A 114,989-nucleotide genomic window follows, 5' to 3' on the forward strand; every position below is an offset into this window, starting at 1 on the left:
GTTATCAATGTGATTTGCCTTTTGTTGTAGTATGAGCATTGATCTATATGCGGCAGCACAGATTCAAGCCATCGTAATTTAGATGTAGAACTCTGCCACTGATAAGGCAGAGTTCGCTTTAATACAACAGGCTATATGGATACGACATTTTCCGCTTGAGGGCCTTTCTGGCCCGCGGTTTCGGTAAATTCAAACTTTTGACCGTCTGCCAGGTCGCGACGACCTTCACCAACGATTGAATGGAAAAGAACAAACAGGTCTTTTCCTGCTTCACGTTCGATAAAACATAACCTGTTGCACTGTCGAACCACTTGACGGTTCCGGTTTGCCTTTCAGGCATCTGTAAATACCTCAAACAAAATAAAATATATCCGCCTTTGAGAGCGGTCATTCAGCACAAATCTTGGAAAAACACTTTGAAGCTTGATTCGGGTGAAACTGTTGAGAAAACAGCGAATATAAGACGAAATAGGCAGGACTAGGATCTTAAAGGGTGTTCACCATTATACAGTTTAGTACTGAATTGCAAATCGGATATATTATACAACCACTGGATGATTATTTGAGCAATGCATGTATTAACAAGGAATGAGACTGGGGTCTGGCGGTTAATTTCCAGATAAGCCAAGGCGTATTTCCAGAGAAAATAAAAAGCTATTCGGCATGACTTCAACTATAATCGTTGTATTGCGATGTTTTATGGCAAATGATTAAGCCATATTTCACTGTAAAGACACACACAAATTCGGAATACAAAAGCTGAAAGTAAATATATTGCTTTATCCTATTGCAACCCGGTGCAACATTTTTTCTCATGGGTGCTTTAGCCGCAATTGGATGATGCGGTATCAGTAAACAGGCCTCGTCATGCAGTTTAACCGCAAAAAAATAACCATTACAGACGATACAGTAATTCATTTTCCAGGGTACGAGTCATGGAATAGCATGGCAGAAATGGCGACCGTTGCAGCGGATGTCAACAAAGAGCGTGTACTCTGTAGAGTATCGTTGAATATATTGGAAGATAAATTTGGTGTTATGGATGAAACACCGATCAGATGTGTCGCTCATCACCGCGCCGTTATACAAGAGGCGGCGAGAAGGTTGATTCAGAGCGAGTCTTTCGAGGATGATGGGTCAATACTGATTCGTTCAGGCGATCTATGACAGAAATATCCGGTACTCCTTAGTAGATCAATTTTCACTGCTTTGTGTTCCGACTACGTGACGCTCTTGATCATGTAGCCACCGGATTTTTCATCAGCTTCCAAGATCACTAAATTTCTTTCCTGTGCCTCTTCAAGCAGCGCATTGAAGGTGCTGAAGCCATGGTATCGCTCACTGAAACCGGGTTTACGACGCTTCAAGGTTTGCTTGACCATGGAGCCCCATACTTTCCCGCTTTCTCCGCGTTCCTGAATCAGATCTTCTACCGTGGCGGCAACCAGGTCCAGTGCTTCCTGCTTTCTTTGCTCCTCTTCACTAGGTTGCTTCTTTGAGATTTGCTTTTTAACGGTTTTTTTGCTGGTATTTTTACGCCGGCTTTGGCTGGGCTTCTTGCTATCTCTCACCAGATCGTCATAGAAGATAAACTCATCGCAGTTGGCAGTAAGTAGGTCTGAAGTGGAGTTCTTGACGCCGACACCAATTACAACCTTGTTGTTTTCGCGTAACTTACTGACGAGGGGGGAGAAGTCAGAGTCTCCACTGATAATGACGAAAGTGTCGAGATGAAGCTTGGTGTAGCATAGGTCCAGGGCGTCAACCACCATCCGGATGTCGGCCGAGTTCTTGCCTGACTGGCGCACGTGGGGAATCTCTATCAATTCGAATGCCGCTTCGTGCATGGTTGCTTTGAACTCTTTATAGCGATCCCAATCACAGTAGGCCTTTTTTACAACGATATTGCCTTTCAGCAATAAACGCTCAAGAACTTTCTGAATTTTAAAGGCTGCATAGTTGGCATCACGCACCCCCAATGCAACATTCTCAAAGTCACAGAAGATGGCCATATTTTGGGTTGGGTTCGATTCAGGCATTGGTCACTGTCCTGGTATAGGTCTTCCTACCTGTAGAATAGCCAACTTAACCGTTGTTTGTCGGTATCACAAGAAAAATAGTATCCTCATGTAACGGTTGATACTGTTGAATCGTTAACCTTGTGCATAGATCTGATTTTTTCACAGACGATTTTTTGAATTCAGTTTTGGCATCAAGGATCATGTGTGGGCGTTTGCTCAGGTCGCTAAGCAGAAATCGGTTCTTTCCGTTAGTAGTTTGCATTCGGGATGAGATGAAGTATATCAGAGCGACTTGTCCTGTCCGAGGTTAACCATATCTGGCGTAACTGTTTTTTACAGCCCTGAAATGAAGCACCGGATTACAGATGGTGTCTCTGTAACCCGGTGCTGAGTGCCAACCAATCGGTTGTTGGTGCAAATCCTTTTGCGTTGGTCTTTACTACATGGTGTCTTTCGCTACGACATTGGAGAGGTCACTTTCATTGCCAGCGAGGTCGTACGCTGTGATTGCGAAGTAGTAAGTACCGGTTTCCAGGTTTTCAATCAGATGGTTGCTGATCGTGCAGTCATCCACATCCACTACAGCTGAGAGGTTGTTGTTGCTGGTTCCCATGTAGAGTCTGTAGCCGGAGATTTCACTCATGTCCAGTGGGCTGCCGTCAGTTCTGGTGGCAGGTGCTACCCAGGTGAGTGAGATGCTACCAGTGGTAGGTGTGGTCTGGGAGGCTTCCACTACCAGGGTCAGTGGGCTCAGTGATGCCGTATCAGTTCCATCGGATACGCTGATCACGATATTGTTGTAGCTGCCTTCATCCGCTTCTGCCGGTACACCGCTCAGGGTGCCGTTGCTGCTGTTGAAGCTGGCCCAGCTTGGCATGTTGGTGATACTGAAGGTCAGTGTATCGTTGTCCGCATCGGAGGCTGTGGGTGCAAACACGTAGCCGTCGCCTACCAGGACACTCTGATCGGGATTGCCGGAGATGATCGGCGCTGTGTTGGCGGGTGCAACATCATGGATGGTGACGATGGTGCTGCTTGGTGAGCCCAAGGTGTAACCGTCGCTCGGTGCATCGAGGCTGACGCGGAAGGTTTCGTCGCCTTCATCAATTGAATCGCTCATGATTGCGATGCTGATGACCTTGCTTGATTCACCGTCGCTGAAGTCCAGCGGTGTCCACATGTAACCGTGGTAGTCCTCGGTATATCTTGCTTCGATTCCGCGGGTGCCGAAGTTGACGGTGGCTGCGCCAGTACTGTTGGTACGGGTCACGGTCAGGGTTACGTTGCTGCCTTCTTCCGCATCGTAGCCGCCGCTGACGAACTGGAAGGTGCCGCCCTCTTCAGCTACATCGGCAACTGTGATGGCGAAAGGCGCCAGGCTTGCCTGTTCATTGCCGTCAGAGACGGTGATAACGATGTTTGAGTAGCTGCCGGCTGAGTTGGAATCAGGTGTGCCGCTCAGTTGGCCTGTGCTTGAGCTGAAGCTGGCCCAGCTGGGCAGATTGCTGACGCTGAAACTCAGGGCGTCGCCATCGGGATCACTGGCTGTCGGGGTGAAGCTGTAGGCGCTGCCTTCATCCAGACTGGTGGCTGGTGTGCCACTGATGGTCGGTGCGCGATTGGTCTCGGAGACCGTGATGTCAAACGCGCTCAATGAAGCTGTGGCGGAGCCGTCAGAGACACTGATGCGAATGCTGCTGGTGGTGCCGGCATCATCCATGCCAGGTGTGCCACTCAGTACGCCGGTAGAGGTGTTGAAGCTGGCCCAGGATGGACGATTGGCGATGGAGAAGCTGAGGCTGTCGCCATCCGCATCGTTGGCGGAAGGTGCAAATCTGTAGCTGCTGCCTTCGGCAACGGAGGTGGCTGGCGAACCGCTGATGGTGGGTGCGCGGTTGGAATCTGTCACAGCAATGCTGAAAGCACTCAGAGAGGCGCTATCGGTACCGTCAGAGACACTGATGCGAACATTACTGGTAGTGCCGGCATCATCCATACCAGGTGTACCACTCAATACACCGGTAGAGGTGTTGAAGCTGGCCCAGGTTGGTCTATTGGCAATGGAAAAACTCAGGCTGTCACCATCGGCGTCATTCGCGCTTGGACGGAAGCTATAAGCCTGGCCTTCGGCTACCTGAGTGCCGGGGGAACCACTGATTACCGGTGGTGTGTTTTCCGGAGTTGGATCTGGATCGGGATCTTCACCGGCAACGAAGCAGTCGCTGGGCGCGCGGCGAATGACCGCATTGGCCGTATCCGCGCCGGATACCACATCAACTTTACAAGGTACGAACGGAGGAGCAATCTGCTTGATGCGCCAGATGCCTCTCTTGTTAACAGTAGCACTGCCAACAGGCAAGATTGAATTTGCTACAAACGCGTTGACTTTGGCTCCAGGCTCTCCCTGGCCTTTGATTACCAGTTTATCCTTCGCATTTCTCCATACTGCTTTGTAGACAGATAGGTCGGCGGCTTGGGCGAGGTTGATATCTGCAGAAAAAAGAGCCGGGAATATAATCAACGGAATGAGTTTGCGTGTTGCTTTCATGACCTTCGTGACCTCGAAAAAGATTATCCCTAAAAAGTTGTTGCTCACTATGGCGGTCAATTGGGCTTTTTATGCAGACACGGGGTCACAGTTTTAGTGGACGGGTTTCACACTACTTGCGCTTCCTCGCAGCAGTGTGAATTGGCTCGAAAATAGAGTAGAAGGAGTTCACAGTTTAACTCTCAAGTTGTTAAGGCTTGAGGGCCGGTATCTGGGTTCTGATCAACCAGGTTACTCATTGTTGACTGTTAAGCTATGTTTAAAAAAGGGCCTGAATTTCAATATTTTTTAAGCATTGTTAGTTTAATTCCTGTAATTGAAAAACCGGTGCCTTTGTTTTACATCCAGAAAAAAGAGAGATGAGTGAGGATGGTATGAAAAGAAATTTCAGCGTGTTTTTATCACTATTTCCCGTTCTGCTTTTTTATGCCCAGTCAGGGATCGCCTCGTCCTATGTTATCGATACAGATGGAGGGCATGCTTTCATCCAGTTCAGAATCAGCCATCTGGGTTACAGTGTGCTGGCCGGACGTTTCAATAAGTTCTCCGGGGAGTTTGTCTACGATACGAGCAATCCCTCGAAAGCGTCCGTGAGCGTGCTTGTGGAAACGGCGAGTATCGACTCGAATCATGCGGAGAGGGACAAACACCTGCGGGATGATGATTTTCTTGCGGTGAAGCAGTTTCCGGAGGCTCGGTTTGTCAGTAGTTCATACCTTGAGCGCCAGGACGGCACTGGGCTGTTGAAGGGGAACCTGACCCTCAGGGGGGTTACCCGGCCGATCGAGATCGAAGTGGAGCATGTGGGGGCCGGCAGCGATCCCTGGGGAGGCTATCGGCGTGGCTTCACCGGCAAGACCAGACTGGTGCTGGCGGATTTCGGAATTACCAAGTATCTCGGTGATACAGCCAAAGAGATGGAGCTGATCCTGGGAATCGAAGGGATTCGCAACAAGTCGCAACGCGGCTCGAGAAAGCCGCGGTAAACTCCCTGTCTTTCTGCATCAGTATGATTGGATTTGTGTCAACAGGCCCTAGGAGACCCACTCTGAAGTGCGCTCGCCAATCCAGATGACCTGAAAGCGGATCCTGCGCCAGGGGTTGTCATCATCCAGCAGGCGTATGATGGTGGCTTCCAGGCGCTCCCCCTGGTCGAGCAGGCGGGCCAGGGTGCGGTTTTCCCGCATCGGGATATAGCCAAGGTGCTCGTTTTTGAACCATACTGCGATGGCGAAACGGTCGTGGGGGTTGCTCGGTTCCCGCTTCAGATGGAGCGTCTCTCCCAACTGGAGAAACGGCCAGATGGCCGGTCCGCGATGGTATTGGAAGCCAGCCAGCGGGGACTCTTGCAGGACAACTTTTTTCCGGCTCGGGATGATTGTTGTTCTGTTGTGGATTTTTCTCGCCAGATGTCTGGCGGGAAAGCGGAATAGGGCAGCAAGCATTTGGCTCTGTTTCATCGTTTGTGCTCCAGGTCGTTGGAGTCAATGAGAATAACATTTGGAGAGGCTCATTCTGTGAGTCCACCAAAAATAATCTGTTGGAGAACGCATGCTGGAATATGTTTTTTTCGACAAACGTCCATGGCAGGACTTTGTTGATTATCTGAAACAACTGGGATTGGCGATTGAAACAGCCCAGGATGATGATGAGTGGCTGGTCTACGTTCCGGAGGAGCTGGACGATGAGACCGATGAGAAGATTGAAGCGCGTTACGAAACGCTGCTTGAGATGAATGAGCGCTTGATTGCCGACCAGCAGGGCGGCGCACATGTGGAGTTGGCCGGGATCAATGTGAGCCTGATGGATGGTCGGGTTGTCCAGGCGGCAGTGGATCCACAGCTGATCAATCGCCTGTTGCAGGTGATTTCGGTTGAGGAGCTGGGCGAGTTGGTCAGTGCCGTTGCTCAGGCGGTGGAGCAGGGGGATGAGCGGTCACTCTGTCAGCGTTGAGTTTTTTCCGTGGAGGCTTTCAGGGCATCGTCGGTTCTCTGTTTGCCGGCTTTGAGGGCCTTCTCAGTGGCAAGCCTTGCCGCTTTTTTCTGTTCAACCAGCTCGATGTACTCTTTGGGGGACTGATTGATGCTGGTCTGGGGTGGATTTTCGCTGCTCTGCATGACATAGATGATGCCAAGGACCAGGGCGATGAAGACCACGAAAAAAGCTGTCCTCGACATGATTCTCTTCTCCCGGCTGCTCGGGCCAATAGATTGGCCTTAGGGCCTGTTAACACGAATCCAATACGCCCTGCTGGGACTGTTTTTGTGCCCAGCAAGGCAGAATGAGCGTCGTGTCGTCATTCTACATGAGCGAATGATAACGCCGCTGGGCTCAAAAACAGGCCCAGCCCTTCGGGTTGCGCCTGAAAAAGCGCCACTCCACGTTGCTCGTCGCTTATTTGGAATAACCAAATTACACTCCTCGTGCCTTGATTGGCACTTTTCAGGCACAACAGGGCGTATTGGATTCGTGTTAACAGGCCCTAAGTGGATCCTGGGCGCTTGAGCGCGGCAGAAATAGTGCTCGAAATTGCAACCCTATACGGGGATTATAACAGGCCCGAGGCCGGGTTATCGGCTGTGCAGCTGAAGAATCGGCCAGTTACGTTTTTTTGCCACTTCCGCAAGGGTCTGGTCCGGATCAACCGCGACCGGATGCGCCACCTGCTCCAGCAGCGGCAGGTCATTGTGGGAGTCACTGTAGAACCAGCTGCCCTGCATGGTCTGGTCAAACTCATCCAGCCAGTCGTTCAGCCGGCTGACTTTGCCTTCGCGGAAGCTGGGGGTGCCGGCCACTTCGCCGGTGTAGTGGCCGTCGATCTGTTCCGGCTCCGTGGCGATCAGGTGGTCGATCCCGAAGCGCTGAGCAATGGGAGAGGTGACGAAGGCATTGGTGGCGGTGATGATCAGCAGCAGATCTCCGGCCTGACGGTGTTTCTCAACCAGTTGCTGGGCCTGTTCACTGATGATCGGGATAATCTTCTCTTCAATAAAGAGCGCCCGCCACTGATTGAGCTTCTGCGGCGGGTTTTTTCGCAGTGGCTTCAACGAGAAGCGCATGAATTCGTGGATGTCCAGTCTGCCGGCTTTGTAGTCCTCGTAGAAGCGTTCGTTTTCACGCTCATATTGCTCTCCATCAACAATGCCCTGTTCCACCAGGAAACGGCCCCAGAGGTAGTCGGAGTCACCGGCCAACAGGGTGTTGTCCAGGTCGAAGATTGCCAATGCCATGATTCTGTCCTGCTTGTTTACTCAATGAGTTATCTGTGGTCTGTCCGGCTATTTTACCTGGTTAAGCGGTAAATGTTGTTAACGGATTATTGCCCAGATTGCCGACGGCTTAATTAAACAATATCCAGATACTGTCAGGCTCATTCCGGGTTCATGGTATGGAGTGTTATTTGGCGAGAGCCGAAGAAAAATAAATGACTTCTGTACAATTTTTGGAATTTCCATGATTTGCAAAGGCTTAAGTTTGCTGCCTTGCTGCACTACATGGATTATGGAAGAATCATATTCTAAGAATGTGACAAATTTTGGCGGATAAATTGATTGACTCTGACGGCTTTAGACCGAATGTCGGCATCATCCTGTGTAATGACGATCGTCTCCTGTTTTGGGGTCGCCGCACCGGACAGGATGCCTGGCAGTTCCCCCAGGGCGGTATAAAGCGCGATGAAACCCCTGAAGAGGCGATGTACCGGGAGTTGAATGAGGAGGTGGGCCTGAATGCCGACCAGGTCTCGATCATCGGCTCCACGCGCAGCTGGCTGCGATACCGACTGCCGGAGCGCTATATCCGCCGTCACAGCGAGCCGCTCTGTATCGGTCAGAAGCAGATCTGGTTTCTGCTGAAGACGAACTGTGGCGAGGATGCCTTCTGCCTGGATCACACCGAAACCCCCGAGTTCGAGGAGTGGCGCTGGGTAAAATATTGGCACCCTGTGCGCGAAGTGATCTATTTCAAACGTAATGTGTATACCAAGGCTCTGGAAGAGCTGGCGCCACTGCTCTATCCCGAAGGGGTTCCCGGGCGCTCCCTGACAAGCTATCTGCGGCAGAATCGCCGTTGATCGTGAGCTATTTCCCCTCGGGGCTAATAGAAAAAACCGCAAATGGACGCCAATCACCGCTGATCGCCGCGAATACCTTTCATAGTGCGGCCTCACTTGTTGTGGATTCGCGTTCATTTGTGGCTAACCAAAGATAGGAATTTCCAGGCTTTGCCAAGGGGTTGTTACGAGAACCATGCTTGAGACGCTTCACCGCATCGTTAAAGAGGTTAATGCCGCTTCCGACCTGGAGCAGGCCCTGGCGATCATCGTTCAGGAGGTGAAGCAGGCGATACATGCGGATGTCTGTTCCGTCTATCTCACCGATTTCGAGCGGCGGGATCATGTGCTGAAGGCGACGGACGGGTTGTATCCGCAAGCCGTCGACAAGGTCAGATTACCCTACCACCGGGGGCTGATCGGGCTGGTCTGTGAAAGGGCGGAACCGGTCAATTTGGCGGATGCACCAAATCACAAGCGCTATCTGTTCACCCATGAGACCGGCGAGACCTCTTACAAGGGTTTTTTAGGTGTGCCGATCATTCAGAATCGCAAGGTTCTGGGTGTGCTGGTGGCGCGTCAGATCGATCAGCGCAGCTTCGAAGATAACGAGGTTACCTTTCTGTTCACCCTGGCGGCACAGCTTGCCGGTGCGATCACGCATGCCCAGGCCAGCGGCAATCTGGATACCCAGAGTGATCTGGCGCCACCAAAGCGGTTTCTTCAAGGGCAGCCAGGTTCTCCGGGTGTCTCCTTGGGTACTGCGGTTGTGGTCTATCCACCGGCCGACCTGGAAGCGGTGCCCGACCGGCCGGCGAAGGACCTTGATGATGAGGAGGATGCCTTCAGGACCGCAGTGGCGGCGGTGGTGCAGGATCTGATGGCGATCGAAGACCGCTTTGAAGAGAGCCTGCCTGCGGAGGACCGGGCGCTGTTCGATGCCTGGCTGATGATGCTTGGTAGTGATTCCCTGATCGGCAATACCGTGCGACGCATTCAGCAGGGCAACTGGGCGCCGGGCGCCTTGCGGGAGACTTTTCAGGAGCATGCGCGGATATTCGAGAACATGGAGGATATCTATCTGCGGGAGCGGGCATCTGATGTGCTCGATCTGGGGCGACGTATCCTGATGCATCTGCAGCAGAAGGTCTCCACCCCGAATGAGTATCCGGAGGACACCATTCTGGTCGGCGAGGAGGTCAGCGCCATGCAACTTGCCGAGGTGCCGAGAGAGCGCCTGGCTGGTGTGGTATCGGCCAGTGGCGCCAGCTTCTCCCATGTGGCGATACTGGCCAGAGCCTTGGAAGTACCGGCAGTAATGGGAATGAGTAATCTGCCGGTGAGCCGTATGGAGGGCCATTTTCTGATTCTCGAGGGCTATCTGGGACGGATCTACGTCTCGCCGGCGCCGTCGGTCATCGAAGAGTATCGACGGCTTGCCAGTGAGGACCAGGCACTCTATCAGGAGCTGCAGGCGGACAAGGACCTGCCTTGCGAAACCACCGATGGTGTCCGCATACCCCTCTACCTGAATACCGGCCTGCTCTCAGAGCTGAGCAATCAGGGTATGGCCGAATCGGAAGGTGTGGGTCTCTATCGCACCGAACTGCCGTTCATGGTGAGAGACAGCTTTCCAGGAGAGTCGGTACAGGTTGCCAACTATCGAAAGGTGCTGAAGATGTTTCATCCGCGCCCGGTGATCATCCGTACCCTGGATATCGGTGGAGACAAACCGCTACCCTATTTTCCCGTGGAGGAGTCGAATCCGTTTCTGGGTTGGCGGGGGATTCGAATCTCTCTCGACCATCCGGAGATCTTCATCACTCAGGTGCGCGCCATCCTGCGTGCCGCCATCGATCTGAACAACTTGCGTCTGCTGTTGCCGATGATCAGTCATGTGCAGGAGGTCGATGATGCCATGCTGCTGATCCAGCGGGCGCATGACGAGCTGCTGGAAGAGGGTTATCAGGTGAAGATGCCCAAGGTCGGTGTGATGATTGAGGTGCCGGCTGCGGTATACCAGGTCGAGGTCTTGGCCCAGCGAATCGATTTTCTCTCCGTGGGTACCAACGATCTGACCCAGTACCTGCTCGCTGTCGATCGAAACAATGCCCATGTGGCGGACATCTATAACGATCTGCATCCGGCCGTGTTGCGGGCCTTGATCCAGATCGTCAATGGTGCGGGTCAGTACGGTAAAGAGGTGAGTGTCTGTGGTGAGCTGGCGGGAAATCCGGCGGCGGCGGTCCTGCTGCTGGGTATGGGAGTCAACAGTCTGAGTATGAATGGTGGCAGTCTGTTGCGGGTAAAGTGGGTGCTGCGCTCATTTTCCCACAATCGTGCAAAACAGTTGCTGCAGACAGCGCTGCGTTGTGAACAGGCGGGTGAAGTTGTCAATCTGCTGTCGAATGCTCTGGAGGAGATGGGGCTGGGTGGACTGATGCGTGCCGGCCGATAGCATTTGTTAGGCCCTGGCAGGAAGCTTAATATAGAGAGAAACCGCATTGAGAGAGCCGTGGTCTTTAAAACACTGCAGCAGGATGAGGATGGCAGGCTGACTCACGACGGTTGAAAACAAACACTTTGCGCCAGGTTACTATGAAACCGCAATCCGCATTCTCCAGCATAGAGTGGTCGAAGCAGTTTTTATTCATTCTGATACCGTTTGCGGCGATCTTTGCGCTGGGCGCCTATGTTCATTACTACACCAATTCGGAAACCGATCGGGTCACGCTCAGAACCAATGAGCTATTGAATGTGGGATTGGCCCGAAGTGTTCTCAACCGCGACCTCTCCAATGTCATTTCAGATCTGATCTTTCTTGCCAGCTATATCGACAAGCAGAGCTTTGAAGCCTCCGGGCAGTTAAGGAAAAAACAGGTCGAAGAGTTGTTCTTCACCTTCATAAAAGAGAAACGACTCTACGACCAGGTGCGCTATATCGACCGTCAGGGTCTGGAGAAAATCCGCGTCAACTTTGGCAGTGGAAATCCAACACTTGTTCCCGATCGGGAGTTGCAGGACAAGTCCGCACGCTACTATTTTGTGGAGACTGCGGCAATGGCTCCCGGGGAGATCTATATCTCGCCCTTGGATCTGAATATCGAAGAGGGGGTTATCGAGCAACCGCTGAAGCCGGTGATGCGGTTTGCCGTGCCGATCTTTGCGCAGCGAGATCGGATCCAGGGTATTCTGGTACTCAACTATCTGGGTGAGCGCCTGTTGAGTGACTTCGCCAGGGCCGGTGCCAATATTGCCGATCATATCCATCTGTTGAACAAGGATGGCTACTGGTTGGACAGCCCCCAGAACAGTCATGAATGGGGCTTTATGTTGCCCCACAAACAACATATCACTGAACTCTATCCAGCCGCCTGGGAGCTGGTCAGGCAATCGGTTTCCGGTCAGCTGGAGACCAGTGATGGTCTGATTACCTATGAAACGGTTACCCCCAGAACCGTGGCCTCGCAAACCATCCGGGGATATGAACAACAGCAATTGACCATGTCCCCGTTGGATGAGTTGCGTTGGAAGGTGGTTTCCCGGGTCTCTCTGGATCGCTATGCGCCCGGCTTTTTAGGTTTTATTCGACAGCATACCCCACTCTATTTTGTGATCATGGTGGTTTTGCTGTTCGGCTCCTGGCTGTTGGCAACCGCCAATCTGCGCCATCGTAATGCACAGCGTCAGAGTGAATACGAGCGGCGTTTCCGGCGCACCCTGGAGGATATGCAGCTGGCTGCGATTACCCTTGATCGTGAATATCGTCTGGTGTTTTGCAATGACTACTTTTTAAAACTGACCGGCTGGACCCGTGAAGAGGTACTGCACGATGAGTGGATTGAACGCTTTGTCAGAGTCGAGCATAAAAAGCTGTTTCGCGATACTTTGGAAAAACTGCACAGCGAAGGTGTTGAATCACGGGATGTGGAAGTGGATGTAGTGATGCAGCTCGGCGGCTACCGACGGATCGCCTGGCACCATACGCCTTCAACCGATGCCCACGGTAAGGTTGTCCGGGTGACGGCGATTGGTGAGGATGTGACCGAGCGTCGTAAAGCGGAAGACAAGGTGCGCAAGTTGTCCCATGCGGTGGAACAGAGTCCCAGCATCGTACTGCTGACAGACCGGCATGGCCAGATCGAGTATGTGAATCCCAAGTTCACCCAGGTGACCGGTTACGATGCGGATGAGGTGATCGGTAAAAAGACCAATATCCTGAAATCGGGTGAAACCTCGGGAGATGACTATGAGCAGCTCTGGCAGACCGTGTTGAATGGTGAAGAGTGGCGGGGTGTCTTCCATAATCGCAGAAAGAACGGTGAGCTCTACTGGGAGTCCGCCTCCATCTCCGCGCTGAAGGATGAGGAGGGTGAAATCACCAACTTCGTTGCCGTTAAAGAGGATATCACTGAGCACAAGCGTCTTGAGCGGGAAGTTGAGATGCAGCAACAGGAGCTGGTCCGTACCCAGGCGCTTACCGTGATGGGGCAGATGGCCAGTATGATTGCCCACGATCTGAGAAATCCTCTTTCGTCGGTCAAAATGAGTATGCAGATTCTGGGCAAGCATGCGGCCAACGAAGAGAAGGAGCTGTCAGCGATCGGTCTGGATCAGATTCGATACATGGAGAACATCCTTACTGACATGCTGACCTATGCCCGACCTGAAGCCGTTCATGTCGATTGGGTGAATATCGAAAAGCTCATGGATGCAACCGTGTTGAGCCTGCACAAACGAATTGAAGAGGTGCAGTCGACGGTCGATGTGGAGTACCAGTCCGGATTGCCCGCGTTACCGGGAGATGCCAACAAGCTGCGGCAGCTGTTCTCGAATCTGATCGTCAATGCGCTGCAGGCCAGTGAGAAAAATGAACATGGCTCCAGTAAAATCAATATCAAAGTAATTCAGGTGATGGATCAGACGGGCAGTGCTGTCGAGGTATCGGTTTGCGACAACGGCATCGGCATTGAGAATGACGAGAATCAGAAACTGTTCGAACCATTCTATACAACCAGAACAAAAGGTACCGGCCTTGGCCTGGCGATTGTTAAACAGATTATCGATCAGCACCAGGGGCGGGTTGAATTGTTACCCCGCGAGGCTGGCGGCACCTGTGCCATTGTCACTCTGCCGACTGCCCCCAGGGAGGTGGAATCGGTGTCGTGAATATCGATCAACCGAGGCTGGCCAAAGCCTTCACAACCATCGGTTAGCGGAGAGTTCAACTTTTACAGTTAACCGTTTTTAGTGACAACCACTCAACAGACAATCGAGTAGGTCCGGGTTTATAACATGACTAGAATTCTTCTCGTTGATGACGATATAGCCAGTTGCCGCACCCTGCAACTGCATCTCTCCGGGCTCGGTCACGAGGTCAGCATGGCCCATAGTGTGGATGAGGGGTTGCAGTTGCTTGAAAGCTTCAAACCCGGCCTGGTGGTGCTCGATATTCGCATGCCGGGCAAATCGGGCCTGCAGGGATTGCCTGAATTCAAATCAGCACTGCCTGAGGTCCGCATCATCATGATCACCGCTTTTCACGATATGGAGAGCACCATCGAGGCGATGCAGAAGGGGGCGGATGACTATATCCACAAGCCGATCGACATCGATGAGTTTGATGATGCCGTTGAAAAACTCCTCAGCCATGGGGAAGGAGAGTTGGTCGAGACCGACAGTCAAAGTCTCTCCTCACTCACCATGGTCGGCAACTCCCGGGCGATGAAGGAGATCTTCAAAACCATCGGTCTGGTGGCAAAAAGCCCGGCCACGGTATTGATCACCGGGGAGTCGGGTACCGGTAAGGAGCTGGTGGCCAGGGCGATACATCGAAGCGGTGAAAATCCCGATGGACCTTTTGTGGTGGTGAACTGTGCGGCGATTGTCGAGACGCTACTCGAATCCGATATGTTCGGCCATGAGAAAGGCGCCTTTACCGGTGCTGTGGCAAAGCAGGCTGGTAAATTCAAGCTGGCTGAGAATGGCACCATATTTCTCGATGAGGTGGGCGAGCTCTCCCCGGTGATGCAGGCCAAGCTGCTGCGGGTGATTCAACATAAAGAGTTTACCCCGCTGGGCGCCAAGGAGAGCAAGATCACCAATGCACGAATCATTGCTGCGACCAATGTCAATCTGGCCCAACAGGTCTCTCACGGGGCATTTCGAGAGGATCTTTTCTATCGGTTGCAGGTGGTGAATATCCATCTTCCCCCGTTGCGGGAGCGCAAAGAGGATATCATGGGGCTGGTGCAGGCACTGCTCGCCCGGATCAATGGTGAGTTGAACCGTAAAGTGGTGCGTATCACATCCGATGCCTTGCGCTGTCTTCAGGATTACCATTGGCCGGGAAACGTCAGAGAGTTGGAAAATGCCCTGATGAAAGCGGTGGCGCTCTGTCCCACGGATACCCTCTCCTGCGACCTGTTACCGATGGAGATTACCGGTGTGAGTCTGGAGGAAGTGGAGAGCCAGCCGGTGGTCAGCAGACCGGTAAGCCTGCAGGCGATGGAGAAAGCCCATGTCAAACAGGTATTGGAGATGGTCGATTGGCATAAGGGGAGGGCCTGTGAAATCCTGGAGATTTCCAGACCAAGATTGCGGCGGATGATCCAGCAGTACGAGTTGCAGCCTCCACCCGGTTTTGTGGCGGATAAGGATAACGGCGACTGAAACAACCGTTACCGCCTCCGTTATCTTTCAAACAACCGGCATCAATCGCATGTAGGATGCCTTGAATGTTGATGATCAGATCACGGACGACAGCTGGTGCGGATCAGAGGGTGCCCCAGGAGTTGCGACGACGCTGAAATCTCAAGTGAGGCAGGATCAGTCCGATCAGGATGCCGGCAATGATCACCCCGGCACCGATCAGGAACCAGTCACGGGTCGCTTCATTGCTCAGATCCCGGTTGTCCTGTTTCAGCTCTTCCACTTCCCGGGTCAGTGCGGCAACCTGCTTGACCAGTTCATTGCGCTCATTGGAGATACGGATTGCATTCGAGGCGGTTCGCTGAATGCTCTGTAGCTCCTGTTCCTGTTTATCCTTTACCTTTTGCAAGCTTTTGTGGTTGCTCAGCAATTCACGGTGGTTTTTCTGCAGATCGATCAATTTACTGCGTAATTCACCTGGTGCGGCCTTCAGTTCGTCGATCTCTTTGCGCAGCGTGCCCAGTTGCGCTCGTGCACTGGGTTCATTCATCAACTGCCGGGTAAGCACAAATCCCTGACTGCCGCCGACCCGGACTTTGGTGTAACCCGATTCCGGATTGGTGGAGAGGACATCCAGCGCTGCGCCGCTGTTGAGCATGCGCATGATACGGTGTGAAGTACTCTCCCCGGTACGCATGGTGATCTGAAAGGTATCGGTCACATAGAGGGTTTTAGCCTGAACCAGTAGCGGGAAAAGGAGTAACAGGGCGAGCAGCAATAAGGATTTCTTCATGACTATATCTGGTATCTATCCGGAGCAATGGGGCCATTGTACAACTGAAATCTTCCATTGTTGCCAAGCAGGCCGCAGAATGTCGCATTTTTGTGGATCATGCACCCCTTGGAGGCATCTGTAAACCGCTTAATCCGGAGTGCATTGGATTCGTGTTAACAGGCCCAGGTGCCGGGTTGATCGCCATCAGCGGCCAAGCAGCAGAAACTCCATCAACGCTTTTTGCGAGTGCAGACGGTTTTCAGCCTCATCCCAGACCACACTGTCCGGGGTGTCGATCACCGAAGCGGTAACCTCTTCGCCCCGGTGGGCTGGCAGGCAGTGAAAGAACAGGGCATCTTTTTCAGCCTGGGCCATCAATTCGTCGTTTACCTGGTATTTGGAGAAGGCTTTCTCACGCAACGCCTGCTCCTCTTCCTGACCCATACTGGCCCAGACATCGGTAACCACAAGGTCTGCGCCACTGGCTGCTTCTAGGGGATCGCGAATGATCTTGGCCCGCTCGCCGGCCGCTTCGAGAATATCCGGTTCAGGGTCATAGCCTTCCGGGCAGGCGATGTTGAGGTGAAAATCGAACTGTCTGGCTGCGTTCAGATAGGAGTGGCACATATTGTTGCCGTCACCGACCCAGGTTACGGTCTTACCCTGGATGTTACCGCGATGTTCTGCGTAGGTCTGCATATCCGCCAGCAGCTGACAGGGATGGTATCTGTCGGTCAGGGCATTGATGACCGGCACCTGGGAGTGGGCGGCGAACAGCTCCAGTTTCTCCTGCTCGAAGGTGCGGATCATGATGATGTCGAGCATCCGCGAAAGCACTTTGGCACTGTCCTCAATCGGTTCACCCCGGCCGAGCTGTGTGTCCCGGGGGGAGAGAAAGAGCGCATGACCGCCCAATTGTGACATACCGACCTCGAAAGAGACCCGGGTGCGGGTGGAGGATTTTTCAAACACCATACCCAGATTCTTGCCTTTCAAAGGGGTATGTATTTCACCCCGGTGCTGCATCCGCTTCAATTCGGAAGCGCGGCGAATCAGTGATTGCAATTCATCATGGCTGAGATCGAGAAGGGAGAGGAAGTGCCTGGTCATAGTGTTACGCCTTTGCAATGGCTATCAAAGAAAGTCGGCAACCAGGGCGCTGACTTTGTCGATAATCAGTTTGCACTCATCATCGTTGAGGATCATCGGTGGCAGCAGACGAATCACATTGCCTGCAGTCACATTGATGAGTAGATTCTGTTCAAGTGCTTTGCCGACCAGTTCTGCGCATGGGCGTTCGAGTTCGATGCCGACCATCAATCCATGGCTGCGAATCGAAGCGACACCGGGCAGCTCGGCCAGTTTTGCTTCAAACTCAGACTGGAAACGTTGACCCAGCTTGGCGGCTCTGTCAGCCAGTTGTTGAGACTCCACCACATCCAGCACACTCATCGCCACCCGGCAGGCGAGTGGATTGCCGCCAAACGTGGAGCCGTGATTACCGGGAGCGAGAATATTTGCCGCTTCACCCCGTGCCAGGCAGGCACCGATCGGCATGCCATTGCCCAATCCTTTGGCCAGGGTCATCACGTCGGGCAGTATGCCATTATGCTGGTGGGCGAAAAGTTTGCCGGTACGACCTATGCCGGTCTGGATCTCATCCAGCATCATCAACCACTGGTTCTGGTCACAGATTTCACGGATCCGGTTGAGGTAATCCACTGACGGGATATTTACACCACCTTCACCCTGTACCGGCTCCACCAGTATGGCAACCACATTTTTCTGGTGCAGTGCAATCTCCTCGATCGCCCCGATGTCATCGTAGGGTACTCTGATGAAACCCTGTACCAGGGGCTCGAAACCGGCCTGAACCTTGCGATTGCCAGTGGCAGAAAGGGTAGCCAGCGTTCTGCCATGAAAACTCTGTTCCATGACGATAATGGCCGGATTCTTGATCTCGCGCTTGTTGCCGTAGAGCCGGGCTATTTTGATAGCCGCTTCGTTCGCTTCCGCACCGGAGTTGGCGAAAAACGCCTTCTCCATGGATGAGAGGGAGCAGAGTCTCTCACCCAGTGTCTCTTGCAGTGGTATGCGATAGAGATTCGAGGTATGCAGCAGACTGGAAGCTTGATCACACAACGCCTTGGCGATTTCCGGATGGGCATGGCCGAGTCCGCATACCGCAACACCGGTTACCGCATCGAGATAGCGGTTACCCTCGGTATCCCACAGCCAGGCACCTTCACCCCGCTCGAAAGCGACAGGCAGTCGTTGATAGGTTGTCATCAATGAGTCGGCCATTCTCAAGCCCCATAAAACAAAAAAGCATCCTAAAAAGGACGCCGGATTAATTAAGCCCCTATTATTATCGGCGAATGGGATCGATTGTTATCAACCCAATCGTCGGGGAATCGACTAGTCTACCATTCGATAAGAGTTTTTCAAATCGTCTTCTGCGATACCTGGGGTAGGGGGGGCGCTATGATCCACAATTGGCGCCATGATAGAGTCTCTCTGAGCATTCCTTCTCTGCGAGTCGCGCCTTGAGCGAGGGGATTCTTGAAGCCCCGTGCATTACCGATTAAGGTGCCGGGTTAAGAGCGGCAGAGAGATTCATTGATTGGGAGTTTGGTCTATGTCCATTGCCCTGACACTACATCTATTGGCCGTCATCGTCTGGGTTGGCGGTATGTTTTTCGCACATGTGATTCTGCGTCCGGTGTTGAATGAACAATTGGAGCCTCATCAGCGACTGCCTCTGCTGCTCAGGGTGTTCGATGGTTTCTTCCCCTGGGTTTGGGGTTCAGTGATCACAATATTGGCCAGTGGTTTCTGGATGCTGTTTACCCAATATGGGGGTGAGACCGGTTGGTGGCTCAGTTTCATGTCTGTGGTAGGCACCCTGATGGCAGCAATCTTCATCTTCATCTATGCCATTCCCTACCATCAACTTGGCACTGCCTTGAAAGGCGACGATATGCCCAGGGCGGTTGCCGCGATTACGTTGATTCGGCAACTGATCCTGGTGAATCTGATACTCGGCATGGTGGTATCGCTGCTGGCAACGATGGGGAAGTATGGTTTCTTCTGACATCGGAACGCTTATTACATAGGCAATCGGCCTGCTCGATTCGCCGGGCAGGCGGCGTCGAAGCCTGACTCATATGGCACTTTTGTGACCCTTGGCTCAGGCACTTCTTTATCATCATTGATGAGTGATAGTCTTAAGCATAGTCATGGCGGCTATCCACCACCTTCGTTTCGTCAAATTCATAAAAATTTAGGGTGACTGTTTGTTCGATTCAATGGTGATGTTGGCTTTTACCCTGGGGATCGTCAGTGCCTCATCGCTGCCCATGGGGGCGATTACAGCAAAATTCTGGCAACCCAGCGACCGTGCCACAGCAATACTCATGGCATTTGGCGGTGGCGCCCTGCTGGCGGCGCTGACCATCGATCTTGTGGCTTCCGCGGTCGAAGAGGGGCATTTTTATGCTCTGGCTGCCGGGGCCATGGTTGGCGGGCTGTTGTTCATCGGGCTCAATCAATTGGTCAACGACTATGGTGGATTTCTGCGTAAGGCCTCCACCACCATCTACCATTTTCGCCGTAAACAGCATCAGCAGATTAAACAGATCATCTCACGTATCCATCAGGTGAAGCTGTTTCATGACCTGCCAACCAATGATTTCAAGATTATTGCGCCTTCTGTCCGAGTGGTTACCTTTCACAAGGGAGAGACTATCTTCCGTAAAGGGGATCCGGCGGATACTTTCTATATCATCGATGAGGGTGGTGTCGATCTGTTCAGATCCGAAGCCGGTGAGCAGAATACGATTCAGTTGCAGGGTTACGATGTGTTTGGCTGGTATCCCTGTTTGACCTCGACACCGAATACGCTGAATGCGGTCGCCAGTCGCGAAACACGAGTCTGGCTGATACCCAAACATGCGATCGATACGCTACTGATCAATTCCCCTCACTTTCAACAGGAGGTCCATCTGCTGCTGCGCAGTGGTGAGCTACAGCACTACCTGGAACAGCAGCATCTGTTGACGACCGATGAAATAGAGCGCTGGACCGACCAGGCGGTCCGGCAACTGATTCGTCGTGGTGTGGTACCCCCGGCGGTTGAAGTCAACCGTAATAGCGCTGAGATATTGGAACGTTTCAATCAGATCAAGCGTCTGCCAATGCTCTCTGAATTGCCTGAAGAGGAGCAGATACTGATCGGACGAGCCTTGATTTACAAACGCTATCAGCGTGGCGATACCCTGTTTCTTCAACATACCCGTGCTGATCGTCTGTTCATACTCGATACCGGTGAAGTCAATCTGATCGATCCGGAAACTCCGTTGCAAAAGACGGTGGTGCTGCACGCCAATGACGCTTTCGGTACCTTCTCACTGCTCACCGGTGCCCGCCATTCTGTGACGGCCGTGGCGGCGGAGAATATTGGTCTGTGGGAGTTGCGTCGACGAGATTTTTACTCACTGCTGGGCAGTGCGCCGGTTTTGGCGGAACGCTATCGTGAGTTTATCCAGATGGGTGGTGCAAGGGACTATCTGCAGAGCAGGCACCTGAACAGTGAACAGTCCCAGCGCTGGACCAGACAAGCACTCAGGTGCATCGATACCGGTGAAGAGTTACCCTCTGCTGCGGATGTTGCCAGGGATCTGCATGCCAACAAAGCGGCGCCACTGGCGATCTGGCTGGGCCTTACCCTTGACGGTATACCTGAGTCACTTGTGATCGGCTCCAGTCTGATCAATGCGGGGGTCAGTATCTCACTGATTGCCGGTCTCTTTCTGGCCAACTTTCCGGAGGCACTCTCCAGTTCCTGCGGCATGAAAGAGCAGGGGTTCAAATTCAGAAGAATCTTCTTGATGTGGTTTTCACTGATGCTCCTGACCGGGGTGGGGGCGGCGATGGGTAACATCTTTTTTGTCAATGCCTCACCAGCCCTGTTCGCCTTTGTGGAAGGTGTGGCAGCGGGGGCGATGCTGACCATGATTGCCGAGACCATGTTGCCTGAGGCCTACTTCAAGGGAGGCTCGGTGGTGGGGATGTCGACCTTGTGCGGCTTTCTCACGGCGATCTTCTTCAAGACTCTGGAGGTTTGATCTGTTCTTCCTGGGCAATCAGGCCTTTCGTCTAGGTTGTATGAGCCTCATCACCGCTGTCCGGTAGATTATTGAACTACATGAAGTGGGGTACTAATCTTGATGGGAAAAGGCAAATAATCAACGCTTAATTAATTTGACATGATGTTGTAAAGATACGCCGCGAGTTTGAAACTGCTGCTGTTTGCAGGCTCGGCACTGTTTCTTGGTGTCCTCTACTATTGGCTTTTTCGTGCACCGGATGGCGTCTAATTTCTTGCTTACTTACCTGAGCGCACACCCATAACCGATGATTCCATGCTCCAATCGCTGATCGGCTGGTTGCCGACTTTTATTCATGTGTTTGCCTTTTCGATCGTCACAGCTCTGGTATTAGGTGTTCACTACGCCTGCTTTTCCTGCTGCTTATGGGGCAGTGTCAATGCCGTCTTTGAGGCAGGTCAGGCATTGCCAGATTCGATCCTTGACCATTTGCCTGAGTTATTGAATCTGCAGGATTACCTTAAAACTGGAACCTTCAGCTTAATGGATCTGGCTGCCTGTTTACTGGGCGCTGCTGGGGCATGGCTGTTACTGGGTTATTTCCACACAACTGAGCAACTATCAGAAGATAGCTCTGTCCACTGATTTTTTTTCCAAGAGCAGTTACTTATGCTTGATCAATATCACATTGCCATAAACAAGCCATCCACAGAAAAAGTCACGGGTCTCAGTTTGGTGTTGTTCACTGTGGTTTCTTGTATTGGCGTGTTGAGTATTCTCGGCTCCGGTGGTGGGAATGATCGTTCGGGTGATGAGGTCTATCCGGTGGGAGGTATTGAGGTCATTCTGACTGGCGATGGAAGGGTAACAACCACCCGTGGAATCGACTGCCCCGGCGACTGCAGTGAAAACTATACCTTTGAGTTGGGCAGTGAAAGTGATGAGATTACACAAGTTCTGGTTGCAAATCCCGATATCGATTACAAGCTCGATGCAGAAGCGTCATCGGAAGGGCTTGCCGATGAGCGGATTGTATTCGAGGTTAACTCAGGCGATGCCATCTCGGTGACGGTGGTGTTTGTACCGCTTGAGAATGAGGAGGGTATGCCATTGTCGTTGACAGTCTCAACGGGAGGAAAGATCGTCGCTGATCCGGGAGGTCGGGTTTGTGACGGTGAATTGGCATCCGCTTCCTGTGAGCATCGGGTTGCCGATGCGCTCTCTTCGGGTAATGGCACAGTTCAAAAACGACGCAGTGTGGATCTGCAGGCAGTACCCTATGTGGGTTATTCATTCGTAGGTTGGCAAGGCGACTGTAGCGGCAGTGATGTGCTGCAAGCATTTGACTTGGGTGGGTCCATCGATCCCATGGCATTAAGTTGCAGCGCCTTGTTTTAAGCGGTAACTGTGACCGATTATACCCTCACCGTGCCCGAGCCAGTCGAAGGTGGCAGCATCGCCAGCATCTCCGGTGCCATCAACTGCCCGGGTACGTGTTCCGCCACTATTACCGCGCAAACGCAGGTTGAGCTTTTCTATAACCTTGATGGAGGTTACCAGTTTGGCGGCTGGTCTGGCGATAATGAAAACTGCAGCGGTAACGGTGCATCGGTCACCCTTACCATCACCAGTGATACGACTTGTGGCGCCAGTTTTATAGCTGATAGCGAGACCCAATACACGGTCACTGTTAGTGCACCGGAAAACGGTACCGTGACCAGTGCCGGCAACGCGTTGAATTGTGGTGCTACCTGCAGTGCCGAATTTGCGCAAAGTGCCAGTCCGGTCACTCTTACCGCGACAGCGGACACGGGTTATGTGTTTTTGAGTTGGGGGGGAGACTGCGCTGCAGCAACCAGCAACGTGGCGGCGCTGGTATTGGATGGGAACAAGAGCTGTTCGGTAAGTTTTACCGAACTGGACAGCGATGCAGATGGCGTTGGTGACACTACTGACAACTGCCCGGTTGTGGCGAATGCCGATCAACTCGATACCGATGGGGATGGGGTGGGAGATCTCTGTGATCTGACTGGGGAGTGGGATTTCCGCACAGAGGTGACGGCGGCGACCGGTGACTGTCGAGGAGAGGTGGGCATCGCCGATAACTACACCATCGACATTGATCAGGAGGGGCAAAATGTCACCCTCAGAGGCTTTCTTGGTGTAGCGACGAATGTGCTTCAGGGTAGTGTGGAAGGCAACACGCTTCTCTATTCAGGGAGTTATCCTGAACATCTTGGTACCACAACCCAGGAGAGGACCGAACTCACCATCGATTGGAATCCCCCCATCTCGATGTCAGGTGTGGAGCAATGGAGTTGGACCGATGGGAGCTCGAATTGCCCTTCCGGCAATGAGTCTGCAATCACAGCGACGTTTCGCAATTGATCGGCTTGATCCCAGTGCTGGAATCCATCAGCGGGCAAAAGCCTGCAGAAGTTGCCCGGTCGACACAAGCTCTGAGGATCAGCCGCCCAAGGCTGACATGGGGCGAATGATGGCCGTTGGGGTTTCGTTGAAATGGTGCCGTTCCGGCTTACGGGCTATGGCGGCGCGGATCGCCTGTTGCAGAACCTCATCCGAGGCTCCCTGACGGAGTAGGGGGCGTAACGCCAGTTTGTCCTCCTGTCCGAGACAGAGATGCAGATCGCCGCTCACGGATACCCTGACCCGGTTGCAGGTTTCGCAGAAGTGTTGTGACTGGGGGGTGATGAAGCCGATCACCAGGCCCGTGTCGTCGACCTGGAAGTAGCGCGCCGGTCCGCTGCCTTGCATGGCCGCGGTTTGCAGTTTGTAGCGTCGGCGCAGGCGGGCTTCAATCTCAGTGAGGGGAATGTAACGCTCAGTTGCCGCCTGTCCGCCTTCTCCCACCGGCATGGTTTCGATAAAGCGCAGTGTCAGGTTGTGGGTAAGACAGTACTCAACCATCTTCTCGACTTCATCGTCGTTGAGTCCACGCATCACCACCATGTTGATTTTGATGGGTGAGAGGCCTGTGGCGCTGGCTGCGTCGATACCTGCCAAAACCGGTTGCAGACGACTGCCGGTGATCTGCTTGAACTTGCCCTCATCAAGGGAGTCGAGACTGATATTGAGTCGTGTCACCCCGGCCTGACTCAGGGGTTCGGCGTATTGATCCAGGCGTGATGCATTGGTGCTGAGGGAGAGCTCTTCTATGCCCGGTACATTGGCGATGCGCGAGGCGATCTCTGTCAGCTCCTTGCGTACCAGGGGTTCTCCACCAGTGAGCCTCACATGCCTGACACCCAACGCGGCGAATTGGGTGACCAGGCGTTCTGTCTCAGCAGGCGTCAGCCAGTCATCGGGCGTTTCGAAGCCACGATGACTCTTGGGCAGACAATAGAAGCAGCGGAAATCACAGCGATCCGTAACGGACAGGCGCAGATAATCGATCTTTCTGCCGAATGGGTCGTTTAGCATGCTTGCCTCATGGTTGGTCGATTTATAGTTACCTGCAAGTCATTCGCTTATCATTCAAAAACAGCCCTTGATTGTCAATAATCCATATTCGGGTCGTAACCCTGGGGCAATGAATGAGCTATGCCTTTGTGACAATCAATACAGGTCTGCTGGGGCTCGTTGCCGTCCACTGCATCCCAATAGTGTGGATCATGCTGTTCCGAGCTGCGAGGGGCCTGCTTATCCAGGTCCATGGAGATGAACTTGTGACAGTTGCGACACTCCCGTGAATCTGTCTTTTTCATCGAACGCCAGACATTCTGTGCCAACTCCAGGCGTTTGGCTTCATATTTCTCCGGCGTGTCGATGGTGCCCATCACTTTGTGATAGAGCTCATTGGTCGCCTGAATTTTGCGTACGAACTTATGTATCCACTCCTTGGGTACATGGCAGTCCGGACAGGTGGCGCGTACGCCGGTCCGGTTGGTGAAATGGATTGTCTCCTGAAGCTCCTGATAGACGGTGTTTTCCATCTCATGACAGGAGATACAGAACTCCTCTGTGTTGGTCATCTCCATAGCCGTGTTGAAGCCACCCCAGAGTAATATGCCGGCAATGATGCCAACACCCACCAGGAACAGTCCGCTACGCTTTTTACTCTCACTCATTATTACACCAGATTATTGATCAACTACTCGTTACACGGTTGGGTTTCCGCTCAAAGAGCGGTACCCAACCAACTTCTATTTGGCGCCTTGAAAGTTGTTTTGCACCAGTGGATCTGCACCCATTTGAGCGGCATGGCACTGGGTACAAAAGTAGCGCCGGCTGGAGAGGGTCTTCAGCACGTTGCCATCGCGGTCCAGATAGTGGCTGTCGCCAACTCTGGGTGCCTTTTCTTTTTCATAGGTTGTTTCGCTGTGGCACTTCATGCAACCGTTGTTTTTCAGATTGATCTCATACTTGTCTACTTCATGAGGCACCATCGGCGGTTGCAGTTTGAAGCTGCGCTCAATGCCACCCTTGACGTTGATAAGCTTCATGTTAGCGGGTTTTTTCGCCATGGTGTCCAGCTTGTCGCCCCGCAGGGATTGCACCTCGGCCAGAACAGCTGTGGACAGGAATATGGCTGCTAGTGCCGCAATGGTTTTTAATGCGATCTTTTTCATACCTTTCTCCATCATCACTCTAAATTCAGAAATTGTTTGGAATTGCCAGTCAGGCTTGAGCGCCCTGACTGATTTCACCTTCGCGTTTTAAGTCGTCATTTTTTTTGGCGTGACGACCGCCATAACTGAAAACGTCTTTGGCACAGATATCGATACAGCGCCCGCAATTGGTACAATCAGATGAGATGATCACCGGGGTCGCCCCCTGCTTCTCACCTTTCAGAGCCGGTTTGATAACCTGGGGTTCGGGACAGACCACATAACACTCCATGCAGTCATTGCAGGCCTGGCGTTCAAGCGCATTGACCCTGACCAGACTCTTGCTGCCCACCAGATTATAGAAAGCGCCGACTGGACAGATATGTCCGCACCAGCCATCTTTGGCAACGATCAGATCGAACAGAAAGATGCCCAGGACCATTACCCAGGCAGCCCCCATGCCGAAGACAATTCCCCGGAACATCATGGAGACCGGATTGACCAGCTCCCAGATGATGCCGCCGGTAACCAGCAACGGCAGAATCAAGGTCAGGGCTAACATCCAGTAGCGTGTGCTGCGGGAGAACTGGGAGTTGCTTCTGATCCCCAGTTTGCGGCGTAGCCAGGCGGCCAGATCGGTCACCAAGTTGACCGGGCAGACCCAGGAGCAGTAGACCCGGCCACCCACCAGTAGATAGAACGCCAGTACGATCACCACACCAATGATGGCAGCGGTCTCAGGCACCACGCCGGAGAGGCTCGCCTGCAATAACACATAGGGATCGGTAAGCGGCAGTATGTCCAGGGTCAGACTGGATGCCAGATTACCCTTGACGATCCATAGGCCGAACCAGGGGCCGGCGAGAAACAGGGCGAGAATGCCGAGCTGGCTGATTCGTCTCAGGATCAGGTACTTATGGGACTTCATCCAGCCTTTGGCCGCGATGGCGTCGTCACCCAATGTCGTCATATCCACCATGCTACTTGTCCATGAATCCGCTATTGAGTGTATCCAGAGGATTTGAGGAGAAAGGGGTCTCCTCAGCCTCTCCATCGATGATCAAACCCTCACCCTGCAGGTCATAACGCACCCCATCGGGCAGGTTATATTGATGCTTGGTATCGGGTGTGACCAGTGCCTCACCAGCCTTCTCTTTCTCCTGCCAGCCAAGTCGGTAGTGTTTACCCAGTTCACCTTTCGCCAGGTGCATGGGGAATACCTTGATGGCCGCTTCCTCCAGGATGCAGGCCCGTTCACAAAGTCCACAACCGGTACAGGCATCGGAGTGGACTACCGGGATGAACAGGGCGTGTTTGCCTGAGCGGGTGTTATGCTGCATATCCAGGGTGATAGCCCGGTTACGGATCGGACAGACGTTGAAGCAGACTTCACAGCGCAGTCCGTGAAAGGCAATGCAGTTTTCCTGGTCGATCAGGACCGCCAGCCCCATGCGGGACTCTTCGATATCCTTCAGGTCATGATCGAGGGCATTGGTGGGACAGGCAACGACACAGGGAATATCCACGCACATTTCACAAGGCCCGCTACGGGCGATGAAATAGGGGGTACCTGTGGCCACTTCATCTCCCACTTCACCCAGAAACAGAATATCGTAGGGACAGTCACGCACGCACAGGCCGCAGCGAATGCAGGCGCCGAGAAAATCCTCCTCCGGCAGAGCGCCGGGGGGGCGGATATAGTTGGCCGGCATGGTGGAGGCCCGCTTTGAATAGGCACCCAATCCCAGTCCGACCAATCCCACCCCACAGGCAGTCTTGAGCATGTTGCCCAGGAACTGTCTGCGGTTGAGCTCGTTTTTGTCCTTACTGTCTGACATCTCTAATAAAAAACGTTTTCAGTTGAGTTGCATTCTGCCGTGGTGGCACCACAACCCATCAGAGTCGTGGTGGGGGGTGCGGCAGTGCCGCACCCCTCTGCCGTTTCAGCCCATCAGGCTCGACTGATCTTGACACCACACTTCTTGTAATCCGTCTCTTTCGAGAGCGGATCAGTCTGGTCGAGGGTCAGCTTGTTGACCAGGCGTCCAGCATCGAACCAGGGAACGAAAACCAGCCCTTCCGGACACTTGTTGCGGCCCTTGGTGTCGACCTTGCAGACGATCTCACCACGACGGGAGGTGAGCTTGGCCAATGCACCGTTACGCAGACGCCGTTTCTTGGCATCTTTCGGATTCATGTAGACCACCGCGTCTGGGACGGCACGATAGAGCTCGGGTACGCGACGGGTCATGGAACCGGAGTGCCAGTGCTCCAATACCCGTCCGGTGCAGAGCCACAGATCGTACTCTTTGTCCGGCGGCTCAGCGGCGGGCTCATAGGGGGCGGTAATGATGTTGGCTCTGCCATCGGGCTTGCCATAGAATTTAACCCCTTCACCCTTGGCTACATGGGGATCGTAGCCCTCGCGGAAGCGCCACAGGGTCTCCTTGCCATCAATGACCGGCCAACGCAGGCCACGCACCTTGTGGTAGGCGTCGAAGTCGGCCATTTCGTGGCCTTTCTTCGGGATCCCCTCGGCAGAGTTGAACAGGCGATACTCTTCAAACAACCCTTTCTGTACATAGAAACCGAAGTCCTTGGACTCATCGTTTTCGTACTTGTTGCCACGGGTGTCGGTAACCTGCTCTACCGGGAACTTGTCGACCTGGCCGTTGGCATAGAGCACATCGAACAGGGTCTTGTCGGCATACTCAGGCATCTTGGCGATCAGATCTTCCGGCCAGACGTCTTTCACTTTGACATACTTGGCGAACTCCATGACCTGCCAGACGTCGGATTTTGCCTCACCGGGTGCAGCGACCTGCTGACGCCAGAACTGGGTACGCCGCTCGGCGTTACCATAGGCACCTTCCTTTTCGATCCACATCGCTGTAGGCAGAATCAGATCCGCAGCCTGGGCCGATACGGTCGGATAGGGATCAGACACGGTGATGAAATTGTCCGGATTACGCCAACCGGGATAACTCTCATCATTCATGTTGGCGGCGGCCTGCATGTTGTTGTTACACATGACCCAGAAGGTATTCATCTTGCCGTCATTCAGGGCGCGATGCATGGCTACGGCGTGGATCAGGGTCTTGCCCATGGGTTTGCCGCTGATGTCGGTCTGGTCGGCGCCGTCGGTTTTACCGTTGGCCCGGGGAATGGTCCCGGCAGGCAGCTTCCAGGTCTTCTCGGCGAACTTACAGTGGGCGTCCTTCTTGGTCACCAGGTCTGCGGGCAACCTGTGGGTAAAGGTACCAACCTCGCGGGCGGTGCCGCAGGCGGATGGCTGACCGGTGAGGGAGAAGGGGCTGTTGCCCGGCTCGGCGATCTTGCCCATCAGCAGATGGACGTTGTAGCAGAGGCCGTTGACCCAGACACCGCGGGTGTGCTGGTTAAAGCCCATGGTCCAGTAGGAGGAGACCTTCTTGTTCGGATCGGCATAGGCCTTGGCCAGTTTCAGCAGCTGATCCTTCGGAACCTTGGAGAGCTTTGAGGTGTACTCCAGGGTGTAGGGCTCAACCGATTTGGCATACTCTTCGAAACTGATCTTGGAGAGCTTGCCCTTGTTGCGATTTTTGGCCGCCTTTTCGCGTGGATCAGTGGCACGCAGACCATAACCGATATCGGTTGGTGTCTTGGTGAAATTGACGTGCTTGTCGATAAACTCCTTGTTGTAGGCCTTGTTCTGAATGATGTAGTTGGCAATGTAGTTGAGGATCGCCAGATCGGTCTGGGGCTCAAAGATCATGCCGTTGTCAGCCAGCTCGTAGCAGCGATGCTCGAAGGTTGAAAGTACATGGACTTCACAACCGGGCTTGGTCAGACGGGTATCGGTGAGGCGGGACCAGAGAATCGGATGCATCTCCGCCATGTTGGCGCCCCAGAGCACGAACACATCGGCGTGTTCCAGATCGTCATAACAGCCCATCGGCTCATCGATACCGAAAGCGCGCATGAAAGCGCCCACGGCAGAAGCCATACAGTGGCGTGCATTGGGTTCCAGGCTGTTGGAGCGGAAACCTGCCTTCAGCAGTTTCTGTGCGGCATAGCCTTCCCAAACAGTCCACTGACCTGAGCCGAACATGCCGACACCCTTGGGTCCTTTGGCCTTACGTGCGGCTACCCACTTATCAGCCATGGTCTGGAAAGCCTCTTCCCAGCTAACGGCCTCGAACTTGCCGTTCTTGTCATATTTGCCGTTGGTCTTTCTCAGCAAGGGTTTGGTCAGACGATCCTCTCCATAGAGGATCTTCGGTAGAAAGTACCCTTTGATACAGTTCAGGCCCTTGTTGACCGGTGCATCCGGATCGCCCTGACTGGCGACGACCTTACCGTCTTTGACACCCATCAAGACGCTACAACCAGTACCGCAGTAGCGGCAGGCCGCTTTGTCCCAACGGATGCCATCATCTGCATCGGCAGCAACAGCGCTGGACACAGGAAGGGTGACGCCGGCCACGGATGCAGCGGCTGCTACAGCATTGCTTTTTATAAAATCTCTTCTAGTTAATTTCACGGTTCATTTCCTCCATCGACTCTTCACCGCCATAGTGATAAATCAAAGTTGTGCTCACCACGCCATCCACATTGCGCAGTTCATTCATAGTGTCTGAAACCGGTGACATGGATTCACCCTCGTCTTCCACAGTAACAATCAGTTTGTCCTCTATCATTCCACCGTGGACTTCCACACCTTGGTATTGTGTTAGGCGCTTGGAGACTTGGGGGCCATGGTCGGGTTTCGTATAGACAATCAGGCTGCATATATTCATGTATGGCTTATTCCTCGCATTGGTCTGTCAGGCCGCTTGGGTCTGTGTGCCTGGCAAAATGGAAATGGAATGACTGGGGCAAACTGAAATACAGGCTCCACAGCTATTACACTTTTGCTGATCAACCTGTGGCAGGGAACGCCCCCTGGTAGCAAGCTTGAAGCAGATGGCAGCCTCTTCGCAGATATCGCCACAGCTTCTGCAGACCACGCCGTTTTGCGACAGGCAGCTCTTTTCGATACTCAGTTCGAGGTGCCAGGGTGCCATGTTCGGATCGCTGTCAAAGCCCAGAGCCTGGTGTTTGCAGGCCTTTACGCAATCGCCGCAAAATGTGCACTGGGCGACAGAGAAATCGATTTTTGGAAAACCGGCAGAACCCAGCGTAATGATCTTCTGGGGGCAGGCTTCAATGCAGTCGTTGCAGCGTTCGCAAAGTTCAGTAAAGCTGCTTTCAGATTGCGACCAGGGTGGTCGTATCTCGCTTTGTCGACCGCGCAAGTCACCACGTAAAAACTGTGATCTGTCGATGTGTCCTGACAACAGTCGCGACCTCGGTTGATAGAGTTCAGTCGAATTTGATTGGCCTTTATGAGGCGCAATGTTTTTGCTTCTGAAAGTGTTTCACCAGGCCCTTAATACTGCTTTGATTCGGATCAAGAAACAATACGAAATCTTAAGAAAAAAATAATAAAAAACAGTAACTTACCAATATATTGGTAGCGTTATATACCCCAATGTGAGTAGATGCTAATTCGTTTTGGGTAAAATCTGGCGGTAACGGCGGAATAGCGATTGCACTGATTGCAATCTGTCTGAACAGGCCCTGGAGAGAGGTTTAGCTGGAAGGTTTTTTCCCTGGTTGAGGGCCCAAACGGCAGCCTCGGTTCTGGAGTGGAGATTGAGCTTTTTCAGCAGATGTTTGACGTGCACTTTGACCGTGCCTTCTGAGATAGCAAGGTTGGTGGCGATCTGTTTATTGCTCAGTCCCTGGGCAATGTGCTGAAGAATCTCCTTTTCCCTTGAGGTGAGATCCGGCATGGTGGATTGAGTATCCAGTCTGTCGTCCTCGCGCAGCGCTTTTGCCAGCAGTTGAGTCAAATGATCGCTGATGACCACGGTGCCCTCTACCGCTTTGCGGATCGATTTGAGAATATCTTCCGGCTCCATATCCTTCAGCAAATAGCCGTCTGCACCATTTTTCAGTGCTGCGAGCACATCCTCTTCATTATCTGAGACGGTGAGCATCAGGACCCTTGAATCAAGCTCAAAACTCTTGATGGCTTTCAAGGTATCCAGGCCGTTGGTGCCCTTCATATTGATATCGAGCAGGATCAGATCCGGGTTGAACTCCCGTGCCAGCACCAGGCCATCCTCGCCATTGGCTGCTTCTCCGATCAGTTCAAGGCCTGGATCCATATCGATCAGATCGGAGACACCTTTTCTGAAAAGTGGGTGATCGTCTATCGCCAGCAGTGTGTAGTGTTGTTCAGGCATCTTTCAATTGCTCGGTAAAAAGACGTTGCGATTCCCGGCTCGAAATATCAGCAATCGTGAAGACCAGATTGATCTGGGTTCCGCCTATCGGTGACTCATTGATGTGTAGTTCGCCACCTAAATGTTCCGCCCGCTCTTTCATGATCGGCAGTCCATAGTGTTGCATCATATCACCTTCACCATCTATGCCAATGCCGTTGTCCTCGATGTTGACTGTCACCAGACCCTGATGGTCGCAATCCATACTCACTCTTGCTTCGGTGGCATTCGCATGGCGTATCACGTTGGAGAGCGCTTCCCGGATGATCTGAATGATATGTATCTCGGCATTCGGTGAAAATTGACAGTTGCCCAGGGTATTGATGAATTCAATCGGAATGCCTGAGCGATTGGTGAATTCTTCAACGGTCTGATTGATCAGTCTGCCGAGGTTGGCGTCGGTGACCCTGAGTCGGAAAGTGGTGAGCAGCTCTCTCAGCTGTCGATAGGCGCCATTCAGCGCCGACCTCAATACGGAACTGATCTGTAGTACATCCTCTTTCGGCAGGTCATCGTTCACGGCTTTTTCGAGGCGCGCCACCTGAATCTTCAGATAGGAGAGTGACTGGGCTATCGAATCATGCAGCTCTCTGGCGATGACACTGCGCTCTTCCATCAAAGACATTTTTCGGTTTTGAATATCCTGCTGGGTGACTGATATTGCCAATCCGATATGGCTGGCAACGGTTTCCAACAGGCGAGCCTGCCACTCCTCCAGCTCTTGTGAGGGCTGCAGTTCGACCATCAGGATGCCGTAGTACTTGGCCTTATCCCGGATCGGTGTTGAAAAGATATTGATCCGCTTGCCGCTGGCTGGATCGCAGGTCTGGAAACTGTGGGTTTCACCATCCCCAAGACACATAGCGCATTGGCCATCATTTTGGTCTTTGAGCAGAATATCCTTGCTTCGGGTCGAGGCGTACCGATAGGCCTGGTGGTCTCCGGGCTGACCCAGGCAGATCGTTCCATTGTTAACCCCGAGCAGGGCCTCGATATCGTGAATCACGGCAATCAGAACCTGCTCGTTGAGGGATGAGTCACTCAAGCGTTTGGTGGTGGAGTAGAGCAGTTCGAGGGTGCGATTACTCTGTTCCAGATCTTGGGTTTTCTCTTCCACGCGGTATTCCAGATCTGAATAGATGACTGACAGGTTGTCAGCCATCAGATTGAAAGCATGACCGAGCTGACCCAGTTCGTCTTCGCTTAAAAATCGACTTCTTACCGAAAAGTCACCATGACGAGCCGCTTTGGCGCAGGCAAGTAGATTGCGCAACGGGTTCAGAACGGAAATTTTTGTCAGGTAGAGGCTTATCAGGGCAACCAGAAAAGTGAAGCTGAGCAGAATGATCTGGATCAGACGGAGCTGCTGGTTTTTCTGTTCCGCTTCAAGCTCCAGGGCTTCCACGAAACTGTGTATGTCATCCACGAAACCATCCACCAGTGAAAGATAGGTCTGCCGGCTGACATCGATTTCGTCCAGCCCGTGAACAGCAGGATCGGAGGTTTCAGTCATCTTCAGGTAGTTCTTGAGGTTGGGCAGCATCAACTGCTGCCATTGGCGCTCAACCCTTTGGTAGGTGCTATTGACTTCATCCCCTGTGCCTTTGGCCAGTACATCATGAATCCGCGGGCTGTGAAGACGTTGATTGTACTCATCCACCAGCAGTCCGGATCTGTTGCCTGGATGATTGCTGTGCGGATTGCCATGCACCAGACTGCTGGCGATGCGGTATGACTGCATACGCAGGGTGCCCGCTTGATTGATTGCCGCTGCATAGCCTTCTGCGGTGTCTGCAATGATCACCGAACTGATCATCCCGGAGAGCGCCAGAATGAAGAGTATCGTAATGAACGTTCCGAAGCGGAGTAGCAGTGAGTGTTTCACTTCATGGTCTCCTGCGGGTTAGTGATCTCTATCGTTCGATAGGGTAATTCTAAACGCTGATTGAAAATGTGTTAACAGGCCCCCTAAAAGCAGGGTATCAGAGTTTGATCCTGTGCGAATTGATCTGGAATGGTTGGTGACTCTGAGGCGCTTGGAGCTACTGAATGGTCAGCTTCAAAGGCTGCATCTCTTTGTACATGATGATCAGGGGCTTTTGGGTTGAAAAGGTAAGGATACGGGTCTTGGACGGATAGATCAGATGATTGCTCAGGAACATATGCAACTCATCCCCGCCCAGCAGAAACTCTTTGAACCTCTGGACATTCTGCAGATCGATGTTGTCCTGCAGGGAGAAGTCGAAGCTATTGAAGGCAACGGATTGGTCGCTTAGCAAAAGCTCGGGAATCGACTGGTGACCAAGTAGTTCATGCTGCGCACGTTTGAGTAGATTGGTCGAGAGAATCAACCCCACACGCTGTTCACCGAACAGCCAGCTGATCTCCCGTGCATCATCGTAATCCGCTGTATGCTCACCAAACGCCAGGCACCAGCCTTTGTAGTAAGCGTTATAGCGTTTGATGACTCGAGTATCTGACATGTGCCGATGCGGTGCTCTGCAATAAAACAAAAACTCTCGCAATAGAGTCTACCATGACCGGCTGATTTCTATGCTGCGAGATTCTACGATACAGGAGATTATAAGATTCTTGTTAATTGTGGAACTGTGATACTACTTTAATTCTTATACGGCAACAAATCCGGCCTTGATTTGATTGTTGTTTAATTTTTCATCTGGTGAGCCGGGCCTGACTGTATGACATTTGGTGGCAACTTGCTGCAACCTTGTATTATCCAGGTTGTGGAACGTCCCTGCACAGGGAAAGTGTTTGCCAGCCCCAAACTTTGGATGATCTAAAGAGAGAACGCAGTGAGCCGTCCTGCAGCTTGTTTGGTAGCTTGCTGTAGGACGGCCGTTGTGCTGAATAAGATGCCGGTAGATGGAATCGCTGGTTTAGAAAACCAGGTTCATCACCAACATCATGACTGTCAGAAAGAGTACGGTCATGATGCCGCCGGCACGCATGAAATCCGCGACCCGATAACCCGCCGGTCCCATGATCAGGGCATTCACCTGATGGGTGGGAATGAGAAATGAGTTGGAGGTTGCTATTGCCACGGTAAGTGCAAAAACAGCCGGATTGGCGCCGGCGCCGATGGCGATGTTAACCGCCAGGGGAACCAGCAGTACGGTTGCGCCCACATTGGACATCACCAGGGTGAAGAAGGTAGCCAGGATGGCAACGGCCAGCTGTATCACCCAGATCGGCATATCCCCAACCACAAACAGCACCTGCTCAGCGATCCATTTTGCGGTTCCGGTGGTTTCCACCGCCAGACCCAAGGGTATCAACGATGCGAGCAGGAAAACGGTTTTCCAGCTGACTGCCTCGTAGGCCTCTTCGATATTCAGTACCCCGGAGAGCACCATGCCCATGGCGCCGGTCAGCAGCGCGACGGAGAGACGAATGTCGGTAAACAGTACCATCGACAGGGCAATACCGAAAAACAACATCGCCCATCCGATCTTGTGCGGGCGCAACTCTTCATGGGGATACTCTGTGGTTACCACGACAAAGTTCTTATCTTTTTCGATTCTTGGTAGTACATCCCAGGGGGTATGGACCACCAGGGTGTCGCCTGCCATGAAAGGCATGTTGCGGATATCCTCGCCTTCCCGCATGGTTTCGCCATTGCGGTGCAGGCCGATCATCGCCAGACCGTAGGTTTTACGCATCCAGACATCCCGGGCGCTTTTACCGATCAGCGAGGAGCTGGGGGGAATCACCACCTCGGCGATACCGGCCTTATTGGCAGAGAGATCGCCGGAGAAAGTACGCAGCGTGTCGCGCTTCTTCAAGTTGAAGGTAGTGACAAAGTTGTTCAACGATTCCGGGTCGGCAACCACACCCAGTACCATGCCCTCCTGGATCGCGACATCACGGGCCAGGGCGCCCGGGCCGATACGATTGGCTTCACCGGAGATCTTGGTGGCAATGATGCGGACCCGGTAGCGGGTCTCCACTTCATCGAGTTCCTTACCGATCAGACTGCTGTCATCGGTGACCACCATTTCGGAGAGATGGTAGGAGAGTCCATAGACGTCCTGAAAGTACTGCATTGGGTCAGTCCCGCTGGTACTGCTCTCACTCTTTGTTTTGGGTAGCACAAAACGACCGGCAATGACGAAATAGAGGATCCCGGTGAGGATCAGGGCAACGCCGATCGGGGTCACGGAGAAGAGTCCCCAGGTCTCCATCTGTTGAGATTCTGGCAGCGCCTTGTTGGAAGTCAGGATCAGATCGTTCAACAGAATCAGCGGGCTGGAGCCAACCATGGTCATGGTGCCGCCCAAAATGGCGGTGAACCCCATCGGCATCAGCAGGCGTGACATGGGCAGTCCCGAACGGGCGGAGATACGGGAGACTACCGGCAGAAACAGGGCGGCTGCACCAACGTTCTGCATGAATGAGGAGATGAATCCGACAGTAGCGGAGATGATCGGAATGATGCGGCTCTCGGTCGTGCCGCCGATCTTCAGGATGAAGGCGGCAACGCTGCCCATGATGCCGGTCTTGTCCAATCCGGCGCCAATGATCATCACCGCGATGATCGAGATCACCGCATTGGAGGAGAAACCGTCGAACAGGTGCTGATTGTTCACCAGTCCCTGCTCAAGCCCCATAAAGGGCGCCAGTAGACTGGTCAGACCGAGCACTACCATAATGCTGGCGGCCGCCACATCCACGGCGACAACTTCAAACGCAAACAGGTAGATGGTGAGCAGCAGAATCACACTGACCCAGGCGATCTCGATGGTCGGCACCAGGTTTGCCAGCACCAGGGCAACAGCCATGAAGATGCCTCCGGCAACCATCTGTTTGATCGATAGGCGATTCCTAGCCGGGCTCAGTTGCTGGGTAGTCGGCAACGCGTTCACTTGATATTACTCCATGAGATTGGTCGTTTGTCGGCCGGTTGAAATAGCAAAACAACAGACAACCTGTAGCTGTTCTGTTGGTTCGCTTCATTCCTGATTGGAAATGTTACTGCAAAGACAAAGAAGTCCTGGGGCAGGTCTATTCGCTATACCAGCCAGCGAAAGAGGGGGCTATAATGCCTTTTTTGGACTATCTATTCAAATAAATAAAAATGTTTTAATATTCCCATATGGAATATAGAAGCCTGCCTGATATGAACAGCCTGGCAACCCTTAAAGCGGTGGTTGAGCGGGGTGGTGTCTCACCGGCCGCTCAAGTTCTGCAAGTGGGGCAACCTGCGGTGACCAAGCGACTGCGCAGTTTGGACAGCTGTTATGGGGTAGCTCTGATGCATCGTGAAGGCAGACGCTTAGAGCTGACCCCGGCGGGTGAAAAAGTCTATGAGTATGCCTGTCTGGTACTCGATCACCAGCTCAGCCTGCTGGATGATCTCAACTCCCTCTCCAGCGGGCAGAACCGCTTGCGTCTTGAAGTGAACTTTGCCATCGGTGAGCATATGCTGCCCGATCTTTTGCTCAGGTTCGCCGAACTCTATCCCCAATACAACATCGAGAGTCGCATGGGCTATTCGCGACGGATTCAGCGACGCCTGGCAACCGGATTGTCCGATCTTGCGCTGTTGGAACAGGCCCCGGATCATCCCGATATCCTGGTACAGAAGTGGCTTGACGATGAGCTGGTACTGGTCTGCGGCCCTGACCACCCCCTCTGGGGTTGCGGATTGTTGCCGGTGACCGATCTGGAAAAACTTCACTATGTGCTCAGGGAAGCCCGTTCATCAATGCGTCTGACCCTGGATAAGGCGCTGAAGGATATTGGTGTCAGTAGTCTGCCGGTGACGATGGAGGTGGGTTCTACCGATACAATCGTGGAGATGCTGCAACACGGTCGGCATGTCAGTTTCCTGCCGAGATTCACCGTTGATGATGGGTTGCAAAACGGCTCGCTCTACCACATCAAAATCCAGGGTCTTAGGATCAAACGGACGCTGTGGATTGCCCGCACGAGATCCAATCTGAATAACGATGTGGCAGAAGTCTTCATCTCCCTGTTACGCGGAAGTTAAACCATCGTTCAAGGTGACAGAACTCTCAGTCACGAACTGCGCTGAAGTTGAAGTGCGGATTACAGCCTGTTATTCGCCAGGCTTCTCATTTGAGCCGGTAGACTGCGTCCACGGATTGGCTCGTTTGGCCGCTCCGATCCGTGTTCCCTATACGTGACATTTTGTCATTCCGCTATGCATTGTTGTCATTATTTGTCGTTATTTTCCCCGCCGTTTTTTGGATGCGATTCTCGCTCAGAAATTAGTTGTAGAAAAAATATTTCCCAACTACTCTAGAAAAAAACCAACGGTTAAATACACAGATACATAATATTTCAAAACTACTGTGTATGTACTTTTTTCATAGTCAATCCATATTCGGCTGCCGGCATATTTGTGCCCGGCCAGTCAGTATTATCATCGCGAAAACAATCGGTGATGCCGACTGTTTCATATCAATTTGAGACTCAACCTGAAGTGCTGTGCCTGTCGAATGCAGGTATGCCCATGAAGGAAGGAGAATAAAAGCATGCAGAGATCCCTGCTTATTGATGCGGATAAGTGCACAGGATGTGTTCAGTGTGAAATGGCCTGTTCCTATGAAAATGAGGGAATCTTTAATCCCTCGAAATCGAGGATACGGGTCTTTACCTTTCACCATGAAGGTCGTTTTGTGCCTTACACCTGTACACAGTGTGCCGAAGCCTGGTGTATGCAGGCCTGCCCGGTCGATGCTATTTCACTGGATGTGAACAGCGGCGCAAAAGTGGTCAGCGCCTCACTGTGCGTTGGCTGCAAGGTCTGCACCATTGCCTGTCCTTTCGGTACGGTCAACTACAACACCGGAACCGGCAAGGTAACCAAGTGCGACCTATGCGGCGGCGATCCGGCCTGTGCCAAGGCCTGCCCGACAGGGGCCATCACCTATGTGGATTCGGATCAGACCGGATTTGAAAAAATGCGCCAATGGGCAGGTAAAACTGACGCTGGCTCGACAGCTACAGCGTAATCGGAGGGTACTCAATATGTCTTGGTCTGGAAAATTACTTCGGGTAAACCTCACAAACGGCACTTGCGCTACGGAAGCATTGAATATGGCATGGGCGCAGGAGTATCTGGGGCAGCGCGGCCTGGCGAGCAAATATCTTGTTGAAGAGATCGATCCAAAGGTTGATCCACTCAGTCCTGAAAACAAGATGATCATGACCACCGGTCCGCTAACCGGCACCATGGCGGCTACTGGAGGAAGATATTCTGTGGTCACCAAAGGTCCGTTGACCAACTGCATCGCCTGTTCCAACTCCGGTGGGTTCATTGGTGCTGAGATGCATAACGCTGGCTGGGATATGATCATCTTTGAAGGCCGTTCAGCCAATCCTGTCTATCTCTATCTTGTCAACGACAAGGCAGAACTGCGTTCGGCCGATGAGATCTGGGGTAAAAGTGTCTGGGAGACAGACGAGTGGCTGCATGCAACACATCAGGATCCGATGCTGAGAATTGCTGCGGTAGGTCGTTCAGCTGAAGAGGGCTGCCTGTATGCGGCGATTGTGAATGATCTGCATCGTGCCGCCGGTCGATCCGGTGTGGGTACGGTTATGGCATCGAAAAACCTCAAAGCGGTTGCCATACGCGGCACCCTCGGGGTTGGCAATATCAAAGATCCGGCGAAGTTCATGCAGGCGGTCAATGCGGGCAAGCAGGTGCTTGCAGACAATGCGGTTACCGGGCAGGGTCTACCGACCTACGGTACCCAGGTATTGATGAATGTAATCAATGAGATTGGCGCCCTGCCTACCCGTAACATGAAAGAGGTACAGTTCGAAGGTGCGCAGAATGTTTCCGGTGAGGCGATGCATGAGAATCGACCCACCGACGGTAAACCCAATCTGACCACCAACGCAGGTTGCTTCGGCTGCACCATCGCCTGTGGGCGTATTTCAACCATCGACAAGGGGCACTTCTCGGTTGAGAGCAAACCCCAATATTGGGGCAATTCCGGTGGCCTTGAGTATGAAGCCGCCTGGGCGCTGGGCCCGGATACCGGTGTCGATGATCTGGATGCGCTGACCTATGTGAACTTCATCTGCAACGAAGACGGTTTCGATCCCATCTCGTTTGGTTCTACGGTCGCAGCGGCAATGGAGCTCTATAAAATCGGCGCCATCAGCACGGCGGAAACCGGCGGACATGAGCTGAAATTCGGTTCTGCTGAAAGTCTGGTCTGGGCCGTGGAAGCGCTGGTCAGTGGTGAAGGATTTGGCAAGGATCTCGGTCTGGGGTCGAAACGGCTTTGTGAAAAGTATGGCCATCCCGAGCTCTCCATGACCGTCAAAGGTCAGGAGTTCCCGGCTTACGATCCTCGGGGTATCCAGGGCATGGGATTGGCTTACGCCACCTCCAATCGCGGAGCCTGTCATCTGCGGGGTTACACCGTTGCCTCAGAGGTGCTGGGTATCCCTGAGAAGACCGATCCATTGGCAACCGAGGGTAAGGCTGGTCTGGTGAAGGCCTTTCAGGATGCCACGGCGGCCGTGGACTCCAGTGGCTTGTGTCTTTTTACCACCTTTGCCTGGTCCCTGGAGGATATCGCACCTCAGGTGGATGGCGCCTGTGAGGGTGAGTGGACTGCCGAGCGGATGGCGGAGCTGGGTGAGCGGGTCTGGAACATGGAGCGGGAGTTCAATCTGAAGGCGGGATTGACCGCTGCAGATGACACTCTGCCGAAACGCCTGCTCAAGGAAGCGGCGAATGTAGGACCTGCCCAGGGTCGGGTCAACGACCTGGATCAGATGCTGCCCGAGTACTATGAGCTACGCGGCTGGAGCACTGATGGGGTGCCGACAGACGAGACTCGAAAACGTCTCGGTCTGGGTTAATCAATCGCTGAAGATTGCTCATGGTCGTGCCCCCATTCTAAGGGGGCACGGTTTTAGGAGGTTAGTGAATGCATTATGTTGTCATCGGCGCGGGTCCGGCAGGCGTTACCGCCTGCGATACCCTGCGTGAAGAAGATCCCCAATGCCGTATTACGCTGATCAGTGGCGAACCGGAGCCACCCTATTCGCGGATGGCGATCCCCTATCTGATGGTTGAGAAGATCGAAGAGCATGGTACCTATCTGAGGCAGAACGACAGTCACTATGCGGAACGCCAGATCGAGTTGGTTGATGGACCGGTGAGTAGGGTTGATCCACAGAATAGACGGATTGTGCTGGAGAACGGCTCTGAGTTGGAATATGACCGTTTGCTGATTGCCACGGGAGCAACCCCATTGAAGCCACCGATACCGGGTATCGATCTGCCCGGGGTGCACAACTGCTGGACCATGGCGGATACCCGGGCAATCGTGGAACGGGCCCAACCTGGCAGCTCCGTGGTGCTGATAGGCGCCGGCTTCATCGGTTGCATCATCCTGGAAGCGCTGGTGATGCGGCAGGTTAATCTGACGGTGGTGGAGAAGGCGCCGCGTATGGTGGCCAGAATGATGGACCGAGTAGCCAGTGAGCTGCTGCAGGGCTGGTGTGAAAGCAAAGGAGTGGATGTGCACACCAATGCCGGGGTTACCAGCATCACTCAGCAGGGGGATGGGTTGCAGCTCGCTGTGGATAACGGTGAGAGCCTGACAGCCGATCTGGTGATCACCGCGATGGGGGTACGGGCCAATACCCAGTTTCTCGAAGGCTCTGGCATCGAGGTCAATGACGGTATCGTGGTCAACTCCCACTTTCAGAGCAACTTCCCGGATATCTATGCGGCCGGTGATGTGGCCCAGGGACTGGATTTTTCCACCGGCCTGAACCAGGTTCAGGCGATTCAACCCACTTCAGTTGAGCATGGCCGGATGGCGGCAATCAATATGGTCAGCGACTCTGCCGTTGAGCATCGTGGCAGTCTGAACATGAATGTGCTCGACACCCTGGGGCTGATCTCATCCTCCTTCGGACAGTGGATGGGGGTGGATAATGGGGAGCAGTCTGTGCTGCTTGATCGGGAGAACTACCGCTATCTCCGACTGGAGTTCGATGGGGACTACCTGGTCGGTGCAAGCAGTCTGGGGCACACCCAGCATATCGGTGTGCTACGTGGGCTGATCCGCAGTCGGGTTCCACTGGGGGAGTGGAAAGGGCGCTTGATGAAGGATCCAAGCCGACTCATGGAGGCCTATCTTGGGTGTGTGGTGTCACCATGATCCAGGTGGAGTTTAAGCTTTTTGCAAGCTTGATGAGCTATCTGCCCGCTGCTGCCAGTGAGCATGCCGTGATGGTGGAAATGCCTGAAGGATCGACGGTCTACGATTTGATGGACAAGTATCAGGTACCCAGGGAGCAGGCCCACCTGGTGGTATGCAACGGACTTTTCTTACCGCCTTCCCAAAGAGATATCCATAGCCTCAAGGATGGGGACAGCATTGCCCTCTGGCCTCCTGTCGCCGGGGGTTGAGCACGGCGGTGGATCATCAGGAAACCCGCTTGATGGCGATCAGCCATCGTGACTTTCTGCGCAGTCTTCAGCCCATGAAGCGCGATTATCCGATAAGGGTGGAAGATCAGGGAACGAGGTTTGTGATCACCAGGGACGGTTTGCACCTGGAGATTTCACTTGGCGAGGAGCAGGTTGTCAGAATGGGCTCTCTGACAATGCCCCGTACCCAGGTCGATTTTACCTTTCATACCGCTTCGCCACAGCAGGTCACAGATTTTTTCACCAGATTTGAGCTAAGCTTCAGACGCGGTGGCGGCTGAATCATCAACACCCAGGGAACATCAGCGGCTTGTTGCCATCAAACTCTCTTTAATAAAGCGAGAGCCGTGATGGCGGCTTGCCGTTGATCGGTAAACCCGGCTGCGTCATGGGGCACATTCAGCCACAGTGTGCCGGGTTGACAATAAAAGGGGAGTTCATATTAATGAGGCGGATTTCTGCAGTCTTACTGGTCAATCTGATTATCGGCTTAATGTTCGCCCCGGGGTTGGCGGCAGCCGCTAAACACTTCGAACGTCTGGTGGTGTTTGGTGACAGTCTCTCCGATCCGGGAAATGCTTTCTATCTGACCGGTAATGCGCTGAAACCTCCCTACAGCGCCCTCGATCAGTTTCTGGTACCGGATGCACCCTATGCCAGGGGTGGAAACCATTTCAGTAACGGAAAAACCTGGGTGGAGCGGTTTGCCGAAAAACTCGATCTGGAGGAGAGCGCAGGGCCAGCCTTCAAAGGGGAGAACAAGGATGAGCTGAAAATGACCAACTATGCGGTTGGTGGTGCCCGAGCCAGGGATTTCGGACAGTCTGTCAACCTGGTAAGTCAGCTGGGCATGTTCCAGGCGGATGCCCAGGGTCAGGTTGCCGATCGTGCACTCTATGTTTTAGCGCTTGGCGGCAATGATGTGCGGGATGCGGTGTCGGTCTTGGCGCAGGACAGTAGCGGACTGCTCAGTGCGGAGATTATCGCCAATGCATTGAGTGCAATCTCAGATGCGGTGATTGCCCTCTACAGTGGCGGGGCAACGACCTTGATGGTTGCCAACGTACCCGATATCTCAATAACGCCTGCGATAAGCAGATTGGACGCCATACTGCCCGGGGCAACAATGAGCGCTGCGATTCTCTCCGCCAAATTCAACAGTGAGTTGGCCGGCCTGCTCGATGTACTGGAACAGAGTTCTCCAGGCTTGAAAATCATTCGCATCGACTTTGCTGGCAGCACCCGACAGATCGCTGACGATCCCGAAGCGTTTAAAATATCCAATGTCGAAGATGCCTGTGTGATGCCGGATCAGCAGCCCTCGAGCTGTAAAAAACCGAATCGGTATCTGTTTTGGGATGGTATACATCCAACCGCAAAGGCGCATCGGATCATTGGTAAAATGGTGTTTAAAAACTATCAGTCATTCATGCGGGCCTCGGAGGTATATTGTCATCCAGGCCGAAAGAACAGGAAAGCGGCCTGCCGTTCCGTGCTTTGGTTATAGTTTGACATTTTGATGGATGTGGAACACTCTGGCGACAGGCAGGGCGGTATCATGTTGTCGCGTGTTTCATCAAAGGCTTCCTTAAGAGGAGCCGTCAAATAAAGAATAACTCATGTCCATCCCATTGATACGAAAAACCAAGATAGTCGCAACCATCGGGCCGGCCTCGGATCGTGTGGAGACCCTCGAGGCGATGATCCGCGCCGGGATGAGTGTGGCGAGATTGAATCTTTCACACGGCAGTTATCAAGAGCACAAACAACGCATCACACGGATCCGGCAGGCCTCGCAAAACCTGCAGATTCCAGTCGCCATCATGATCGACACCCGGGGCGTTGAGATCCGCACCGGACCGCTGCAGCAGGGCATTGTCGAGTTGCATTCGGGTGGCCATTTTTCACTCTATACAGACGATCGTATCGGCGATGAGCAAGGGGTATCGGTAACCTATCATCGACTCAGCCAGGAGGTGGGGCCGGGTGATGTGATCCTGCTCGATGATGGCGCCATGGAGCTGACTGTTGACGATGTGGCGGGAGATGAGATCCGTTGCAGCGTGGTGTTGGGCGGTATGTTGAAAGAGAACAAAGGGGTCAATCTGCCCAATACCCAGCTATCGATGACTGCGGTCGAGACTGCTCAGCGTGACGATATTCTGCAGGAGCTCACTTTCGCCGCTGAGAATGAGGTGGACTATATCGCTGCTTCCTTCATCCAACAGGCAGTGGAAATTGAACGCATGAGAGAGATCCTGGCTGAGCGGGAGAGTAAAATCCCGATCATTGCCAAGATCGAGAACCGCTCCGGTATTGAGAATCTGGAATCGATCGTCAGTGCCGCTGACGGCATCATGGTGGCTCGGGGTGACATGGGTGTGGAGCTGCCGCTGGCGGATGTGCCCAGTATGCAGAAGAAGATCATTCGTATCACTGTCAGTAACGGTAAGCCTGTGATTACCGCCACTCAGATGCTGGCCTCGATGGAGCAGAACCCTAAACCGACCCGGGCTGAAGCCAGTGACGTGGCGAACGCCATTCTGGATGGCTCCTCCGCGTTGATGCTCTCCGGTGAGACCGCGATGGGAGACTATCCGGTCGAATCGGTCAGCACCATGGAACGATTAGCGGTGCGTACTGAAGCTTCGCTACGTGAATATGGCTATCTGCAGCATATTTTGCCCCATGCCTCCAATGTGGTCACGGAGGCGGTCAGCCATTCAGCGGTCACCATGGCTGATCAGCTGCATGCGGCGGCGATTATCAGTCTTACCGAGAGTGGCTTCACATCGCGTCTGATCTCCAAGCACCGTCCTGAATGCCCGATCCTGGCGGTGACCCATTCACCCAGGGTAACCCGGCGATTGTGCATGAATTGGGGGGTGATACCGATGCTCGATGCCGCAGATCATAACGATGAGGCGAAGGTGGATTACTGCATCGAACAGGCGAAACATCGCGGTCTGTTGACGGTGGGCGACGTGGTGATTGCAACCAGTGGCTCCACCCAGGCTACCGGTGGCACCAATCTGATCAAGGTGATGTCGGTCGATTGAAGGCAGATCCTCCTCCCTGAGAATCTGCCTGGCAAGCCAACTGAAGTAACTTACAGGCCTTTGCAGTTGGCGTAGAAGGTTACAGTTGCCGGCCAGTCTGAGAAGATACCCTTGATACCCACATCCTGTGCCAACACATCCAGCAACACCAGCATGTCACCATCGTTGTCGGTGACGTCGCTGATGCTCTGGTAGTACCAGCCACCGCCGCTCGCCAGCAGGCCGGAGCGTTCCAGCGTCCAGGTGATCAGGTCGATACCATGGGCTCTTGCCGCAATCGCGTATTCGGAAGGTACGATCTCGCCATTTTCAGCGGTAACCAGGGCCCACATGGCAGGCGCCAAATAGTTCACACCCTGCTCCGCAAGGTAGGACATCATGTCGATGGTCTGCTTGGCCTGGTCCGGATTGTCACTGCCATCCAGGTAGACGGCCTGTCGGCCGAAACGTGGCTCATGGTTGATCCAGTAGAGTACATCGTCCAGGTTGAATGATTGGGCGAAGACACGCTTGGGTTTTACACCGGCGGCCTTGTACTCATCAATCATCTGTTGAGCGTAATCCTGTTGGGTGTAGTCACCTTCGAAGGGCATATCGACACTGGGAGACTTCAGCTCAGGGGTCATCTTTGTGCCAAGTTGTTTGAACAGCTCGATGCTTTCGGCGTGGGTCATCAGGGTACCGTTGCCCGTATAGAGGTCTGTACGCCAGCTTGGCGTGGCATCCAGATACTCCTCAACGCTGGTTGCCGTCCGATCAGCGGCATCCATTTTGCCTTGCAGGGTTTTGAACTCCTCCAGGGTGATGTCACTTGTGCAGCAGCGTGCAGAGGCCGGGGTGATTACCTCACCACTGGTCGGATCGAGCTCAGCCGGAACAAAGGGCTGGGAACATTTTGCCGCCAGTGGGGTTGCCAGGATGTTGGTGGTCGTGTGCAGGTCACACTGTGAATGACGGCAGACCAGTTCCCGATCCTTGGTGAAGGTGACATCGCACTCGAGAATGCCGGCCCCCATGCGCGCTGCGGCGACATAAGATTCCACGGTGTGTTCCGGAAACTGCATCGCTGCGCCCCGGTGACCAATGGAGAAGTCGCTCTTTTTAAACTTCTTCTTTTTACTGCAGGCCTGCAGTTCCTGTTTGAGTTCGCTCTCGTCCATGTCGTTGACCAGGTAGAAAGGGCGGGGTCCCAGTTGGGTACTCAGACGAACCCGCTCATATTCGCGCTCGTCATCCTCTCGATTCTCTCTGTTCCCGGCAAAACAACCGCTCACCATAATGGTGGTTGTCGTGATGATTAGCAGTGTCTGTAGCATCTTTTTCAATCGCATACTCGATTCCTCAGATTATTATGGTGCTTGATTCGGATTCCATGAATACCGGCTGCCACCATAAAAGGGCTTTATTTCCTGCTGATGCCGATGCTGTGACACTTTTGAGAAAAAAACAGTGTTGAGCTGTAGAGGTTTATAAGATTAGAGAAAGCTGAGGAAGGCGGGGGAGATCGAATACGGCCGGTTAACTCTCCCGACACAGTGCTGTGTCGGGAGTTGTGGGGATTAGCTCATGTTGCCGGCAACGAAATCCCAGTTGACCACCTTCCAGAAGGCTTCAAGATAGGCAGGGCGGGCATTGCGATAGTCGATGTAGTAGGCGTGCTCCCAGACATCGGCGGTGAGCAGTGCCTTTTTACCGGAGGTCATCGGAGATCCGGCGTTGGAGGTGTTGAAGATCTCCAGACTGCCGTCTGCATTCTGTACCAGCCAGGTCCAGCCGGAGCCAAAGTTAGTGGCGCCGGAGGTGGCGAACTTTTTCTTGAACTCGTCGAATGAACCGAATGTGTTGTTGATGGCGTCTGCCAGTGCGCCAGTGGGAGCGTTATCATCGCTCGGGCTGCGCAGGCAGTTCCAGTAGAAAGTGTGGTTCCAGATCTGAGCCGCATTGTTGAATACGCCACCGGAAGATTTCATGATGATATCTTCCAGGGAAGCGTTTTCGAATTCGGTCCCCGGTATCAGGTTGTTCAGATTGGTCACATAGGTGTTGTGGTGCTTACCATGGTGGAACTCCAGGGTCTCTTTGGAGATCACCGGCTCCAGGGCATCAATTGCGTAGGGCAGGGCAGGTAGTTCATGTGCCATGAGTTAATACTCCTTTGTTGTCGCGTTATTGAATTCTCGATCCTCCCATGAGCTCAGGGGAGGATAAAAACCTAGTAGAATGGTCAGCTATTCTATCCATGCCATGGCGGGGATGCAACTGGATAGGATGTGAGGGAAAATAGTTAGGATCTGTTAACACTAACTGGCAGTCGCCGGGTTAATATTAGCATCTCTGCCTGACTGATTGATGACGACTTTGAAATGGATCCTATTGAACTGAGTATATTTTCATCCCGGCTCGAAGCGGTATGCGATGAGATGGGTGCGGTGCTGCGCAATGCCGCCTTCTCTCCCAATATCCGCGATCGATTGGATTTCTCCTGTGCGGTGTTCGACGCGGTCGGCGAGCTCTCTGCCCAGGCGGCCCATATCCCAGTACATCTCGGTAGTATGGCCTATGCGATGGCGGATATTATCGCTCAAATCGAGTGGCAGGATGGGGATATGGTAGTACTCAACGATCCATTCATGGGGGGAACTCATCTACCGGATGTAACACTGATCGCGCCGCTCTTTTGTGACGGCCTGTTAAGCGCATTTGTGGTCAATCGGGCTCACCATGCTGATATCGGTGCTGATTCTCCAGGCTCAATGCCTGTCTCGGATCATCTGCACCAGGAAGGGCGGATCATACCCCCCGGCAAGTTGATTGAGGCGGGGCGACTGGATGAGGACTTCCTGGCGGAACTCACGGCTGAGAATCGTAATCCGGTTGAGTCGAGAGGGGACTTTGCCGCCCAGATCAGCGCCAACCAGAACGGCCTGAGACGCCTGCAGCGACTGATCAGTGAGTGGGGCAGGGCAGGCTTTCTGGATGGGCTGAATGCCCTCAACGCCTATGCGGAGCGATTGGCCGGTGATGCCCTGAGGCGACTGCCACCGGGAGAGTACCAATTCGAGGATCTGATGGATGATGATGGGCAGGGCAGTCAGGATATTCCAATCCGAGTCAGGATCAGTGTGAAGTCAGATCGATTGATTGTGGATTTCAGCGGTACGGCCCCCCAGGTGCCCGGTAATATCAACTGCCCTTTACCGGTTGCCGCCGCCGCGGTCTACTACTGTTTTCGCTGCCTGATGCCTGAGCAGACCCCAGCCTGTGCCGGCAGTTTCAATGCAATCCAGTTGATTGTGCCTGAAGGCTGTCTGCTCAATGCCCGTCGTCCAGCGGCGGTAGCGGCAGGCAATGTGGAGACCAGCACTCGCGTGGTTGATGTGGTGCTTGGGGCCTTGGCTCAGGCGATCCCTGATGAGATTCCTGCGGCGAGCCAGGGCAGTATGAATAACCTGGCCATGGGCAGTGATCGTGAGGAGGGACGCTGGGACTACTATGAAACCATCGGAGGGGGTATGGGAGCTGGACGCCTGGGTGGTGGTTTGAGCGGGTTGCAGACCCACATGACCAACACCTTAAACACACCGGTCGAGGTGATCGAGAGTCGCTTTCCCTTGCGTATCGAACGTTATGCCTTGAGAAAGGACTCGGCTGGACAGGGCAGACGTCAGGGTGGCGAGGGGCTGGTGCGAAGTTTCCGTTTCCTCGCGCCAACCCAGGTGACGCTGTTGACTGAACGCAGACGGAACAAGCCCTGGGGTATGGATGGTGGCGGTCCAGGTGGCATTGGCGTGAATCGGCACAATGGACAACCGCTGGCTGGCAAGGTGAACCTGGTTGTGGAGAGTGGCGACCTGCTGACCATCGAAACGCCAGGTGGCGGTGGCTGGGGTAATACAGAGAGTGGCTAAGTAGCGTTTCTGAAACTCATGGAAAAGCGTATGTATGCCGTCATCTTTAAAGCAGTGATTGCCGACCTAGATTCCTCCTACTACGATACAGCTTCACAGCTGAGGTCTCGCGCGATGGATTTGTATGGCTGTATCTCATTTGAATCTTACCAGGAGGGGGATCGAGAAATTTCAATCTCCTATTGGCGGGATAAGGAACAGATCGTTAAGTGGAAGAGCGACCAGGCCCATTTAAAAGCGCAGCAGATGGGTAGAGAAAAATGGTATCGTTCGTACCAGGTTCAGGTGGTCAAATTGGTTCAGCAGTACGAGCATAATAACCAGAGTGATTGATCCTGTTGTGGTCGTTTTAGGGCCTGTTAACAGGAATCCAATATGCCCTGCTGGGACTGTTTTTGTGTCCAGCAAGGCAGAATGAGCGTGGTGTAGCTCGGCTACATGAGCGAATGATAACGCCGCTGGGCGCAAAAACAGCCCCAGCCCTTCGGGTTGCGCCTGAAAAAGCACCACTAGGGTAACCAGATTGAGAAATTACCACCGCCCAAGCGTTGGTTGTTTGCCAGTTTGATAAATCCCTCGCGTTCACCATTGCTGTGCATGTGAGCCACCAGTGAGGCAAAATAGTGGCCCAGTTGGGTCTCTCCCTGTTGCGGTTTTTTTTGCTTCTCTGTCGATTGGGCTTCGATCATGCTCTGAGGAAATCCATTGCCATCATCATCGATACTCAAAACCAGGTAGTTATCCACGAATTCGGCATGGATGAGGATTTGAGAAGAAGTGTATCTCAAGCCATTGCCGATCAGGCTGTTGATGACACTCCGCATCAGCCATTCATCAAAATAGCCGACCAAACCCTCTTCGCTTTCATAGCTGACGGTAATTCCCATGTTGTTGGCTGTAGTCTGGTTGTCCACTGAAATCTCATAGAGAAACTGTTCGACATCGATCTCCTCGATGTTGGGGGTAAGCTGTCCTTTATCGATTTTATAGAGGGATAACAGGGTAATCAGATTGCTGTTGAGACGTCTGGCTTCATGCTGCAGGGTGCCCAGTTTGGGGTTCTCCTGGTCTTGCATCTCCTGACCAAGATCGTCAATGGTATTGATCACCAGACCCAGGGAGTTTTTCATGTCATGAATGAGGGAAGCCAGAATGTCGGGAAAATTCATCTTTATCTCTCTGCTCTGTTTATACGTAGTCCGATAGCATGGTCTTAAGCCGGGCATAGAGCTTTTGCAGGGTGTTGTTGTCCGGGTCTGCTTTGGCCACCCGTGCAAGATAGCCTTTGATCTCATCGATAATCGCCGGACTGGGTCCCTCTCTCTCCATACTCATCAGCAGTACAAGTGCAATATTCAGGTTTACCGTTCTGTTGGCCGGCATACGAGTTGATGTCTCCTTCAGCAGTTTTGCAGCTTCTTCGAGTTGACCATTTTTTGCCAGCTCAACACCCTTACGGTTTAACGCCGACACCTCCTCGCGAATGGTATCGATCGTGCCAAGGGCCTGTTCGTCCATATCCATTGACGAGATCGTCATTTTGATCTCATCCATGAGCTGTTCATCGGTATGATTGTTGAGGATTGCACCCTTCAGCAATTCAAGGCTCTCCTCCTCCATGCCAAATTTCTTGTAGGTCTTAGCCAGCTCAATGGCGCAATCCGAATCCTCAATCTGGTCGAAGGATTTCTGCAGCTCGGCAGCCTTATTCAGTGATGCCTGTGCCAGATCGTCGTTGCCCATTGCCTCGTGAATCTGACATTCGGCGCTGGCCTGGTAGAAGTCGGCCTTCGGGTCTTTTTTAAAATCCTTTTTGATCTGCTTCAAAACCTGAAGCCCGGCCGCACCATCATGATTATCCGCTGTGACCCTGGCCAGGTTGGCGTAGTTGGACGGGTGCTTGTAGACCGAGTGTTTGCCGTGATGAACCGCTTTTGTGAAGGCTGATTCCGCAATCTCCTGATGGTGGTTGGCGAGTGCAACCTCACCCAGCATCTGCTGTCTTGGAACCGCCTTGTGTGAAATGGATACCGCCTGTTTGAGGATCTCCTCGGCCTCGGTCAGCTGATTGACTCTCTTATGGCATTTCGCCAACCAGTCGTAGGCAGGGGTGTAGTTGGGATTCTGGCTCTTGAGGCGTTGGAACTCATCGGTCGCCTGCTGGTAATCCTCTGCCAGGTAGCTGCACCTGCCCAGGCCCAGACGTGCCCAGGGCAACTCGCGAATGGCCAGAACCTCTTCGAAGAGTGTTCTGGCTTCGGTCAGTTTGCCACTGTTGACCAAAATATCGCCTTTGATTTTTCTCAGCTCGTTGCAGTTGGCCGGTTTGGCAGCGATTTTTTCATCCAGAATCGTTACCGCTTTGGCATAGTTCCGTTTCTCCACAGCTTCCTCGATTGCCAGGAGATTGTGCTTCTTGGCAATCAGCTTTTCCAAGCGTGTTTTGAGAAAATCCTTATTGAAGGGTTTTGTCAGGTAGGAGTCGGGTTCATACTCCACCGCACCCATCACCATGTCCCGGGTGTTCTCCGCTGTGACCATGACAAAGACACTGCCCAGACCCATTAGGTGTCGATACTTGGCCTCTTCAAGTACCTGCTGGCCATCTCTTCCAGCGCCGAGGTTATAGTCGCAAAGCACTACATCAAAGCGCTCCTCTTCCATCAACTCAATGGCTTCACTGCCATTTCTGGCAAGTCTGATCTCTCTGACACCACAGGCCATCAGCATATTTTTGATCATGCTGCGCATATCCCCGAAATCATCGACGACCAGATAGAGTCTGTTTTCGAGAAGTCCTGGTTTGAAGAACACAAAATTCTCCTTGAGCTTACACGTCTGCGATGACTGTTTGCCACTTGGCTGGTGAGGTAACAGGATATGCAGTCAGGAATCTGACCGCTATCTTGAATCAGAGCGGCGAGATCAGGGGAAACTGAAGTCGACAGGGAGCCTGACCCTGGACAAATACCAGAGTCAGGGGGAGTGAAGTGGCGGGTTAGTGAGCCGTTGTCAGTTCAGGCCTGGGCTTGCCTTGCCGGTGCGATGATCATATCCATGGTCTCTTCACTACGGATGATCATCTCGGTGACCAGCGCTGAAACATCCTGATGGCTGAATCCGCTGGTCTCCCAGGCTGACGGATCGATTGCCCAGAGCATCTCATCGACCGAGAGTCCAACCATGTAACCGTTTGCTACCGCTTTGGCAATGTGTACCAGTGCGACTTCCAGTCTGTACTCTTCGGCATGCGCCGGTGCGTTGTGGAAACCGGCAACCTCGATAAAGCTCTCTGGAAGGTGCCAGGATCTCATCAGTTCGGCGCCAACCTCGAGATGGTTGAAGCCAAGAATCTCCTGTTCGGTGTCAGCCAGTATCCAAGTGTCTCCACCGGTGATATGCAGAACATCCCTTGATTCATCCGGAAGTGAAAGATAGATCACCAGACGACCGAGATCGTGCAGAACTCCCATTACCAGCAAGCGCTCGCTGTGCAGAACATTGCTCTGTTCAGCCAGGGTTTTCGCCATCACGCCGGTGGTGACTGAATGGCGCCAGAAGTCGGTCATATTGACCATCTCTTCAGGAATCCCGGTGAATGTCCGTTGTGCCGCCGTCGCCAGCACCAGGTTGCGAAGTTCGTTGGCGCCGATCAGCGTGACCGCCCTGGAGAGGGTCTCGACCTTGGCTCGCTGTCCGAACAGAGGGCTGTTGACCAGCCTGAGCAGGCGGGCGGAGATGTCGGCATCCTGAGTGATGATGTCGGCCACCTCAACCACGGAATAGTCCGAGGTTCCCAGGAGCTGATTAACCTTGATGCATACATCAGGGAGGGAGACAAGACGGTCAAGATTCTGCACAAGACTTTTAGGATCCATGATCTTTCCTAACAGACGTAATTGTTATTGCTTAAAGTGTGAATGTAATTCATTAGAAAAAATAGTGTTATTTTAAGCAGAGAAATGAGAACTGGTTTGGAGTGTTTGGGAATATAAGTCATATTCCTTTGCAAACAAAGGGTTGCACCTCACTTTCCGGTGGCATCTATGAAATCCGTAATGGCAAGCTTCAGCTTGTGTCTCCAGTCAGTGCAGCCTGTATACAGCGTAGTTCACCATAGTCATATTGCCCTTCCAGTGCTTCATAGACCGGTTTCAGCCGGCCATCCAGGCCGACTGTTTCAAACGCGTAGCGAACGCTTTTGAGATGCGCAGAGGAGAGGGGTAATACCTCGGCCAAAGGCAGTCCCCGGTGTTCGATAGCCATGGCGAGGTGATTGTAGACCGTGGCCGGCGTCAGTTGTCGCTGTTCCGCGATGCTCTCGACGGTACAGCCCTCTTTCAGTAGATCCACGGTTAAAGATACTGTGTCCCCCTGATCGTCCGGTAAGTTCGCGTGGCTGATGATGCAATCAAGGAATTGGGCTCCGTACGACTCCAGTTTACGTTCGCCGACTCCGGAGACCTGGGCCAACTGGTCTATGGTTTGAGGACGCCTTTCCATCATCTCCATCAGTGTGGCGTCGTGAAAAATCATATAGGCTGGTACTCCCTGCTCTTCAGCCAGAGCGAGTCTCAATGACCGCAATGCCTCCCAGATCTGCTGATCGATCGGTTTGATCGACTCGTCAGCGGCCGCCTTACGCGTTCGGGTTTTTGATGCTTTGCGCAGCTTGCGTAGCAGCAGTTTGGATTCACCCCGTAGGACCGGGCGGCTCTTTTCTGTCAGATGCAGACCGCCATGCCTCTGCAGATCAACCGCCAGCAGGCCATGGGCGATCAACTGCCGATAGATACCTCGCCACTCGCCCGCTTTGAACTCGGTACCGATACCGTAGGTGCTGACCTGATGGTGGGTGAATCGTCGGATCCGATCATTCTCTTTACCGAGTAGTACATCGATTAAATAATTGACGCCAAACCGCTGTCCGGTGCGGTGGACACAGGAGAGAGCTTTCTGTGCCGCTTCAGTGGCATCCCAGGTTTGCGGTGGCTGCAGGCAGGTATCGCAGTTACCACAGGGGGCATCCAAGGGGTCGGAGAAGTAATCCAGCAGGGCCTGCCGGCGGCAAGCGGTTATTTCGCACAGTGCCAGCATGGCATCGAGCTTATGTCTTTCAATCCGTTTGTGCGCCTCATCGGCTTCTGAAGATGCCTGCATCTGTCGCAGGGTAATCACATCCTGCAATCCATACACCATCCAGGCATCCGCGGGTTGGCCGTCGCGTCCGGCACGACCGGTTTCCTGGTAATAGGCTTCAATACTTTTCGGCAGATTGAGGTGGGCCACAAACCGCACATCCGGCTTGTCGATTCCCATGCCGAAGGCGATGGTGGCTACGATGACGATGCCATCTTCGCGTAAAAAACGGTTCTGGTTGTGTTGCCGGGTCTGACTGTCCAGTCCCGCGTGGTAGGGCAGGGCATTGATGTATTTGGACTGCAGCCAGTTGGCGATATCATCGACCCGTTTGCGGGAGAGACAATAGACAATTCCCGCCTCCCCGGGGTGCTCGCTCTCGATGAAGTTCAGCAGGCGCTGTCGACTGTTGCCGTCGTTCTCCATGATCTGGTAGCGAATATTGGGACGATCGAAACCGACAATGAATTTTTCAGCGTTCTGCAGACCGAGCCGTTCAACAATCTCATCTCGGGTCGTCTTATCCGCGGTGGCGGTCAGGGCGATACGCGGCACTGCTGGAAAATGGTGGTTCAGTTGATTGAGCTGGATATACTCCGGGCGAAAGTCGTGACCCCATTGGGAGACGCAATGGGCCTCATCGATGGCAAACAGGGCCAGCTGGGTCTGTTGCAGCAGTTCAAGGGTACGCGGAGTGAGGAGTCTCTCCGGTGCAACATAGAGCATATCCAGTTCACCGCCCAACAGTTGAGCCTCGATCTGCCGAACCTGGTCCTGAGCAAGTGTTGAGTTCAGGTAGGCGGCGCGGATGCCCAGTTGGTTGAGGCTGTCGACCTGGTCTTTCATCAATGCAATCAGGGGGGATACGACAACACCGACCCCGGACCTGATCATCGATGGAATCTGGAAGCAGAGGGATTTACCACCGCCGGTGGGCATGAGCACCAGGGCATCGCCGCCGCCCAGCAACTGTTCGATAATCTGTTCCTGAGGGGCGCGGAATTGGTGATAGCCAAAGCTGTTCTGAAGAATAGCTTTGGCGTGGCTCAGCTCAGGGTTTGTGTGAGAGGGGTCTGTCATCCGTGACATTATCCTGTCCTTTTATGATTTTGTCAGTGGGGATGATAACCCAGGTTGAAAAACAGGTGGGGCATTTGTTAACAAATCAGGCTGATTCACCAGGTGCCGAGCAGACGGGTTTGAACTCTATCTTGAAGTCATCTGCCGGACAGACTAAGGTGCCGGAGATTGATGATTACTCTTTTTCGTGATGCTTATTAACCCGGCGACCCAATAGTTCACTTTCAGGGCTTTGTCAGCAAACGGATAACTGGATAGATTTATGTGTGGATTTTGTGGTGAACTGCGTTTTGATGGTGGCCATGCTGAGCTGGCAACGATCGATCGGATGAATCATCAGATTCGGCGGCGCGGACCGGATCATGGCGGCAGCTACAGCGATGGGCCGTTGGCGCTGGGGCATCGTCGCCTGGCGATCATCGATCTGTCGGTGCATGCCAATCAGCCGATGGTGGACCAGCAGTTGAACCTTGCGCTGGTCTTTAACGGCACCATCTACAACTACAAAGAGCTTCGCGAAACCCTGAAGGGGCTTGGTTACAGCTTCTTCTCCAATGGGGATACCGAGGTCATTCTCAAGGCTTATCATGCCTGGGGGGAGGATTGTGTCGAACACCTGTCCGGCATGTTCGCCTTTGTTGTCTGGGATGCGCAAAAACAAAGCCTGTTCATGGCCAGGGACAGGTTCGGTATCAAGCCGCTCTACTACGCTGTGAATGGCAAGGCACTGCGTTTTGCCTCCAACACCCAGGCGCTGCTTGCGGCGGGCGGGGTGGACACAACCTTGGACCCGCTCGCACTGCACTATCAATTCACCCTGCATGGGGTGGTGCCTGCACCACACACCATTTTCAAAGGTATACGCAAACTGCCACCCGGTCACACCATGTCCATTGAGGCCAACGGCACTCAACGATTGAGTCGTTACTGGAGTTACAGTGCAACCCGCACGGATCGTCCGATGTCAGATCGGGATTGGCTGGAGGGCATACACGATGAATTGAGGGAGGCGGTTCGTAAACGAAATGAGATTGCCGACGTACCGGTAGGTGTGCTGCTCTCCGGAGGTCTCGATTCCAGCCTGCTGGTGGCTCTGCTGGCCGAAGCCGGGGTCAAAGACCTGCGCACCTTTTCGGTTGGTTTTGAGGATCAGCCGGAAGAGAAGGGCAATGAGTTCGAATATTCCGATCCGGTCGCCGAACGCTATCAGACCCAACACCACAAATTTCTGGTGCCCAACGGAGAGGTGCTCAAGCGCATGCCGGAGGCGGTGGAGCAGATGTCGGAACCGATGTTCGGACAGGATGCGGTAGCCTTCTTCCTGCTCGGCGAACAGGTGGCGCAGCAGATCAAGGTCGTGCAGTCGGGGCAGGGTGCCGACGAGGTATTTGGTGGCTACTTCTGGTATTCAAAGATCATGCAGGAGAAGCAGGGAGAAGCCGTCGACCGTTTTGCCAAACACTATTTTGACCGGGATCATGATGAGTATCTGCGAATGGTCACGGATCGGTATGGCGCCGGTGACCATACCCGCGAACTGATTGCCAACAGACTGCAGGAGAGTGACGCCGAATCCCTGATCGATGCGGTTCTCTATCTGGACCAGACCATGCTGATTGTCGATGATCCGGTGAAGCGCGTCGATAACATGACCATGGCCTGGGGATTGGAGGCCCGGGTTCCCTTTCTCGATCACCATCTGGTTGAATTGGCAGCCCGTTGCCCACCGGAATTGAAGTTACGGGACGGAGGTAAGTACCCGTTGAAAGCGATGGCCAGAGGGATCGTGCCTGATGCGGTTATCGATCGGCCGAAAGGCTATTTTCCGATGCCGGCCCTGAAGTATGTGCGGGGGGAATTTCTTGAATTCATGCAGGATATTCTAAGCAGCCAGGCGGCCCGGGAGCGAGGGGTGTTTCGCCAATCTTATATCGATATGCTGTTGGCGGCTCCCGAGATGCATCACACCCGGATCCGCGGCAGCAAGCTTTGGCACATTGCGCTATTCGAGTTCTGGCTGCAAAGGCACTTGGTGCTGCATTGATTGGTCGCCGGGTTAACTAGGGCCTATTGGATTCGTGTTAACAGGCCCTAAGAGCAGGTCTGGCTGTTGAGGTGGGATTTTGAGCGGAGTTCCAAAATTGCTTGCACAGCCTCCGGGCAGAACTGTTTACCGCTCTCCTGCCGGATAATTTCCAGTGCCTGTTGAATCTCGATCTCACTCCGGTAACTGCGGGTTGTGGTCATGGCGTCATAGGCGTCAACCACCGCAATGATTCGGGAGATGGTCGGGATCTCTTCGCCTTGCAGTCCGTCAGGGTAACCCTTGCCGTCCCATTGCTCATGGTGGTGCAGCACGCAGAGGGCGACCTCTTCAAGCACCGGATTGCCGAGGCTTCTGAGCATGTTCGCCCCGATGATGGGGTGTTGCTTGATATTATTGTACTCATCCCCTGAAAGCTTCCCCGGCTTCAACAGAATCTGATCCGCAATACCGATCTTGCCGATATCGTGAAATCCGGCGGCCAAAGAGAGGATATCCATCTGGTGTTCATTCAGGCCCATCTGGTGGCCAATCTGCTCAGCCAAAAAGACTACCCGCTCGGAATGCTCAAGGGTATAGCTGTCCCTGGCCTTGAGCGCATGTTTCAGGATGGTCTCCAGCTTGAAGCCCACATGGCTTTCCAACAGGGAGATACGGCGTTTGAATTCTGGATTGCTGTCCTTGGTCACGTGGCTATGTTCAGTTATTCCAAATTGCTGGGCTGGGCGAATGAATGATTACGATTGATCCGTATAATTAAACTGTTTTTAACTTCCTGGGTGCAACTTTGTCAAATCGAATAAGATCTGAAAACTATTGAAATATTAGCGATATTTGCCCTATTTCAATGGCCGGAATTCACCTCGCGTAGAGTGATCCTATGGTATATCGATCCTCTGGGGTATAACTTTACCATGTTTGTATCATGGTTTTAGAGGGGGTGATGGACTTGGAACTGAGAAAGCATTTTCGATTCGAGGTTTTTTCTTAACTGCCAAAGCGTTAGAATTTCCTTATTGGAACCGTGCTTGAAAATGCCAGGAAGGACACCAAATAAGCACGATAAACGACTATTCGAGGTGTAAACGATGGAAGTATTGGATCGAATCAAAGAACAGGTCGAGAGTAATCCGATCGTGATCTACATGAAAGGCACGCCCCAGTTTCCCATGTGTGGCTTCTCTTCCCGGGCTGCCGCCGCACTCCAGGATTGCGGTGTTCCCTTTGCCTATGTCAATGTGCTGGCGGATCCGGAAATATTTGAGAATCTCCCTCGATTTGCTGATTGGCCGACTTTTCCGCAAATCTATATCGATGGTGATTTGATCGGTGGCTGTGATATCACGCTGGAGATGCACCAGAGCGGCGAGTTGAAAAGCATGATGGAAGAGGCTGCGGCGAAAGCGGCTCCCACCGGTGAGAGTTAGGGCCTGATTAAGATAGACCCGGTCGCCCCTGTTGTCCCTGAAAAGTGCGCCAGAGGTGGCGTGAGGAGAGAAGTTTGGTTGTTCCAAATGAACCACAAATAACAGGTCGTGATGCTGGTTCAGGATTAAGCTCTCCAATCGATAAAAGCGTGGGGGTTGGGGCTGAATTTCTGCCCACCGACGCCAACACTCCCATCTCCGGAAATGCGATACCTGGTGCGCTCTGCCTTGCAGGACGAAAAGTCACTCCCAGCAGAGCTGACAGGTTTCGCCGCAACAGGTTCTGTTTCGGATGACAAAGTGGGATACCCGGTTTTTGGGGCTGGCTGCCTATATCTCGGCCTGGAGTAAGGATCCCTCCTCTCAGGTCGGTGCGGTGATTACCGATGGCAACCGGATTATCTCGCTGGGCTACAACGGCTTTGCCGCCGGGGTGGAGGATAAGCCGGAACGACTGACGGATCGTAACTGCAAGCTCAATCTGACCATCCATGCCGAAGAGAATGCGATGATCTTCGCCAAGAGAGGGCTGAATGGCTGTACTGTCTACGTCACCCATCCTCCCTGTCCAAGGTGCGCCTCCAAACTGATACAGGAAGAGGTGGGCCGGATTGTCTATGTCACACCCAGTGAGGACTTTCTTTCGCGCTGGGAGGATGACATCAAATTATCCACAGAGATGTATCGTGAGGCAGGCGTCGAAGTGACCCAGTACAATCTTGAGGAGCTGAATCATGACAAGGCCTCGATCACCATCGCCCCGGGAGGGCTGTTCAAGAGTGTCATGAATCTGCTGCTGCAGGAGTAGCGGTGGTTCTAGCCTGCCGGGGTGGCAGCAGATCTCCTCTCCTCAGTCTGATCAGGAGCTGCTTTCCGCAGCCAGAGATCCCTCAGGGTTACGCAGCTTGTCCAGCATCATCCGGTAGAGCTTACCGTTCTGGTTGCGCTCGATCTTTATCGGCAGATAACCCAGCTCTCTGGCAAACCAGATGGTGTAGTCTGATTCGCCGTCTCCTTTTCTTCGCTCCACCCGCAGACAGCGGTAGCTGTCACTGGACGACGCCACTGTCTCTTCTCCAACTACCTGGAAATGATAGGTTTTTACTTTTCCGCCATCCGCCACCTGATAGCTGACCTGTTGATTGCCCTGAGCCAGATGGAGCCTGACCTGTAACTGCTGGCTAAGTTTATCCTGTGTGGCATCCCCGATCGGCTGGGACCAGGTGACACCCTGGCTGGTTGTGGCGGCAAGCGCGGATTGCCAATCGAAACTGACCTCACTGTTTTCTGACTGCTGATCCTCGTCCCGGTAGGTGTAGCGGTGGGGAATGATCCTCCCCTCCAGGTATCTCCCCTGGCTCTCTTCAGTCACTTCATTGCGGCTGAAAAGATTCGCCAACAGGCTGGGTTGGCTGTGGGCGGTGTAGATATAGGAGCCGTCCGGCTTCAGTTTAAGGCTTAATGTCAGTCGCCCAAGGGGCAGGATGTTTCTGTGTACAGTGAATTCTGCGGAAAATGGCTTCAAAAGATCATCGGCAAGGGCGTTCAGACTGAAGAAACAGGTCAGAACCACCCCCAGCAGCCCAGCTCGGACGGAGGCATGCCGGGCCATGGTTGGCTTAGTGGATCTTGTCCTGTGGTGCGAAGACCACAGGTTGAAGAAGCTTTTCATTATTCAGAATGACCTCTCCAGTTTCGTTGAGTTGCAGCCGCTTTTGTGCGAACCAGCCGACAACCAGTGGATAGAGCTGGTGCTCCTTTTCAAGCACCCGTGCAGCCAGGCTCTGTGGGTCATCCTCCGGTAGCACGGCCACCTGGGCCTGGGCAATCAGTGGGCCCCCATCCAGCTCTTCTGTGACAAAGTGTACGCTCACCCCATGCAGCTGATCACCCGCCTCGAGCACCCGCTTATGGGTATGCAGACCTGTGTATTTGGGCAGCAGGGAGGGGTGGATGTTCAACAGCCGCCCGGCATAGTGGCGCACGAAAGGTGTTGTCAGAATACGCATAAATCCGGCAAGCACCACCAGTTCCGGTTGGTATCTGTCGATCAGCTCGATCAGGGCCTGGTCATAGCTTGCCCGGTCGGCAAAGGCCTGGTGGTCAAGCACTGCGGTTTCAATGGCTGCTGATGAGGCCCGCTGCAGACCGTGCACGTCCGGACGATTGCTGATAACTGCGGCAATCTGGATTGGCAGGCCGTGCTGGCTGGCATCGATGATCGCCTGCAGATTGGAGCCATTGCCGGAGATCAGCACCACAACCTTCGGGTGCTGAATGCTGGTCATGCGAGTGGTCCGCTGATCACCACACCCTGCCGCTGGGTATCAGCGGGTTCGATGCTACCCAGTTGCCAGGCGTTTTCTCCCAACTCATCGAGTAGTGCCAGCGTGGTTTCCGCATCATCTGCCGAGACACAGACCACCATCCCCACGCCGCTGTTGAAGGTTCTGAGCATCTCATCCGAGGCCAGATTGCCCTGCTGACGCAGCCAATCGAATACCGGGGGCAGGGTCCAGCTGCTGCTGTCGATGACGGCACAGCAATCTGCCGGGAGTACCCGGGGCAGGTTTTCAGGCAGACCGCCACCGGTAATATGGGCCAGGGCATGAATTTCCACCTTCTGCATCAGCGCCAGCAGGGATTTGACGTAGATTCTGGTCGGTTCCAGCAACGCCTCACCCAGAGTGGTTCCAGCCAATGGCTGGTCCAGGCTGGCCTCACTGACCTCAAGAATCTTGCGGATCAACGAATAACCATTGGAGTGGGGGCCGGATGAGGCAAGGCCGATCAGCACATCCTCTGCTTTGACCCTGTCCGGCACGATCAGCTGGCTCTTTTCCGCGATACCCACGCAGAAGCCTGCCAGGTCGTAGTCACCACTGCCATAGATGCCGGGCATCTCTGCGGTCTCACCTCCTGTCAGGGCGGCGCCGGCCAGTTCGCACCCCCTGGCGATCCCCCTGACCACGTCGGTGGCAACCTCGATCTCGAGTTTCCCGGTCGCGTAATAGTCGAGGAAAAACAGTGGTTCAGCCCCGGCGACCACAATATCATTGACACACATCGCCACCAGATCGATGCCGATGGTGTCATGTTTGCTCATCTCCAGAGCAAGTTTCAATTTGGTGCCGACCCCGTCAGTACCCGATACCAGAACCGGTTCCCGGTATTTGTCCAACGGCAGCTCGAACAGTGCTCCGAATCCCCCCAGCCCGCTGAGTACGCCTGGACGGAAGGTCTGTTTGACGATCGGTTTGATGCGTTCGACCAGTTCATTCCCGGCATCGATGTCCACACCGGCATCCCGGTAACTGAGTGAGGTTGGCTGGCTTGGCTTGGACTCATGGGCCACGAGACGATACTCCCGATTGTCAAAAAATTCAGATCGGGATTCTATCAGAAGATCATTGACCAGGTAGCTTTGTGATGGCTGAATTTTCATCTTTTTTCCAGGCGCGTTAATATGCCGGGTTGTTAAGGGTTGATCCTGTTTGTAAACCCAGGGAATGTGTGATCTGAAATGAATCGATTTCCTCTACCGCGTATCTGTAACTGGTTGTTCCTGGCCTTGCTGCTGGGGAGTTACTCTGTTGTCCATGCGGAGGCCGTAACCAATCTCTATGAGGCTCAAGTGGCGGTCTTCGGTCAGGGCGGTGAGGCCCGTTCGAAAGGCATCAGGGAGGCATTTGCCGGTGTACTGGTCAAAGTCAGCGGTGACAGCGGCCTGCTTGATGATCCACAGGTGGGGCAACTGCTCAACCGGGGCTCCAGATTGGTTCAGCAATATCGTTACAAACCACTGCCTAACCCACCTGAAGGGGTTGAGGAAGAGGTGCCGGATCGGCTTCTATGGGCGAGATTCGATGCCCGAGCGGTCAACCGCCTGCTACGGGAGAGCGGTGTTCCCGTGTGGGGGGAGACCCGTCCCTCAATGCTGCTCTGGCTGGGACAGGAAGAGGGAGCGCGAAGGTCCCTGATCTCCCCTGACAGAGCGCCTTCCTTGAAGCAGCAGCTCACTCAGACCGCCGATGCCCGGGGCTTGCCCCTGGTCTGGCCGCTGATGGATATCGAGGATCAAAGGGCGGTTCAGGTCAGTGATCTGTGGGGCGGCTTTGAAGAGAATATCCGACGTGCCTCCGATCGTTATCTGCCGGATGTGATTCTGGTCGGTCGACTCTCCTATCGTGGTCAGGGTAGTTGGCGGGGAGAGTGGATTCTCTATCTGCCCGATAAAATCAACCGCTGGCAAAGCTATGCCGAAACCAGAGCCGCGGTTGCGAAAGAGGGGATGGAGCAGGCGGTTGATGCCTTGGCGCTCAGATTTGCACCGCAACAGGTGAGTCAGGGTATATCCAGTCTCAGATTTAGGGTCCATGGTCTCACCCAGCTCGCCGATTATGCCCTGGTTCAGGATTACCTGCGTTCATTGGCGATGATCGACAACGTCGATCTGTTGGCGGCGAATCCGGAGCAGGTGAGCTTTCTGCTCAGGGTGCATGGGGGGCGTGATGCCCTGGTGAGGGGAATTCAGTTGGGTTCAGTGCTCGAACCGATGGTCATGCAGGTGAGTCCGGATCCGGATCAGCCAGAGATCAGTGAGGCGTCGGTGGATGGAGAGGGGCTGGATTACCGGCTGCGCTAACCAATCAATCTATCGCTATGCAGCTTCGAGATATACCCAATCTGATCAGTATTCTGCGGATCCTGCTGACCTTGCCGATTGTCTGGCTGCTGCTGGAGCAGCAATTTTCCCAAGCCCTGATCCTGTTTGCGGTCGCTGGTTTTTCGGATGGTCTGGATGGCTATCTGGCGAAACGTTTTGGTTGGCAGAGCTATTTGGGTGGATTATTGGACCCGCTTGCCGATAAAGCACTACTGATGAGCTCTTTCCTGGTACTTGGCGGGCAGGGGCTGATCCCGATCTGGCTGGTGCTGCTGGTGATCTTTCGTGACCTGACCATTGTCGGTGGCGCACTCTACTATAACTTCAGCGTGGAAGAGGTAGATGCGGATCCGAGTCTGATCAGCAAACTGAATACCCTGCTGCAGATCATGCTGGTGTTGCTGGTGGTTACCGATGCCGGGCCGTTTCCACTACCGGACCCGCTGATCGAGTGGCTGATCTGGGGAACCGGCCTGACGACCTTGATCAGTGGTGCCGCTTATGTCTGGGTCTGGAGCAACAAAGCGCGAAAAAAAGGTTGGCGGATATGAAATCTGGGCAATATTCAGTTAATCAGAGTTTATTTCCTGTTGTGGGCGTTTATTCCGACCGATGTCGCAGTTTAAAGAGCATGGCGCTTGTGATGCCGAACAGCTAGACTATAGTTGGAAAAAATAAGTATCTATGTGACTTACGGAGAAAAGTTAATGAGAGTTACCAGTTATATTGTTGCCATTGGCTTGCTGATCTCATCCGCTCTCGCACAGGCGGAAATATTTGCTGATGGCTCAGGTATTGAGGGAAACAACTACTTCGGGGTGATTCTTGCTTCCCCTCAGTATAAGGAAGATGACTCCAATACCGACTTCCGGGGCACCGGCCTGATCGCCAGGGGTGGTCGCGAGTTTTTCAAATATTTCGCGGTTGAGGGGCATTTTGGCATCTTCAGTGGCGATAGCGTTGATGGTACCACCTACCAGATCGATTACATGGGCAGTATGTTCGCCAGAGGTAATCTCTATCTGTTCGATGATCGCGCCCGCGCCTATGCGATGGTAGGTATCACCTATTTTGCGGGTGATGTACCGAGATTCAAGGGCGATGACGATATAGCGCCGGCCTTCGGTCTGGGGTTGGAGCTGTATGGCAATGAACGCAATGCAATTACCCTGGAGGCGATGCGCTATGCCGACGGAGATCTGCACAATGTGGATTACAAGATTGATTCAATCAATATCGGCTATCTGCACCGCTTCTGATTAAACACCCTTCAGCTGACCGCCGGGGGCATCTTCCCCCCGGTCTCAGCTTGCAGCGGCGCCATCCTATCGATCTCTTCAGTTGAACACGCTCGCCGCTTCAAAAACCGGTCCATCGACACAGACCCGCTTCATCGCCGGCCCATCGGCTGTTTGTACTTCCACTACACAACCGGCACAACCGCCAATACCGCAAGCCATAAACTCCTCCAGGGAGACCTGGCAGGGTACCTGCCATTCACTGGCCATGGCGGCAACGGCCTCCAGCATCGGGTGTGGACCACAGGCAAAGATCTCGACTTGAGAGCGGGTCTCCCGGTCGAGGTTTCTGAACCATAGCTGAGCCAGTTCGGTGACATAGCCCTGAAAGCAACCACTGAACTCCTGCTGGCTCGCCAGCCGGTTTCCGATACCCCAGTCATCCAGCAGCGGCATGCTGGCGATTACCCCCTCAGGGATGCCGGGGATCAAGATTTTCGATGGGGTTGGCTTGAACGGGAAAGGGACTTCGGAACCGAGGATGACAAACGGCTGTTTATCGCTCTCCTGTCGCATGCTTTCAGCAAGGAAAATCATCGGCGGCATCCCCACGCCGCCACCGATCAGCAACGGACGGCTCTGTCCGGGGGTTGCTTTGAAGGGGGTGCCGATCGGGCCAAGTATACTGATCTTTTCTCCACGCTGGCGCTGTGCGAGCAGAGTGGTGCCTCTACCCACTCTTTTATAGAGCAGCTCGATCCAGCCCTCATTGTATGAGCTGCGCATGATCGAAATCGGTCGCCTCATCGGCAGCTGTGGATCACAGGTCAAATGGACAAAACTGCCAGGCTTGGCTTTGGCGGCGCAGTGCGGGGCAAGCAGGCGCATGATGAACTGATCCCCATCGAAGGCCTGATGGCTGATGATCTCAGCCTCTTCAAGAAATACAGAATTATGATGTGGTTTGGTCATAGTGTTTCTTCACGAAAGACCAGTCGGCCTTTCAGCAGTGTATGGGTGACCCGGCCGGGCATTTCCCAGCCGGTGAATGGTGTGTTTTTACCGGCACTATGGATCTGCTCAGCTGATACATGCCACAGTCTGTGGGGGTCATAGATGCAGATATCGGCAGCGTACCCTGGGGTCAGGCGGCCCAGTGGCAGACCGAGAATATCGGCGGGGCCACAGGTGAGACGGGCAATCGCACTGCTTAAATCCATGACTTCCTGTTCAACCAGTTTCAGGGTCAGAGGCAGCAGGGTATCCAGTCCGGAGATCCCCGGCTCGGTATCTGGAAAGGGAGAGGACTTGGCATCGGCTTCATGGGGCTGATGGTCGGAACAGATCGCTTGAATGACATTCTCCGCCACCGCTTTGCGCAGACCGTCCCGGTCGCTGTCGGTACGCAGTGGTGGTCTGACATGGCGATTGCTGTCAAATCCCTCCAGGTCGAGTTCGGTCAGATGCAGCTGGTGGATGGCCACATCGGCGCTGACCTTGCGACCTTCCCGTTTCGCCCAGGCCATGGTACGTGCCGCGCTGGCACTGGAGAGGGCATGAAAATGGATTACCGCACCTGTGGTTTCGGCTAGTGCCAGGTCCCGGGCGACGGCAACGGTTTCTGCCGCTTCCGGTATCCCCGGCAGACCAAGCCGGTCAGCGACCTTACCTTCGTGAGCACAACCGTTGTTACACAGGTGCTGATCTTCCGGGCGAATGATGGTCAACAGGTTGAAGGTGGAGGCATACTCCATGGCGCGTCGCTGGACCAGGGTATTGGCCAGCGGGGTATAGCAGTTGGTTACCGCGATGCATCCGGCCGCTTTGAGAGCGGCCATTTCACTCAAATGGGAGCCGCCGAGATTTTTCGTCAGTGCCCCCTGGGGCAGCAGTCTGCAGTAGCCGGCTTTGCGTGCCTTGTGGCGTATTTGGCCTACCACGGCCGGTGTGTCGATCACCGGTAGGGTATCCGGTGTACAGCAAAGGGTGGTGACGCCGCTACGGGCGGCACAGGCGGTTTCACTGGCGATGGTGGCTTTGTGCTCATTGCCCGGTTCCCGCAGATTCACGTTCAGGTCGATCAGACCCGGGCAGACAACCTGCCCACTGGCATCGATTTCAAGATGAGGCTCAAAGTTGTCCGGCGCTTGACCCAGGGCGAGGACTTTGCCGGCTGAGATATGCAGGTCGGTAACCTCATCGATGCCATTGGCCGGGTCGACGACCCGGCCATTGCGAATCGAGATATCCTTTTTCTTCTTTTTCATACGGCCACCTCCTGGGTACGCAGGTTTTGCGTACCGATCACCATCGAGATGATCGCCATGCGGATCGCAATGCCATAGCTGACCTGCTGCAGGATGACGGACTTTGAACCATCCGCCACTTTGGAATCCATTTCGACACCCCGGTTGATCGGCCCCGGATGCATTACGATGGCATCGGGTTTAGCCATTGCGAGGCGCCTTTCGGTGAGACCGTAGAGACTGAAATACTCATGTTCGGAGGGGAGTAGAGCGCCCTGCATCCGCTCTTTCTGCAGTCGCAGCATGATGATCACATCCACATCTCTGATGCCTTCGTCGAAATCGTGGTAGACATGTACTCCCAGGCTGCGGGCATCGGAGGGCAGCAGGGTTTGCGGCGCCACCACCCGGACTTCGGAGACGCCCAGGGTATTCAGAGCCAGGATCTGGGAGCGGGCCACCCGGGAGTGAAGGATATCGCCCACGATGGCTACCCGAAGCCCGACGAACTCCCCTTTGTGGCGACGGATGGTGAACATATCCAGCATCGCCTGGGTAGGATGGGCGTGGCGTCCGTCTCCCGCATTGATTACCCCGACACCAGGGTCGGCGTGCTGGGCGATGAAATGGGCTGCGCCACTGGTGGCGTGGCGGACAATAAACATATCCACATGCATCGCTTCCAGATTGCGCAGGGTATCCAGCAGGGTCTCACCTTTGGAGGTGGCCGAGGCGCTGATATTAAGATTGAGTACATCAGCGGAGAGTCTTTTTGCCGCCAGCTCAAAGGTGGTACGGGTACGAGTGCTGTTTTCGAAAAACAGGTTGGCGACCACCTTGCCTCGGCAAAGTGGCACCTTTTTTATGGTTCGTTCGGAGACGCCGGTAAATCCCTCTGCGGTATCCAGTATTTCAGTCAGGATCGATCTGTCGAGTCCGTCGATCGTGAGGAAATGGAGCAGTCGCTGCTCATCATCGAGTTGTAGTGCTTTGTTACTCAGACTCATGCGTCCTTGTCCTGCTCATCGCCTCGGGAGGTGCGGTTGGTTTTTGCCCCGAGAATCAAACCCAACGGATCGGGGCCGATCAGGGTGATGTGTTGATCCGGGTCCAGGCTGGGGTGCAGCCCGGTCACATCCGGCTGGATCGGCAGCTCCCGGCCACTCCGGTCGACCAGGGTGGCGAGGGTGATCGAGGCGGGTCGACCATAGTCGAAGATCTCATTCAGTGCCGCTCTGATGGTGCGGCCGGTGTGCAGTACATCATCGACCAATATGATGTGCCGGTCATCCACCGGGATCGGCAGATCGGATGGGTGAACCTCCGGGTTCATACCAATACGGGTGAAGTCGTCCCGATAAAAAGAGATGTCGAGTGTGCCCAGGGGGTCCCGCAATCCCAGTTCCTGATGGAGTCGTTCCGCCAACCAGACGCCGCCGGTTCGTATGCCAACCATCAGCGGGTCGGATATCTCTTTGTCATTGATCAGCGTCCAGATTTTGCCTGCCATGACATCGATCAGGGATTCCACGCCGTCGGCTTGCATGAAGGTAGTGTTATCGCTCATTAAACCAGGTTTCCAATATCAGTTTTGCCGCTACGGCATCATAATCCTCGAGCCGCTTGGCCCGGTGTCCCAACCTGTCCCTGGCCTCGAAGGAGGTGAAGCGTTCATCTGCCAGATGTACGGTCAGGTGGAAACGACCTTCGAGCTGTCGTGAAAATCGCAATGCGGGTTGTGTGGCATCGGTTTCACTATCATCCACATCGAGCGGCAGGCCAACCACCAGAGCCTGAGGTTGCCACTCATTGATTAACTGTTCAATACGTACCCAATCAGGTTTGTGATTGACCAACTCCAGGGTTTCAAGCGGCGTTGCCGTACCTGTCAGGGTCTGACCTACCGCCACCCCGATTTTACGCGTACCGAAATCGAAACCCAGCAGAGTACCTGAGGTTCTCTCTGGATCAGGCGTGTCCGGCATCGCCGCTCAGCAGGTTCAAGTCTACACCAAGCAGGTCAGCTGCTGCCTGCCAACGCTCCGTGCTGGCTCGATTGAATATGATATCGCTTTCGGCAGGGCCGCTCAGCCAGGCATTCTGTGCCAGCTCACTCTCTAATTGGCCTGCTCCCCAGCTGGCATATCCGAGTGCCACCAGGTTCTGCTCAGGACCCTTGCCGGCGGCAATCGCCTCGAGGATATCCAAGGATGTGGTGACACTGATCTGCGGGGTGACTTTCAGGGTGGAGGCCCACTCTGAATTACTGTCGTGCAGAACGAATCCGCGATCACTCTGTACCGGGCCACCTATGTAGACTGACTGTTCAGAAACTTTCTCGGTGGCGATGGGGATCTTCAGCTGTTCAAATATGTCAGCCAGATGAAGTTCCATGGGACGATTGATGACAATGCCCATGGCGCCATCGTTGGAGTGCTCGCAGATGTAGGTCACCGTATGGAAAAAATTCGGATCCTCAAGCTGCGGCATGGCGATGAGAAAGTGGTTGGTCAGATTAGAAGACATAGTGCTAGTATCCAATCGCTGGCTTAATGCTGCAACTGTTATTCTGCGTTGAGTTTGCCACTGCGAAGAAATTGCCAGGTCCGGGTGATGTCCAGGATGTCAGTCTCTTTGCGGATTTCATTGGGAAAGGGTGAAAATGGTGCTGCCAGACGGACGATGCGTATCGCCGAATCATCAAGGATTTTATGTCCCGAAGAGTGCAATACACGGATCTGATCAACACTGCCGTCCGCTTTAACGGCAACATGCAGCACCAGGTTGCCGTATAGCCGGCCCCGCTTCGCTTGATCCGGGTAGTTGAGGTTACCGATCCGCTCAACCTTGCGGCGCCAAGCATCGAGATAAGAGGCATATTTATACTCTTTAGTACTGGCGCTGATCGCTTTGCGCTTGGGGAGCTTGGCGTAGGCCTCAGACTTTCTCTCCAGCTCAGCGGTGAGTCGGGCGATCTCCATGTTCTTACTGTTCAACAGTTGGCTGGCCGTGGGCAGGGGTTGTCGCTCTACGATGCGGCTATCGACCGGTGCCTGCTGTTCGGATTGTTCTGTCGTCAGTGGCTGGGTCTGGCTCACCGGTTGTTGCAATGCGGGGGGTGTCTGAGCGGCCTGTGGAGGTGCTGGAGGTTCAGGCGTTTGTGGCTTTTCCTGCTCCCTTTTTTCACCGCCGCCGCTCTGAGCAACCTGTGCCAGGTAGTCTGCCTGCTCATCCTCTTCCGGCTGCTGCTTGGGTTGCCGGACCACCATGACCTCAAGACTCTGTTGTTGGTATTCAGGTTTGCTCGGGTCAAACGGTTTGAAGGTAATGCCGAGAATGATAAAGGCGTGCAGCGCTGTGGCGACAAACAGACCGATGCCCAGCATGTCATTGTGATTATGGGTGGAGATCATTTATTCAGTCTAGCCGCTATCGCATCCATCAGATCTGAGGCGATATCCAGATCGTAAATCTTGTCCAGCTCCCGGATACAGGTGGGACTGGTGACATTGATTTCCGTCAGGTAGTCCCCGATCACATCCAGTCCGGCAAATAGAATGCCCCGTTGTTTGAGTTGCGGTGCAACCTGACGCGCAATCCAGAAGTCCCGTTCAGACAGGGGTACCCCTTCACCCCGGCCGCCAGCGGCCAGATTGCCTCTGGTCTCGCCGGCCGCAGGAATTCTGGCCAAGGCATAAGGAACCGGTTCACCATCGATCATCAGGATACGTTTATCGCCTTTGCTGATCTCAGGGATAAAGCGTTGGGCCATGGCGAATTGGCTGCCGTGCTGTGTCAGGGTCTCGATAATCACCCCGAGATTGGGGTCCTGCTCAGTGATGCGGAAGATGGAGGCGCCACCCATGCCGCCCAGGGGTTTAACGATGATGTCTTTGTGTTGACGATGAAACTCCCTGATCTCCGCTTCTTTGCGGCTGACCAGCGTGGCCGGCGTGCATTCGGGGAAATAGGCGGTAAACAGCTTCTCATTGGCATCCCGCAAGCTGTTTGGCCGGTTGACCACCAGGCAGCCCTGTGACTCGGCCTGCTCCAGTAGATAGGTGGTGTAGATGTATTCCATGTCGAAGGGGGGATCCTTACGCATCAGAACCACATCCAGGTGATGCAGGGGTAATTGCTGACGTTGGCCAAATTCAAACCAGTTTTCAGCATTGTCAGTAACTTGCAACTGTCTGGACTCTGCCCAACAGACCCCTTCCCGAAGCGAGAGGTCCTGCTGTTGCAGGTAGTGGATCTGCCAGCCGCGACGCTGGGCTGCCAGCAACATGGCGAAGGTGCTGTCTTTCTCTATTTTGATGGTCTCTATGGGGTCCATCACCACGCCAAGCTGAATCGTCATCTGTGTCTACTGGTCCGCTGGAAAAGTGTAGCTTGCATTATTTGCTGGGGGGGATTGTTAATCAAGCTCCTTAAGTTTTTCAATGGTTTGCCGCTAGAAGGACTTACATGTTGTGAGGAACAGCTAGTTTCGACCCCTAAGTTTATGAATTGGGAAGTATATTCTTGATGCAAATAGGTTGTCTTGCTATTTTGTGGGGTAGATCTAGCGTAGCGTTCCATGCTGTTTGACGATTTCAGTCTGACGATCTGAAGCTGCGTTGTATTCAGATCCGGGAGACAGATTGTTCCGATTGGCTGGGGGCATGCAGGCTTGCAGTTGAAGTTGATCTGAACAGATTGTGAAAATCGTCGACAGAATCGAACGCTACATCGGGTTAAGGATTTGACCGAAAGGGAGGAGAGCCACTGCACATAAGATCAAATTAAAAACTTGCGCAGTGTTGTCAATCATTGCTGATTATTAGAGAGGTGTGTTGCTATGGCGACACAAACCACCAGTTTCGGAAATTTGGACTGCGCAAGCTTGAAATATCCGGCGATTCTTCTGACTATGCTCGGCTTGCTGGTGCAACCCGCAGTCGCACAGGACGACGATTATCTGTCGGAGATATCTGCAGAGGCCAGTAAGATCGATTCCAAATTACCAACGCAGGGAGAGGAGAAACAAGACCAGGACGGTTTAACGGACGAGAATGCAGCTCAAATTGCATTTGAAGAGGATTTGAAATCGCGTTATCTGGGTAGCTACACCTTTTATAAGAAACTCCCCAGGCGGGCCAGGGAAGAGGTCTATGAGGAGTATAAAGGCGGAGCCTCGATCGATGAGATCAGGCAGAAAATTATGAATCGATTTTTAAATCAATAGCTATGCAACCCGCTTGGAAAATTTTACAAGAATCACTCCATGTCCCCAACGTTCGATCAATTTTAGTCTGAAGGTAACGTGATGAATCGCTGTGTTAACCTGATATGTCGAATCCTGCTGATGCTATCACCGCTGGTGGCCGTTGCCGATGAGACGGCAGAAGCCAAACAGGGAGATGATCTTGCAGTCAAGTTGTCGTCTGAAAAACCGTTCACTTTTGTTATACATGAAGGTCGATCCATACGGGTGCAACGGATACAGGATCCCGAGTATCAGCTCAAAGGCTACTATGCCAAAACGGCGCGCAAGTGCCCGCCGTTTTGCTTGCAACCGATGCAGGTTGATCCTCGGGTCGCCACCATCGGGGAGATAGAGCTTTTTGATTTCATGGAAGGAGAGTTGAGAGATAAAACCGGCCTGTTAATTGATGCGCGCACGGCTGAGTGGTTTAATCGTGGCACGATTCCCGGCTCCATCAATCTTCCTTTTACACAACTGAGCAAGCCGGGGACCGCTGAAATGGAGCAAGCGTTACTACTCTTCGGTGCACGACCAAGAGTCGATGTGGGTGCGATTTCCCTGAAACTGGAAGAGCTTGGCCTGCTGGGAGATGGAGAGAAAACCGAGAAATGGGATTTTAGCAATGCCAAGAGCCTGGTTCTCTGGTGTAATGGTCCTGAATGTGGTCAATCTCCCCGGGCGATTAAGGGCTTGTTAAAAGTGGGTTACCCAGCAGATAAGATTGCCTATTACCGGGGTGGTATGCAGTTGTGGCAGCTATGGGGACTGACAACTGTCGTACCGGGAGAGTGATTGTTTGTTATGTATATGCCCGTGACATGAGGATTTCAACGTGAGTGGTGATGAAACTGAAAAGGACATCTCTGGTGTCAGAGTCATGGTCATCGATGATAGTAAGACAATTCGGCGTACCGCCGAAAGTCTATTGAAAAAGGCGGGCTGTGAGGTATCCACGGCGACGGATGGTTTTGAGGCATTGGCGATGATCGCCGACCATCATCCGGATGTGATTTTCGTCGATATCATGATGCCGCGTCTTGATGGCTATCAGACCTGTGCACTGATTAAACATAATGATGTGTATAAGAATATTCCCGTGATCATGCTATCCAGTAAGGATGGCCTGTTCGACCGTGCGCGGGGCAGGATTGTGGGTTCAGAGCAGTATCTGACGAAGCCGTTTACCAAGGATGAGCTGTTAGGTGCAATTCGTCGATATGTGAATACTGCGGCTTAGTATTAACGAGTCCTAATATACTGATTGGTGCGATTTGGTTTGAGATGGCTGCAATCTGCAAGGATGTAGGCTTGTTTTAAAGACATTCCGTGGTCAGCCGATAAGGACTAGAACCAACGGGCAGAGAGATTCGATGATCAAAAATATATTTCGCAAGGGTCGCGAGCAAGAAGAAGAGAGCAATCACCCGGTTAGCGGAGAGGCTAAGGGCAGGATTCTCGTGGTCGATGATTCGCCCACCGAAGTAGTTGTTTTCAAAAAAATTCTTACCAAACAGGGATACCAGATTCTGGTTGCCAGTGATGGACAGGAAGGGGTGGAGATGGCGAAAAAGGAGTTGCCTGATCTGATTCTGATGGATGTGGTGATGCCGGTGCTGAATGGATTTCAGGCAACCCGGCAGTTAAAGAATGACGACTCCACCGCTAATATTCCTGTGATCATGGTGACCACCAAAGATCAACAGACAGATATCAACTGGGGAATGCGCCAGGGCGCCGATGAATACATGGTGAAGCCAGTCTCTCCAGCGGAACTTCTCAACAAGATTAAGGCATTGATCAATGCCTAATGACGCCATGCAACAGAGCGTTATAGAGTCGCCCCAGGGGGTTGTCCAGTTACTCGCTAGTCTGGAACAACGCAGCCGGGACAATGCAAAAGGACTACCCCAGCAGGAGCTGATACAGAGTTACTGGGAAGGGGTGATGTTCTATGTGGGCGACAGTCGCTTTATTGCACCTTTGAGCAGCGTCAAAGAGATTCTCAATTACCCCTCTGCACTGACACCGGTACCCGGTTCAAAACCCTGGATGATGGGGGTCGCCAATGTGCGAGGCACCCTGATACCGGTAATCGATCTACAACTGTTTCTGATTGGTGAGAAGACCCGGCGAACCCGCCGAAGCCGGGTGTTGGTGTTCACCATTGGAAGTGGTTTGAGTGGCGTACTGGTAGGCGAGATGGTCGGTATGCGCCATTTCACCAGAGAGACTGCAAAAGAAGTGCAGATGGTTAGCGAAAATTTTACAAAATATGTTCAGTTTGAATTTGATCAGGACGGCATGGCTTGGCCGGTCTTCAGTCTGCAGGCGCTGGCCGATGACCCGGTTTTTCAGATCGCGGCAACCTGATGCCATGAGAGTTACTGAACTTAGGATTTGGGCTTAAGCTTTCGGGAGAAAGAAGAATGAAAGGCAAACGCGTGGGCGGTACCCTGCCCTCAAATAAGGTCATCACCATTTTGGCTGTTTTGGTGCTGGTGTCTCTTATCCTGGCACTGGTGACCTTCTTGCACACAACCCAGCAGGAGTCCTACGACGAACAGTATCTGATCCGTGCTGCAGAGCAGCAGGTACTTGCACAACGTATTGCGAAATACGCCCTCTCGGCAGCTCGAGGTGAGCTTGAATCATTCAAGCCTCTGCAAAAGAGCCGTGATCGGTTTGAGAACATCATGTGGGAGCTGAAGAACGGGGGTGGCGCAGCCAGCGATCTGCCCGGATCTCCGGATGAAGTGAAGACCGAATTGGGCGATCTCGAGAATAAATGGCTGGCACTGCGCAGCAATATTGATGAAATTCTCAAAGCCCAGGAGAACATTCTGGCAATCGATGAGTTCTCTGCCATCATTTCCGAATTTGTTCCGCAGCTTCAGGAGCTGTCGGAAGAGCTGGCCGAAGTGCTGATCAACAGTAATGCGCCCAGACGCCAGGTCTATATCGCCACCGAACAGGAGATGTTGATCCAGCGTATCAACTCCAACGTCAACCAGGTCCTGGACGGGGGGCAGAAAACCGCCGCTGCGATCGATCAGTTCAGCCGAGACGCGGATCTGTTTGGCCGAATCCTTGAGGGGTTGAAAAACGGCGACTCAGAGATGGGTATCTCCAAAGTTAAGGACAAGATCGCCTCGCAGCGACTGGATGACGTAGCCACCCTGTTTACCACCATTCAAGATAATGCCACCGAGATTATTCAGAATATCCCGGATGTACTGCCGGCACTGGAAGCTGCCTCCATGGTCAATGCCTCATCGGATCAAGCCAGTGATGCAGCTGAAACCCTGATTGCCGCTTACGGTAAGTCGCCTGGGCGTTTTGCCGTGCTTGGCATCAAAGCGGGTCCCGGCATGATCGCCGTGTTCGGTGGCGCCGCCTTACTCTTCCTGGTACTGCTCGGTATGCAACTGGTTGTCGATGCGCAGCGTCGTGAGTTGGCAAGTAAGCAGCAGAATGAGAACAACCAGAAGGCGATCCTGCAGCTGCTGGATGAGATGGGTGACCTGGCGGATGGTGACCTGACCGTGACCGCCAGTGTGACAGAAGACATTACCGGCGCCATTGCAGACTCGATCAACTACGCCATCGAGGCGCTTCGCGAACTGGTTACCACCATCAATACAACCTCGGACCAGGTCTCCAGCGCGACCCAGGAGAGTCGGGCAACCGCGATGCACCTTGCTGAAGCGAGTGAGCATCAGGCGGAACAGATCACCCAGGCGAATGGTTCCATCGGTGAGATGACCGGCGCAATCGATCAGATGTCCCAGGATGCGACCGAGTCGGCTGAAGTTGCCAAACGTTCGGTTGAGATCGCCGGCACCGGTGCCGAGACGGTGCGCAACACCATCGCCGGTATGGATAACATCCGTGAACAGATTCAGGAAACTTCGAAGCGAATCAAACGACTCGGTGAGAGTTCCCAGGAGATCGGTGACATCGTTGAGCTGATCGACGACATCGCGGATCAGACCAATATCCTCGCCTTGAACGCAGCCATGCAGGCCGCCATGGCGGGTGAGGCAGGGCGCGGTTTTGCGGTGGTTGCGGACGAGGTACAGCGTCTTGCGGAGCGTTCAATCAACGCCACCAAACAGATCGAAGCACTGGTAAAAACCATTCAGGCGGATACCAACGAAGCGGTGACCTCCATGGAAGCCAGTACTTCAGGTGTGGTCAAGGGGGCTACCCTGGCGGAAGACGCGGGTGAAGCGCTGAAAGAGATCGAGAGCGTATCTCAATATATCGCTGATCTCACCGGTAAAATCGCTACCTCCGCTCAGACCCAGTCTGACCAGGCGGTCAATGTAAAAGATACCATGAGTGTCATTCAGGAGATCACCAATCAGACGTCCGAGGGTACGCATCAGACCGCGAACTCCATCGGGGCCTTGGCCGATCTATCGGATCAGCTGCAAAAGTCGGTTGCCGGTTTCCGTCTGCCAGCCTGATCCCCTGAAGGCAACCCATAAGGCATGATGACAAGCATGATCGAGAGCCGACGCGGTCTCCAGACAGGAGTGCAACGCATATGAGTAATGCGCAAGACTTTGGCGCCCTGAATTGGGTAAAAGACGAATTGGATGTTTCGATTCGTCATGCGCGCCAAGCGCTGGAATCCTATGTGGAGACTCCCGGTGATAACGAATCACTCGCCACCTGCGGTGATCATCTGCACCAGATTGCCCGGGTTCTACAGATGGTCCAGGTCTACGGCCCCAGTATGCTCGCAGAGGAGATGGAGCTGGTGGTGCGGGACATGTCGGAAGGCATCGTCCGGCAGGAGGAGGATGCCGCCGAGGCATTGATGCTGGCGTTGATTCAGCTGCCCGATTATCTCGAGAAGCTGCAAGGCGGTGATGCGGATATTCCGCTGATCATTCTGCCGCTGCTCAACGATCTGCGTGCGGTGCGGGATGCGCCATTGCTCTCCGAAGCGGCGCTGTTCAAACCGGAAATCGATACCGAATCCAGCGCCGATGAAGTCAACAAGGATCTTCCGGCGCTGGTGCGACAGGTCAGGCAGAAGTTCCATCTGGGGCTGCTGAGCTGGTATCGCAAACGGGATACCGTACACGGCTGGCCACTGTTGCGGGACGTATTTACCACCATCCATAAGAGTGCGGGCACCGAGTCGGTGCAGCATCTGTTCTGGGTGGCAGAGGGACTGATGCATGGTTTGATCGACAATACCATTGCACCGGGTATTGCCGTGAAGCAGCTGTTCAGTCGGCTCGACCGGAAGATGAAGATCATCATCGACAATGGTGAGCAGAGCTTAGTGGATGAACCGCCGTCGGCGCTGTTGAAAAACCTGCTCTATTACATTGCCAGGTCGAACTCGCAAGATCCTCTGATTCTGGAGATCAAACAGGCCTACAATCTCGATGCGGTGATGCCTTCCGAAGACCAGCTCAATCAGGGCCGGCTCGGGTTGACAGGTTCGAATGCGGAACTGGCGGAATCGATCAAGGATGCGGTGAGCAGCGAGCTGACCCGGATTAAGGATATTCTCGATCTGTTCATGCGTGATGAAAAGGCGGATATGGAGATGCTCGGTCATCTCGAAGCGCCAACCCGCAAACTGGCGGATACCCTTGGCATGATCGGTCAGGGTGCCTTGCGCTCCCGACTCAACCGGCAGGCAGACAAGGTCAAAACCTTCGTCGAACAGGGTGTTTTACCGGAAGAGTTTGAGTTGATGGAGATGGCGGGGGATATCCTCTATGTGGAGTCCTCGCTCAGTACCCTGCATACCTTTCAGCCAGGTGCGGCGGAAACCATTGATGAAAACACACTGGGAGACAGCCTGCCTGAAGGTGAGTACCAGAATCTGATCAAGCAGACCGTGCGTGAAGCCAAGGTTGAGATTGCGCGGGCGAAAGAGACCATCATCAGTTTCACTGAGGCAACCGACGATACCTCAGTATTGGAGCCGGTTCGTCAGGGCTTCCGACGTGTCGAAGGCGTGCTGCAGATGCTCAATCTGAGGGAAGCGGCAGAATTGATGTCGCAAACCGGTGCGATCATCAAAAATCAGTTGATCGAAGCCTCCGCACCGCCGAACAGACAACAGCTGAACTCCCTGGCTGACGTGGTCAGTAGTATCGAATACTACCTGGAAACATTAGTGGATGGAGCTGGCGATCGTCGCGAGATTCTCGCCATCGCGCAAGCCTCGCTGAATGATCTGATGAGCGATGGCAAGGCTGAAGTGAACGAATATGTGGAGCCGGTAGAACCCATCAATCTGGATGAGTCTGCCGATCATGCTGAAGGCTACGATCTTGAAGAGGAAGAGATATCCGATCTCGAGTTTGGTGCCAGTAGCCTGCAGATCGAACCCCCTCAGCCGGAAGTGGAAATTCTCGCTTCCACAGAAGATACCTCAGAGTCTGAGTCCAAAGCAGAGCCTGAGCCGTTTCAGGATGAAGAGATTGCGGCTGCAGACAAGCCGATGCTGGAGGATATCGATCCGGAAATTCTGGAAATCTTCATCGAAGAGGCCAGAGAAGAGCTTGAAAATATTCAGACCTATCTGCCCCGCTGGCAACATGATCAGGCTGACCGTGACGCACTGACCATCTTCCGTCGTTCATTCCATACCCTGAAAGGCAGTGGCCGGCTTGTTGGTGCCAAGGTGATTGGTGAACTCGCCTGGTCTGTGGAGAACATGCTGAACCGGCTGATCGACGAAACGATCAAGGTTTCACCTGAGATGATGGAACTGCTCAATCAGGTGACCGAAGCCTTACCGATACTGATCGAGTCCCAGGAACAGGGTGTCAGTCCTGCGGTAGATGTGGAACTGCTGCAGAGTCATGCTCATGCCCTGTCTGAGGGTCGCCCGATCGAACAGCCTGCGGAACCGGTTGTAAGCGAAGCACAACAGCAACCTGCCGACAGCACGGCAGCGACAGAGGACGAGTTTGAGGTTGAAGCCCTCGAAACAGCTGCTGAGGAAATTGAATCCGAAGTGGAGGATTTGCCAGCCGAAACGGCTGAACGCGAGGCTGGGGAAGAGGATGCGACAGCGCTCGATGTGGCGTCACTGGATGAGCCCGAAGTTCAACAGCCGCCTGAAGTCAGTGACGATGAAGTCGCCGCCCTGGGTGAGGCGATGCTTGAAGGGACTTCTGTCGCCGAAGCGGAGGCTGAGTTTACCGATTCGGATCTTGAGATCGAGATCGACACCGAACTGCTGGAGGTTTTCGCTGAAGAGTCAGAGGAGCACCTGCAGGAGATAGAAATATTTCTCAAGCAGGCCAAGGGCATCTCTCCGCCCATGTTGTTGCCTGAAGAGGTAGTCCGGGCCTGCCACACTTTGCATGGCAGTGCACACATGGCCGGTATCACGCCAATCGCCATGCTCAGTGAAGCGATGGAAGATTACGTCAGAGCCGTTCATGAAAATCAGATCCCGGCCGAGTCCAAAGTGGTTGATCTGGTGGACGGTAGTGTTGGCTATATCCGCCAACTGCTGGAATTGCTGCCGGACGAAAATCTGCCTGAGCCGCATGTTGAAACCTTTCTGCAGGGCCTGAATGAAGCGCTGCAGGAGATTGAAGAGAGTGAAGAGGATGTAGCGGAAGCCGAACCGTTGATGACTGAAGAGGGCATCAGCGAAGAAGAGGCGATCACCCCGGATGAGGCCTCGGCACTGGAGGAAGAACTGCAGATCGAGGCGATCGAAGAGATCGGCCTGACTGATGAAGAATCGATCGATCTTGCTTCCGATTTGATTCTGGAAGAACTCGAGGCGAACGAGATCGATTCCGGCTTGTTGGCGCAAGAGAAGGGTCAGGATTCCGGTTTTTACGAGTCAACCAGCTATCTGCAATCCACAGACTATTTTGATGTGGAAGGTGACGAAGAGCTGCTGGAGATCTTCATTGAAGAGGGCCGTGAGTTACTCGAGGCGCTTGAGCAGGGTTATAACGACTGGCAGAAGTCGCTCAATGATGAGACTGTGGTCGATGGCATCAAACGCACGCTGCATACCCTGAAAGGCAGCTCCAGGCTTGCCGGTATCAATCCCATCGGTGATCTGAGTCATGCCCTTGAGGATCTTTTCGAGAGTCTGTTGAGGGAAAACAAAACCGCAGATCAGCGGGTACAGGACCTGGTTCGGCAGGCGTTCGATTTCCTCGCGACCCAGGTTGAAGATGCGGCAACCGTTAGCAGAGTGCCGGTTTCAACACAACTACTCACCGATCTTGAGCATCCTTTTACTTCAGTAGAGACCAGTGAGGCTGAAGAGGAAGCGGAAGCGTTGCATGATGAGGTGCTTGAGGCAGAGCTGCAGCTCGCCGACGAGGCCTTTCCTGATGCTGAACTCGAAATCGAGCCGGCTGATCAGGAAGAGGATGAGCATCTTCAGGAGCTTGAACTGCAAAGTGCACTCGAAGAGGTGGTGGAAGAGCAGGATCCGAGCGAGCTGGACAGCAGCGAAGCGCTCGATGCGAGCAGTTACTACGCAGAACCGATGAGTTTTCTCCATGAAGGTGATCTGTTCGAAGTCAGTGAAGACCGCGAACTGGTTGATATCTTTGTAGAGGAGTCGAAAGAGCTGCTCGAATCCCTGGAAGAGCAGTTTCAGAAATGGGCAAATGAACCCTCGGATCATCAACATCTGGATGCCATTCTGCGTGCCTTGCATACGGTAAAGGGCAGCTCCCGTCTGGCGGGTATCGAACCGGTTGGTGATCTCAGTCATGCAATGGAGTCATTGCTGAATGGCGTTATCAGAGGGCACATTCCTGCGGATGATCAGGTGATGGGCCTCTCCCGATCCACCCTCGATCTTCTGGCCACCCAAACCGATGATGCAGAGACCTCTAATCAGGTACACCGGGCAGATTCTCTGATCGCGGAAATCCAGACACTGATCGATAAGGGGATTGAAGAGGAGGGTGAGGTTGAGGATCTGATCGATCCTGACCTTAAGGAAGAACTTGAGGAGCTTGAAGAGCTTCAACAGCAGCAAGCTGAAGAGGCTGTTGAGGCAGAGTCCGAGCCCGCACCACAGCAGGATGTTGAAGATCTGGATGATATTCAGATTGATGCCTCCGAGTTGGATGTGGGTGTGGAAGACGTTTCAGAGGAAGCGTTGATGCAACCGGATGAATCCTTCCTCATGATGCATGATGAAGTCCTGCTGGATGTGGGAGAAGATGAGGAGCTGATCCAGATCTTCATCGAAGAGGCAAAAGAGTTTATGGAGGAGGTGGAAGCCCGCTTCCTGCAGTGGCTTGATAAACTGGATGATCAGGAAGCGATCGATGGCATGCAGCGAAATCTGCATACCCTGAAAGGCAGTGCCCGACTCGCCGGTATCATGCCGATCGGTGATCTGAGTCATGCGGTGGAATCGGTGATGACCGCCTTGGCGGAAGGTGAGATCGATCCAATCGATCCAGTCACCGAAGCCCTGCGTCACAGTATTGACCACTTGGCATTCCAGGTCGACACCATTGCCAAGACCGGCAAGGTGCCCGCCTCCGATGTTCAGGTCGAACAGCTGCACAACCTGCTGGGTGGGGAGATGCCGCCCGCCCATGGCGACATGGTTGAGACCATACAGGAGGTTTCCGAGAGTAGCATCCTGGCGGAAGAGCCAGAACCGGAACAGCCGACCGCACAGGTACTGCCATTCAACGAAGAGATTGCCAAACTGCTCAATCCGGAGCAGGAACAGGAGAAAGAGAAAGCCGGTTTTAAGCCAAACAAAGAGCAGGTCCGGGTCAATGCGGACCTGATGGACCGGCTGGTCAACCATGCGGGTGAGGTGAGTATCTATCGCGCCCGTCTGGAACAGCAGAACAGTGTATTGGGCTTCAACCTCTCTGAGCTTGAACAGACTGTCTCCCGTCTCTACACACAATTGCGAAATCTGGAGATCGAAACAGAGGCGCAGATTCTCTATCGCTGGGAGCGGGAGACCGAAAAAGAGGATCAGGGCCGGACCGAGTTCGATCCCCTGGAACTGGATCGGTTCTCCACCATGCAGCAGCTCTCCAGAGCTCTGGTGGAGACGGTAAACGATCTGGGCAACATCAATGAATCACTACGCGATCTGCAGCGCGAGACCGATACCCTGTTGTTACAGCAGTCCAGAATATCCACCGATCTGCAGGATGGCCTGTTGCGTACCCGGATGGTGCCTTTTGCAACACTGGTACCCAGGATGCAGCGGCTTGTCAGGCAGACCGCAGGGCAGTTGAATAAAAAAGCCAATCTGGAGTGCTTTGGTATTGAGGGAGAGTTGGATCGCAGTATCCTGAACCGCATGGTGCCGGTACTGGAGCATCTACTGCGTAACTCCGTTTCCCATGGTATCGAGCCACCGGACCAGCGTCTTGCCGATGGCAAGCAGGGTACCGGCCGAATCTCCCTCTATCTCGACCGTGAGGCGACCGATGTCCTGATTACCCTCTCCGATGATGGTAAAGGTCTGGACATCGAAGCAATTCGTAAACGGGCGCTTGAGCAGGGCATGATCAATGCCGATGTGGAGATCAGTGATGACGATCTGATCCAGTGTGTGCTGCTGCCCGGTTTCAGTACCGCCAAAGAGGTCACCCAGATCTCCGGACGTGGTGTGGGTCTCGACGTGGTGACCAGTGAGGTGAAGCAGCTCGGTGGTTCCCTTGAGATCGACTCTCAACCCGGTCGGGGCACCAGTTTCATCATCCGCCTGCCTTTGACCCTGGCGATTACCGATGCTCTGTTGATCAGGACGGGTGAAGAGATCTACGCCATCCCTCATGGCAGTATCAGTGGCGTGGTGCGAATCCGGCGTGATGAGATTCTGCGCTGTTACGAGGGTAAGCAGGAGAGTTTCGATTACGGTGGCAAGCAGTACAAGGTGAGCTATCTCGGCCGGATGATGGGTACAGGTCAGCATGAGATTCATGAAGGCATGCGTTGGTTACCCCTGCTGCTGTTGCAAACCGGTGAACATCAGGTGGCTCTGCAGGTTGATGATCTGCTGGGTAGCCGACAGGTTGTTGTGAAAAACCTGGGTAAGCAGGTTGGCAGTGTACGCTGGATAACCGGCGGTACGATTCTCGCCGATGGCCGAGTTGCCCTGATTCTCGATCTGGCTGCTCTGGTGCGTATGGATGCTACCCATGCGGCACCGATCATGAGGCCTGAGACTGAACAGAAAAAACTGGAAGAGCGTCTCCGGGTCATGGTGGTGGATGACTCCATTACAGTACGTAAAGTTACCAGCCGCTTACTTGAGCGCCACGATATGGATGTGGTCACCGCAAAGGATGGTGTTGAAGCGGTGGCGCTGTTACAGGAGCAGGTACCGGATATTATGTTGCTCGATATCGAGATGCCACGTATGGATGGCTTTGAACTTGCGAGACACATCAACAACTCTGTGGATTATTATGGGTTGCCGATCATCATGATCTCCTCAAGGGTGGGAGATAAACACAGGCAGCGGGCGATGGACCTGGGGGTCAAGCGCTGTCTCGGTAAACCCTACCAGGAGAGCGAGTTGTTGGAGAATATCAACGAAGTTCTGACGGAAAATAGACAATGAGCCAAGCGGTAGTCAAAGAGGTCAGAAGCGTTCTCATCCCTCTGCATAAGCGTCAGATTCTGCTGCCGAATGCGACAGTCGCTGAGGTTATGGGTTATCAGCCGCCCGAGTATGCCGGTGACGAGTTGCCCGAGTGGTTCCTCGGCCACCTGGCCTGGCGCGGAGTGATGATTCCGGTGGTCTCCTATGAAGGGCTGCTGGGTGAACCCGTGGTGGAGCCCGGCTACCGGGGCAGGATCCTGATCCTCAATGCTCTTGGCGAGCATGATCGAATCTCCCATATCGGTATGGCTGTTCATGCCATACCATCACTGGTCAGGGTCAGCGCCGACAATGTGGTACCGGTCAATCCAGAACTGGATGAGCCACAATCCTTGATCAGACAACATGTGGAACTGGATATGAGTCCGGCTGTCATTCCCGATATGGATGAAATTGAGCGACAGGTACTCTCGGTAATCGAAGCGCTGTAACGCCAGATTTGAAGCTCCTGTCGTCATCACAATCCTGGTCTTCAGGGTGTTGTGCATGATCTTAAGCAGACCCGTTGATCACCAGGTAAATAGTATCTAACTGTGCACTAGTGTATCCTGGCTGCGATTCAATTTCCGTCTCACCTGTCTGCATTCATCGTTGTAGCGGCACAATTCACTGCAGGTTGCTATCTCTCTTGTCTCTACTCAACCACTATCAGCAACAACTTCAGCTCAATGGCTATCAGCGGGATCCTCATCAGGAGCAGATTCTGGCGGCCTTTGAACGCCTTGCTGAAGCACTGCAGCAGCCGAGAAAAGCGAAGGGTTGGTTGTGGAAGAAAAGTATCGAAACGATTCCCGGAGTCTATCTCTGGGGTGGTGTGGGTCGGGGTAAAACCTGGTTGATGGATATGTTTCATCATCAGTATCAGCAACTGGGTATTGAGCGACACCATTTTCACAGTTTCATGCGCTACATTCATCAACGACTGGCTGAGCACGGCGGAGAGAAGGAGCCGATGTTGCTGATAGCCGATGAGATGGCCAGCCGGATGCAGGTGCTCTGTCTGGATGAATTCAATGTCATCGATATCGGTGATGCGATGTTGATGCGGGTGTTGCTGGAGAGTTTGCAGAAAGTGGGCATCGTCTTGGTCACCACGTCGAATCAGCCGCCAGACAGACTCTACTGGCAGGGATTGCAGAGAGAGCAGTTCCTGCCGGCAATCGATCTGCTGAACAGCAATAATGAAGTGCTGGAGCTGGCCGGCAACAAAGACTACCGGCTACAACTGTTTGAGGCTTCTTCCGTCTATCACACCCCGCTGAGCGACGAGTCGATGGTTAATCTGAGCAAGGAGTTCGATCGATTGGTCAGCGGTGGCGTCGAAGAGACGGGGCGTTTTGAAGTGCCGGGAAGAGCGGTGCGGTTCGTCAAACGGGGGAGTGGTGTCATCTGGTGTGACTTCAACGCCCTGTGCGGTCCACCCAGATGGCAGAACGACTATCTGGAACTGGCTCGCTGTCACCATACGGTATTTATCTCGGACATACCCAAACTGGACGGTACCTGGGATGATCGAAGTCGTCGTTTTATCAATCTGATCGATGTCTTTTACGATAGAAAAGTCAAAGTGGTGATCAGTGCCGATGCGAAACCGGATCAGCTCTACAGCGGTGTCCGTCTGGCATTTGAATTCCAACGTACGGTGAGTCGCTTGAAAGAGATGCAATCAACCGCTTATCTGGAAGCGCCTCATAAAGGCTGAGTGTCTTGCGGTATACAGATTCAATCGTGTATGTCAGTTAGCCCTAAGTGATATGCAATCAACTGATCGTAGCTGACATTTATGTGTGCACCCGTACCCGCAGAAAGCAAATGCAAGATTGCTATAACCATTGGCTGCATGAGCAACTATTTGTCATTGGCAATGTTCTGAACTATCCCATCACCATCAGTACCTCGCTGGCGTGAATCATCTAGAAGTATGTTGAAATCTTAGATTTGCGAAAGTATTGAATTTAGATTGTTGCCTCTACAATATTTATTTCACATGTAGAAGGAGAAGGATCATGTTGAAAGCCATTGTGCTTTTTTTTGTTGGTGTGATTTGCAGTACGTCACTTCATGCTGAACAGGTGTTGAGAACAGAAAAACTGACTCACAATGTCTATGCGCTGATTGGCCCACTGACAAATCGAAACCCTGAAAACCTGGGTAACAATGCCAACTTTGGTGTCATTGTCACGGATGATGGCGTGGTGCTGGTCGATTCGGGTGCTACAGACAAGGGCGCACGGATGATACACGCAGCGATTCAAAATATTACCGATAAGCCTGTGAAATGGGTCATTAACAGCGGTGGACAGGATCATCGCTGGATGGGCAATGGTTATTTCAAAGAACTGGGTGCGACTATCATTGCCAGTGAAAAAGCAGTCGCCGATCAAAAGGCCCGCAGGGATTCTCAACTGGACAGGCTTTGGAGTTTGGTCGGAGAAAAAGGCCTGGAGGGCACAAGTTATATTTTTGCCGATGAACTGTTTTCAAACCAGAAAACACTAAAGGTTGGCAATACACGAATCGAAATCTATCATGCAGGACACGCCCATACGCCTGGTGACAGCTATATCTGGCTGCCCCAACACAGAATCATGTTTAGTGGAGATATTGTTTATACAGACCGACTGTTAGGCGTTGGTTCAATGTCCGCACATAAAAGCTGGATCGCCGCTTTTGAAGCAATGGCTGCAAAACAACCTGAAGTGGTTGTTGGAGGACATGGTAATCCTGCCTCACTCTCAAAAGCCAAAGCAGACACCTATGATTATCTGGTGTTTCTGCGCGAAGCCGTATTGGAGTTCCTCGATCAAGGAAACAGTCTGGAAGATATAGGGAAGATTGATCAGTCCCGATTCAGTTACCTGGAAAATTTCGGATCACTGAAAGGCCGTAACGCCCAACGAGTGTATGAAGAGCTTGAGTGGGAGTAAGCGACGAGGATAGTCAACTATCGGATGTTGCGGGACTCACACATCTTCATACCCATGGTCACCATTGATTGCACGGGAAAGTTGGCCATGCACTGCCACTCCATGGTGGTACCATCCATCACCAGTTGCGGTGCCAGCACGACTCGCTTCCCTGTCCCGAAGTGCTCATTTAAAGAAGCGACGATAGCACCCTGATTACCGAATAACACCTCTTTGATATCCTCACTCTTGAGGTTTTCCTGGTTCAAGCCTAGATCCTGGGGCTTTTCCGGCCACTGTCCATTCATCAGATAGAATTGCTGCATCTGCATTTTGATCGGTGTCAGCAGCGCAATCACATTGCTGAGTCTGCTTTGAAACATCATCTTGCCTGCAATCGCCGGCTCATTTCCTTCAGGAATGTATTCACCTTCCCCCATCAGATTGGGTCCCAGCTGGGAGCGATGTTCCGGTGGTGTGAAGACGTTAACCGTCTCCTGGCTGATATTCGAGTCGCAGGCGACCTGCTGATAGACAAGTTCACCCTCAGCGTTGGTGCATTTGTAGAATTTCTTAGCCAGTACAGGGCTGCCAGACAGCAGCAGGACGAGGCTCAGAACAACAATCTTAAACTGTAGGATTGGGTGGCTCATAATTCTTCATTGCCGATTTGGACCATCACTATCCTAGCAAGAATCATCGGAAATAGGCATCTGGAGTTCTACAAATGGAGTGATGGGAAAAGTAACGGTTAGTGTTAACAGGCCCTAGGTCAACCGTCATTGAAGTCGCCCCAGAGAGTTTGCACAGCGGCGATGGCGGCCAGTGGGGCGGTCTCCGTTCTCAGTACCCTAGGACCCAGGCGTACGCCGGTGAACCCCTTTTGTTTTGCCAGTTCACGCTCATCCGGGGTCAACCCCCCCTCCGGACCTACCAGGATCGATACTGAGCTTGTTGGTTGGGCAATCTGCACCAGGTTCTGTTGTCCCTCTAGATCGAGTAACAGTCCGAGCTCCGGGTTCGGCTGGGATAGGGCCGTCGTTATCTGCAACGGTTCATCCAGCTGTGGCAGTCGGCAGCGGTCTGACTGTTCACAGGCACTGACCATCACCCGCTGCCAATGTGTCATCCGGTTGCGACGCTTCTTTTCATCAAGCTTGACCACACAGCGATTGGTCAACAGTGGGGTGATTTGAGTCACCCCCAGTTCGGTGGCCTTCTGGATTGCCAGATCCATGCGCTCACCACGGGAGATACCGATCAGCAGATGGATGCTGAGTGCCGCTTCCGCTTCCCGGCGAAGCTGTTCTGCCAGCTGGGCTTTGACCTCCTGCTTGCTGACTTGCGCCAGGTTGGCCGCATACTCATTGCCGCTGTTGTCAAACAGGATGATCGGATTACCCGGACGCAGCCTCAACACCTGTCGCAGGTGGTGGGCCGGCGCCTCTTCAAGGCTGATCAGAGCGCCCGGTTTCAGCGGTTGGCTGGTGTAGCAGCGTGGAACTCTCATGACTGGCTGACAACTCCCGGTGTGGGTCGGGGCTGATTATCCGGTTACCCCGGTCGCTTCTTCAACGTAACCGCTGCTGGCTGCCTGGCGTTGGGCAAGACGTTTATCGATCAGGTTCTTTACCATGATCAACAGGCCGAGGCCGATGAATGCACCCGGTGGCAGAATGGCGATCAGCATGCCGGGAAAATCCTCGATCCTCAAAGTCATGCCTTTGGCTGCTTCCCCGAACATCAGATGGGCCTGATCGAACAGAGTGCCCTGGCCAAGCAATTCGCGGAAGCCACCGAGTACGATCAGCACCAGGGTAAAACCGATGCCGACACTCAGGCCGTCGACCAGGGACCGCCAAAGATTGTTCTTCGAGGCGAACGCCTCGGCTCGACCGATGATGGTGCAGTTGGTGACAATCAGTGGAATGAAGATGCCGAGTATTTTGTGCAGTTCATGAAAGTAGGCATTCATCCCCAGTTCGATGGCGGTGACGAAGGAGGCGATCACCATCACAAACACCGGCAGGCGAACCTCCGGACGAACAAAGTTACGGATCAGTGAGACGGTACTGTTGGAAGCGACCAATACGGCGGTGGTCGCCAATCCGAGGCCCAGGCCGTTAATCGCGGTATTGCTTACTGCAAGCAGTGGGCAGAGTCCAAGCAGCGCCACCAGGGCCTGATTGTTGTGCCAGAGACCATCCATGATGAGTGTGCGTGTGCTGTTGTCTGACATACTGTTGTCCCGATTACCCGGCTCCGGGTGCGGAGGCTTGCCGATCATACAAGGCATCCTTGTTGTCCCGCACGTAGAGTAGTGTGTTTTTCACCGAATGGACGATGGTTCTGGGCGTTATGGTGGCTCCGGTAAACTGGTCGAAATAGCCGCCGTCCCGTTTTACACCCCACTTCTCCAGAGGTGGATCGCCCAGGGATTTGTCATTGAAACTGTAGACCCAATCCGACCGGTTCTCTTCGACCTTGTCTCCCAGTCCGGGAGTCTCTTTGTGGCTGATGATCCGCACCCCGCCCAGGGTGCCGTCATAACGGACCGCCACCAGCAGTTTGATCGGGCCGCTGTAGCCGTTGGGTACCACGGAAGTGAGTACTGTCGCCACCGGCTGCTCCAGTTTTCGACCACGATAGACCGTGGTCTGTTCACTGCCCAGCAGGTCGGGAGCCTGGATCTGGATGGTATCGGTCACCATGTCGTTGTCCACACTCTCGGCAGGCACCAGGGCATTCAGGGATTGTAACAGCGCCTGTCGCTCATTCTCCGCGATACGGTCTTTGGTCGCCACATGGGTAAAGGAGACCAGGGAGGTACCGGCCACGGCAAAGGTACCGAGGATCACAGCGGCAATGAGAATCGAGATGCGGCTGTTCATGATTTCATCTCGCCGTGACCATAGGTGCGTGGTCGTGTGTAGTAGTCGATCGTCGGCGCCGCCATGTTCATCAGCAGTACGGCAAAGGCCACCGCATCCGGATAACCACCCCAGGTGCGGATCACATAGACCAGGATGCCGATGGTTGCACCGTAGATCAGTTGCCCGGTTCGGGTAGTGCAGGCGGTGACCGGGTCGGTGGCGATGAAAAAGGCGCCGAGTATCGCCCCACCGCTGAATACATGAAACAGGGGAAAGGGGAAGCTCTCTGAATCGAACAGCCAGAACAGGGTGGCCATGCCCACCAGACCGGTGAGAAAGGCCAGCGGAATCTGCCAGGTGATGGTCCGTTTGTAGACCATCCAGATACCGCCCATCAGAAACCAGTTGCCGACCCACTCCCAGCCGAACCCACCGAAATCACCCCATAAGGGATTGGTGCGTATCTCACTGATCATCATATTGAGATCGAGATTGGTACGCATCACATCCAGTGGCGTCGCCATGGTGATCGCATCCAGGGTGTAGTCGTCAGGCAGCGCTCCGGTGAATTTGAAGAGGACCATCTCGCGCAGGCTGATGTGGTGTTCGGCGAGTACGGCAGGCGGCAGCCAGGCGGTCATTTCCACCGGGTAGGAGATCAGCAGTAGGACGTAGGCTGCCATGGCCGGGTTGAAGGGATTGTATCCCAGTCCGCCATACATCTGTTTGACCATGATGATGCCAAAGGCCATACCCAATACCACCATCCACCAGGGCAGCAGGGGTGGGATGGCCACGGCAAACAGCATCGCGGTGACCACTGCGCTGAGATCCATCAGCACAGGTGTTACTGGTCGTTTGCGTAACTTGATCACCAGCGCTTCAAAAGCAATCGCAGAGCCAATTGCCAGCAGCAGGTTCACCAGAACGCCATAGCCGAAATAGAAAATCAGCGCCAGTGTGCCCGGGATCAGTGCCAGCACCACCTGGAGCATGACTTTGTCGACCCGGTTGGGACGCCCGGTATGGGGTGAACTGTGGGTAGGAAATTCCATCAGGCTGAGGGCTCCGAATGATTCTCACGCACTTTGGTAGCTGTTTTCCGGCGCTCATCGACCGCTTCGATTTGAGCCTGTTGGGCGGGGGTCAGATTCTCCGTGTTTTTGGGGGACTGACTCAGTTTCGCCTTCTTTTCAGCGGCCCGTTTCATCGCTGCCTGTATGGCAGCCTGTTTGGATTCTTTGTCATCCTTTTTAGGCGCAGCTTTTTTCCCGGCAGGCTTTGCATTCAGATTCTCTTTTTTCTTGCGCAACCTGGCCTTGCGCTCGGCTTCCAGTCGTTCCAGACGGGCGACACGGAAATCGTGACGCTGTTTGGCCCGTTCCGACTCCCGGCGATCCTGCTCCAGCGCCCAGCTCTCCGCCTTGGCGTAGCGGAAGTAGTGGACCAGCGGGATGTGAGACGGGCAGACATGGGAACAGCAGCCGCACTCGATGCAGTCGAACAGATTGTAGTCCTGCACCTTCTCCAGATCCTTGGCGCGACTGTGCCAGTACATCTGTTGCGGCAACAGGTGGGCCGGGCAGACATCGGCGCATCGGCCGCAGCGGATACAGGCCTGGGCCGGTTCCGGTCTTGGCGCCTCTTCCGCTGTGGGGCAGAGAATGCAGTTTGAGCCTTTGGTGATCGGTACCCGGTCTGTGGAGAGGTCGAAGCCCATCATCGGCCCCCCCAGGATCAACTGCTGCGGATTGTTCTGATAACCGCCGGCCTGTTCGATCAGGTCACTTGCCAGCATGCCGATGGGCACCTCATAGTTACCCGGATTTTTGATCCCCTCACCGGTGACGGTAACCAGACGTGATACCAGTGGACGCCCTTGCAGCACCGCATCGGCAATCGCTGCGGTGGTGGCCACGTTGTGGCAGATGGTGCCGATCTGTGCCGGCAGCCCCGAGGTGGGGACCTCCTGGCCGGTCAGAATATGGATCAGCTGCTTCTCTCCACCGCTTGGGTAGATGGTTGGGATACGCACGACCTCGATGTTCTCTTCCTGACGCAGCTCTTCAAACATCGCCAGAATCGCTTCCGGCTTATTGTCTTCGATGGCGATCAGGCAGACCTCGCTCTGCAGCAGATGCTGCAGTATGCGGGCTCCATCCATCACCTTCGCGGCCTGGTCTCTCATCAGACGGTCGTCACAGGTGATATAGGGTTCGCATTCGGCGCCATTGATGATCAGGGTTTTGATCGGTTTGCCCGGATTGAGTTTGATGGCGGAAGGAAAGGTCGCGCCACCCATGCCCACGATGCCGGACGCTCGGATGCGTTGTCTGAGAGTGTCTGCCGATGTCTGTCGATAGTCGCTGATGGGGGGAGGCAGATCGGCCCAGCGATCCTCGCCGTCCGGTTCGATCATGATGCAGTGGCCGTTGAGTCCGGACGGGTGGGGTATGGCGTGCTCCACAATCTCGATCACGGTTCCCGAGGTGGGGGCGTGCAGCGGTGCGGTTACCGGTGCCGATGAGTCGGCGATCAGCTCACCTTTCAGCACCTGATCGCCAGGCCTGACGCAGGCCTGGGCCGTCACGCCGATGTGTTGCTGCAGAGGAACCACCAGCCGTTTCGGCAGCTCGATCGACTGCAGTGGGGATTGCAGGGAGAGCTCTTTGTGGTCGGGCAAGTGGAGACCGCCATGGAAATTCCATAACTCCCGGGTCTTACCTTTCTTCGACTCTACATACATGATTAATGTTGCTCTGCTATCTCTTCAGTGCCACTCTGGGGGAAGGGCCAGCGCCAGTTATCCGCCTTCTGCGGAATCGGCTCCATGATGATGCAATCCACCGGGCAGGGGGGCAGGCAGCGCTCGCAACCGGTGCATTCCGCTTCGATCACCACATGCATCTGCTTTGCTGCGCCGATGATCGCATCCACCGGGCAGGCCTGCAGGCAGAGGGTGCAACCGATGCACTCCTGCTCTTTTATGATGGCAATCGCTTTCGGCTTCTCCTCGAGCGTTTCCGCTTCCAGTGCTATCGGGTCCCGTCCCAGCAGATCGGCCAGGGCGATCATCGTACCTTCACCGCCCGGGGGGCATAGGTTGATCTCCGCCTCACCGTTGGCGATCGCTTCGGCGTAGGGGCGGCAGCCGGCAAATCCACATTGACCACACTGGGTCTGGGGCAGGACTTTTTCGATCTGGTCAGTGATCGGATCCCCCTCCACATGGAAGCGGATATTGGCATACCCCAACAGCAGTCCAAACAGGGTGGCCAGGCCGGTGATGGTGAGGATCGCAATCAACATCGGGGCATCGTCCTACACAGAAACCAGGCCGGCAAAACCCATGAAAGCCAGGGACATCAGCCCCGCCGTAATCATGGCGATGGCATTGCCCTGCAGCGGCTCCGGAACATCGGCTACGGTGACCCGTTCACGAATTCCGGCAAACAGCACCAGCACCAGTGAGAAACCGGCGGCGGCGCCAAACCCGTAGAGGGCGGACTCGATAAAGCCATGCTGCTCCTGGGTATTCAGCAGGGCGACCCCGAGTACCGCACAGTTGGTGGTGATCAGGGGCAGAAAGATGCCCAGCACCTGGTAGAGCATGGGGCTGGTTTTGTGCATCACCATTTCGGTGAACTGCACCACTACCGCAATCACCAGGATGAAGGCGATGGTACGCAGGAACTCCAGATCGAGCGGTATCAGCAGATATTCATTGATCAGGTAGGAGCAGATGGCGGACAGGGTAAGCACAAAGGTGGTGGCCAGACCCATGCCGGTGGCGGTCTCCAGTTTCCTTGAGACTCCCATAAAGGGGCACAGGCCGAGAAACTTCACCAAAACGAAGTTATTCACCAGCACGGTGCTAATCAGAATCAGGGCATACTCTTGCATGGAAAAACCAAATCTCAATTAATGGCGTTAGGATAAGCGTCCGTCTGACTGGTTACAACTTGTCTCTACTGGGTATTTGCGCGCTACTATGCTGATTTACCCGGAGTATTTCATTGATAAGCCGCAAACGGTACTGGTCTCGGCCGTATAAATCCATAACAATAGGTCTGGCTTGCCGGTTTTACCTGAAAATTGAGTTAAATCGCGTGATTTGATGGGTGATAAGGCCAGAAGCGAAGATTTCACACCGGACTGACAAAAAACGGTCATCCAGTCGTCCAAACTGACCGTTTATACAATAAAAGGGGCTGATTGCAGTACAGCCTGAACCAAGAGAGAGGATGAGAAGAGACATGAAACTAGAATCCCTTGCGCTGCATGCGGGCTACGATTCCGAACCCACCACCAAAGCGGCCGCAGTACCGATCTACCAGACCACCTCCTACACCTTTGACGACACCCAGCATGGTGCGGATCTGTTCGATCTCAAAGTGGTGGGGAATATCTATACCCGGATCATGAATCCGACTACAGCGGTGCTCGAGCAGCGGATGACCGAGATGGAAGGAGGGGTGGGTGCCCTGGCCCTGGCGTCCGGTATGGCCGCGATCACCTATGCGATCCAGTGTATCGCCAGCAGTGGCGACAATATCGTCAGTACCAGTCAGCTGTATGGCGGCACCTACAATCTGTTCGCCCACACCTTTCCCCGTCAGGGAATCGATGTGCGGATGGCCTCGTTCGATGATTATGAGAAGCTGGAGAGCCTGATCGACGACAAGACCCGGGCCCTGTTCTGCGAGTCGATCGGCAACCCGGCCGGGAATATTGTCGATCTGGAGCGGCTGGCAGAGATCGCCCATCGCCATGGGGTACCGCTGATTGTGGATAACACGGTCGCTACGCCCTACCTCTGTCGGGCCTTCGATCATGGCGCCGATATCATCATCCATTCGCTGACCAAGTATATCGGGGGTCACGGCACCACGGTTGGAGGTGTGATCATCGATTCCGGCAAGTTTGACTGGGCTGGAAACAAAGCGCGTTTTCCAATGCTGAACGAACCGGACCCCTCCTACCACGGAGTGGTCTATACCGAAGCCCTGGGTCCAGCCGCTTTCATCGGCCGCTGCCGGGTGGTGCCATTGAGAAACACCGGCGCCGCACTCTCACCGCACAGCGCCTTCCTGATCATGCAGGGTCTTGAGACCCTGGGTCTGCGGATGGAGCGGCATTGTGAAAACAGTCTCGCGGTGGCCGAATTTCTGAAGCAGCAACCCCAGGTGAAGTGGGTCAACTACGCAGCATTACCGGAGAGCCCGCACTACGAACGCTGCCAGAAGATCACCAAGGGGCAGGCCTCGGGTATCCTCAGTTTCGGTATCGAAGGGGGCCGGGAAGCTGGGGCCCGCTTTATCGATGCCCTGCAGATGATTCTGAGGCTGGTGAATATCGGTGATGCCAAATCCCTGGCCTGTCATCCAGCCACCACCACCCATCGTCAATTGAATGAGGATGAGCTGGCGACCGCCGGTGTCAGTGGGGATATGGTTCGCCTATCGATTGGTATCGAACATGTGGACGATATTATCGCCGACATCAGTCAGGCATTGGAAGCGGCTAAGGGTTGAGATATTTAGTCTGCAAATGAACGCTAAAAACGCAAATATTTAGCGTGTAGGGTGGGGCCTAGCCCCACCCATTCCCTGCTGCGGAGTCACTCAGTTCTACTTATCGACACCCGTGGTTGGTGCGGCCGGCGTTGCATAGGAGTAAGCGTGGTAGGGATAAGCGTAACCATAGGGGGCGCCCCACCAGGGACCATAGTAGTCCCGATAACGATTCCAGCCCCGTCCATAGCCGGATCCCCTGGCGCTGCCACTGAAGCCAAAGCTGAAATAGCCGTCACCCCAGCCCCAGCCATCACCTAACCAGTCGTTATCCCAGCCCCGATGTTCCCAGCCGGGTCCATGACCCCACCATGCAGAAGCGGTGGTGGAGAAGATAACCAAAGCTACCGCAGCTGTAGTTAATGCAATTTTTTTCATGATCCCTCTCCCTGATCGATGCTTAACAGTGATGAAAAGATATTGCATCTGACCAACAAACTTTTGGCCATCAATAGTTATGTATAAGTAAATTCTGAATATCTCAAATTAATATAATCAACTTTACAACCTGTCTTTTATAGCCGGGCCCTATCGAGTCGAAATCAGATATTCAGTGGTTTTTTTGGTGCTGATGAACTCAAATGAAGTCACATATAACCATTCCGGTACAATCCATTATTCGACAATCTCCTGCAAATGAATGCTGATCTGGAACGATCGATTAACCAGCGGTTCTTTTAATATAATCCTATGTACCCAGCTTGAAGATGAGCGAGGCTGAACAATAATAGTTTTGAAGCCACCACTGTTTTGAAAATATCTATAGGTGACTTCAGAGTGTAAACTCAATAACCGGCCTTCAAGGATTGATCGTCAACTGCGGTGCTGATCAACAAAAATCGTATTTTTTTCTACAATACCTGTGGGTGTTGTCCATATTGCGACAGTTCACTCTTATTGAACAACATCACGATGCATCGTGGTTACTGTCAAACTAAAATAGGATTGATTCAAAGGAGGGAGTGATGGCCTTCATAGAAGGAACAAGCCGCGATGCGCTTGGGGATATTGTAATTCGAAGCAAGGTTAAATCGCCGCCTGGTCGTTTAGGGTATGAGAAGATGTACTGGCCCGGTGTGGAGGTTGGTCTTCAGGGATGGGAGAGGGCTCATAGTCAGGGAAATATAACAGGACACGAAAGCCCCCATGGAATCCGTTACGCGCCGAGAGAAGTAAACCAGCATTTTCAGCGGTTGGGTATAGAGAAGTTCATTCAAGAACTTTATAAACTGAAAGCGGACGATGTGGATTTATGGTTAACAACTGTCACATCAACCCATACTGGAACGCTGCGTCTCAAAGAGATTCAATATCGTGTTGATGTCGTGCGAAGGGGTCAATCAAAAGCGCTGTTCGAAGCTTCTATCGAGGTGGAGAATAAGAAAAGTTTTCCAAAGATCAGCGTGCAGGTGAGGGAGCGTCATTCCGCTCAAGAGTGGCAACGTTTTATCTCTTAGTGCGTCTGTGGAAACCAGTTGGAAAGTTGCATTGTATTGGATTGAATCGTTGTGCCAGTGAAGCTGTTTGAAACGGAAAGGTTATATGGACGTGAGTTCACCACTCAGGATACGACCAGGCTCACTCAGATCCTGAGTGACCCTGAAGTAATGAAATACTCGGTCCATGGTGTTTGTGATGAAAGAGCAACCCGAAAGTTTATCGATTGGTCTATCGCCTGCTACGAGGAATCAGGTATTGGGTTCTGGGCTTTGATCGAGAAAAAGTCGGGTAATCTGATTGGCTTTAGTGGGGTGGGTCCTGAGCCTGTTGATGGCACTGAACTGATGAACTTAGGCTATCGTCTGGCCAGGGAGTACTGGAATCTCAGGTTCGCCACGGAAGCGGCGAAAGGGGTTTTAGAGTATGTGTTCAGGCAACGGGCGATTGAGTCGGTGGCGGTTATTATCGAACCGGATCATCTGGCATCCCTCAAAGTGGCCGAGAAAGTGGGGTTTACTGACTATACGAATAGGGAGTTCTATGGTCGGCCTGTGCGGATCTACCGTTTGGATTTACAAGCGTGGTTGTCGATTGATCGTGGTGCTACCTGAATTCGATATCAATGAGGCAGAGGCTTAACGCTTAGGCTCCTGAGGCAGGGTTTTAACCGATCGCTTCAAGACAGCCCGCTTGATCAGCATGGCCCAGTTTCGCCAGCCACCCGCTTGCAGCTCTGTCGTGGTTGATTTCAACTGGTTACCAACCATCACCGCTTCAGGTACACGCTTGCGGATCGCAAGTGCCACTTCTCTGCAGAGCCCCGGTTCGGGTAGAACCGTTACCCAGATGACATTGAGTTTCAGATTGATGTCGGTGAACACGATCTTTTCATCAAACTCCTTCAGCACCTCTTCGAGCATCCTCTGCAAATGGTTGATCTGTACTTCAGAGTAGTGTTTCAGTCGCGGGATCAGCATCATCAGATCGGCCAGCGGGGCACCATCGGCCTGTTTGTTCGGTGCGCGCTGCCACAGCGGAGCAGAGGGCTGCCAGCGCGATGTGGAGGGTGAGGTCGTTTTTGGTATATCCATACAGAAGATCTGTGTTTGATGATCACCGATTACTGTTCGTAGCGTTACCCTGTTTCTATGGATCAGAATCCAAACAACATTTTAGGCAGTATAGACCAGTTAAAAATGGCTTATGAAATGTGCTGAGTGAGTTTATTGGCGGCAAAGAATCGCAAAAACTCGCAAACATCAGATGGCCTTTAGAGAGACCTGCAATGATGCGGTTAAATAAAACACTTTTAGATATCCAACAAATCCCCCATATCCGGCACCGAAGCCTTGAACCCCAACTCCGACTCAATGTGATCACGCAAATCGCTTTTCGATTCAGGTTCACCATGCACCACATGCACATGAGGCGAGCTGTTACGGTAACTGCTCAGCCAGCGGGTCAGGTCATCCACATCCCCATGGGCCGAGAGGCCACCGACGGTATGCACCTTCGCCTTTACCCGGTACTCATCGCCATGGATGCGCACAGTGGGTTTACCCTCCACCAGGGCCCGACCCATGGTGCCATTGGCCTGGTAACCGACAATCATCACATGGGAACCGCTGCGGGAGATGTTGTGCTTCAGGTGGTGGATGATCCGGCCACCGGTCATCATACCGCTGGCAGAGATGATGATGGCGCCGCTCTTGATCCGGTTGATCCCCATCGACTCCTGGGGTGATGCGGTCAGTTTGAGATTCTGCAGATGGGGCATCTCATGGATCTTCTTACGCAGTTTGGTCGCCTCCTCGTCATAGAGGTGGGGGTAGTCCCAATAGACCTTACTGGCGCGGATCGCCATCGGGCTGTCGAGAAACACCTGCCAGCGGTTAAGGCCCCACTCATCGTAATACTTACCCAGGTAGTAGAGGATCTCCTGACTACGGCCAATGGAGAAGGCTGGAATCAGCAGATTACCCTTTTGATGAGTCGCTTCACGAATGATCTCACCGATCTCCTCGATGGTTTTCTGCCGATCCCGGTGACGGCGATTGCCGTAGGTGCTTTCGATGATGACATGGTCCGCCTCTTCGATCGCCGTCGGGTCGTTGATGATGGGGGTGTCGTACTGTCCCAGATCACCGCTGAAGACCACCTTGTGCTGCTTACCGTTCTCAGTCAGCCAGACCTCCACGCTGGAGGAGCCCAGGATGTGCCCCGCATCCTGAAAGCGGATCGAGATCCCCGGCAGAATTTCACGCTTCTCCCGATATTTCAGGCCGACGAGTTTGTCCAGCGCCTCCTGGGCATCGGCCACGGTATAAAGGGGATCGATGAACGGTTTGCCTTTGCGCTTGCGCCATTTGTTCTCGTATTGAGCATCCTTCTCCTGCAGAAAGGCGGAGTCCTGCAGCATGATGTCGCACAGCTCCATGGTGGCGTTCTGAGCGTAGATCGGTCCCTGATAGCCCTGCTTCACCAGCAGCGGAATCCGCCCGGAGTGGTCGATGTGGCCGTGACTCAACACCACCGCACTGATCTCATCCGGGGAGAAGGGGAAAGGGCGTCGGTTCTTCTCCATCTCCTCGCGACGTCCCTGGATCAGCCCGCAATCGAGCAGGATGGTCTCACCATTGGCGCGGAGGATATGGCAGGAACCGGTGATACCGCTGGTTGCACCGTAGAATTCAATCTGCATAGTCACTGTCCTTTAGAGGATCTTTTTGGTTAGTCATCGAAGGCCTATCTGCAGCATAGCATGAAGCCGGGTAAAACAGCCGTTGCGACTGGAGATAGCCACAAAAATAAACATTCACAGTCTCTTCAAAGGGATATAATCATTGAATGAGCCTGTCGGCAACGTCTTGGATCGAAAACGGAGTGGCCATCATGACAACAGAAATCGAACAACTCGAGGCACCGGAGAACAAAAAAGGGCTTCGTGGTATCCATATCCTGTGGATCGTGTTGGCAACCATCCTGGTAACCGCCGCCGTCACCTACTGGGTGGTGCGCACCTACATCTACGCCAAGGATTTTACCCCGGTGCAACTCTCACAGACCGAGCAACAGGTGCTGAATGAAAAGCTGGAGAGCCTGGGTTACCAACCCGCACCAGCCATCGCCCCGAATAGGCAACCCGCTGAAAAGGAGACCGATGAGGCCTGGCTGAGAGCGGAGCGGTACAGTGAGAAAAATGCCCGACGGGAAGTCTTCTTCACCGAGCGGGAGCTCAACGGCATGGTGGCCAACAATCCGGAGATGGCAAAGAAACTCGCCATCGATCTCAGCGACGACCTGGTCAGCGCCAGAATCCTGGTGCCAGTGGATCCGGATTTTCCGATCCTTGGTGGAAAGACCCTGCGGGTATCAACTGGAATGGAGCTGGCATTCCGGGATGCCAGACCGGTAGTGATCCTGAAGGGTGTCAGCATTATGGGCGTACCCATCCCCAACGCCTGGCTGGGCGGCCTGAAGAACATCGATCTGGTCAGTGAGTTCGGCGATCAGCAGGGTTTCTGGGCCGGTTTTGCAGAAGGTGTCGAGCATATTCGTGTGGTAGAGGGTGAACTGAAGATCAAGCTCAAGGAGTAGAGCGGCAATTCCAACCAGCTATGGCGTCACGTCAGTCAGGTTAGATGAGCGTTAGGGAGGCTGGCCGACTGCAATGGAAAACTGCTACGAACATAGTAAGAGCCAGGTTGAAAACCACGCTTTCGGATTTAAGGGACTAGACAAGATAATTTAACAGGATTAAGTTTAAGTCATCGATGCTTAGGATTTAAGCTTAAGTTACAGGGAGGTATTTATCAGTAATGGAACCCCTCCTCAAACTTCAAGCAATTACCTGTAATGAGAAACGACACCCTTTTTGTGGTGGATCGTTATTTCTATTTGAACGGATTTTTATTTAGTGGAAATTACAATTGATAACCATTCTGCTTGCAAAATATCGCAATATCAGTGGCAGTAAGATAATCAGCTGCTAGAGCAAAAAATGGAAAGAAGCCTGCTACCTGTAGCCCTACTTGTATTAGCCCTATCAGAAGTAGCAACAACAGGGCTTTTATATGATTGGTTGGGTATTGTGGATCTAGTTGTTCTCTATTTTATTACTACCTGTCTAGGTGCGGCGATATTACTTACTCAATCAGGCTTCATGAAAAGAATAGCTAAAGAAGCAAAGAAACGTGCCAAGGGGGATGATCTTCATGATGAACTGCAAAAACAACTAGACGGCGGCGAGGCAACAGAAGGTGCCAAAGAGTGGGGTGTACTTACAGCTCAGGGTGTTTTTCATACGGCTGCATGGGCGCTTATTCTAATTCCAGGCCTTATTACAGATGCCCTTAGTTACGTATTAATTGGGATGTGGTTCGCGAGAAAAGACCGTGTATCTAAAATGCTCTAACAAAGTAATTTAACTCGGACGGCAAAAAGTACCGTTCGTTCCTCACTATGCTTTTTGCCTCCGGTGAATTGCAGCGTTATGTGTATCTCAAACTCTGACTAGTCCAAGATGCTCAACGAAAGGTTTAAAATCTTTATCTGAAAAAAGGAGAGGGAGTTTCTGGTCAATGCAAAATGTTGCGATGATGACATCGGCTGTCTTACGAACCGTAAGCCCTTTTTTTCGAAGGGCTCTAAAATTTTCTGCGCTTCGAATCGCCATTGCTTTGCCAAGCATATCTAAAACCGTTACGTCCCCAAATAGCTTGCGGGCGGCATTATAGTCTTTATCGTGCCTAAATCCCTGCAATACATCAGTCAATATCAAATCACCGATAGCAACCGGTTTAATCCCGAGGATTTCATCGAGCTTATCAGTTTGAGCATTTTCAAGACCAGAGAAATAATCAATCCATACGCTGGAGTCCACTACGATCATGAGTTAGATCTCATGTCATCTAGGTCACCAACCCATTTCAACTTGCCACGAAAATTTCGTATATTTTCTTGTTTTTTTAACCTAATCAGCGTCTTAAGCCCAAGCTCCACGGCATCCTTCTTGGTTCTTAGGCCAGTTGCCTTCAAGACGTCGTCCATTAGCTTATCGTCTATATCGATGTTGGTTCGCATGTTTTCCCTCACTATGTGTAATTACAAAATGTGTATAAATTATCTAGATTATACACATAACGATCAACTGCACATGAACAATCTGTTCCGCTACACAACGCGAAATCCAGGTGAGTTGGGGCGTTAGCGATAGTATGACAAATATCTTACTTATATCTCTGACTGCAACTGTGATTTTGGCGGCTTTGTCTTCTTGGAGACACTCTTTTGTGGGTTATTTAGGAATATTGGCTTCTACATTTGTATTTCTAGGTGCATTCTTTTTTGAATCTATTTTAGAGGCATTGCATGATTCAGATTTAGTTCAATTAATCATGGAATTGGGACTGTTATTTATAGCATATGGTTTTTTCTGGTTTTTCTTTACTGTGAAATATATAACTGAGAGTTCGCTATTCGATCTTACATATTAAAGCATGCCTATGTTCAAAGAATTTGTTGACAGGAAGGGGTATAGGACAGCCTTTGAGTCGTTCACAATTACTGCGGGGTATGTTTTGTTTTTATCAGCAATGTTGTTTTATGCATTTTATATATATAGGGGCTAACCAGGCCTTTTAGTGAACACAATCACTACCACACCTGTACCAATGAAGGCTACGTCAGCTAAAAAAGGACTTACAGAATGAAAAACGTAATATTTATACTCTTCCTAATATGGTCTGGTCATGCATTCTGCTTGGATTTGGAACCAGCTAAATCCGTTCTGGGCGTGCCTTGGAATAGTTCAGAAGCGGAGGCGATGAAAATATTGGGGTCGCCTAACGGTTACTTCCATGCAACAAAGCACAAAAAGCTAGTCTTCTACGGTAAATCTGTTGTGCTACTCTTTAAGCGCGGAAAGTTAAAGGGTTTCAGGTATTACGAGGCTTGTTGCAGAGCACTGTATCAAATGTCTGTTTCAATCAATTCTAAGTACTCTAAAGAACCAATATCGCTTGACGGTGTAAAGCTATCAGGTAGCTCTTTCCATAATTTAAATAGATCTCTTTCTTACGAGCTTGGGCTCCCTGACTATCGTGCAGAAATAGCAACCGATGAAGTTACGATAAGACTAGGATTTACAGGCAGTGGCTACCCAGGCAAAGCTGAAGAATTCCACTTTAGCAGCATCGAAGTAGACTATGACTTATAAGCCGAACAAGAAAGTTATGCTGCTCACTATTAAGCTTGTGCCACTTTGATTGATACTTCGGTAATTCAGGTAGGCTATCAATGGGCATAGGAATGCTCTATTACAATATGCGGAACAAAAAGCCCAGTGCTAAGTGCAAGCGCTGTGGTTTACGTTACACGATTGATTATGCAGAGTGTCCGCACTGCACAGGTCTTTCTGAACAGGAATTGGTTGAATTGAAAAGAGTCATTAGAGCAGGGAGAATTGCCAGCAGGCAACTCGGTAAGAAGTTGCTTTTGGCAGCGGTTGCACTCATCGTGGCTTTACTCTTTGTCACCATATAAATCCATAAGTATCTTCAAATTTGCTTGTGTTAAGTTATTCTTGGTTTATCTGCCTTACCTACACACCAGCCTAACGGACCACTCACTTATTTAGTTTTGTACCAAATGTTACTGTTTATAAAAAGTGCATGGACCGGTAAGGAAAAACTCTCTCTGGTTTTTTGGGGCTACTACATCTCTGGGCAGCTTGGTCTTGCACTCTTGATTGGTGCTTTTTTGGTATTTATACCCAGTGAAACAGCACAGATTATTGCAGCTGTATTACTCTTTTTGCCCTATGTAATCTGGGCAAGCTGGTCAGTCTGGGCGTGTGCCTACAATGTAGAGCAGAAATACTGGGGTCATGCCGCCAGGGTTGTTGTGGTGATTTCGGTGATGAGTGCGATTCGCAATTTGATCGTGATATTGGAGTGATTTTAGGTACTTAACAGTCAGTAATGAACCGTTTTCCGGGCAATTATTGTAATCACCATTCTATTGATTTTTCCTTGTAAGTGTTTGCTTTTTAGCCGATAAAAGGGTAATTTTGCAGTTCCGCATAGTCTTAATAATATCTCGAATCCTGCTTTTCGATGTTTCCTCAATCGTTACACCGAAATCTAATTTCAAAGAGTTCATCAAGATTTGTGGTGATTCTACCTCCTAAGGGGTAATCTTTTTTTTATTATTGAGGTATTCATACCATGTCAGAAAGACAAACTGGAACCGTCAAATGGTTCGACAGCGGCAAAGGTTACGGCTTTATTGAGCGTCCAAACGGTAAAGATCTCTTCGTTCATTTCCGTTCAATCGAAGGGGAGGGGCACCGTTCTCTGGTCGATGGACAGAAAGTCGAGTTTACTGAAGTGGCTGGTCAGAAAGGTCCTCAGGCAGACAAGGTTGTCCCGCTCTAAACGACTCGGTGTTGTACCCGGGCTCAAGGAGTGAGCCCGGTCAGTCAGCCTGTTACCTGATAAGGTATTCGGAAAAGACTGTTTTCCTTCTCCGTTTCCGCTCTTCTGCACGTGACAATCAGAGCGCGTCCTATAAACCTGTTCTAAGGCAAAGGCTCTCTTTGTGTCTCTCGATTCGAATTTCTAACAGATTCAGAATGGTTTGACGGGTTGTTTATAAACTTGGTTAAATTCTAATCTGAACAGAGTGAAATTAAACGCCTGCCATGACACCTTCACAATTGACCGAATATCGATCAATCAGTGCCAATAAAATTTATCCAGGCTGTAAGTGAGTCGAAAATGGCCGGTTTTACTTAACCCGCATCCCCGGCTCTGCACCTTCATCCGGATTGAGGATGAACAGATCCTTACCCCCAGGCCCGGCGGCCAGCACCATACCCTCGGATAGCCCGAAACGCATCTTACGTGGCGCCAGATTGGCGACCATCACGGTAAGCTTGCCTTCCAGATCCTCCGGCGCATAGGCGGATTTGATGCCGGCGAAGACGTTGCGGCTCTCGCCACCCAAGTCGAGGGTGAGTTGCAGCAGTTTGTCGGCGCCATCCACATGCTCCGCCCTGGCGATCCTGGCGATCCGCAGATCGAGCTTGGCGAAATCGTCGAACTGGATGGTGTCAGCGATTGGATCCTTGGCCAGGGGCGAGTCGGCGGCCGGCTTTGCCGGCGCGGTCTGCTGCTGAGCCGCCAGATCCTCTTTGGAATGTTCCAACATGGCCTCGATATGTTTCGGGTCGACCCGGGTCATCAGCGGCTTGAACTTGCTGATGGTGTGGCCACTCAGCGGGGTGGCCAGCTGCTCCCAGGTGAGGCGTTCGATCTGCAGGAAGGACTCGGCCATCTCTGCGGTGCTCGGGAGGATCGGTCGCAGGTAGCCGATCAGCAGACGGAACAGGTTGAGACCGTCGCTGCAGATCGCCTGCAGCTCGGCTTCTTTGCCTTCCTCCTTGGCAACCACCCAGGGCTTCTGTTCATCGATGTACTGATTGGCGCGATCCGCCAGGGCCATGATCTCACGCACGGCGCGGCTGAACTCCCGCTTCTCATAGTGTTGGGCAATGGTCTCGCCGGCGGCAACGAACTCATCGAACAGGGCCTGCTCGCTTACATGCTCGGCCAGCTTGCCTTCGAAGCGTTTGCTGATGAATCCGGCGCAGCGACTGGCGATGTTGACCACCTTGCCCACCAGGTCGCTGTTGACCCGCTGGGCGAAGTCTTCCAGGTTGAGGTCGATGTCGTCGACCCCGGAGCCCAGCTTGGCGGCGAAGTAGTAGCGCAGGTATTCCGGATTGAGATGGTCCAGGTAGGTGCGCGCCTTGATGAAGGTGCCACGGGATTTGGACATCTTCGCGCCGTCCACAGTGAGAAAGCCGTGAGCGTAGACCGCATTGGGTGTACGGAAGCCCGCACCGTGGAGCATCGCCGGCCAGAACAGGGTGTGGAAATAGATGATGTCCTTTCCGATGAAGTGGTAGAGCTCGGTGTCGCTGCCTTCCGCCCAGTAGCTGTCGAAGTCGAGGCCTTCGGTCTTGTCGCAGAGGTTGCGGAAGCTGGCCATGTAGCCGATCGGCGCGTCGAGCCAGACATAGAAATATTTACCCGGGTGGTCGGGGATCTCGAAGCCGAAGTAGGGGGCGTCTCGGGAGATATCCCACTCCTGCAGGCCTGCCTCGAACCATTCCCCCAGTTTGTTGGAGACTTCACTCTGTACATGGCCGCCACCCGTCCACTCTTTGAGCATGCTCTCGAAGTCGGCCAGTTTGAAGAAATAGTGGTCCGACTCCCGCTGCTCCGGTACAGCACCGGATACCGCAGAGACCGGATTCTTCAACTCCGCCGGGGAGTAGCTGGCGCCGCAGACTTCACAGTTGTCACCATACTGATCCTCTGAGCCGCATTTGGGGCAGGTGCCCTTGATGAAGCGATCGGGCAGGAACATATGCTCCACCGGGTCGTAGGCCTGGGTGATGGTGCGCTTGGCGATATGACCCCCATCCCGGTTGCGTTCGTAGATGGTGTTGGCGCAGGCCTGATTCTCCGGCGAGTGGGTGGAGTGGTAGTTGTCGAAACCGATGCGGAACTCGGCGAAGTCCGCAGTATGCTCCTCGGCCACCCGTTCGATCAGGGTTTCGGGTTCGATCCCCTCCTGGCGGGCTCTGAGCATGATCGGGGTGCCATGGGCATCATCGGCACAGACGTAGTAGCACTCGTGTCCCCGCATCTTCTGAAAACGCACCCAGATGTCGGTCTGTATGTATTCCACCAGATGACCAATGTGGATCGGCCCGTTGGCATAGGGCAGGGCGCTGGTGACGAGGATCTTTCGCGGTGTGTTGTTCATGTCGAGTCTGGTTTTCAGGTTGCAGCAGGGCGTTTGCCCGGAAAAACCGGGATTATCACATATCGGTTCGGAAATAGGTAAGTCACCGGTTGGTTTCATCGCTAAACCGGTTTCACAGGATGGTCATCTTGGTGCAATCTAATCCTAATCCTGATGAAAACCACCTGTCATGCGGCTCTTCTAAGCTCTGCCTGTTTTATTTGCAGGAGCCCGCATGTGCTGAATGTTGAACAGGTCTTGACCAATCGTTTTCCGGGATTTTTCGAAAAGCAGCCCTCTCTGCTGACCAAACCCATGTTGAAGGCTCTGCGTCTGCTGTTTCGCGAGCGGGAGATCAACCGGTTTCTGGAAGAGCACCATGCGCTGCGAGGCCTCGAGCTGATCGAAAAGGTCCTTGAGTACTTCGATTTGGACTATCTGGTGTCGAACAAGGATCTGGAGAACATCCCCTCCAGCGGTCGGGTCATCGTGGTGGCCAACCACCCCCTGGGGGCGCTGGACGCCCTCAGCCTGATCCTGATGATCAGCCGGGTGCGCCGGGATATCCGGGTGGTGGCCAACGATCTGCTCGCCTCCATCGAACCGCTGAAGGATCTGCTGCTGCCGGTGGACAACCTGGGTGGCGGTTCGAGTCGCCGGGGAGTCAAACAGATCCATGCCGCCCTGCAACGGGAGGAGCTGGTGATCATCTTCCCGGCCGGTGAGGTCTCCCGGTTACGCCCCAACGGGGTCCGGGATGTGCGCTGGAAGAGCGGCTTCATGCAGTTTGCCCGGCGTACCGGCTCACCGCTGCTGCCGATCTACATCGATGCCCGTAATTCGCCCCTGTTCTATGGCGTCTCCATGCTCTACAAGCCGATCGCCGCTCTGTTGCTGGTGCAGGAGATGTTCATGCAGCGCTCCAACACCATCGCCTTCCGGGTAGGCGAACTGATCCCTTTTACCCATCTGAATGTGGAGGGGATCAGGCTGAAGGCCCGGGTGAAGATGGTGCGCAAGCATCTCTATCGGATCTCCCAGCGCAAACCGGGTGTGTTCACCACTGAGAAGAGTATTGCCCATCCGGAATCCCGCCAGGCGCTGAAGAAGGAGCTGAGCAAGGGTGAGATCCTCGGCCAGACCCGAGATGGCAAACAGATACTGCTGATGGATTGGCAGCCGGGCAGCGTCTTGATGCGGGAGATTGGGCGGCTAAGGGAGTTGAGCTTTCGCAAGGTGGGAGAGGGTACCGGCAAGCGACGGGATACGGACAACTACGATCTGCACTACCGCCATCTGGTACTGTGGGATGAGTCTGAGCTGGAAGTGGTCGGCTCCTATCGTATCGGTGAAGTGGGCTCGATCCTGGTCAATCAGGGTAGTGAAGGTCTCTACACCAACTCGTTGTTCAAGTTTGACGATCACTTCGATCGCTACGCCCGTCAGTCGATCGAACTGGGACGCAGCTTCGTGCAACCCCGCTACTGGGGCAGCCGGGCCCTGGATTACCTGTGGCAGGGGGTAGGGGCCTATCTGAAGCACCACCCTGAAATCAAATATATGTATGGGCCGGTGAGCATCAGCGCCCACTACCCGAAACCGGCCAGGGATCTGATGGTGGACTTTTTTCAGCGTTACTACGCAAGCAATGAGTATCTGGGGCAGGCCAGGGTGCCTTATCAGATCAGCCAGTCGACCAGGGATGAGTTTGGTCAGGTGTTCAGTGGTGATGACGATGAGGCCGATCGGCAGGAGCTGAAGAACCAGCTGGCGCTGTTCGACCTGACCATTCCCACTCTGTTCAAGCAGTACACCGATCTGTGTGAACCCGGCGGTGTGCGGTTTCTCGATTTTGGCGTGGATCCGGAGTTCGCCGGATGTACGGATGGCATGATCCTGGTTGAGATCTCCAAGGTCAAAGCAAGCAAACGCAAGCGCTACATGGGGAGCTAGTCGCTCATACGAGCAGGTTGGGATAGTTGATGAGGGAGAGGGTAAACAGGGGTTGGCTCTCCTTAGCCAGGGTGATCCGCAACCCCCTGTTTGTACAACCCCTCATCCATCTGCTGTAGCTGGGTGGGGGGATCTGAATTTACCTTAAACGCACCGGAACCACTTCGGTATCACAATCCGCACCGTTACAGGCCTCGATGATGATGTAGAGGTCTTCGGGAAGGCTGTCGATCAACTCGTCCACGTCATATTCGTAGTTATCGTCGTCTTCACAGACCATCTCCAGATTGTTGTCGAACCAGCACTCCTCATCGTTGCGGTCATCATGATCGCAGCGACCGTACTCGCCACACCAGACGTAGTAGAAACGAATGTCGTTGTCTTCGTCCAGGTTGCTGTTTACGCTGAGCCAGAAATAGGCGTTGTAGCCGCTGGCGTTGTCATCGTCGACTTCCCAGACCAACTCGAACTCACCGTTGTTGATCGCCGAGTCGATGGTTACCCGGCCATCTTCCAGTTCAGATGAAGAGCCGTTGATTCTGAACTCTTCGACCTCCACATCATCACCGCCTCCGTTACAGCCGGCAATGAGGAGTGAGAATGTGGCCATGACGGCAAGAATAAGATTTTTGAGCATAATATGTCCCTCCTTCCATGGTTAGCAATGACAAAAATAGTGTTATAGCAAACTATCCCATTCAGTGATTATGGGCGTCAAGGCGCATATTGTATCGATTTGTAGCAGTAGTCCTTAAAATCACTTTCGAATTCGGCGACTTAAATTGCATGGTTTGCACAACGACCCCACGCCTGATGGTGCCGTTGCGCGGCCAGTGACTGACCGGTTCAACCCAGCTTGCCCGTTACAGCATAAACAGCAGAATCAAAGCACCCAGGATGAAACGGTAGATGACGAACGGGGTCATACCGATGTTTTCGATGAAGCGCAGAAAGTAGTGGATACAGAGGTAGGCGGTAATGAAGGCCAGGCCTGCGCCGAGGCTGATCGAGAGCCAGTCCACCTCCGCTTCGCTTTGCAGCAGATCGAGTCCCAGCAGTCCGCCGGACATCAGGATGGTGGGGATGGAGATCAGAAAAGAGAAACGGGATGCCGCTTCACGGGTCAGGCCGAGGAACAGCCCGGCGGTCATGGTGGAACCGGAGCGGGAGGTGCCCGGAATGATCGCCATCGCCTGGAACAGGCCGATCACCACGGCATCGCTCCAGCGCAGGGAGTATTCATCCCGATGGCGTTTGCCGAACTGGTCTGCCAGCAGCAGTAGCACGCCAAAACCGATGGTGGTGATGGCGATGACCAGTGGCGAGCGCAGATCGGTCTCCACCAGGGATTTCATCAGCAATCCGAACAGGCCAACCGGAATGGTGGCGATGACGATCATCCAGCCAAGCCGGGACTCCTTGGAGCGGGCAGACGGGTTGACCCAGGAGAGAAAAAAATCCCGGGTTATGGAGATCACCTGGTGACGGAAATAGCCGATTACCGCCGCCAGGGTTCCCACATGCACGGCCACGTCGAAGGCCAGCCCCTGATCGGTATAGCCGGCCACCTTGGGCGCCAGGATCAGATGAGCCGAACTGGAAATCGGCAGAAATTCGGTCAGTCCCTGAACCGCGGCCAGGATGATGATTTGTAGGAGTTCCATGTCGATCTTTCCTGCTAGTCGACGCCTAACGGTTGGGGGCGGTCAACACGAATCCAGTCAGTCCTGATTGGACCATGGGTCGTTAAGCTGTTTCCGCTCCCAGGCCAGTGCAGAGCTGGCGATTACGGAGAGATCGTCATATTTGGGCGACCAGCCCAGTACCTCACGCACCTTCTCGGCACCGGCAACAAGCTCCGGCGGATCACCGGCACGGCGCTCTGCCTCGATGATGTTGAGCGGTGAACCGTTGGCCGCCTCCACCGATTTCAGCAGTTCGCGGACCGAGAAGCCGTGACCGTATCCGCAGTTGAGAATGGCGGAATCACCACCATTGCGCAGATAGTCCAGGGCCTTGACGTGGGCGGTGGCCAGGTCTTCCACATGGATGTAGTCGCGTACACCGGTGCCGTCCGCTGTGGGGTAGTCGGTACCGAAGATATAGACCGCATCCCGTTTGCCCACCGCAGCCTCGCAGGCGACCTTGGTCAGCAGGGTGGCCTTCGGGGTCGACTGGCCGATTCGGCCCTCCAGATCGCAACCGGCCACATTGAAATAGCGCAGGGCGATATAGTTCATGTCGCTGGCCTGTGACAGATCGTGCAGCATCATCTCCGACATCAGCTTGGAGGTACCATAAGGATTGATCGGGCTGGTGGGGGTGTCCTCATAGGCAACCTCTTTCTCGGGAATACCGTAGACCGCCGCGGTGGAGGAGAAGACAAAGTTCTTCACCCCCGCTTCGGCGCAGCACTGCAGCAGACTGCGGGTATTGCAGGTGTTGTTGGCGTAGTACTTGAGGGGGTTCTCCACCGACTCCGGGACGATGGTGTGGGCGGCAAAGTGCATCACCGTATCGATCTCATGCTCCTCCAGGATGCGGCTGACCAGCTCCCGGTCGCCGGTATCACCCACCACCAGATCACCATACAGGACCGCCTGGCGGAAACCGGTGCAGAGGTTGTCCAGGGTTACCAGCCTTTCGCCCGCTTCGCCAAGCTGACGTGCGGTATGACTGCCAATGTAGCCGGCGCCGCCGGTCACCAGAATCCCTTTTTTCGACATCAATAATTCCCCATGTTCAAGTGGTATTCCGCCAGTCACAAATCAGATGAGATCAATAACCTAAAAAGCCGTTGAGACTTAATTCAGGGTGGGCAGAGTTTTGTTGGGGTACATGATAACGATGGATGAAGCGTGAGTCATGCCCAGTTTCAGGGATGGGTGATCTGTTTAGGATGCATCAGTCCGGTTACAGCCTCATAATGGTCGACTCAAGCAGAGTCTTGAAACCTGGGTGGATCCACTCGTTATTGGCCTCTTGTCGGAAAGTCCCTGTTTCGCCCTCCTGGGCGAGGCACTTTTCTTTTCTCGCCAAACACTGCTGTCCGGAAAAATCAGTGAGTCTGTGTTCATATGATGATTATGGCGACGCTTCGCCTTATTACTAATCTGACCATCAGAATTAAACCGGATGGTGGCTCAGTACGCACCGAGGCGTCTCATTGTGCTTAATCTAAAGCGGTTTTGGTGGGGCATGGCCCCACCCTACTATTGATTTCCGGGTGTTGGGTGGGGCCATGCCCCACCAAATAGGGTTTGAGTAGGCGCCTTATAGTGATATGCACTAAGAGCATTTTGCGGCCATTGGCGGTGATTGGCTTCCATTCGCGGCTTATTTTATTCTCATCTTTACACGTTAGGGCCGAACAACAGCATTGGGACAAGCTCTGTTACTGGAGTCTGAACAGCCTCTGGGTATTAAGCCGGGTTTGTGCGGCGATCTCTTGGGCAGGCTGACTGCGCAGTTGGCTGAACAGTTCAAGAATCAGTGGCAGATAGGCGGGCTCGTTGCGTTCGCCTCGGTGCTGTGTGTCGGGTTGATCCGGTGAGTCGGTCTCGATCAGCAGGGACTCCAGAGGCAAGGATTTCACCAGATGCCTCAGACGTTTTGCCCGCTCATAGGTTACCGGTCCACCGAAGCTGAGGTAGAACCCCATCTCGATCAGTCGATGGGCCTGTTGCTCACTACCCGAGTAGCTGTGCAGCATGCCGCGCAGGCCCGGGAAGCGTCGCAGGGTATTGATCACCTCCTCCACCGAACGACGGGCGTGGATGATCACCGGCAGGTCGAACTTGCCGGCCAGTTCCAGCTGGGCTTCGAACAGCCTTTGCTGGCGCTCGGGCTGGGGATCCTCAATGTAGAAATCGAGTCCGCACTCGCCTACCGCCACCGGCTGTTCAGCGGCCAGCCACTCACTCAGCTGATCGATATGATCATCCTGATGATCGGTCAGAAACATCGGATGCAGACCGTAGCTGGGATGGAGTCCCGGGTGGTCCAGGCAGAGTTGTTTGATTCGCGGCCACCAGGCCGCTTTGACGGCCGGGATGATCTGTTGTGTTACCCCGGCCTGCTCGGCGCGGCTCAGGGCTTGCTGCCGGTCGACGTCGAAACTGGCGTCGTCGAAGTGGCTGTGGGCGTCGATCAGCTGCGGGTGAAGACCCATTGATCGTCCTTCGAGAGCTTTTTGTTGAAGCGGTAACCATCCACATCGAAACCCTTGATATCCTCCGGATCGCTGAGTTGATTGTCGATGATGTAACGGCTCATCAAGCCCCGGGCCTTTTTCGCGAATACACCGATCATGCGGTAGCTGCCGTTCTTTCGTTCCTTGAACTGGGGGGTGATGATGCGGCCGTTCACCAGTTTGGGTTTGATCGATTTGAAATATTCGTTGGAGGCCAGGTTGACCAGGATGTCGTCCCCCTGAGCCTTCAGGTCCTTGTTGATCGACTGGGTGATCTGCTCGCCCCAGAAAGCGTACAGATCCTTGCCCTCCTCATTGGGCAGCCTGGTGCCCATCTCCAACCGGTAGGGCTGCATCAGATCGAGGGGTTTGAGTACCCCGTAGAGGCCTGAGAGTATGCGCAGGTGGCGTTGCGCGAATTCGAAGCCCTGTTCGTCCAGGGTCTCGGCATCGAGCCCGGTGTAGACATCCCCCTTCATCGCCAGTGCCGCTTGCTTGGCATTCTTCATATTGAAGGGGGTTTTCCAGTCGTGATAACGATCGAAGTTGAGCTCCGAGAGCTTGATGCTCAGATTCATCAGCTCCGCCAGATCCAGGGCCGAGTAGTTGCGCAGGTTGTCGATCAACACTTTTGACTGCTTGAGAAATCGGGGCTTGGTATGGGTTTTGGTGACCGATGGTGTCTCGTAATCAAGGGTTTTGGCGGGTGAAATAGCAATCAACATCTCTGAATCTCTTTAAGCTGCACGGGTTCCAGTCGGCTGGTGTGGATAACGGCTCAATCATCGCCATACCCTGAGGGAATTACAACCGTTTCTGAGCAGGTTTATTCCTTAATCTTGCCTGCCGCCCATGATAGGCTTCGATCTCTTTCCAGCCGAATGGCTCATACTATGACCCAGAAAAACCAGGATCTGCTCGGGCGACTGCTGCAACTGGCGCAGGATCTGTATGCGGAAACCGCTGAACTCTCGGAAACCGAGAGTGAGCTGCAGCTCTGGTACAACCGGGGTTACGCGGATGGCATGATCCGTCAGATCAGCGATCTGGGTTACGCCAGGCAGGTGACTGAGGCCTTGGGTCCGGTGGGAGAGACAATCAGCGAGGAGCAGCGCTTCCTGCCCTGGGGCAAGGCCTATCGGCACGGCTTCGAGGTGGGTGAGCGCGAGACTATTGAGGTTCTGGGGGAGAAAAACGGGTGAAGATCGTCTCATTTAATACCAACGGCATACGTGCCAGAGAGCACCAACTGACGCAACTCAAGGCCAACTACGATCCGGATGTGATCGGGATTCAGGAGTCCAAGGTACAGGATGCGGATTTCCCGCATGGGATGATCGATGCTCTCGACTACCAGGCGGCCTATCACGGTCAGAAGACCCACTATGGGGTGGCGCTGCTCTCCAAGTTGGCTCCCATGGAGGTTAGCAAGGGATTCCCCGGTGATGAAGAGGATGCGCAGCGGCGTATGATCATCGGCCGCTATCAGTCTCCCAAGGGACAGGAATTCACCCTGCTCAACGGCTATTTTCCCCAGGGTGAGAGCCGTGACCATGAGGTGAAATTTCCGGCCAAGCGGAAGTTTTACGCCGATCTGCTCGACTACCTGAACAACCAGCACGATCCATCCGAGCCACTGATGGTGATCGGCGACATGAACGTGGCGCCGCTGGATCTGGATATCGGCATCGGGCCCGACAATGCCAAACGCTGGCTGAAGACCGGCAAGTGCAGCTTTCTGCCGGAAGAGCGGGAATGGTTGCAGGCGCTTCTCGATTGGGGGCTGGTGGACAGCTATCGCCAACTCAAACCGCAAGTGGATGACCGCTTCAGCTGGTTCGATTACCGCAGTCGGGGATTCGACCGGGAGCCCAGGCGCGGCTTGCGTATCGACCTGATGCTGGTGACCCAACCTCTGATGGCGTGTTGTACCGACGTGGGAATCGCCTACGACATCCGCGGGATGGAGAAACCCTCTGATCACTGTCCGGTGTGGGCCGAGTTCGACTTCTAGTGCTGACTGTCACGCTGCGATTCTATGAGGAGCTGAACGATTTCTTACCCGGCCCTCTGCGCAA

The 114,989-nt window shown here is 53.5% G+C and carries 110 protein-coding genes (1 of these 110 only partly in view); 52 read left to right on the forward strand and 58 right to left on the reverse strand.

Annotated elements, in window-relative coordinates:
* Nucleotides 1-131: 131 nt before the first annotated feature.
* The gene (locus AC4IE8_RS01305) at nt 132-311 is read right to left on the reverse strand and encodes a cold-shock protein (RefSeq protein ID WP_490790115.1); all 180 of its coding nucleotides are present in this window, start codon (nt 309-311) and stop codon (nt 132-134) included.
* Between the two features lie 556 nt (nt 312-867).
* Here AC4IE8_RS01305 and AC4IE8_RS01310 point away from each other — a divergent pair.
* Nucleotides 868-1,167 (forward strand): DUF1488 family protein, encoded by a 300-nt coding sequence (locus AC4IE8_RS01310; RefSeq protein WP_068990395.1) that lies wholly within the window; start codon nt 868-870, stop codon nt 1,165-1,167.
* Nucleotides 1,168-1,220: 53 nt separating this feature from the next.
* On the opposite strand, the gene AC4IE8_RS01315 is transcribed toward AC4IE8_RS01310, so the two are convergent.
* Both AC4IE8_RS01315 and AC4IE8_RS01320 read right to left on the reverse strand, forming a co-directional pair.
* The gene (locus AC4IE8_RS01315) at nt 1,221-2,039 is read right to left on the reverse strand and encodes an NYN domain-containing protein (RefSeq protein ID WP_490790116.1); all 819 of its coding nucleotides are present in this window, start codon (nt 2,037-2,039) and stop codon (nt 1,221-1,223) included.
* 421 nt (nt 2,040-2,460) lie between these two features.
* Nucleotides 2,461-4,569, reverse strand: a complete 2,109-nt coding sequence (locus AC4IE8_RS01320) for a putative Ig domain-containing protein (RefSeq protein ID WP_490790117.1) — start codon at nt 4,567-4,569, stop codon at nt 2,461-2,463.
* A 374-nt stretch (nt 4,570-4,943) separates the two neighbouring features.
* Between AC4IE8_RS01320 and AC4IE8_RS01325 the strand changes: the two genes are divergently transcribed.
* A complete protein-coding gene (locus AC4IE8_RS01325; protein ID WP_068991693.1) occupies nt 4,944-5,555 on the forward strand; it encodes a YceI family protein in 612 nt (203 codons plus the stop codon).
* Between the two features lie 48 nt (nt 5,556-5,603).
* On the opposite strand, the gene AC4IE8_RS01330 is transcribed toward AC4IE8_RS01325, so the two are convergent.
* Nucleotides 5,604-6,029: an HIRAN domain-containing protein gene (locus tag AC4IE8_RS01330; protein ID WP_490790118.1), complete on the reverse strand. Its 426-nt coding sequence runs from the start codon at nt 6,027-6,029 to the stop codon at nt 5,604-5,606.
* 91 nt (nt 6,030-6,120) lie between these two features.
* On the opposite strand from AC4IE8_RS01330, the gene AC4IE8_RS01335 reads away from it, so the two are divergent.
* On the forward strand, nt 6,121-6,522 hold the full coding sequence (locus tag AC4IE8_RS01335) for a hypothetical protein (RefSeq protein ID WP_068990403.1): 402 nt from the start codon (nt 6,121-6,123) through the stop codon (nt 6,520-6,522).
* Here AC4IE8_RS01335 and AC4IE8_RS01340 read toward each other — a convergent pair.
* Both AC4IE8_RS01340 and AC4IE8_RS01345 read right to left on the reverse strand, forming a co-directional pair.
* On the reverse strand, nt 6,513-6,746 hold the full coding sequence (locus AC4IE8_RS01340) for an aldehyde dehydrogenase (RefSeq protein ID WP_490790119.1): 234 nt from the start codon (nt 6,744-6,746) through the stop codon (nt 6,513-6,515). The genes AC4IE8_RS01335 and AC4IE8_RS01340 overlap by 10 nt on opposite strands.
* 393 nt (nt 6,747-7,139) lie before the next feature.
* On the reverse strand, nt 7,140-7,799 hold the full coding sequence (locus tag AC4IE8_RS01345) for a histidinol-phosphatase (protein ID WP_068990413.1): 660 nt from the start codon (nt 7,797-7,799) through the stop codon (nt 7,140-7,142).
* A gap of 317 nt (nt 7,800-8,116) precedes the next feature.
* On the opposite strand from AC4IE8_RS01345, the gene AC4IE8_RS01350 reads away from it, so the two are divergent.
* The 4 genes from AC4IE8_RS01350 (at nt 8,117) to AC4IE8_RS01365 (ending at nt 15,292) form a co-directional block, all read left to right on the forward strand.
* Nucleotides 8,117-8,641 carry an RNA pyrophosphohydrolase gene (locus AC4IE8_RS01350; RefSeq protein WP_068991698.1) on the forward strand — a complete coding sequence of 175 codons (525 nt, stop codon included), beginning with the start codon at nt 8,117-8,119 and terminating at the stop codon, nt 8,639-8,641.
* Nucleotides 8,642-8,816: 175 nt separating this feature from the next.
* On the forward strand, nt 8,817-11,078 hold the full coding sequence (gene ptsP, locus AC4IE8_RS01355; RefSeq protein ID WP_490790120.1) for a phosphoenolpyruvate--protein phosphotransferase: 2,262 nt from the start codon (nt 8,817-8,819) through the stop codon (nt 11,076-11,078).
* Nucleotides 11,079-11,218: 140 nt separating this feature from the next.
* Entirely contained in the window at nt 11,219-13,789 is a 2,571-nt protein-coding gene (locus AC4IE8_RS01360) for a PAS domain S-box protein (protein ID WP_068990420.1), read from the forward strand.
* 126 nt (nt 13,790-13,915) lie between these two features.
* On the forward strand, nt 13,916-15,292 hold the full coding sequence (locus tag AC4IE8_RS01365; protein ID WP_069003905.1) for a sigma-54-dependent transcriptional regulator: 1,377 nt from the start codon (nt 13,916-13,918) through the stop codon (nt 15,290-15,292).
* A 103-nt stretch (nt 15,293-15,395) separates the two neighbouring features.
* Here the strand turns inward: AC4IE8_RS01365 and AC4IE8_RS01370 are convergent, their stop codons facing one another.
* The 3 genes from AC4IE8_RS01370 to AC4IE8_RS01380 all read right to left on the reverse strand — a co-directional run bounded on the left by AC4IE8_RS01370 (nt 15,396) and on the right by AC4IE8_RS01380 (nt 18,350).
* On the reverse strand, nt 15,396-16,064 hold the full coding sequence (locus tag AC4IE8_RS01370; protein WP_069003906.1) for a TIGR04211 family SH3 domain-containing protein: 669 nt from the start codon (nt 16,062-16,064) through the stop codon (nt 15,396-15,398).
* Between the two features lie 186 nt (nt 16,065-16,250).
* Nucleotides 16,251-17,156, reverse strand: coding sequence for an ornithine carbamoyltransferase (gene argF, locus AC4IE8_RS01375; protein WP_069003907.1), 906 nt, complete (start codon nt 17,154-17,156; stop codon nt 16,251-16,253).
* 24 nt (nt 17,157-17,180) lie between these two features.
* On the reverse strand, nt 17,181-18,350 hold the full coding sequence (locus AC4IE8_RS01380; RefSeq protein WP_490790121.1) for an aspartate aminotransferase family protein: 1,170 nt from the start codon (nt 18,348-18,350) through the stop codon (nt 17,181-17,183).
* Nucleotides 18,351-18,684: 334 nt separating this feature from the next.
* Here AC4IE8_RS01380 and AC4IE8_RS01385 point away from each other — a divergent pair, with 334 nt between their 5' ends.
* From AC4IE8_RS01385 to AC4IE8_RS01405, 5 genes are all read left to right on the forward strand, one after another.
* Nucleotides 18,685-19,140 carry a CopD family protein gene (locus tag AC4IE8_RS01385; RefSeq protein ID WP_068990435.1) on the forward strand — a complete coding sequence of 152 codons (456 nt, stop codon included), beginning with the start codon at nt 18,685-18,687 and terminating at the stop codon, nt 19,138-19,140.
* Between the two features lie 202 nt (nt 19,141-19,342).
* Entirely contained in the window at nt 19,343-21,172 is a 1,830-nt protein-coding gene (locus tag AC4IE8_RS01390; protein WP_069003910.1) for a cyclic nucleotide-binding domain-containing protein, read from the forward strand.
* Between the two features lie 297 nt (nt 21,173-21,469).
* Entirely contained in the window at nt 21,470-21,799 is a 330-nt protein-coding gene (locus AC4IE8_RS01395; protein WP_490790122.1) for a hypothetical protein, read from the forward strand.
* A gap of 24 nt (nt 21,800-21,823) precedes the next feature.
* Nucleotides 21,824-22,552: an InlB B-repeat-containing protein gene (locus tag AC4IE8_RS01400; protein WP_490790123.1), complete on the forward strand. Its 729-nt coding sequence runs from the start codon at nt 21,824-21,826 to the stop codon at nt 22,550-22,552.
* Between the two features lie 9 nt (nt 22,553-22,561).
* Entirely contained in the window at nt 22,562-23,542 is a 981-nt protein-coding gene (locus AC4IE8_RS01405; protein WP_490790124.1) for an InlB B-repeat-containing protein, read from the forward strand.
* A 78-nt stretch (nt 23,543-23,620) separates the two neighbouring features.
* Here the strand turns inward: AC4IE8_RS01405 and moaA are convergent, their stop codons facing one another.
* The 12 genes from moaA to AC4IE8_RS01465 all read right to left on the reverse strand — a co-directional run bounded on the left by moaA (nt 23,621) and on the right by AC4IE8_RS01465 (nt 36,853).
* On the reverse strand, nt 23,621-24,595 hold the full coding sequence (gene moaA / locus AC4IE8_RS01410) for a GTP 3',8-cyclase MoaA (RefSeq protein WP_490790125.1): 975 nt from the start codon (nt 24,593-24,595) through the stop codon (nt 23,621-23,623).
* Nucleotides 24,596-24,669: 74 nt separating this feature from the next.
* The gene (locus tag AC4IE8_RS01415; protein ID WP_068990453.1) at nt 24,670-25,242 is read right to left on the reverse strand and encodes a NapC/NirT family cytochrome c; all 573 of its coding nucleotides are present in this window, start codon (nt 25,240-25,242) and stop codon (nt 24,670-24,672) included.
* A gap of 75 nt (nt 25,243-25,317) precedes the next feature.
* Nucleotides 25,318-25,743, reverse strand: a complete 426-nt coding sequence (locus AC4IE8_RS01420) for a nitrate reductase cytochrome c-type subunit (protein ID WP_083226069.1) — start codon at nt 25,741-25,743, stop codon at nt 25,318-25,320.
* A gap of 49 nt (nt 25,744-25,792) precedes the next feature.
* Nucleotides 25,793-26,701 carry a quinol dehydrogenase ferredoxin subunit NapH gene (napH, locus tag AC4IE8_RS01425; protein ID WP_490790126.1) on the reverse strand — a complete coding sequence of 303 codons (909 nt, stop codon included), beginning with the start codon at nt 26,699-26,701 and terminating at the stop codon, nt 25,793-25,795.
* 1 nt (nt 26,702) lies between these two features.
* Nucleotides 26,703-27,560, reverse strand: coding sequence for a ferredoxin-type protein NapG (gene napG, locus AC4IE8_RS01430; RefSeq protein ID WP_068990459.1), 858 nt, complete (start codon nt 27,558-27,560; stop codon nt 26,703-26,705).
* A gap of 113 nt (nt 27,561-27,673) precedes the next feature.
* Complete coding sequence (gene napA, locus AC4IE8_RS01435; RefSeq protein ID WP_068990461.1) at nt 27,674-30,244, reverse strand: nitrate reductase catalytic subunit NapA; 2,571 nt, start codon at nt 30,242-30,244, stop codon at nt 27,674-27,676.
* Nucleotides 30,231-30,500, reverse strand: coding sequence for a chaperone NapD (locus tag AC4IE8_RS01440; protein WP_068990464.1), 270 nt, complete (start codon nt 30,498-30,500; stop codon nt 30,231-30,233). Before AC4IE8_RS01440 ends, napA begins: the two co-directional genes overlap by 14 nt.
* A gap of 27 nt (nt 30,501-30,527) precedes the next feature.
* A complete protein-coding gene (gene napF, locus AC4IE8_RS01445) occupies nt 30,528-31,040 on the reverse strand; it encodes a ferredoxin-type protein NapF (protein ID WP_490790127.1) in 513 nt (170 codons plus the stop codon).
* Between the two features lie 207 nt (nt 31,041-31,247).
* Nucleotides 31,248-31,994, reverse strand: coding sequence for a two-component system response regulator NarL (gene narL / locus AC4IE8_RS01450; protein WP_490790128.1), 747 nt, complete (start codon nt 31,992-31,994; stop codon nt 31,248-31,250).
* Nucleotides 31,987-33,918 (reverse strand): type IV pili methyl-accepting chemotaxis transducer N-terminal domain-containing protein, encoded by a 1,932-nt coding sequence (locus tag AC4IE8_RS01455; RefSeq protein ID WP_068990472.1) that lies wholly within the window; start codon nt 33,916-33,918, stop codon nt 31,987-31,989. The genes narL and AC4IE8_RS01455 overlap by 8 nt, the downstream gene beginning before the upstream one ends.
* A gap of 157 nt (nt 33,919-34,075) precedes the next feature.
* Nucleotides 34,076-34,516: a hypothetical protein gene (locus AC4IE8_RS01460; RefSeq protein ID WP_068990475.1), complete on the reverse strand. Its 441-nt coding sequence runs from the start codon at nt 34,514-34,516 to the stop codon at nt 34,076-34,078.
* A 414-nt stretch (nt 34,517-34,930) separates the two neighbouring features.
* A complete protein-coding gene (locus AC4IE8_RS01465; RefSeq protein ID WP_490790166.1) occupies nt 34,931-36,853 on the reverse strand; it encodes an SLC13 family permease in 1,923 nt (640 codons plus the stop codon).
* Between the two features lie 293 nt (nt 36,854-37,146).
* Between AC4IE8_RS01465 and AC4IE8_RS01470 the strand changes: the two genes are divergently transcribed.
* From AC4IE8_RS01470 to pyk, 8 genes are all read left to right on the forward strand, one after another.
* A complete protein-coding gene (locus tag AC4IE8_RS01470; RefSeq protein ID WP_490790129.1) occupies nt 37,147-38,043 on the forward strand; it encodes a LysR family transcriptional regulator in 897 nt (298 codons plus the stop codon).
* A 508-nt stretch (nt 38,044-38,551) separates the two neighbouring features.
* Nucleotides 38,552-39,031, forward strand: a complete 480-nt coding sequence (locus AC4IE8_RS01475; protein ID WP_068990484.1) for a 4Fe-4S dicluster domain-containing protein — start codon at nt 38,552-38,554, stop codon at nt 39,029-39,031.
* A 16-nt stretch (nt 39,032-39,047) separates the two neighbouring features.
* Entirely contained in the window at nt 39,048-40,901 is a 1,854-nt protein-coding gene (locus AC4IE8_RS01480) for an aldehyde ferredoxin oxidoreductase family protein (protein WP_068990487.1), read from the forward strand.
* 68 nt (nt 40,902-40,969) lie between these two features.
* A complete protein-coding gene (locus AC4IE8_RS01485) occupies nt 40,970-42,214 on the forward strand; it encodes an NAD(P)/FAD-dependent oxidoreductase (RefSeq protein ID WP_068990490.1) in 1,245 nt (414 codons plus the stop codon).
* Nucleotides 42,196-42,465 carry a MoaD/ThiS family protein gene (locus AC4IE8_RS01490; RefSeq protein WP_490790130.1) on the forward strand — a complete coding sequence of 90 codons (270 nt, stop codon included), beginning with the start codon at nt 42,196-42,198 and terminating at the stop codon, nt 42,463-42,465. The genes AC4IE8_RS01485 and AC4IE8_RS01490 overlap by 19 nt, the downstream gene beginning before the upstream one ends.
* A gap of 8 nt (nt 42,466-42,473) precedes the next feature.
* On the forward strand, nt 42,474-42,767 hold the full coding sequence (locus AC4IE8_RS01495) for a MoaD-like domain-containing protein (protein ID WP_068990496.1): 294 nt from the start codon (nt 42,474-42,476) through the stop codon (nt 42,765-42,767).
* Nucleotides 42,768-42,931: 164 nt separating this feature from the next.
* Nucleotides 42,932-43,993 (forward strand): SGNH/GDSL hydrolase family protein, encoded by a 1,062-nt coding sequence (locus tag AC4IE8_RS01500; RefSeq protein WP_490790131.1) that lies wholly within the window; start codon nt 42,932-42,934, stop codon nt 43,991-43,993.
* Between the two features lie 112 nt (nt 43,994-44,105).
* Nucleotides 44,106-45,545: a pyruvate kinase gene (gene pyk, locus AC4IE8_RS01505; RefSeq protein WP_083226021.1), complete on the forward strand. Its 1,440-nt coding sequence runs from the start codon at nt 44,106-44,108 to the stop codon at nt 45,543-45,545.
* 50 nt (nt 45,546-45,595) lie between these two features.
* Here the strand turns inward: pyk and AC4IE8_RS01510 are convergent, their stop codons facing one another.
* Together AC4IE8_RS01510 and AC4IE8_RS01515 are read right to left on the reverse strand one after the other, a co-directional pair.
* A complete protein-coding gene (locus tag AC4IE8_RS01510) occupies nt 45,596-46,876 on the reverse strand; it encodes a glycerophosphodiester phosphodiesterase family protein (protein WP_068990500.1) in 1,281 nt (426 codons plus the stop codon).
* A 228-nt stretch (nt 46,877-47,104) separates the two neighbouring features.
* Nucleotides 47,105-47,686, reverse strand: a complete 582-nt coding sequence (locus tag AC4IE8_RS01515; RefSeq protein WP_068990503.1) for a superoxide dismutase — start codon at nt 47,684-47,686, stop codon at nt 47,105-47,107.
* A 222-nt stretch (nt 47,687-47,908) separates the two neighbouring features.
* Between AC4IE8_RS01515 and AC4IE8_RS01520 the strand changes: the two genes are divergently transcribed.
* The gene (locus AC4IE8_RS01520) at nt 47,909-49,453 is read left to right on the forward strand and encodes a hydantoinase B/oxoprolinase family protein (RefSeq protein ID WP_490790132.1); all 1,545 of its coding nucleotides are present in this window, start codon (nt 47,909-47,911) and stop codon (nt 49,451-49,453) included.
* An 18-nt stretch (nt 49,454-49,471) separates the two neighbouring features.
* Nucleotides 49,472-49,786: an antibiotic biosynthesis monooxygenase family protein gene (locus tag AC4IE8_RS01525; protein WP_490790133.1), complete on the forward strand. Its 315-nt coding sequence runs from the start codon at nt 49,472-49,474 to the stop codon at nt 49,784-49,786.
* Between the two features lie 176 nt (nt 49,787-49,962).
* On the opposite strand, the gene AC4IE8_RS01530 is transcribed toward AC4IE8_RS01525, so the two are convergent.
* The 4 genes from AC4IE8_RS01530 to recQ all read right to left on the reverse strand — a co-directional run bounded on the left by AC4IE8_RS01530 (nt 49,963) and on the right by recQ (nt 55,681).
* Nucleotides 49,963-50,622, reverse strand: a complete 660-nt coding sequence (locus AC4IE8_RS01530) for a sensor histidine kinase (RefSeq protein WP_490790134.1) — start codon at nt 50,620-50,622, stop codon at nt 49,963-49,965.
* 19 nt (nt 50,623-50,641) lie between these two features.
* Complete coding sequence (locus AC4IE8_RS01535) at nt 50,642-52,267, reverse strand: response regulator (protein ID WP_490790135.1); 1,626 nt, start codon at nt 52,265-52,267, stop codon at nt 50,642-50,644.
* A gap of 203 nt (nt 52,268-52,470) precedes the next feature.
* A complete protein-coding gene (locus tag AC4IE8_RS01540; RefSeq protein WP_071891812.1) occupies nt 52,471-53,331 on the reverse strand; it encodes an HDOD domain-containing protein in 861 nt (286 codons plus the stop codon).
* Nucleotides 53,332-53,521: 190 nt separating this feature from the next.
* Nucleotides 53,522-55,681, reverse strand: coding sequence for a DNA helicase RecQ (gene recQ / locus AC4IE8_RS01545; protein WP_490790136.1), 2,160 nt, complete (start codon nt 55,679-55,681; stop codon nt 53,522-53,524).
* A 253-nt stretch (nt 55,682-55,934) separates the two neighbouring features.
* Between recQ and AC4IE8_RS01550 the strand changes: the two genes are divergently transcribed.
* Nucleotides 55,935-57,716 carry an N-acetylglutaminylglutamine amidotransferase gene (locus AC4IE8_RS01550; protein WP_490790137.1) on the forward strand — a complete coding sequence of 594 codons (1,782 nt, stop codon included), beginning with the start codon at nt 55,935-55,937 and terminating at the stop codon, nt 57,714-57,716.
* A gap of 47 nt (nt 57,717-57,763) precedes the next feature.
* On the opposite strand, the gene AC4IE8_RS01555 is transcribed toward AC4IE8_RS01550, so the two are convergent.
* Nucleotides 57,764-58,405, reverse strand: a complete 642-nt coding sequence (locus AC4IE8_RS01555; protein WP_068990520.1) for an HD-GYP domain-containing protein — start codon at nt 58,403-58,405, stop codon at nt 57,764-57,766.
* A gap of 399 nt (nt 58,406-58,804) precedes the next feature.
* Here AC4IE8_RS01555 and grxD point away from each other — a divergent pair, with 399 nt between their 5' ends.
* Both grxD and AC4IE8_RS01565 read left to right on the forward strand, forming a co-directional pair.
* Nucleotides 58,805-59,143, forward strand: coding sequence for a Grx4 family monothiol glutaredoxin (grxD, locus tag AC4IE8_RS01560; RefSeq protein WP_068990522.1), 339 nt, complete (start codon nt 58,805-58,807; stop codon nt 59,141-59,143).
* Between the two features lie 292 nt (nt 59,144-59,435).
* Complete coding sequence (locus AC4IE8_RS01565; RefSeq protein WP_068990525.1) at nt 59,436-59,951, forward strand: deoxycytidylate deaminase; 516 nt, start codon at nt 59,436-59,438, stop codon at nt 59,949-59,951.
* Between the two features lie 51 nt (nt 59,952-60,002).
* Here the strand turns inward: AC4IE8_RS01565 and AC4IE8_RS01570 are convergent, their stop codons facing one another.
* The 3 genes from AC4IE8_RS01570 to purM are packed head-to-tail and all read right to left on the reverse strand — an operon-like array spanning nt 60,003 to nt 62,498.
* On the reverse strand, nt 60,003-60,755 hold the full coding sequence (locus tag AC4IE8_RS01570) for a DUF3108 domain-containing protein (protein ID WP_068990526.1): 753 nt from the start codon (nt 60,753-60,755) through the stop codon (nt 60,003-60,005).
* A 7-nt stretch (nt 60,756-60,762) separates the two neighbouring features.
* Nucleotides 60,763-61,431, reverse strand: a complete 669-nt coding sequence (purN, locus tag AC4IE8_RS01575) for a phosphoribosylglycinamide formyltransferase (protein ID WP_068990529.1) — start codon at nt 61,429-61,431, stop codon at nt 60,763-60,765.
* A complete protein-coding gene (gene purM / locus AC4IE8_RS01580; RefSeq protein WP_490790167.1) occupies nt 61,428-62,498 on the reverse strand; it encodes a phosphoribosylformylglycinamidine cyclo-ligase in 1,071 nt (356 codons plus the stop codon). The genes purN and purM overlap by 4 nt, the downstream gene beginning before the upstream one ends.
* Before the next feature lie 168 nt (nt 62,499-62,666).
* On the opposite strand from purM, the gene AC4IE8_RS01585 reads away from it, so the two are divergent.
* From AC4IE8_RS01585 to AC4IE8_RS01595, 3 genes are all read left to right on the forward strand, one after another.
* Complete coding sequence (locus AC4IE8_RS01585) at nt 62,667-63,788, forward strand: DUF2066 domain-containing protein (protein WP_490790138.1); 1,122 nt, start codon at nt 62,667-62,669, stop codon at nt 63,786-63,788.
* A gap of 17 nt (nt 63,789-63,805) precedes the next feature.
* Nucleotides 63,806-64,360 (forward strand): CDP-alcohol phosphatidyltransferase family protein, encoded by a 555-nt coding sequence (locus AC4IE8_RS01590; protein ID WP_068990535.1) that lies wholly within the window; start codon nt 63,806-63,808, stop codon nt 64,358-64,360.
* Between the two features lie 156 nt (nt 64,361-64,516).
* Nucleotides 64,517-65,068: a porin family protein gene (locus AC4IE8_RS01595; RefSeq protein ID WP_068990537.1), complete on the forward strand. Its 552-nt coding sequence runs from the start codon at nt 64,517-64,519 to the stop codon at nt 65,066-65,068.
* Between the two features lie 78 nt (nt 65,069-65,146).
* On the opposite strand, the gene AC4IE8_RS01600 is transcribed toward AC4IE8_RS01595, so the two are convergent.
* Genes AC4IE8_RS01600 through gshB form a run of 8 tightly spaced genes read right to left on the reverse strand, consistent with a single transcriptional unit; the run spans nt 65,147 to nt 71,653 of the window.
* The gene (locus tag AC4IE8_RS01600) at nt 65,147-66,019 is read right to left on the reverse strand and encodes a dihydroorotate dehydrogenase electron transfer subunit (RefSeq protein WP_068990539.1); all 873 of its coding nucleotides are present in this window, start codon (nt 66,017-66,019) and stop codon (nt 65,147-65,149) included.
* A complete protein-coding gene (locus AC4IE8_RS01605) occupies nt 66,016-67,314 on the reverse strand; it encodes a dihydroorotase (protein ID WP_068990542.1) in 1,299 nt (432 codons plus the stop codon). The genes AC4IE8_RS01600 and AC4IE8_RS01605 overlap by 4 nt, the downstream gene beginning before the upstream one ends.
* On the reverse strand, nt 67,311-68,300 hold the full coding sequence (locus tag AC4IE8_RS01610) for an aspartate carbamoyltransferase catalytic subunit (protein ID WP_068990545.1): 990 nt from the start codon (nt 68,298-68,300) through the stop codon (nt 67,311-67,313). Before AC4IE8_RS01610 ends, AC4IE8_RS01605 begins: the two co-directional genes overlap by 4 nt.
* Nucleotides 68,297-68,860: a bifunctional pyr operon transcriptional regulator/uracil phosphoribosyltransferase PyrR gene (gene pyrR / locus AC4IE8_RS01615; RefSeq protein WP_068990550.1), complete on the reverse strand. Its 564-nt coding sequence runs from the start codon at nt 68,858-68,860 to the stop codon at nt 68,297-68,299. Before pyrR ends, AC4IE8_RS01610 begins: the two co-directional genes overlap by 4 nt.
* Nucleotides 68,850-69,278, reverse strand: a complete 429-nt coding sequence (ruvX, locus tag AC4IE8_RS01620) for a Holliday junction resolvase RuvX (protein ID WP_068990553.1) — start codon at nt 69,276-69,278, stop codon at nt 68,850-68,852. Before ruvX ends, pyrR begins: the two co-directional genes overlap by 11 nt.
* Nucleotides 69,262-69,819, reverse strand: a complete 558-nt coding sequence (locus AC4IE8_RS01625) for a YqgE/AlgH family protein (RefSeq protein ID WP_490790139.1) — start codon at nt 69,817-69,819, stop codon at nt 69,262-69,264. The genes ruvX and AC4IE8_RS01625 overlap by 17 nt, the downstream gene beginning before the upstream one ends.
* A 38-nt stretch (nt 69,820-69,857) precedes the next feature.
* Complete coding sequence (locus AC4IE8_RS01630; protein WP_490790140.1) at nt 69,858-70,706, reverse strand: energy transducer TonB; 849 nt, start codon at nt 70,704-70,706, stop codon at nt 69,858-69,860.
* Nucleotides 70,703-71,653, reverse strand: coding sequence for a glutathione synthase (gshB, locus tag AC4IE8_RS01635; protein WP_068990565.1), 951 nt, complete (start codon nt 71,651-71,653; stop codon nt 70,703-70,705). Before gshB ends, AC4IE8_RS01630 begins: the two co-directional genes overlap by 4 nt.
* A 480-nt stretch (nt 71,654-72,133) precedes the next feature.
* Between gshB and AC4IE8_RS01640 the strand changes: the two genes are divergently transcribed.
* The 10 genes from AC4IE8_RS01640 to AC4IE8_RS01685 all read left to right on the forward strand — a co-directional run bounded on the left by AC4IE8_RS01640 (nt 72,134) and on the right by AC4IE8_RS01685 (nt 87,085).
* Nucleotides 72,134-72,520 carry a hypothetical protein gene (locus tag AC4IE8_RS01640; RefSeq protein ID WP_068990568.1) on the forward strand — a complete coding sequence of 129 codons (387 nt, stop codon included), beginning with the start codon at nt 72,134-72,136 and terminating at the stop codon, nt 72,518-72,520.
* Between the two features lie 81 nt (nt 72,521-72,601).
* Nucleotides 72,602-73,333, forward strand: coding sequence for a rhodanese-like domain-containing protein (locus AC4IE8_RS01645; RefSeq protein ID WP_490790141.1), 732 nt, complete (start codon nt 72,602-72,604; stop codon nt 73,331-73,333).
* A gap of 85 nt (nt 73,334-73,418) precedes the next feature.
* A complete protein-coding gene (gene pilG, locus AC4IE8_RS01650) occupies nt 73,419-73,778 on the forward strand; it encodes a twitching motility response regulator PilG (protein ID WP_068991717.1) in 360 nt (119 codons plus the stop codon).
* 136 nt (nt 73,779-73,914) lie between these two features.
* The gene (locus AC4IE8_RS01655) at nt 73,915-74,349 is read left to right on the forward strand and encodes a response regulator (RefSeq protein WP_490790168.1); all 435 of its coding nucleotides are present in this window, start codon (nt 73,915-73,917) and stop codon (nt 74,347-74,349) included.
* Nucleotides 74,342-74,911 (forward strand): chemotaxis protein CheW, encoded by a 570-nt coding sequence (locus tag AC4IE8_RS01660; protein WP_490790142.1) that lies wholly within the window; start codon nt 74,342-74,344, stop codon nt 74,909-74,911. The genes AC4IE8_RS01655 and AC4IE8_RS01660 overlap by 8 nt, the downstream gene beginning before the upstream one ends.
* A 56-nt stretch (nt 74,912-74,967) precedes the next feature.
* On the forward strand, nt 74,968-77,010 hold the full coding sequence (locus tag AC4IE8_RS01665) for a methyl-accepting chemotaxis protein (RefSeq protein ID WP_068990570.1): 2,043 nt from the start codon (nt 74,968-74,970) through the stop codon (nt 77,008-77,010).
* 80 nt (nt 77,011-77,090) lie between these two features.
* On the forward strand, nt 77,091-84,116 hold the full coding sequence (locus AC4IE8_RS01670; protein WP_490790143.1) for a hybrid sensor histidine kinase/response regulator: 7,026 nt from the start codon (nt 77,091-77,093) through the stop codon (nt 84,114-84,116).
* A complete protein-coding gene (locus AC4IE8_RS01675; RefSeq protein WP_068990576.1) occupies nt 84,113-84,589 on the forward strand; it encodes a chemotaxis protein CheW in 477 nt (158 codons plus the stop codon). Before AC4IE8_RS01670 ends, AC4IE8_RS01675 begins: the two co-directional genes overlap by 4 nt.
* 197 nt (nt 84,590-84,786) lie before the next feature.
* The gene (gene zapE, locus AC4IE8_RS01680; RefSeq protein ID WP_490790144.1) at nt 84,787-85,860 is read left to right on the forward strand and encodes a cell division protein ZapE; all 1,074 of its coding nucleotides are present in this window, start codon (nt 84,787-84,789) and stop codon (nt 85,858-85,860) included.
* Nucleotides 85,861-86,107: 247 nt separating this feature from the next.
* Nucleotides 86,108-87,085 (forward strand): MBL fold metallo-hydrolase, encoded by a 978-nt coding sequence (locus AC4IE8_RS01685; protein WP_490790145.1) that lies wholly within the window; start codon nt 86,108-86,110, stop codon nt 87,083-87,085.
* Between the two features lie 17 nt (nt 87,086-87,102).
* Here the strand turns inward: AC4IE8_RS01685 and AC4IE8_RS01690 are convergent, their stop codons facing one another.
* From AC4IE8_RS01690 to rsxA, 8 genes are all read right to left on the reverse strand, one after another.
* Complete coding sequence (locus AC4IE8_RS01690) at nt 87,103-87,717, reverse strand: pilin (RefSeq protein ID WP_490790146.1); 615 nt, start codon at nt 87,715-87,717, stop codon at nt 87,103-87,105.
* A gap of 119 nt (nt 87,718-87,836) precedes the next feature.
* Nucleotides 87,837-88,574: a 16S rRNA (uracil(1498)-N(3))-methyltransferase gene (locus AC4IE8_RS01695; protein ID WP_068990583.1), complete on the reverse strand. Its 738-nt coding sequence runs from the start codon at nt 88,572-88,574 to the stop codon at nt 87,837-87,839.
* Between the two features lie 36 nt (nt 88,575-88,610).
* Complete coding sequence (locus AC4IE8_RS01700; RefSeq protein ID WP_068991729.1) at nt 88,611-89,303, reverse strand: electron transport complex subunit E; 693 nt, start codon at nt 89,301-89,303, stop codon at nt 88,611-88,613.
* 13 nt (nt 89,304-89,316) lie between these two features.
* On the reverse strand, nt 89,317-89,955 hold the full coding sequence (rsxG, locus tag AC4IE8_RS01705; RefSeq protein ID WP_083226027.1) for an electron transport complex subunit RsxG: 639 nt from the start codon (nt 89,953-89,955) through the stop codon (nt 89,317-89,319).
* Entirely contained in the window at nt 89,952-90,992 is a 1,041-nt protein-coding gene (gene rsxD / locus AC4IE8_RS01710) for an electron transport complex subunit RsxD (RefSeq protein WP_068990585.1), read from the reverse strand. Before rsxD ends, rsxG begins: the two co-directional genes overlap by 4 nt.
* The gene (gene rsxC, locus AC4IE8_RS01715) at nt 90,992-92,683 is read right to left on the reverse strand and encodes an electron transport complex subunit RsxC (protein ID WP_490790147.1); all 1,692 of its coding nucleotides are present in this window, start codon (nt 92,681-92,683) and stop codon (nt 90,992-90,994) included. Before rsxC ends, rsxD begins: the two co-directional genes overlap by 1 nt.
* Nucleotides 92,684-92,685: 2 nt before the next feature.
* A complete protein-coding gene (gene rsxB, locus AC4IE8_RS01720; RefSeq protein WP_068990589.1) occupies nt 92,686-93,246 on the reverse strand; it encodes an electron transport complex subunit RsxB in 561 nt (186 codons plus the stop codon).
* Nucleotides 93,247-93,258: 12 nt separating this feature from the next.
* Nucleotides 93,259-93,840, reverse strand: coding sequence for an electron transport complex subunit RsxA (gene rsxA, locus AC4IE8_RS01725; protein WP_068990593.1), 582 nt, complete (start codon nt 93,838-93,840; stop codon nt 93,259-93,261).
* A 353-nt stretch (nt 93,841-94,193) separates the two neighbouring features.
* Here rsxA and AC4IE8_RS01730 point away from each other — a divergent pair, with 353 nt between their 5' ends.
* The gene (locus tag AC4IE8_RS01730; RefSeq protein ID WP_068990595.1) at nt 94,194-95,471 is read left to right on the forward strand and encodes an O-acetylhomoserine aminocarboxypropyltransferase/cysteine synthase family protein; all 1,278 of its coding nucleotides are present in this window, start codon (nt 94,194-94,196) and stop codon (nt 95,469-95,471) included.
* A 96-nt stretch (nt 95,472-95,567) separates the two neighbouring features.
* Here AC4IE8_RS01730 and AC4IE8_RS01735 read toward each other — a convergent pair whose 3' ends face one another.
* Nucleotides 95,568-95,888, reverse strand: coding sequence for a sulfur globule family protein (locus AC4IE8_RS01735; RefSeq protein ID WP_490790148.1), 321 nt, complete (start codon nt 95,886-95,888; stop codon nt 95,568-95,570).
* Nucleotides 95,889-96,475: 587 nt separating this feature from the next.
* On the opposite strand from AC4IE8_RS01735, the gene AC4IE8_RS01740 reads away from it, so the two are divergent.
* Nucleotides 96,476-96,967: a polymorphic toxin type 4 domain-containing protein gene (locus AC4IE8_RS01740; RefSeq protein WP_068990601.1), complete on the forward strand. Its 492-nt coding sequence runs from the start codon at nt 96,476-96,478 to the stop codon at nt 96,965-96,967.
* 51 nt (nt 96,968-97,018) lie between these two features.
* Entirely contained in the window at nt 97,019-97,561 is a 543-nt protein-coding gene (locus AC4IE8_RS01745; protein WP_490790149.1) for a GNAT family N-acetyltransferase, read from the forward strand.
* Nucleotides 97,562-97,585: 24 nt separating this feature from the next.
* Here AC4IE8_RS01745 and AC4IE8_RS01750 read toward each other — a convergent pair whose 3' ends face one another.
* Together AC4IE8_RS01750 and AC4IE8_RS01755 are read right to left on the reverse strand one after the other, a co-directional pair.
* Entirely contained in the window at nt 97,586-98,041 is a 456-nt protein-coding gene (locus AC4IE8_RS01750; protein WP_068990605.1) for a hypothetical protein, read from the reverse strand.
* A gap of 218 nt (nt 98,042-98,259) precedes the next feature.
* The gene (locus AC4IE8_RS01755) at nt 98,260-99,651 is read right to left on the reverse strand and encodes an MBL fold metallo-hydrolase RNA specificity domain-containing protein (RefSeq protein WP_490790150.1); all 1,392 of its coding nucleotides are present in this window, start codon (nt 99,649-99,651) and stop codon (nt 98,260-98,262) included.
* Between the two features lie 191 nt (nt 99,652-99,842).
* Here AC4IE8_RS01755 and AC4IE8_RS01760 point away from each other — a divergent pair, with 191 nt between their 5' ends.
* Together AC4IE8_RS01760 and AC4IE8_RS01765 are read left to right on the forward strand one after the other, a co-directional pair.
* Nucleotides 99,843-100,547, forward strand: a complete 705-nt coding sequence (locus tag AC4IE8_RS01760) for a hypothetical protein (protein WP_490790151.1) — start codon at nt 99,843-99,845, stop codon at nt 100,545-100,547.
* Between the two features lie 403 nt (nt 100,548-100,950).
* Nucleotides 100,951-101,364 carry an FxsA family protein gene (locus AC4IE8_RS01765; RefSeq protein WP_490790152.1) on the forward strand — a complete coding sequence of 138 codons (414 nt, stop codon included), beginning with the start codon at nt 100,951-100,953 and terminating at the stop codon, nt 101,362-101,364.
* Nucleotides 101,365-101,451: 87 nt separating this feature from the next.
* On the opposite strand, the gene vapC is transcribed toward AC4IE8_RS01765, so the two are convergent.
* The gene (gene vapC / locus AC4IE8_RS01770) at nt 101,452-101,841 is read right to left on the reverse strand and encodes a type II toxin-antitoxin system VapC family toxin (RefSeq protein WP_490790153.1); all 390 of its coding nucleotides are present in this window, start codon (nt 101,839-101,841) and stop codon (nt 101,452-101,454) included.
* Nucleotides 101,838-102,032, reverse strand: a complete 195-nt coding sequence (locus tag AC4IE8_RS01775) for a type II toxin-antitoxin system VapB family antitoxin (protein WP_069003992.1) — start codon at nt 102,030-102,032, stop codon at nt 101,838-101,840. The genes vapC and AC4IE8_RS01775 overlap by 4 nt, the downstream gene beginning before the upstream one ends.
* A gap of 134 nt (nt 102,033-102,166) precedes the next feature.
* Here AC4IE8_RS01775 and AC4IE8_RS01780 point away from each other — a divergent pair, with 134 nt between their 5' ends.
* The 4 genes from AC4IE8_RS01780 (at nt 102,167) to AC4IE8_RS01795 (ending at nt 104,386) form a co-directional block, all read left to right on the forward strand.
* Nucleotides 102,167-102,445 carry a hypothetical protein gene (locus AC4IE8_RS01780; protein WP_490790154.1) on the forward strand — a complete coding sequence of 93 codons (279 nt, stop codon included), beginning with the start codon at nt 102,167-102,169 and terminating at the stop codon, nt 102,443-102,445.
* Nucleotides 102,446-102,657: 212 nt separating this feature from the next.
* Complete coding sequence (locus AC4IE8_RS01785) at nt 102,658-103,167, forward strand: hypothetical protein (protein ID WP_490790155.1); 510 nt, start codon at nt 102,658-102,660, stop codon at nt 103,165-103,167.
* 431 nt (nt 103,168-103,598) lie between these two features.
* A complete protein-coding gene (locus AC4IE8_RS01790) occupies nt 103,599-103,907 on the forward strand; it encodes a hypothetical protein (RefSeq protein ID WP_068990630.1) in 309 nt (102 codons plus the stop codon).
* Between the two features lie 269 nt (nt 103,908-104,176).
* The gene (locus AC4IE8_RS01795) at nt 104,177-104,386 is read left to right on the forward strand and encodes a cold-shock protein (RefSeq protein WP_068990634.1); all 210 of its coding nucleotides are present in this window, start codon (nt 104,177-104,179) and stop codon (nt 104,384-104,386) included.
* A gap of 352 nt (nt 104,387-104,738) precedes the next feature.
* Here the strand turns inward: AC4IE8_RS01795 and metG are convergent, their stop codons facing one another.
* Complete coding sequence (metG, locus tag AC4IE8_RS01800) at nt 104,739-106,787, reverse strand: methionine--tRNA ligase (RefSeq protein ID WP_490790156.1); 2,049 nt, start codon at nt 106,785-106,787, stop codon at nt 104,739-104,741.
* Between metG and AC4IE8_RS01805 the strand changes: the two genes are divergently transcribed.
* Together AC4IE8_RS01805 and olsF are read left to right on the forward strand one after the other, a co-directional pair.
* Nucleotides 106,786-106,929, forward strand: coding sequence for a hypothetical protein (locus AC4IE8_RS01805; protein ID WP_490790157.1), 144 nt, complete (start codon nt 106,786-106,788; stop codon nt 106,927-106,929). The genes metG and AC4IE8_RS01805 overlap by 2 nt on opposite strands.
* 74 nt (nt 106,930-107,003) lie before the next feature.
* Nucleotides 107,004-108,719, forward strand: coding sequence for a bifunctional ornithine lipid synthase OlsF (gene olsF, locus AC4IE8_RS01810; protein WP_490790158.1), 1,716 nt, complete (start codon nt 107,004-107,006; stop codon nt 108,717-108,719).
* 139 nt (nt 108,720-108,858) lie between these two features.
* Here the strand turns inward: olsF and AC4IE8_RS01815 are convergent, their stop codons facing one another.
* From AC4IE8_RS01815 to yaaA, 5 genes are all read right to left on the reverse strand, one after another.
* Nucleotides 108,859-109,356 (reverse strand): hypothetical protein, encoded by a 498-nt coding sequence (locus AC4IE8_RS01815; RefSeq protein ID WP_068990643.1) that lies wholly within the window; start codon nt 109,354-109,356, stop codon nt 108,859-108,861.
* Nucleotides 109,357-109,582: 226 nt separating this feature from the next.
* Nucleotides 109,583-110,383 (reverse strand): undecaprenyl-diphosphate phosphatase, encoded by an 801-nt coding sequence (locus AC4IE8_RS01820; RefSeq protein WP_490790159.1) that lies wholly within the window; start codon nt 110,381-110,383, stop codon nt 109,583-109,585.
* Nucleotides 110,384-110,440: 57 nt separating this feature from the next.
* Entirely contained in the window at nt 110,441-111,445 is a 1,005-nt protein-coding gene (galE, locus tag AC4IE8_RS01825) for a UDP-glucose 4-epimerase GalE (protein WP_490790160.1), read from the reverse strand.
* Between the two features lie 668 nt (nt 111,446-112,113).
* Complete coding sequence (locus AC4IE8_RS01830; protein ID WP_490790161.1) at nt 112,114-112,890, reverse strand: TatD family hydrolase; 777 nt, start codon at nt 112,888-112,890, stop codon at nt 112,114-112,116.
* Entirely contained in the window at nt 112,869-113,636 is a 768-nt protein-coding gene (gene yaaA / locus AC4IE8_RS01835; RefSeq protein WP_490790162.1) for a peroxide stress protein YaaA, read from the reverse strand. The genes AC4IE8_RS01830 and yaaA overlap by 22 nt, the downstream gene beginning before the upstream one ends.
* A gap of 168 nt (nt 113,637-113,804) precedes the next feature.
* Between yaaA and AC4IE8_RS01840 the strand changes: the two genes are divergently transcribed.
* The 3 genes in view from AC4IE8_RS01840 to AC4IE8_RS01850 are tightly spaced (each overlapping or abutting the next) and all read left to right on the forward strand, a layout consistent with a single transcriptional unit that may run on beyond the window.
* Entirely contained in the window at nt 113,805-114,113 is a 309-nt protein-coding gene (locus AC4IE8_RS01840; protein WP_068990657.1) for a hypothetical protein, read from the forward strand.
* Nucleotides 114,110-114,925 carry an exodeoxyribonuclease III gene (gene xthA / locus AC4IE8_RS01845; protein WP_068990659.1) on the forward strand — a complete coding sequence of 272 codons (816 nt, stop codon included), beginning with the start codon at nt 114,110-114,112 and terminating at the stop codon, nt 114,923-114,925. The genes AC4IE8_RS01840 and xthA overlap by 4 nt, the downstream gene beginning before the upstream one ends.
* Nucleotides 114,925-114,989: the 5' end (the start) of a Mut7-C RNAse domain-containing protein gene (locus AC4IE8_RS01850; protein ID WP_490790163.1), read on the forward strand. It continues 697 nt past the right edge of the window; only the first 65 of its 762 coding nucleotides appear in the window; it begins with the start codon at nt 114,925-114,927; its stop codon lies off the right edge, out of view. The genes xthA and AC4IE8_RS01850 overlap by 1 nt, the downstream gene beginning before the upstream one ends.

The sequence above is a fragment of the Candidatus Thiodiazotropha sp. AKAK2 genome, assembly GCF_058244685.1.

Excerpts from the sequence above, each read along its gene's own strand:
- gshB (WP_068990565.1), bottom strand. The coding sequence starts at position 71,653 with ATGACGATTCAGCTTGGCGTGGTGATGGACCCCATAGAGACCATCAAA.
- AC4IE8_RS01605 (WP_068990542.1), bottom strand. The coding sequence starts at position 67,314 with ATGAAAAAGAAGAAAAAGGATATCTCGATTCGCAATGGCCGGGTCGTC.
- AC4IE8_RS01570 (WP_068990526.1), bottom strand. The coding sequence starts at position 60,755 with ATGGCCCGGCATGCCTCCGTCCGAGCTGGGCTGCTGGGGGTGGTTCTG.
- AC4IE8_RS01740 (WP_068990601.1), top strand. The coding sequence starts at position 96,476 with ATGGCCTTCATAGAAGGAACAAGCCGCGATGCGCTTGGGGATATTGTA.
- AC4IE8_RS01330 (WP_490790118.1), bottom strand. The coding sequence starts at position 6,029 with ATGAAACAGAGCCAAATGCTTGCTGCCCTATTCCGCTTTCCCGCCAGA.
- argF (WP_069003907.1), bottom strand. The coding sequence starts at position 17,156 with ATGACCAGGCACTTCCTCTCCCTTCTCGATCTCAGCCATGATGAATTG.
- AC4IE8_RS01400 (WP_490790123.1), top strand. The coding sequence starts at position 21,824 with ATGCTTGATCAATATCACATTGCCATAAACAAGCCATCCACAGAAAAA.
- AC4IE8_RS01695 (WP_068990583.1), bottom strand. The coding sequence starts at position 88,574 with ATGAGAGTTCCACGCTGCTACACCAGCCAACCGCTGAAACCGGGCGCT.
- AC4IE8_RS01365 (WP_069003905.1), top strand. The coding sequence starts at position 13,916 with ATGACTAGAATTCTTCTCGTTGATGACGATATAGCCAGTTGCCGCACC.
- AC4IE8_RS01500 (WP_490790131.1), top strand. The coding sequence starts at position 42,932 with ATGAGGCGGATTTCTGCAGTCTTACTGGTCAATCTGATTATCGGCTTA.
- AC4IE8_RS01815 (WP_068990643.1), bottom strand. The coding sequence starts at position 109,356 with ATGCTCAAAAATCTTATTCTTGCCGTCATGGCCACATTCTCACTCCTC.
- AC4IE8_RS01660 (WP_490790142.1), top strand. The coding sequence starts at position 74,342 with ATGCCTAATGACGCCATGCAACAGAGCGTTATAGAGTCGCCCCAGGGG.
- AC4IE8_RS01675 (WP_068990576.1), top strand. The coding sequence starts at position 84,113 with ATGAGCCAAGCGGTAGTCAAAGAGGTCAGAAGCGTTCTCATCCCTCTG.
- AC4IE8_RS01325 (WP_068991693.1), top strand. The coding sequence starts at position 4,944 with ATGAAAAGAAATTTCAGCGTGTTTTTATCACTATTTCCCGTTCTGCTT.
- AC4IE8_RS01640 (WP_068990568.1), top strand. The coding sequence starts at position 72,134 with ATGGCGACACAAACCACCAGTTTCGGAAATTTGGACTGCGCAAGCTTG.
- AC4IE8_RS01820 (WP_490790159.1), bottom strand. The coding sequence starts at position 110,383 with ATGGAACTCCTACAAATCATCATCCTGGCCGCGGTTCAGGGACTGACC.
- rsxD (WP_068990585.1), bottom strand. The coding sequence starts at position 90,992 with ATGGAATTTCCTACCCACAGTTCACCCCATACCGGGCGTCCCAACCGG.
- AC4IE8_RS01530 (WP_490790134.1), bottom strand. The coding sequence starts at position 50,622 with ATGAATTTTCCCGACATTCTGGCTTCCCTCATTCATGACATGAAAAAC.
- AC4IE8_RS01785 (WP_490790155.1), top strand. The coding sequence starts at position 102,658 with ATGAAAAACGTAATATTTATACTCTTCCTAATATGGTCTGGTCATGCA.
- AC4IE8_RS01585 (WP_490790138.1), top strand. The coding sequence starts at position 62,667 with ATGAATCGATTTCCTCTACCGCGTATCTGTAACTGGTTGTTCCTGGCC.
- AC4IE8_RS01830 (WP_490790161.1), bottom strand. The coding sequence starts at position 112,890 with ATGGGTCTTCACCCGCAGCTGATCGACGCCCACAGCCACTTCGACGAC.
- rsxA (WP_068990593.1), bottom strand. The coding sequence starts at position 93,840 with ATGCAAGAGTATGCCCTGATTCTGATTAGCACCGTGCTGGTGAATAAC.
- AC4IE8_RS01540 (WP_071891812.1), bottom strand. The coding sequence starts at position 53,331 with ATGGATCCTAAAAGTCTTGTGCAGAATCTTGACCGTCTTGTCTCCCTC.
- rsxB (WP_068990589.1), bottom strand. The coding sequence starts at position 93,246 with ATGTTGATTGCGATCCTCACCATCACCGGCCTGGCCACCCTGTTTGGA.
- AC4IE8_RS01515 (WP_068990503.1), bottom strand. The coding sequence starts at position 47,686 with ATGGCACATGAACTACCTGCCCTGCCCTACGCAATTGATGCCCTGGAG.
- ptsP (WP_490790120.1), top strand. The coding sequence starts at position 8,817 with ATGCTTGAGACGCTTCACCGCATCGTTAAAGAGGTTAATGCCGCTTCC.
- AC4IE8_RS01760 (WP_490790151.1), top strand. The coding sequence starts at position 99,843 with ATGACAACAGAAATCGAACAACTCGAGGCACCGGAGAACAAAAAAGGG.
- AC4IE8_RS01665 (WP_068990570.1), top strand. The coding sequence starts at position 74,968 with ATGAAAGGCAAACGCGTGGGCGGTACCCTGCCCTCAAATAAGGTCATC.
- AC4IE8_RS01310 (WP_068990395.1), top strand. The coding sequence starts at position 868 with ATGCAGTTTAACCGCAAAAAAATAACCATTACAGACGATACAGTAATT.
- pilG (WP_068991717.1), top strand. The coding sequence starts at position 73,419 with ATGGTCATCGATGATAGTAAGACAATTCGGCGTACCGCCGAAAGTCTA.
- AC4IE8_RS01370 (WP_069003906.1), bottom strand. The coding sequence starts at position 16,064 with ATGAAGAAATCCTTATTGCTGCTCGCCCTGTTACTCCTTTTCCCGCTA.
- AC4IE8_RS01805 (WP_490790157.1), top strand. The coding sequence starts at position 106,786 with ATGTCGAGTCTGGTTTTCAGGTTGCAGCAGGGCGTTTGCCCGGAAAAA.
- AC4IE8_RS01775 (WP_069003992.1), bottom strand. The coding sequence starts at position 102,032 with ATGCGAACCAACATCGATATAGACGATAAGCTAATGGACGACGTCTTG.
- AC4IE8_RS01840 (WP_068990657.1), top strand. The coding sequence starts at position 113,805 with ATGACCCAGAAAAACCAGGATCTGCTCGGGCGACTGCTGCAACTGGCG.
- AC4IE8_RS01700 (WP_068991729.1), bottom strand. The coding sequence starts at position 89,303 with ATGTCAGACAACAGCACACGCACACTCATCATGGATGGTCTCTGGCAC.
- AC4IE8_RS01460 (WP_068990475.1), bottom strand. The coding sequence starts at position 34,516 with ATGTCAGATACTCGAGTCATCAAACGCTATAACGCTTACTACAAAGGC.
- AC4IE8_RS01485 (WP_068990490.1), top strand. The coding sequence starts at position 40,970 with ATGCATTATGTTGTCATCGGCGCGGGTCCGGCAGGCGTTACCGCCTGC.
- AC4IE8_RS01385 (WP_068990435.1), top strand. The coding sequence starts at position 18,685 with ATGTCCATTGCCCTGACACTACATCTATTGGCCGTCATCGTCTGGGTT.
- AC4IE8_RS01590 (WP_068990535.1), top strand. The coding sequence starts at position 63,806 with ATGCAGCTTCGAGATATACCCAATCTGATCAGTATTCTGCGGATCCTG.
- napH (WP_490790126.1), bottom strand. The coding sequence starts at position 26,701 with ATGGTGGATATGACGACATTGGGTGACGACGCCATCGCGGCCAAAGGC.
- AC4IE8_RS01730 (WP_068990595.1), top strand. The coding sequence starts at position 94,194 with ATGAAACTAGAATCCCTTGCGCTGCATGCGGGCTACGATTCCGAACCC.
- AC4IE8_RS01690 (WP_490790146.1), bottom strand. The coding sequence starts at position 87,717 with ATGAGCCACCCAATCCTACAGTTTAAGATTGTTGTTCTGAGCCTCGTC.
- AC4IE8_RS01440 (WP_068990464.1), bottom strand. The coding sequence starts at position 30,500 with ATGAATATATGCAGCCTGATTGTCTATACGAAACCCGACCATGGCCCC.
- AC4IE8_RS01780 (WP_490790154.1), top strand. The coding sequence starts at position 102,167 with ATGACAAATATCTTACTTATATCTCTGACTGCAACTGTGATTTTGGCG.
- AC4IE8_RS01315 (WP_490790116.1), bottom strand. The coding sequence starts at position 2,039 with ATGCCTGAATCGAACCCAACCCAAAATATGGCCATCTTCTGTGACTTT.
- rsxC (WP_490790147.1), bottom strand. The coding sequence starts at position 92,683 with ATGTATGTAGAGTCGAAGAAAGGTAAGACCCGGGAGTTATGGAATTTC.
- AC4IE8_RS01645 (WP_490790141.1), top strand. The coding sequence starts at position 72,602 with ATGAATCGCTGTGTTAACCTGATATGTCGAATCCTGCTGATGCTATCA.
- AC4IE8_RS01670 (WP_490790143.1), top strand. The coding sequence starts at position 77,091 with ATGAGTAATGCGCAAGACTTTGGCGCCCTGAATTGGGTAAAAGACGAA.
- AC4IE8_RS01480 (WP_068990487.1), top strand. The coding sequence starts at position 39,048 with ATGTCTTGGTCTGGAAAATTACTTCGGGTAAACCTCACAAACGGCACT.
- galE (WP_490790160.1), bottom strand. The coding sequence starts at position 111,445 with ATGTCGAAAAAAGGGATTCTGGTGACCGGCGGCGCCGGCTACATTGGC.
- pyrR (WP_068990550.1), bottom strand. The coding sequence starts at position 68,860 with ATGAGCGATAACACTACCTTCATGCAAGCCGACGGCGTGGAATCCCTG.
- narL (WP_490790128.1), bottom strand. The coding sequence starts at position 31,994 with ATGCCTGAACAACACTACACACTGCTGGCGATAGACGATCACCCACTT.
- AC4IE8_RS01610 (WP_068990545.1), bottom strand. The coding sequence starts at position 68,300 with ATGAGTCTGAGTAACAAAGCACTACAACTCGATGATGAGCAGCGACTG.
- AC4IE8_RS01420 (WP_083226069.1), bottom strand. The coding sequence starts at position 25,743 with ATGAAAAAGATCGCATTAAAAACCATTGCGGCACTAGCAGCCATATTC.
- AC4IE8_RS01340 (WP_490790119.1), bottom strand. The coding sequence starts at position 6,746 with ATGTCGAGGACAGCTTTTTTCGTGGTCTTCATCGCCCTGGTCCTTGGC.
- napG (WP_068990459.1), bottom strand. The coding sequence starts at position 27,560 with ATGTCAGACAGTAAGGACAAAAACGAGCTCAACCGCAGACAGTTCCTG.
- AC4IE8_RS01755 (WP_490790150.1), bottom strand. The coding sequence starts at position 99,651 with ATGCAGATTGAATTCTACGGTGCAACCAGCGGTATCACCGGTTCCTGC.
- AC4IE8_RS01600 (WP_068990539.1), bottom strand. The coding sequence starts at position 66,019 with ATGACCAAACCACATCATAATTCTGTATTTCTTGAAGAGGCTGAGATC.
- AC4IE8_RS01765 (WP_490790152.1), top strand. The coding sequence starts at position 100,951 with ATGGAAAGAAGCCTGCTACCTGTAGCCCTACTTGTATTAGCCCTATCA.
- AC4IE8_RS01320 (WP_490790117.1), bottom strand. The coding sequence starts at position 4,569 with ATGAAAGCAACACGCAAACTCATTCCGTTGATTATATTCCCGGCTCTT.
- AC4IE8_RS01565 (WP_068990525.1), top strand. The coding sequence starts at position 59,436 with ATGACAAAGTGGGATACCCGGTTTTTGGGGCTGGCTGCCTATATCTCG.
- AC4IE8_RS01395 (WP_490790122.1), top strand. The coding sequence starts at position 21,470 with ATGCTCCAATCGCTGATCGGCTGGTTGCCGACTTTTATTCATGTGTTT.
- AC4IE8_RS01595 (WP_068990537.1), top strand. The coding sequence starts at position 64,517 with ATGAGAGTTACCAGTTATATTGTTGCCATTGGCTTGCTGATCTCATCC.
- AC4IE8_RS01380 (WP_490790121.1), bottom strand. The coding sequence starts at position 18,350 with ATGGCCGACTCATTGATGACAACCTATCAACGACTGCCTGTCGCTTTC.
- purN (WP_068990529.1), bottom strand. The coding sequence starts at position 61,431 with ATGACCAGCATTCAGCACCCGAAGGTTGTGGTGCTGATCTCCGGCAAT.
- vapC (WP_490790153.1), bottom strand. The coding sequence starts at position 101,841 with ATGATCGTAGTGGACTCCAGCGTATGGATTGATTATTTCTCTGGTCTT.
- AC4IE8_RS01735 (WP_490790148.1), bottom strand. The coding sequence starts at position 95,888 with ATGAAAAAAATTGCATTAACTACAGCTGCGGTAGCTTTGGTTATCTTC.
- AC4IE8_RS01550 (WP_490790137.1), top strand. The coding sequence starts at position 55,935 with ATGTGTGGATTTTGTGGTGAACTGCGTTTTGATGGTGGCCATGCTGAG.
- recQ (WP_490790136.1), bottom strand. The coding sequence starts at position 55,681 with ATGTCACGGATGACAGACCCCTCTCACACAAACCCTGAGCTGAGCCAC.
- pyk (WP_083226021.1), top strand. The coding sequence starts at position 44,106 with ATGTCCATCCCATTGATACGAAAAACCAAGATAGTCGCAACCATCGGG.
- AC4IE8_RS01795 (WP_068990634.1), top strand. The coding sequence starts at position 104,177 with ATGTCAGAAAGACAAACTGGAACCGTCAAATGGTTCGACAGCGGCAAA.
- ruvX (WP_068990553.1), bottom strand. The coding sequence starts at position 69,278 with ATGCCGGACACGCCTGATCCAGAGAGAACCTCAGGTACTCTGCTGGGT.
- AC4IE8_RS01475 (WP_068990484.1), top strand. The coding sequence starts at position 38,552 with ATGCAGAGATCCCTGCTTATTGATGCGGATAAGTGCACAGGATGTGTT.
- AC4IE8_RS01465 (WP_490790166.1), bottom strand. The coding sequence starts at position 36,853 with ATGGTTGCCGGAGGCATCTTCATGGCTGTTGCCCTGGTGCTGGCAAAC.
- AC4IE8_RS01360 (WP_068990420.1), top strand. The coding sequence starts at position 11,219 with ATGAAACCGCAATCCGCATTCTCCAGCATAGAGTGGTCGAAGCAGTTT.
- rsxG (WP_083226027.1), bottom strand. The coding sequence starts at position 89,955 with ATGAACAGCCGCATCTCGATTCTCATTGCCGCTGTGATCCTCGGTACC.
- moaA (WP_490790125.1), bottom strand. The coding sequence starts at position 24,595 with ATGCTAAACGACCCATTCGGCAGAAAGATCGATTATCTGCGCCTGTCC.
- AC4IE8_RS01520 (WP_490790132.1), top strand. The coding sequence starts at position 47,909 with ATGGATCCTATTGAACTGAGTATATTTTCATCCCGGCTCGAAGCGGTA.
- AC4IE8_RS01510 (WP_068990500.1), bottom strand. The coding sequence starts at position 46,876 with ATGCGATTGAAAAAGATGCTACAGACACTGCTAATCATCACGACAACC.
- AC4IE8_RS01625 (WP_490790139.1), bottom strand. The coding sequence starts at position 69,819 with ATGTCTTCTAATCTGACCAACCACTTTCTCATCGCCATGCCGCAGCTT.
- AC4IE8_RS01335 (WP_068990403.1), top strand. The coding sequence starts at position 6,121 with ATGCTGGAATATGTTTTTTTCGACAAACGTCCATGGCAGGACTTTGTT.
- AC4IE8_RS01750 (WP_068990605.1), bottom strand. The coding sequence starts at position 98,041 with ATGGATATACCAAAAACGACCTCACCCTCCACATCGCGCTGGCAGCCC.
- AC4IE8_RS01470 (WP_490790129.1), top strand. The coding sequence starts at position 37,147 with ATGGAATATAGAAGCCTGCCTGATATGAACAGCCTGGCAACCCTTAAA.
- AC4IE8_RS01525 (WP_490790133.1), top strand. The coding sequence starts at position 49,472 with ATGGAAAAGCGTATGTATGCCGTCATCTTTAAAGCAGTGATTGCCGAC.
- grxD (WP_068990522.1), top strand. The coding sequence starts at position 58,805 with ATGGAAGTATTGGATCGAATCAAAGAACAGGTCGAGAGTAATCCGATC.
- yaaA (WP_490790162.1), bottom strand. The coding sequence starts at position 113,636 with ATGTTGATTGCTATTTCACCCGCCAAAACCCTTGATTACGAGACACCA.
- AC4IE8_RS01630 (WP_490790140.1), bottom strand. The coding sequence starts at position 70,706 with ATGATCTCCACCCATAATCACAATGACATGCTGGGCATCGGTCTGTTT.
- AC4IE8_RS01415 (WP_068990453.1), bottom strand. The coding sequence starts at position 25,242 with ATGAGTGAGAGTAAAAAGCGTAGCGGACTGTTCCTGGTGGGTGTTGGC.
- AC4IE8_RS01345 (WP_068990413.1), bottom strand. The coding sequence starts at position 7,799 with ATGGCATTGGCAATCTTCGACCTGGACAACACCCTGTTGGCCGGTGAC.
- metG (WP_490790156.1), bottom strand. The coding sequence starts at position 106,787 with ATGAACAACACACCGCGAAAGATCCTCGTCACCAGCGCCCTGCCCTAT.
- AC4IE8_RS01790 (WP_068990630.1), top strand. The coding sequence starts at position 103,599 with ATGTTACTGTTTATAAAAAGTGCATGGACCGGTAAGGAAAAACTCTCT.